Annotated in this window: 119 protein-coding genes, 1 tRNA gene and 1 pseudogene; 89 read left to right on the forward strand and 32 right to left on the reverse strand. The window is 66.4% G+C overall.

Features of this window, described 5'->3' with window-relative positions:
• The 15 genes from ACSFBL_RS22900 to ACSFBL_RS22970 form a co-directional block, all read left to right on the forward strand.
• Positions 1–107: EF-Tu C-terminal domain-related protein (locus tag ACSFBL_RS22900; RefSeq protein ID WP_475539795.1), on the forward strand; the 107-nt coding region annotated here is incomplete at its 5' end.
• A gap of 23 nt (positions 108–130) precedes the next feature.
• The gene (gene rpsJ / locus ACSFBL_RS22905; protein WP_028250951.1) at positions 131–445 is read left to right on the forward strand and encodes a 30S ribosomal protein S10; all 315 of its coding nucleotides are present in this window, start codon (positions 131–133) and stop codon (positions 443–445) included.
• Positions 446–567: 122 nt separating this feature from the next.
• A complete protein-coding gene (locus tag ACSFBL_RS22910; protein ID WP_435518128.1) occupies positions 568–2166 on the forward strand; it encodes a hypothetical protein in 1599 nt (532 codons plus the stop codon).
• A gap of 47 nt (positions 2167–2213) precedes the next feature.
• Positions 2214–2714, forward strand: coding sequence for a hypothetical protein (locus ACSFBL_RS22915; RefSeq protein ID WP_435518129.1), 501 nt, complete (start codon positions 2214–2216; stop codon positions 2712–2714).
• A gap of 182 nt (positions 2715–2896) precedes the next feature.
• The gene (gene rplC, locus ACSFBL_RS22920) at positions 2897–3577 is read left to right on the forward strand and encodes a 50S ribosomal protein L3 (RefSeq protein ID WP_435518330.1); all 681 of its coding nucleotides are present in this window, start codon (positions 2897–2899) and stop codon (positions 3575–3577) included.
• Positions 3577–4197: a 50S ribosomal protein L4 gene (rplD, locus tag ACSFBL_RS22925; protein WP_435518130.1), complete on the forward strand. Its 621-nt coding sequence runs from the start codon at positions 3577–3579 to the stop codon at positions 4195–4197. Before rplC ends, rplD begins: the two co-directional genes overlap by 1 nt.
• Positions 4194–4529 (forward strand): 50S ribosomal protein L23, encoded by a 336-nt coding sequence (gene rplW / locus ACSFBL_RS22930; protein ID WP_435518131.1) that lies wholly within the window; start codon positions 4194–4196, stop codon positions 4527–4529. Before rplD ends, rplW begins: the two co-directional genes overlap by 4 nt.
• 2 nt (positions 4530–4531) lie before the next feature.
• Complete coding sequence (gene rplB, locus ACSFBL_RS22935) at positions 4532–5356, forward strand: 50S ribosomal protein L2 (protein WP_435518132.1); 825 nt, start codon at positions 4532–4534, stop codon at positions 5354–5356.
• A gap of 10 nt (positions 5357–5366) precedes the next feature.
• Positions 5367–5645 (forward strand): 30S ribosomal protein S19, encoded by a 279-nt coding sequence (rpsS, locus tag ACSFBL_RS22940; RefSeq protein ID WP_007838132.1) that lies wholly within the window; start codon positions 5367–5369, stop codon positions 5643–5645.
• 9 nt (positions 5646–5654) lie between these two features.
• Positions 5655–5987 (forward strand): 50S ribosomal protein L22, encoded by a 333-nt coding sequence (gene rplV, locus ACSFBL_RS22945; protein WP_019657678.1) that lies wholly within the window; start codon positions 5655–5657, stop codon positions 5985–5987.
• 16 nt (positions 5988–6003) lie between these two features.
• Entirely contained in the window at positions 6004–6924 is a 921-nt protein-coding gene (gene rpsC, locus ACSFBL_RS22950) for a 30S ribosomal protein S3 (RefSeq protein WP_435518133.1), read from the forward strand.
• 28 nt (positions 6925–6952) lie between these two features.
• A complete protein-coding gene (rplP, locus tag ACSFBL_RS22955) occupies positions 6953–7369 on the forward strand; it encodes a 50S ribosomal protein L16 (protein ID WP_028250943.1) in 417 nt (138 codons plus the stop codon).
• Between the two features lie 14 nt (positions 7370–7383).
• Complete coding sequence (gene rpmC / locus ACSFBL_RS22960; RefSeq protein WP_435518134.1) at positions 7384–7635, forward strand: 50S ribosomal protein L29; 252 nt, start codon at positions 7384–7386, stop codon at positions 7633–7635.
• A gap of 9 nt (positions 7636–7644) precedes the next feature.
• On the forward strand, positions 7645–7914 hold the full coding sequence (rpsQ, locus tag ACSFBL_RS22965) for a 30S ribosomal protein S17 (RefSeq protein WP_126837987.1): 270 nt from the start codon (positions 7645–7647) through the stop codon (positions 7912–7914).
• A 69-nt stretch (positions 7915–7983) separates the two neighbouring features.
• The gene (locus ACSFBL_RS22970) at positions 7984–8490 is read left to right on the forward strand and encodes a peroxiredoxin (protein ID WP_435518135.1); all 507 of its coding nucleotides are present in this window, start codon (positions 7984–7986) and stop codon (positions 8488–8490) included.
• A 36-nt stretch (positions 8491–8526) separates the two neighbouring features.
• Here ACSFBL_RS22970 and ACSFBL_RS22975 read toward each other — a convergent pair whose 3' ends face one another.
• Positions 8527–9108, reverse strand: a complete 582-nt coding sequence (locus ACSFBL_RS22975; protein ID WP_435518136.1) for a GNAT family N-acetyltransferase — start codon at positions 9106–9108, stop codon at positions 8527–8529.
• Positions 9105–9818: a cytochrome b/b6 domain-containing protein gene (locus tag ACSFBL_RS22980; RefSeq protein ID WP_435518331.1), complete on the reverse strand. Its 714-nt coding sequence runs from the start codon at positions 9816–9818 to the stop codon at positions 9105–9107. Before ACSFBL_RS22980 ends, ACSFBL_RS22975 begins: the two co-directional genes overlap by 4 nt.
• 148 nt (positions 9819–9966) lie before the next feature.
• Here ACSFBL_RS22980 and ACSFBL_RS22985 point away from each other — a divergent pair, with 148 nt between their 5' ends.
• Positions 9967–10413, forward strand: a complete 447-nt coding sequence (locus ACSFBL_RS22985; RefSeq protein ID WP_435518137.1) for a c-type cytochrome — start codon at positions 9967–9969, stop codon at positions 10411–10413.
• Positions 10414–10538: 125 nt separating this feature from the next.
• Here ACSFBL_RS22985 and ACSFBL_RS22990 read toward each other — a convergent pair whose 3' ends face one another.
• Positions 10539–11039, reverse strand: a complete 501-nt coding sequence (locus ACSFBL_RS22990) for a TlpA disulfide reductase family protein (protein ID WP_435518138.1) — start codon at positions 11037–11039, stop codon at positions 10539–10541.
• Between the two features lie 99 nt (positions 11040–11138).
• Between ACSFBL_RS22990 and ACSFBL_RS22995 the strand changes: the two genes are divergently transcribed.
• The 9 genes from ACSFBL_RS22995 (at position 11139) to ACSFBL_RS23035 (ending at position 18796) form a co-directional block, all read left to right on the forward strand.
• Positions 11139–11672 (forward strand): hypothetical protein, encoded by a 534-nt coding sequence (locus ACSFBL_RS22995; RefSeq protein WP_435518139.1) that lies wholly within the window; start codon positions 11139–11141, stop codon positions 11670–11672.
• Between the two features lie 111 nt (positions 11673–11783).
• Complete coding sequence (locus ACSFBL_RS23000) at positions 11784–12239, forward strand: PTS sugar transporter subunit IIA (protein WP_028250934.1); 456 nt, start codon at positions 11784–11786, stop codon at positions 12237–12239.
• Complete coding sequence (locus ACSFBL_RS23005) at positions 12208–12477, forward strand: HPr family phosphocarrier protein (RefSeq protein ID WP_435518140.1); 270 nt, start codon at positions 12208–12210, stop codon at positions 12475–12477. Before ACSFBL_RS23000 ends, ACSFBL_RS23005 begins: the two co-directional genes overlap by 32 nt.
• A gap of 144 nt (positions 12478–12621) precedes the next feature.
• On the forward strand, positions 12622–14421 hold the full coding sequence (gene ptsP / locus ACSFBL_RS23010) for a phosphoenolpyruvate--protein phosphotransferase (protein WP_435518141.1): 1800 nt from the start codon (positions 12622–12624) through the stop codon (positions 14419–14421).
• Positions 14422–14552: 131 nt separating this feature from the next.
• Positions 14553–15008, forward strand: coding sequence for a Spy/CpxP family protein refolding chaperone (locus ACSFBL_RS23015; protein WP_435518142.1), 456 nt, complete (start codon positions 14553–14555; stop codon positions 15006–15008).
• Positions 15009–15186: 178 nt separating this feature from the next.
• Entirely contained in the window at positions 15187–15540 is a 354-nt protein-coding gene (locus ACSFBL_RS23020) for a DUF4260 domain-containing protein (RefSeq protein WP_435518143.1), read from the forward strand.
• Positions 15541–15669: 129 nt separating this feature from the next.
• Positions 15670–16356 (forward strand): response regulator transcription factor, encoded by a 687-nt coding sequence (locus ACSFBL_RS23025; protein ID WP_435518144.1) that lies wholly within the window; start codon positions 15670–15672, stop codon positions 16354–16356.
• On the forward strand, positions 16353–17636 hold the full coding sequence (locus ACSFBL_RS23030; protein ID WP_435518145.1) for a HAMP domain-containing sensor histidine kinase: 1284 nt from the start codon (positions 16353–16355) through the stop codon (positions 17634–17636). The genes ACSFBL_RS23025 and ACSFBL_RS23030 overlap by 4 nt, the downstream gene beginning before the upstream one ends.
• 131 nt (positions 17637–17767) lie before the next feature.
• Entirely contained in the window at positions 17768–18796 is a 1029-nt protein-coding gene (locus ACSFBL_RS23035; RefSeq protein WP_435518146.1) for an NADP-dependent oxidoreductase, read from the forward strand.
• Between the two features lie 133 nt (positions 18797–18929).
• Here the strand turns inward: ACSFBL_RS23035 and ACSFBL_RS23040 are convergent.
• From ACSFBL_RS23040 to ACSFBL_RS23055, 4 genes and pseudogenes are all read right to left on the reverse strand, one after another.
• Positions 18930–19772 (reverse strand): annotated as a pseudogene (locus ACSFBL_RS23040) (DMT family transporter); the annotation flags it as partial.
• 84 nt (positions 19773–19856) lie between these two features.
• Complete coding sequence (locus tag ACSFBL_RS23045; protein ID WP_435518147.1) at positions 19857–20555, reverse strand: helix-turn-helix domain-containing protein; 699 nt, start codon at positions 20553–20555, stop codon at positions 19857–19859.
• 37 nt (positions 20556–20592) lie between these two features.
• Positions 20593–21717 (reverse strand): SLC13 family permease, encoded by a 1125-nt coding sequence (locus ACSFBL_RS23050; RefSeq protein ID WP_435518148.1) that lies wholly within the window; start codon positions 21715–21717, stop codon positions 20593–20595.
• A complete protein-coding gene (locus tag ACSFBL_RS23055; RefSeq protein ID WP_435518149.1) occupies positions 21698–23242 on the reverse strand; it encodes a class I adenylate-forming enzyme family protein in 1545 nt (514 codons plus the stop codon). Before ACSFBL_RS23055 ends, ACSFBL_RS23050 begins: the two co-directional genes overlap by 20 nt.
• Between ACSFBL_RS23055 and ACSFBL_RS23060 the strand changes: the two genes are divergently transcribed.
• The 19 genes from ACSFBL_RS23060 to ACSFBL_RS23150 all read left to right on the forward strand — a co-directional run bounded on the left by ACSFBL_RS23060 (position 23177) and on the right by ACSFBL_RS23150 (position 42169).
• Positions 23177–23995, forward strand: coding sequence for an acyl carrier protein (locus ACSFBL_RS23060; protein ID WP_435518150.1), 819 nt, complete (start codon positions 23177–23179; stop codon positions 23993–23995). The two genes, ACSFBL_RS23055 and ACSFBL_RS23060, sit on opposite strands and share 66 nt — an antisense overlap.
• Positions 23992–25197: a beta-ketoacyl-[acyl-carrier-protein] synthase family protein gene (locus ACSFBL_RS23065; RefSeq protein ID WP_435518151.1), complete on the forward strand. Its 1206-nt coding sequence runs from the start codon at positions 23992–23994 to the stop codon at positions 25195–25197. The genes ACSFBL_RS23060 and ACSFBL_RS23065 overlap by 4 nt, the downstream gene beginning before the upstream one ends.
• Positions 25198–25208: 11 nt before the next feature.
• On the forward strand, positions 25209–25913 hold the full coding sequence (locus tag ACSFBL_RS23070; protein WP_435518152.1) for an ABC transporter ATP-binding protein: 705 nt from the start codon (positions 25209–25211) through the stop codon (positions 25911–25913).
• Positions 25907–27301 (forward strand): ABC transporter permease, encoded by a 1395-nt coding sequence (locus ACSFBL_RS23075; RefSeq protein WP_435518153.1) that lies wholly within the window; start codon positions 25907–25909, stop codon positions 27299–27301. The genes ACSFBL_RS23070 and ACSFBL_RS23075 overlap by 7 nt, the downstream gene beginning before the upstream one ends.
• A complete protein-coding gene (locus tag ACSFBL_RS23080) occupies positions 27294–28103 on the forward strand; it encodes an outer membrane lipoprotein-sorting protein (protein WP_435518154.1) in 810 nt (269 codons plus the stop codon). Before ACSFBL_RS23075 ends, ACSFBL_RS23080 begins: the two co-directional genes overlap by 8 nt.
• Positions 28100–29473, forward strand: coding sequence for a hypothetical protein (locus ACSFBL_RS23085; protein ID WP_435518155.1), 1374 nt, complete (start codon positions 28100–28102; stop codon positions 29471–29473). The genes ACSFBL_RS23080 and ACSFBL_RS23085 overlap by 4 nt, the downstream gene beginning before the upstream one ends.
• A 46-nt stretch (positions 29474–29519) precedes the next feature.
• The gene (locus ACSFBL_RS23090; protein WP_435518156.1) at positions 29520–31064 is read left to right on the forward strand and encodes an acyl-CoA ligase (AMP-forming), exosortase A system-associated; all 1545 of its coding nucleotides are present in this window, start codon (positions 29520–29522) and stop codon (positions 31062–31064) included.
• A complete protein-coding gene (locus ACSFBL_RS23095) occupies positions 31061–31975 on the forward strand; it encodes an ATP-binding cassette domain-containing protein (RefSeq protein ID WP_435518157.1) in 915 nt (304 codons plus the stop codon). The genes ACSFBL_RS23090 and ACSFBL_RS23095 overlap by 4 nt, the downstream gene beginning before the upstream one ends.
• Positions 31975–33084, forward strand: coding sequence for an ABC transporter permease (locus tag ACSFBL_RS23100; RefSeq protein WP_435518158.1), 1110 nt, complete (start codon positions 31975–31977; stop codon positions 33082–33084). Before ACSFBL_RS23095 ends, ACSFBL_RS23100 begins: the two co-directional genes overlap by 1 nt.
• Before the next feature lie 35 nt (positions 33085–33119).
• Positions 33120–33380 carry an acyl carrier protein gene (locus tag ACSFBL_RS23105; RefSeq protein WP_435518159.1) on the forward strand — a complete coding sequence of 87 codons (261 nt, stop codon included), beginning with the start codon at positions 33120–33122 and terminating at the stop codon, positions 33378–33380.
• The gene (locus tag ACSFBL_RS23110; protein ID WP_435518160.1) at positions 33377–34546 is read left to right on the forward strand and encodes a type III PLP-dependent enzyme domain-containing protein; all 1170 of its coding nucleotides are present in this window, start codon (positions 33377–33379) and stop codon (positions 34544–34546) included. Before ACSFBL_RS23105 ends, ACSFBL_RS23110 begins: the two co-directional genes overlap by 4 nt.
• On the forward strand, positions 34543–35145 hold the full coding sequence (locus ACSFBL_RS23115) for a hypothetical protein (protein WP_435518161.1): 603 nt from the start codon (positions 34543–34545) through the stop codon (positions 35143–35145). Before ACSFBL_RS23110 ends, ACSFBL_RS23115 begins: the two co-directional genes overlap by 4 nt.
• Entirely contained in the window at positions 35142–36110 is a 969-nt protein-coding gene (locus ACSFBL_RS23120) for a hypothetical protein (protein WP_435518162.1), read from the forward strand. Before ACSFBL_RS23115 ends, ACSFBL_RS23120 begins: the two co-directional genes overlap by 4 nt.
• A 7-nt stretch (positions 36111–36117) precedes the next feature.
• On the forward strand, positions 36118–37086 hold the full coding sequence (locus tag ACSFBL_RS23125) for a hypothetical protein (RefSeq protein WP_435518163.1): 969 nt from the start codon (positions 36118–36120) through the stop codon (positions 37084–37086).
• The gene (locus tag ACSFBL_RS23130) at positions 37059–38111 is read left to right on the forward strand and encodes a 3-oxoacyl-[acyl-carrier-protein] synthase III C-terminal domain-containing protein (protein WP_435518164.1); all 1053 of its coding nucleotides are present in this window, start codon (positions 37059–37061) and stop codon (positions 38109–38111) included. Before ACSFBL_RS23125 ends, ACSFBL_RS23130 begins: the two co-directional genes overlap by 28 nt.
• Before the next feature lie 13 nt (positions 38112–38124).
• Positions 38125–38598 (forward strand): DsrE family protein, encoded by a 474-nt coding sequence (locus ACSFBL_RS23135; RefSeq protein ID WP_435518165.1) that lies wholly within the window; start codon positions 38125–38127, stop codon positions 38596–38598.
• A gap of 3 nt (positions 38599–38601) precedes the next feature.
• Positions 38602–39399: a c-type cytochrome gene (locus ACSFBL_RS23140; RefSeq protein WP_435518166.1), complete on the forward strand. Its 798-nt coding sequence runs from the start codon at positions 38602–38604 to the stop codon at positions 39397–39399.
• A 62-nt stretch (positions 39400–39461) separates the two neighbouring features.
• A complete protein-coding gene (locus ACSFBL_RS23145) occupies positions 39462–40766 on the forward strand; it encodes a SulP family inorganic anion transporter (RefSeq protein ID WP_435518332.1) in 1305 nt (434 codons plus the stop codon).
• On the forward strand, positions 40763–42169 hold the full coding sequence (locus tag ACSFBL_RS23150; protein ID WP_435518167.1) for a serine hydrolase domain-containing protein: 1407 nt from the start codon (positions 40763–40765) through the stop codon (positions 42167–42169). The genes ACSFBL_RS23145 and ACSFBL_RS23150 overlap by 4 nt, the downstream gene beginning before the upstream one ends.
• Here the strand turns inward: ACSFBL_RS23150 and lipA are convergent.
• From lipA to ACSFBL_RS23170, 4 genes are read right to left on the reverse strand one after another with little or no spacing between them, the layout of a single operon-like run.
• Entirely contained in the window at positions 42147–43172 is a 1026-nt protein-coding gene (gene lipA, locus ACSFBL_RS23155) for a lipoyl synthase (protein WP_435518168.1), read from the reverse strand. The two genes, ACSFBL_RS23150 and lipA, sit on opposite strands and share 23 nt — an antisense overlap.
• Before the next feature lie 19 nt (positions 43173–43191).
• Positions 43192–43878 (reverse strand): lipoyl(octanoyl) transferase LipB, encoded by a 687-nt coding sequence (lipB, locus tag ACSFBL_RS23160; protein ID WP_435518333.1) that lies wholly within the window; start codon positions 43876–43878, stop codon positions 43192–43194.
• Positions 43875–44183: a YbeD family protein gene (locus ACSFBL_RS23165; RefSeq protein WP_435518169.1), complete on the reverse strand. Its 309-nt coding sequence runs from the start codon at positions 44181–44183 to the stop codon at positions 43875–43877. Before ACSFBL_RS23165 ends, lipB begins: the two co-directional genes overlap by 4 nt.
• Positions 44180–45085, reverse strand: coding sequence for a D-amino acid aminotransferase (locus tag ACSFBL_RS23170; protein ID WP_435518170.1), 906 nt, complete (start codon positions 45083–45085; stop codon positions 44180–44182). The genes ACSFBL_RS23165 and ACSFBL_RS23170 overlap by 4 nt, the downstream gene beginning before the upstream one ends.
• A 173-nt stretch (positions 45086–45258) precedes the next feature.
• On the opposite strand from ACSFBL_RS23170, the gene ACSFBL_RS23175 reads away from it, so the two are divergent.
• The 19 genes from ACSFBL_RS23175 to ACSFBL_RS23265 all read left to right on the forward strand — a co-directional run bounded on the left by ACSFBL_RS23175 (position 45259) and on the right by ACSFBL_RS23265 (position 65588).
• Positions 45259–45747: an ATP synthase subunit I gene (locus tag ACSFBL_RS23175; protein ID WP_435518171.1), complete on the forward strand. Its 489-nt coding sequence runs from the start codon at positions 45259–45261 to the stop codon at positions 45745–45747.
• A 12-nt stretch (positions 45748–45759) separates the two neighbouring features.
• Positions 45760–46629: a F0F1 ATP synthase subunit A gene (gene atpB / locus ACSFBL_RS23180; protein WP_435518172.1), complete on the forward strand. Its 870-nt coding sequence runs from the start codon at positions 45760–45762 to the stop codon at positions 46627–46629.
• 58 nt (positions 46630–46687) lie between these two features.
• Complete coding sequence (atpE, locus tag ACSFBL_RS23185; RefSeq protein ID WP_019657641.1) at positions 46688–46951, forward strand: F0F1 ATP synthase subunit C; 264 nt, start codon at positions 46688–46690, stop codon at positions 46949–46951.
• 80 nt (positions 46952–47031) lie between these two features.
• Entirely contained in the window at positions 47032–47502 is a 471-nt protein-coding gene (locus tag ACSFBL_RS23190; protein WP_435518173.1) for a F0F1 ATP synthase subunit B, read from the forward strand.
• A 7-nt stretch (positions 47503–47509) separates the two neighbouring features.
• Positions 47510–48043 (forward strand): F0F1 ATP synthase subunit delta, encoded by a 534-nt coding sequence (locus tag ACSFBL_RS23195; RefSeq protein WP_435518174.1) that lies wholly within the window; start codon positions 47510–47512, stop codon positions 48041–48043.
• A gap of 37 nt (positions 48044–48080) precedes the next feature.
• Positions 48081–49634 (forward strand): F0F1 ATP synthase subunit alpha, encoded by a 1554-nt coding sequence (gene atpA, locus ACSFBL_RS23200; protein WP_435518175.1) that lies wholly within the window; start codon positions 48081–48083, stop codon positions 49632–49634.
• Positions 49635–49655: 21 nt separating this feature from the next.
• Positions 49656–50531, forward strand: coding sequence for a F0F1 ATP synthase subunit gamma (gene atpG / locus ACSFBL_RS23205; protein WP_435518176.1), 876 nt, complete (start codon positions 49656–49658; stop codon positions 50529–50531).
• A 43-nt stretch (positions 50532–50574) separates the two neighbouring features.
• Entirely contained in the window at positions 50575–51990 is a 1416-nt protein-coding gene (atpD, locus tag ACSFBL_RS23210; protein ID WP_435518177.1) for a F0F1 ATP synthase subunit beta, read from the forward strand.
• A 44-nt stretch (positions 51991–52034) separates the two neighbouring features.
• A complete protein-coding gene (locus ACSFBL_RS23215) occupies positions 52035–52454 on the forward strand; it encodes a F0F1 ATP synthase subunit epsilon (RefSeq protein WP_435518178.1) in 420 nt (139 codons plus the stop codon).
• A gap of 311 nt (positions 52455–52765) precedes the next feature.
• Entirely contained in the window at positions 52766–53935 is a 1170-nt protein-coding gene (locus tag ACSFBL_RS23220; protein ID WP_435518334.1) for an ROK family protein, read from the forward strand.
• Complete coding sequence (locus tag ACSFBL_RS23225) at positions 53932–55428, forward strand: sugar ABC transporter ATP-binding protein (RefSeq protein WP_435518179.1); 1497 nt, start codon at positions 53932–53934, stop codon at positions 55426–55428. Before ACSFBL_RS23220 ends, ACSFBL_RS23225 begins: the two co-directional genes overlap by 4 nt.
• Before the next feature lie 155 nt (positions 55429–55583).
• Positions 55584–56591, forward strand: coding sequence for an ABC transporter permease (locus tag ACSFBL_RS23230; RefSeq protein WP_435518180.1), 1008 nt, complete (start codon positions 55584–55586; stop codon positions 56589–56591).
• Positions 56592–56644: 53 nt separating this feature from the next.
• Entirely contained in the window at positions 56645–57607 is a 963-nt protein-coding gene (locus tag ACSFBL_RS23235; RefSeq protein WP_435518181.1) for a substrate-binding domain-containing protein, read from the forward strand.
• A 132-nt stretch (positions 57608–57739) separates the two neighbouring features.
• Positions 57740–58906, forward strand: coding sequence for a Gfo/Idh/MocA family protein (locus ACSFBL_RS23240; protein WP_435518182.1), 1167 nt, complete (start codon positions 57740–57742; stop codon positions 58904–58906).
• Positions 58907–58972: 66 nt separating this feature from the next.
• On the forward strand, positions 58973–60022 hold the full coding sequence (locus ACSFBL_RS23245) for a ligase-associated DNA damage response exonuclease (RefSeq protein WP_435518183.1): 1050 nt from the start codon (positions 58973–58975) through the stop codon (positions 60020–60022).
• A complete protein-coding gene (locus tag ACSFBL_RS23250; protein ID WP_435518184.1) occupies positions 60019–61665 on the forward strand; it encodes an ATP-dependent DNA ligase in 1647 nt (548 codons plus the stop codon). Before ACSFBL_RS23245 ends, ACSFBL_RS23250 begins: the two co-directional genes overlap by 4 nt.
• Positions 61662–64295 carry a ligase-associated DNA damage response DEXH box helicase gene (locus ACSFBL_RS23255; protein WP_435518185.1) on the forward strand — a complete coding sequence of 878 codons (2634 nt, stop codon included), beginning with the start codon at positions 61662–61664 and terminating at the stop codon, positions 64293–64295. The genes ACSFBL_RS23250 and ACSFBL_RS23255 overlap by 4 nt, the downstream gene beginning before the upstream one ends.
• Before the next feature lie 24 nt (positions 64296–64319).
• Positions 64320–64982, forward strand: coding sequence for a ligase-associated DNA damage response endonuclease PdeM (pdeM, locus tag ACSFBL_RS23260; RefSeq protein ID WP_435518186.1), 663 nt, complete (start codon positions 64320–64322; stop codon positions 64980–64982).
• A 30-nt stretch (positions 64983–65012) separates the two neighbouring features.
• Entirely contained in the window at positions 65013–65588 is a 576-nt protein-coding gene (locus tag ACSFBL_RS23265; RefSeq protein WP_435518187.1) for a Crp/Fnr family transcriptional regulator, read from the forward strand.
• A gap of 8 nt (positions 65589–65596) precedes the next feature.
• Here ACSFBL_RS23265 and ACSFBL_RS23270 read toward each other — a convergent pair whose 3' ends face one another.
• Genes ACSFBL_RS23270 through ACSFBL_RS23280 form a run of 3 tightly spaced genes read right to left on the reverse strand, consistent with a single transcriptional unit; the run spans position 65597 to position 67675 of the window.
• Positions 65597–66115 (reverse strand): TPM domain-containing protein, encoded by a 519-nt coding sequence (locus tag ACSFBL_RS23270; protein ID WP_435518188.1) that lies wholly within the window; start codon positions 66113–66115, stop codon positions 65597–65599.
• A gap of 2 nt (positions 66116–66117) precedes the next feature.
• Positions 66118–67062, reverse strand: coding sequence for a TPM domain-containing protein (locus ACSFBL_RS23275; protein ID WP_435518189.1), 945 nt, complete (start codon positions 67060–67062; stop codon positions 66118–66120).
• Between the two features lie 16 nt (positions 67063–67078).
• Positions 67079–67675, reverse strand: a complete 597-nt coding sequence (locus ACSFBL_RS23280) for a LemA family protein (protein ID WP_435518190.1) — start codon at positions 67673–67675, stop codon at positions 67079–67081.
• Between the two features lie 45 nt (positions 67676–67720).
• Here ACSFBL_RS23280 and ACSFBL_RS23285 point away from each other — a divergent pair, with 45 nt between their 5' ends.
• From ACSFBL_RS23285 to ACSFBL_RS23300, 4 genes are all read left to right on the forward strand, one after another.
• Entirely contained in the window at positions 67721–68494 is a 774-nt protein-coding gene (locus ACSFBL_RS23285; protein WP_435518191.1) for a hypothetical protein, read from the forward strand.
• Positions 68495–68571: 77 nt separating this feature from the next.
• Positions 68572–69024 carry a YybH family protein gene (locus tag ACSFBL_RS23290; RefSeq protein WP_435518192.1) on the forward strand — a complete coding sequence of 151 codons (453 nt, stop codon included), beginning with the start codon at positions 68572–68574 and terminating at the stop codon, positions 69022–69024.
• Positions 69024–70001 carry a YheT family hydrolase gene (locus tag ACSFBL_RS23295; protein ID WP_435518193.1) on the forward strand — a complete coding sequence of 326 codons (978 nt, stop codon included), beginning with the start codon at positions 69024–69026 and terminating at the stop codon, positions 69999–70001. The genes ACSFBL_RS23290 and ACSFBL_RS23295 overlap by 1 nt, the downstream gene beginning before the upstream one ends.
• Before the next feature lie 125 nt (positions 70002–70126).
• Positions 70127–70672, forward strand: a complete 546-nt coding sequence (locus tag ACSFBL_RS23300; protein WP_435518194.1) for a DUF2946 family protein — start codon at positions 70127–70129, stop codon at positions 70670–70672.
• Between the two features lie 62 nt (positions 70673–70734).
• Here the strand turns inward: ACSFBL_RS23300 and ACSFBL_RS23305 are convergent, their stop codons facing one another.
• The 4 genes from ACSFBL_RS23305 to ACSFBL_RS23320 form a co-directional block, all read right to left on the reverse strand.
• The gene (locus ACSFBL_RS23305; RefSeq protein ID WP_435518195.1) at positions 70735–71418 is read right to left on the reverse strand and encodes a c-type cytochrome; all 684 of its coding nucleotides are present in this window, start codon (positions 71416–71418) and stop codon (positions 70735–70737) included.
• Positions 71419–71504: 86 nt separating this feature from the next.
• A complete protein-coding gene (locus ACSFBL_RS23310; RefSeq protein WP_435518335.1) occupies positions 71505–72932 on the reverse strand; it encodes an efflux transporter outer membrane subunit in 1428 nt (475 codons plus the stop codon).
• A gap of 55 nt (positions 72933–72987) precedes the next feature.
• A complete protein-coding gene (locus ACSFBL_RS23315; protein WP_435518196.1) occupies positions 72988–76143 on the reverse strand; it encodes an efflux RND transporter permease subunit in 3156 nt (1051 codons plus the stop codon).
• A gap of 13 nt (positions 76144–76156) precedes the next feature.
• Positions 76157–77401, reverse strand: a complete 1245-nt coding sequence (locus ACSFBL_RS23320; protein ID WP_435518197.1) for an efflux RND transporter periplasmic adaptor subunit — start codon at positions 77399–77401, stop codon at positions 76157–76159.
• Between the two features lie 162 nt (positions 77402–77563).
• Between ACSFBL_RS23320 and ACSFBL_RS23325 the strand changes: the two genes are divergently transcribed.
• Both ACSFBL_RS23325 and ACSFBL_RS23330 read left to right on the forward strand, forming a co-directional pair.
• Entirely contained in the window at positions 77564–78202 is a 639-nt protein-coding gene (locus ACSFBL_RS23325) for a TetR family transcriptional regulator (RefSeq protein WP_435518198.1), read from the forward strand.
• A 43-nt stretch (positions 78203–78245) separates the two neighbouring features.
• Positions 78246–78320 (forward strand) — tRNA-Arg (locus ACSFBL_RS23330).
• Between the two features lie 274 nt (positions 78321–78594).
• Here ACSFBL_RS23330 and ACSFBL_RS23335 read toward each other — a convergent pair.
• Together ACSFBL_RS23335 and ACSFBL_RS23340 are read right to left on the reverse strand one after the other, a co-directional pair.
• Positions 78595–78945, reverse strand: a complete 351-nt coding sequence (locus tag ACSFBL_RS23335) for a nucleotide pyrophosphohydrolase (RefSeq protein WP_435518336.1) — start codon at positions 78943–78945, stop codon at positions 78595–78597.
• Positions 78946–79009: 64 nt separating this feature from the next.
• Positions 79010–79240, reverse strand: a complete 231-nt coding sequence (locus tag ACSFBL_RS23340) for a helix-turn-helix domain-containing protein (protein WP_435518199.1) — start codon at positions 79238–79240, stop codon at positions 79010–79012.
• A 274-nt stretch (positions 79241–79514) separates the two neighbouring features.
• Between ACSFBL_RS23340 and ACSFBL_RS23345 the strand changes: the two genes are divergently transcribed.
• Entirely contained in the window at positions 79515–80048 is a 534-nt protein-coding gene (locus ACSFBL_RS23345; protein WP_435518200.1) for a tripartite tricarboxylate transporter substrate-binding protein, read from the forward strand.
• A 37-nt stretch (positions 80049–80085) separates the two neighbouring features.
• Here ACSFBL_RS23345 and ACSFBL_RS23350 read toward each other — a convergent pair whose 3' ends face one another.
• From ACSFBL_RS23350 to ACSFBL_RS23360, 3 genes are read right to left on the reverse strand one after another with little or no spacing between them, the layout of a single operon-like run.
• Entirely contained in the window at positions 80086–80715 is a 630-nt protein-coding gene (locus ACSFBL_RS23350; protein ID WP_435518201.1) for a cysteine hydrolase family protein, read from the reverse strand.
• A gap of 16 nt (positions 80716–80731) precedes the next feature.
• Positions 80732–81421, reverse strand: a complete 690-nt coding sequence (locus tag ACSFBL_RS23355) for a dienelactone hydrolase family protein (protein WP_435518202.1) — start codon at positions 81419–81421, stop codon at positions 80732–80734.
• A gap of 46 nt (positions 81422–81467) precedes the next feature.
• A complete protein-coding gene (locus ACSFBL_RS23360) occupies positions 81468–82289 on the reverse strand; it encodes an alpha/beta fold hydrolase (RefSeq protein WP_435518203.1) in 822 nt (273 codons plus the stop codon).
• Between the two features lie 175 nt (positions 82290–82464).
• Here ACSFBL_RS23360 and ACSFBL_RS23365 point away from each other — a divergent pair, with 175 nt between their 5' ends.
• Genes ACSFBL_RS23365 through ACSFBL_RS23375 form a run of 3 tightly spaced genes read left to right on the forward strand, consistent with a single transcriptional unit; the run spans position 82465 to position 84475 of the window.
• On the forward strand, positions 82465–83400 hold the full coding sequence (locus tag ACSFBL_RS23365) for a pseudouridine-5'-phosphate glycosidase (protein ID WP_435518204.1): 936 nt from the start codon (positions 82465–82467) through the stop codon (positions 83398–83400).
• A 42-nt stretch (positions 83401–83442) separates the two neighbouring features.
• Positions 83443–83709, forward strand: coding sequence for a hypothetical protein (locus tag ACSFBL_RS23370; RefSeq protein WP_435518205.1), 267 nt, complete (start codon positions 83443–83445; stop codon positions 83707–83709).
• 37 nt (positions 83710–83746) lie between these two features.
• Positions 83747–84475, forward strand: coding sequence for a glutathione S-transferase (locus ACSFBL_RS23375; protein WP_435518206.1), 729 nt, complete (start codon positions 83747–83749; stop codon positions 84473–84475).
• A 14-nt stretch (positions 84476–84489) separates the two neighbouring features.
• On the opposite strand, the gene rsmI is transcribed toward ACSFBL_RS23375, so the two are convergent.
• Positions 84490–85425 carry a 16S rRNA (cytidine(1402)-2'-O)-methyltransferase gene (gene rsmI, locus ACSFBL_RS23380; RefSeq protein ID WP_435518207.1) on the reverse strand — a complete coding sequence of 312 codons (936 nt, stop codon included), beginning with the start codon at positions 85423–85425 and terminating at the stop codon, positions 84490–84492.
• Between rsmI and ACSFBL_RS23385 the strand changes: the two genes are divergently transcribed.
• From ACSFBL_RS23385 to ACSFBL_RS23395, 3 genes are all read left to right on the forward strand, one after another.
• Complete coding sequence (locus ACSFBL_RS23385) at positions 85416–85820, forward strand: YraN family protein (protein ID WP_435518208.1); 405 nt, start codon at positions 85416–85418, stop codon at positions 85818–85820. The genes rsmI and ACSFBL_RS23385 overlap by 10 nt on opposite strands.
• Positions 85821–85915: 95 nt before the next feature.
• Positions 85916–86551, forward strand: a complete 636-nt coding sequence (locus ACSFBL_RS23390; RefSeq protein WP_435518209.1) for an SIS domain-containing protein — start codon at positions 85916–85918, stop codon at positions 86549–86551.
• Positions 86552–86590: 39 nt separating this feature from the next.
• Positions 86591–87385 (forward strand): BON domain-containing protein, encoded by a 795-nt coding sequence (locus ACSFBL_RS23395; RefSeq protein ID WP_435518210.1) that lies wholly within the window; start codon positions 86591–86593, stop codon positions 87383–87385.
• Positions 87386–87402: 17 nt separating this feature from the next.
• Here the strand turns inward: ACSFBL_RS23395 and ACSFBL_RS23400 are convergent, their stop codons facing one another.
• The 3 genes from ACSFBL_RS23400 to ACSFBL_RS23410 form a co-directional block, all read right to left on the reverse strand.
• Positions 87403–88323, reverse strand: coding sequence for an NAD(P)-dependent oxidoreductase (locus tag ACSFBL_RS23400; RefSeq protein ID WP_435518211.1), 921 nt, complete (start codon positions 88321–88323; stop codon positions 87403–87405).
• Positions 88324–88459: 136 nt separating this feature from the next.
• On the reverse strand, positions 88460–89596 hold the full coding sequence (locus ACSFBL_RS23405; protein ID WP_435518212.1) for a PilT/PilU family type 4a pilus ATPase: 1137 nt from the start codon (positions 89594–89596) through the stop codon (positions 88460–88462).
• A 145-nt stretch (positions 89597–89741) separates the two neighbouring features.
• Positions 89742–90785, reverse strand: coding sequence for a type IV pilus twitching motility protein PilT (locus ACSFBL_RS23410; RefSeq protein ID WP_435518213.1), 1044 nt, complete (start codon positions 90783–90785; stop codon positions 89742–89744).
• A gap of 38 nt (positions 90786–90823) precedes the next feature.
• On the opposite strand from ACSFBL_RS23410, the gene ACSFBL_RS23415 reads away from it, so the two are divergent.
• Positions 90824–91510: a YggS family pyridoxal phosphate-dependent enzyme gene (locus ACSFBL_RS23415; protein ID WP_435518214.1), complete on the forward strand. Its 687-nt coding sequence runs from the start codon at positions 90824–90826 to the stop codon at positions 91508–91510.
• A gap of 7 nt (positions 91511–91517) precedes the next feature.
• Here the strand turns inward: ACSFBL_RS23415 and ACSFBL_RS23420 are convergent, their stop codons facing one another.
• Positions 91518–92432 (reverse strand): LysR family transcriptional regulator, encoded by a 915-nt coding sequence (locus ACSFBL_RS23420; protein WP_435518215.1) that lies wholly within the window; start codon positions 92430–92432, stop codon positions 91518–91520.
• 121 nt (positions 92433–92553) lie between these two features.
• Here ACSFBL_RS23420 and ACSFBL_RS23425 point away from each other — a divergent pair, with 121 nt between their 5' ends.
• Genes ACSFBL_RS23425 through ACSFBL_RS23435 form a run of 3 tightly spaced genes read left to right on the forward strand, consistent with a single transcriptional unit; the run spans position 92554 to position 95700 of the window.
• Positions 92554–93921 (forward strand): MFS transporter, encoded by a 1368-nt coding sequence (locus ACSFBL_RS23425; protein WP_435518216.1) that lies wholly within the window; start codon positions 92554–92556, stop codon positions 93919–93921.
• Between the two features lie 10 nt (positions 93922–93931).
• Entirely contained in the window at positions 93932–94453 is a 522-nt protein-coding gene (locus ACSFBL_RS23430) for a GAF domain-containing protein (RefSeq protein ID WP_435518217.1), read from the forward strand.
• Positions 94454–94455: 2 nt separating this feature from the next.
• The gene (locus tag ACSFBL_RS23435; RefSeq protein ID WP_435518218.1) at positions 94456–95700 is read left to right on the forward strand and encodes a metal-dependent hydrolase family protein; all 1245 of its coding nucleotides are present in this window, start codon (positions 94456–94458) and stop codon (positions 95698–95700) included.
• Between the two features lie 12 nt (positions 95701–95712).
• Here the strand turns inward: ACSFBL_RS23435 and ACSFBL_RS23440 are convergent, their stop codons facing one another.
• Entirely contained in the window at positions 95713–96192 is a 480-nt protein-coding gene (locus ACSFBL_RS23440) for an Lrp/AsnC ligand binding domain-containing protein (protein WP_435518337.1), read from the reverse strand.
• Between the two features lie 93 nt (positions 96193–96285).
• On the opposite strand from ACSFBL_RS23440, the gene putA reads away from it, so the two are divergent.
• The 4 genes from putA (at position 96286) to ACSFBL_RS23460 (ending at position 102070) form a co-directional block, all read left to right on the forward strand.
• Positions 96286–99342: a bifunctional proline dehydrogenase/L-glutamate gamma-semialdehyde dehydrogenase PutA gene (gene putA, locus ACSFBL_RS23445; protein ID WP_435518219.1), complete on the forward strand. Its 3057-nt coding sequence runs from the start codon at positions 96286–96288 to the stop codon at positions 99340–99342.
• An 85-nt stretch (positions 99343–99427) separates the two neighbouring features.
• Entirely contained in the window at positions 99428–100699 is a 1272-nt protein-coding gene (locus ACSFBL_RS23450) for a Glu/Leu/Phe/Val family dehydrogenase (RefSeq protein WP_435518220.1), read from the forward strand.
• A gap of 7 nt (positions 100700–100706) precedes the next feature.
• Complete coding sequence (locus ACSFBL_RS23455) at positions 100707–101330, forward strand: nucleoside/nucleotide kinase family protein (RefSeq protein WP_435518221.1); 624 nt, start codon at positions 100707–100709, stop codon at positions 101328–101330.
• A gap of 101 nt (positions 101331–101431) precedes the next feature.
• A complete protein-coding gene (locus ACSFBL_RS23460; protein ID WP_435518338.1) occupies positions 101432–102070 on the forward strand; it encodes a DUF2242 domain-containing protein in 639 nt (212 codons plus the stop codon).
• A gap of 9 nt (positions 102071–102079) precedes the next feature.
• Here the strand turns inward: ACSFBL_RS23460 and ACSFBL_RS23465 are convergent, their stop codons facing one another.
• Positions 102080–102481, reverse strand: a complete 402-nt coding sequence (locus tag ACSFBL_RS23465) for a response regulator (RefSeq protein ID WP_435518222.1) — start codon at positions 102479–102481, stop codon at positions 102080–102082.
• 126 nt (positions 102482–102607) lie between these two features.
• Here ACSFBL_RS23465 and ACSFBL_RS23470 point away from each other — a divergent pair, with 126 nt between their 5' ends.
• Positions 102608–102868 carry a hypothetical protein gene (locus ACSFBL_RS23470; RefSeq protein ID WP_435518223.1) on the forward strand — a complete coding sequence of 87 codons (261 nt, stop codon included), beginning with the start codon at positions 102608–102610 and terminating at the stop codon, positions 102866–102868.
• A gap of 1 nt (position 102869) precedes the next feature.
• Here the strand turns inward: ACSFBL_RS23470 and rocF are convergent, their stop codons facing one another.
• Entirely contained in the window at positions 102870–103781 is a 912-nt protein-coding gene (rocF, locus tag ACSFBL_RS23475) for an arginase (RefSeq protein ID WP_435518224.1), read from the reverse strand.
• A gap of 61 nt (positions 103782–103842) precedes the next feature.
• A complete protein-coding gene (locus tag ACSFBL_RS23480; RefSeq protein WP_435518225.1) occupies positions 103843–105405 on the reverse strand; it encodes a WS/DGAT/MGAT family O-acyltransferase in 1563 nt (520 codons plus the stop codon).
• A gap of 303 nt (positions 105406–105708) precedes the next feature.
• Here ACSFBL_RS23480 and ACSFBL_RS23485 point away from each other — a divergent pair, with 303 nt between their 5' ends.
• The 4 genes from ACSFBL_RS23485 to ACSFBL_RS23500 all read left to right on the forward strand — a co-directional run bounded on the left by ACSFBL_RS23485 (position 105709) and on the right by ACSFBL_RS23500 (position 108279).
• Positions 105709–106263, forward strand: coding sequence for a hypothetical protein (locus ACSFBL_RS23485; protein ID WP_435518226.1), 555 nt, complete (start codon positions 105709–105711; stop codon positions 106261–106263).
• Positions 106264–106315: 52 nt separating this feature from the next.
• A complete protein-coding gene (locus ACSFBL_RS23490; RefSeq protein WP_435518227.1) occupies positions 106316–106771 on the forward strand; it encodes a phasin family protein in 456 nt (151 codons plus the stop codon).
• Positions 106772–106803: 32 nt separating this feature from the next.
• A complete protein-coding gene (locus ACSFBL_RS23495) occupies positions 106804–107436 on the forward strand; it encodes a TetR/AcrR family transcriptional regulator (RefSeq protein WP_435518228.1) in 633 nt (210 codons plus the stop codon).
• Positions 107437–107505: 69 nt separating this feature from the next.
• A complete protein-coding gene (locus ACSFBL_RS23500; protein ID WP_435518229.1) occupies positions 107506–108279 on the forward strand; it encodes an alpha/beta fold hydrolase in 774 nt (257 codons plus the stop codon).
• Positions 108280–108790 lie beyond the last annotated feature (511 nt).

Here is a 108790-nt window from a genome sequence, read left to right on the forward strand (position 1 = left end):
TGAAGCTGATCAACCCGATCGCGATGGAAGAAGGCCTGCGCTTCGCCATCCGCGAAGGCGGCCGTACCGTGGGCTCGGGCGTCGTGGCGAAGATCCTCGACATCTGATTGGATCGCACAAAGGAATCACCATGGCTACCAAGCAAAAAATCCGCATCCGTCTGAAGGCGTTCGACTACAAGCTGATCGACCAGTCGGCCGCTGAAATCGTGGACACCGCAAAGCGCACCGGCGCGATCGTCAAGGGCCCTGTGCCCCTGCCGACCCGCATGAAGCGTTTCGACATCCTGCGTTCGCCGCACGTCAACAAGACGAGCCGCGACCAGTTCGAGATCCGCACGCACCAGCGCCTGATGGACATCGTGGACCCGACCGACAAGACTGTGGACGCGCTGATGAAGCTCGACCTGCCGGCTGGCGTCGACGTCGAGATCAAGCTGCAATAAGCGCCTCGTTGACTGCCTGGCCCGCTTGCAGAAATGCACGCGGGCTTTGTTTTTTTGCCGCTAGCTGTGGCATCCTAGAATTGCGGCAATCACAGCCGCGACCGCTCAGAGAGGCTCGGAGCATGATTCGAACTTGGTTGTTGCGAGGAATGGCGTCAGTCGTTCTGGCATTGCTTGGCGCGTGCGGCGGAGGTGGCGGCGGTGGAGGCGGTGCGGCCCTGTTTGGCGGCGCTGTTACACCGAGCGCGACCACTGTCGCACTGAACGGTGTCGCCACCTACGACTCGATTCCCAACCCGGCAGGTGCGCTTATCTATTCGGCGAGCACGCCAAAACCGGTGCGGGGCGCCATTGTCGAGGTCGTCGACGGCAACTCAGCCATTTTGACCACAACCACAACGGATGCGAGCGGCGCGTACTCTGCGACCGTACCGGCCAATACCTCTGTCGTTGTGCGAGTCAAGGCGCAAATGGTGCAGAGCGGATCGGGCGCCACGTGGGATGTTACCGTTCGAGACAATACGCAGTCGAATGCCATCTACGCGATGGAAACCGCGTCTTTTTCCACCGGTGCGGCGGCAAGTACGCGTAATGTCCACGCCCCATCCGGCTGGGGCGGAACGAACTACACGTCGACCCGTGTGGCAGCGCCTTTTGCCGTGTTAGATGCCGTCTACGCTGCCCAGGCAAAAGTTCTGTCAGTTGCGCCTGCCACCGTCTTTCCGGCGTTGCGCCTCTTCTGGAGCGCCAACAACGTTCCTGCGACTGGCAACCCGGCGTTGGGGCAGATCGGTACGACATTTTTCAGCAATGACGACGGGACTTCAGCGATCTATGTGTTGGGAAAGGAAGACGTCGACACTGATGAGTACGACGCCTCGGTGATCGCTCACGAATGGGGTCATTACTACCAATCTGCGTTCAGCCGCGACGATTCGCCGGGTGGCAGCCATTCAATGGCCGACAGCCTGGATCGGCGCGTAGCATTCTCTGAAGGCTGGGGAAATGCGTGGTCTGGCATTGCACTTGCCCGGACGAATTACACGGACGCGGTGGGCGGAGGGCAGGCGCAAGGGTCCAATGTTGACCTGTCGGCGGGGGCTAGCCCCAATCCGGGGTGGTATCGCGAGGCGTCCATTCACTCCATCCTCTGGAAACTGAACAGCATTGTCGGCTTCAAGCCGATTCACGATACGCTGACCAGTTCGGCGTTCAAGAGCGGCATTGCGGTGACCTCCATCCATCCCTTCACCGCGGCGTTCGATGCGGTGGCGCCGACGAGTGCGTCCACCCTGGCAGGGCTGCTGTCCGCCCAGAACATCAGTGCTGCTGCCAACGATCCGTTCGGGACGTTGGAGACTAACGACGGCGGCATCTCGGGTACTGCGAGCACGCTCCCGATGTATCGCACGGCAACGGTGGGGGGCGGCGTTACATCGGCGTGCGTTTCAAACCAGGCGGGGCCGGTTAATAAGCTCGCAAGCTATGTCTACCTCAAATTTACGGCCCCAATGGCACGCAACTACACGATCACGGTGGTTGGTCCATCGGGTTCCGACCCCGACTTTGTCGTCTACAGCGGGCGACAGGTCGCAGAAGCCGATGCCTTTGGTACGACCGAGACAAGCGCGGTCAGCCTGCCGGCGGGCGAAAGCGTTCTGGTGATCAACGACTTCAACAACTCCACGGCAGCAACATGCTTCAACGTCACCATTCAATGAGGCGCACACTTCCAGGCGCCCGTATTCGAGTCGGGGCCGGAGTGGTCGTGCTGATGCTGGCGATCTCGGCGCACATTTCGGCGAGCGCCGATGGCGTCGGCAGCACTTCGCCGTCCAAGGGCGAGAACTCGCGGTCGCGGATGAAGACTGCTCCCATGAAAGCGAACGGCTCCGGTGTCTTTGTTCAGTTTCGCGTAGACACTGAGACGGCGCAGGTCGGCAAGGCCGTCGTGGTGTCGTTGACTCTCGACGGCATCACCGACCCGACTGGGGCCACGTTGAGGCTGGCGGTGGACGGCGGGTTATCACTCGGAGCGACCAACGCGACGAGGACTCTCCCGGCGGGAAGCGCCACCTCACTGACCGTGGAAGTCATGCCCGGCGCCGAAGGCGTTGGCTATCTTCACGTGTTCACGACGCAATACGGTGCTACCAGCGCCACGTCGATTCCGATACAAGTCGGGAAGGCTGCGACCGCACTGCCTCGCAGTGAGGAGGTCAAGCAAACCCCGAGCGGGGACAAGATCCGGCCCATGCCGGTGAAATAGCTGCCAGTTGAGAGCGTTCCCCTTGTGCGCTTGCATGCGCGCAAGTACGCGGGCTATAATCTACGGCTCTGCCCAAATTGCGCTCCCTGAGCGTGCTTGCGTGGATCTTTATCAACCTTCTCCCGTAAGCAAAACGCTGTCGCCAATTGAAGTGGCAGCGGCGGGAGTTTTGGAGAAAACCAATGAGTCTGAGCAACTCCCTCGGGTTGCTGGGCCGCAAGGTGGGGATGATGCGTCTCTTCACCGATGACGGGGACGCAGTTCCCGTCACGGTGGTGGATGTGTCGAACAACCGCGTGACCCAGGTCAAAACCCAAGAGAACGATGGCTACGTCGCACTGCAAGTGACGTTCGGTTCGCGCAAGGCATCGCGCGTGACCAAGCCCGAAGCCGGTCACCTCGCCAAGGCGGGCGTCGAAGCGGGCGAAATCATCCAGGAATTCCGCGTGACCGCCGATACAGCCGGCCAGCACCAGGCCGGTGGCGTCATCGCCGCCGCCAGCGTGTTCGCGGTTGGCCAGAAGGTCGACGTGCAGGGCACTTCGATCGGCAAGGGCTACGCTGGCACCATCAAGCGTCACAACATGAGCTCGCAGCGCGCGTCGCACGGTAACAGCCGCTCGCACAACGTGCCCGGCTCGATCGGCATGGCGCAAGACCCCGGTCGGGTGTTTCCTGGCAAGCGCATGACGGGCCATCTCGGCGACGTCACCGTGACGACTCAGAACCTCGATGTGATCCGTATCGACGAGGCTCGTCAATTGCTCCTGATTAAGGGCGCGATTCCCGGTTCGAAGGGTGGCTTTGTCACCGTGCGTCCGGCTGTCAAGGCCAAGCCGCAAGCCGCTGAAGGAGCGAAGTAATGGAACTCGAACTCCTGAACGAACAAGGCCAGGCCGCGTCGAAATTCGACGCCCCCGAGACCGTGTTCGGCCGTGACTACAACGAAGATCTGGTTCACCAGATCGTCGTCGCATTCCAGGCCAACGCGCGTCAGGGCACCCGTGCCCAGAAGGACCGTGAGCAGGTCAAGCATTCGACCAAGAAGCCTTTCAAGCAAAAGGGAACGGGCCGCGCCCGTGCCGGTATGACTTCCTCGCCGCTGTGGCGTGGGGGCGGCCGCATCTTCCCGAACATGCCCGACGAAAACTTCTCGCAGAAGATCAACAAGAAGATGTATCGCGCCGGCATGGCGTCCATCTTCTCGCAACTCGCGCGCGAGGGACGGCTGGCTGTCGTCGATTCGATCAAGGTCGACTCGCCCAAGACCAAGGCACTGGCCGCCAAGTTCAAGGCAATGAATCTCGAGTCCGTGCTCGTGATTGCCGAGGAAGTTGACGAGAACCTGTACCTGGCATCGCGCAACCTGGTCAACGTGCTCGTGGTCGAACCGCGTTACGCCGATCCGGTGTCGCTGGTGCACTACAAGAAGGTGCTGGTCACCAAGGGTGCTGTCGACAAGCTCAAGGAGATGTTTGCATGAGCCGCATGAACCCTACTCCTGCACAACGCCAGTTCGACGAAGGTCGCCTGATGAATGTGCTAGTCGCCCCGGTCGTGTCCGAAAAGGCCACGATGGTTGGCGAGAAGTCGAATGCCGTCACCTTCAAGGTGCTGCAGGATGCCACCAAGCCCGAGATCAAGGCGGCTGTTGAACTGATGTTCAAGGTCGAAGTGCAGGGCGTGTCGGTGCTCAACACCAAGGGCAAGACCAAGCGCTTCGGAAAGTCCGTTGGCCGCCGCGACAATGTTCGCAAGGCCTATGTGACGCTCAAGGCTGGTCAAGAGCTCAACCTCGTCGGGGAAAGCGCTTAATCATGGCCGTCATCAAGATGAAACCCACTTCGCCGGGCCAACGTGGCGCGGTGAAGATCTCGCGGGACCACCTCTACAAGGGCGCCCCGCACGCGGCCCTGCTGGAACCCCAATTCCAGAAGGCCGGCCGTAACAACAACGGTCACATCACGACGCGTCACAAGGGTGGTGGACACAAGCACCATTACCGCGTGGTCGACTTCGTGCGCAACAAGGACGGCATTCCGGCCAAGGTCGAACGGATCGAGTACGACCCGAACCGCACCGCCCACATCGCCCTGGTTTGCTACGCCGATGGCGAGCGCCGGTACGTCATCGCCCCACGCGGTCTGGAAGCCGGTGCGACGTTGCTGAGTGGTTCGGAGGCTCCGATCCGCGCTGGCAACACGCTGCCGATTCGCAACATTCCCGTTGGTTCGACGATCCACTGCATCGAGTTGCAGCCCGGCAAGGGTGCGCAGATTGCCCGCTCGGCCGGCACCTCGGCCACGCTGCTGGCCCGCGAAGGCGTCTACGCCCAGGTGCGGATGCGTTCGGGCGAAGTGCGCCGCGTCCACGTCGAATGCCGCGCCACCATCGGTGAGGTCGCCAACGAAGAACACAGCCTGCGCCAACTCGGCAAGGCCGGTGTGAAGCGCTGGATGGGTATCCGCCCGACCGTTCGCGGTGTGGTGATGAACCCGGTCGACCACCCGCACGGTGGTGGCGAAGGCAAGACCGGCGAAGGCCGCCATCCTGTCGACCCGTGGGGCAACCTGACCAAGGGTTATCGCACCCGTAACAACAAGCGCACGCAGGTCTTCATCGTGTCGCGTCGCAAGAAGTAAGGGTTAGCAAATGACTCGCTCTCTCAAAAAGGGTCCGTTCGTCGACCACCACCTCGTGGCCAAGGCCGACAAGGCCGTGACGACCAAGGACAAGAAGCCGATCAAGACCTGGTCGCGTCGCTCGATGGTCCTGCCCGAATTCATCGGCCTGACCATTGCCGTGCACAACGGCAAGCAGCACGTGCCTGTGTACATCACCGATCAGATGGTCGGCCACAAGCTCGGTGAATTTGCGCTCACGCGCACGTTCAAGGGGCACCCCGCGGACAAGAAAGTCCAGAAGAAGTAAGGAACGACCATGTCTGAAACACGTGCAGTCCTCCGCGGCGTCCGCCTTTCGGTCGACAAGGGCCGTCTGGTCGCCGATCTGATCCGCGGCAAGAAGGTCGATCAAGCGCTCAATATCCTGCAATTCACGCAGAAGAAGGCCGCTGTGATCGTGAAGAAGGTGCTCGAGTCGGCCATCGCCAACGCGGAGCACAACGACGGTGCCGATATCGACGAATTGAAGGTCAAGACCATCTACGTCGAGCAGGGCGCTACGCTCAAGCGCTTTACCGCGCGCGCCAAGGGTCGCGGCAATCGCATCAGCAAGCCCACGTGCCATGTGTACGTGACGGTTGGCAACTAACAGGCCTGGAAGAAATATGGGACAGAAAATCCACCCAACCGGCTTCCGCCTTGCGGTCAGCCGTAACTGGTCCAGCCGCTGGTACGCAAGCAACCGCGACTTCGCGGGCATGCTGGCCGAAGACATCAAGGTGCGCGAGTACCTGAAGAAGAAGCTCAAGAACGCATCCGTCTCGCGCGTGCTGATCGAGCGTCCCGCCAAGAACGCACGCATCACGATCTACTCGGCACGTCCGGGCGTCGTGATTGGCAAGAAGGGCGAGGACATCGAAAACCTCAAGCGCGAGTTGGGCAAGCAACTCGGCGTGCCGGTCGCGGTCAACATCGAAGAAGTGCGCAAGCCCGAAATCGATGCCCAGTTGATCGCCGACAGCATTACGCAGCAGCTCGAGAAGCGGATCATGTTCCGCCGCGCCATGAAGCGTGCGATGCAGAACGCCATGCGTCTGGGTGCCCAAGGCATCAAGATCATGTCGGCCGGTCGCCTGAACGGCATCGAAATCGCCCGTACCGAGTGGTACCGCGAAGGTCGCGTGCCGCTTCACACCCTGCGCGCCGACATCGACTACGGCACCTCGGAAGCCAAGACCACCTACGGCGTCATCGGCGTCAAGGTCTGGGTTTACAAGGGCGACACGCTGGGCCGCAATGACCTGCCGGCCGTCGAAACGCCGCGTCCTGACGAAGAGCGTCGCCCCCGCGGCCCGCGTCGTGACGGCCGTCCTGGTGGCGACCGTCCCGGCTCTGACCGTCGTGGCCCGCGCGCCGGTGCCCGCGGTCCGATCGGCGGCAACGTCGCTCCGGCCGATGGCAGCGACAAGCCTGCAGAAGCCACCGGCGCCGCTCCCGCGGCCCCAGGTGCAGACTCGAAACCCGCCGTTAAGCGCGTCCGCAAAGCCGCGCCAGCTGCAGCAGCTGACGGTGCCAAGACCGAGTGATCGGTCTTAGAACTACGGAGTAAGAAAAATGCTGCAACCTGCACGCAGAAAGTTCCGCAAGGAACAAAAGGGCCGCAACACCGGCATCGCGACCCGCGGCAACGCGGTGTCGTTCGGTGACTTCGGCCTGAAGTCGATCGACCGTGGCCGCCTCACGGCCCGTCAGATCGAAGCCGCACGTCGCGCGATCTCGCGTCACGTCAAGCGCGGTGGCCGCATCTGGATTCGCGTGTTCCCCGACAAGCCGATCTCCCACAAGCCCGCAGAAGTGCGGATGGGTAACGGCAAGGGCAACCCCGAGTACTACGTCGCCGAAATCCAGCCTGGCAAGGTGATCTACGAGATCGTCGGCGTTCCCGAAGAACTGGCTCGCGAGGCCTTCCGTCTGGCCGCTGCCAAGCTGCCGCTGCGTACGACCTTCGTCGCGCGCCAGCTCGGCGCCTGATCGAGGAGAACACCATGGCAACACGTAAGAAAAAGGAAGTCGCGGCCCCGGCCAAGACTTCGAAGGCTGCCGAGCTGCGCAACAAGGACGTTGCCGGCCTGCAAGCTGAAATCAAGGATCTGCAGAAGGCCCATTTCGGTCTGCGCATGCAGAAAGCGACGCAACAGTTGTCGAACACCTCGACGCTGCGCGTGACACGCCGCGACATCGCGCGCGCCAAGACCATTCTTGCTCAGAAGCAGCAAGAAGCCCAAGCCGCCAAGTAAGGAGTGAACATGACGGAAGCTAAAAAATCCCTCAAGCGCACCTTGATCGGTAAGGTGGTCAGCGATAAGCGCGAGAAGACCGTGACCGTGCTGGTCGAGCGTCGTGTGAAGCACGAGCTCTACGGCAAGATCGTGGCAAAGACCAGCAAGTACCACGCCCATGACGAAAAGGGTGAGTACAAGCTGGGCGATACCATCGAAATCACCGAAAGCCGGCCGATCTCGAAGTCGAAGAACTGGGTCGTGACCCGGTTGGTCGAGAAGGCCGTCCTGGTCTGATCGCAGGCTCACGCAGCCCATTCAAAAACGGCCCACAATGTGGGCCGTTTTTCTTTTTTGGAGCATTAGATGATCAAAGTTGGCGACACCCTTCCCCAAGCGACCCTGCAGGAGTACTCCGAAGTCGAAGGCGAGGGTTGCAGCATTGGCCCGAACCCGGTGGACGTCTCCAAGGCCGCAGCCGGAAAGACCATCGCCTTGTTTGCATTGCCCGGTGCTTTCACTCCCACCTGCTCGGCGAAGCACGTCCCGGGCTATGTCCAGCACTTCGAAGACTTCAAGGCCGCCGGCGTCGACGAAATCTGGTGCGTGAGCGTCAACGATGCGTTCGTCATGGGCGCCTGGGCCCGCGATCAGAACACCGGTTCCAAGGTGCGCATGCTGGCTGACGGCAGCGCTGCGTTCGCGAACGCCACGGGCCTCACGCTGGACCTGACCTCGCGTGGCATGGGTGTCCGCAGCAATCGTTATTCGATGTTGGTCAAGGATGGCAAGGTCGCGACGCTCAATGTCGAAGCGCCCGGCAAGTTCGAAGTCAGCGACGCCGATACCTTGCTCGCCCAGGCGAAGGGTTGAGCAGCCGCGTTTTCGCGAAAAGCACCCGGTACCAGCTCAAAGGTCCACTTTGAGGTAGTGCGACCCTGCAATCGGATTGTGATAGTAGGGTGGCACCTCGACGAACCCCAGGTCTTCGTACAGCGCCCGCGCCGACTCCATGTCGTCGAGCGTGTCGAGCAGGACGCAGGTGTAGCCAGCACCGCGCGCCGCGTCGAGGGCCGCTTCGGCCAGTTGGCGGCCGAGCCCCACGCCGCGAAAGGCCGGACGCACGTAGAGGCGCTTCATCTCCGCGGCGTTCGGATAGTCCGCCGTATCCAGCGGCCGAAGCGCACAGCAACCGGCCACGTGTGCCGAACCACCCTGTGCCCTGCGCATCGGTGGCGTATCGATCGGGACGGCGGTGTCGCTCGTGTTGACCAACGCCAGCAGCAACATGCCCCTCGGTTCCGAATATTCGCCCGGAAGCTTGGCGAGCTCTTCATCGAAATTCTGGAACCCAAGATCCACGCCGAGCGAGGCCGCATAGTCCCGGAAGATCGCGCGCGTGGCCTCGATCTCGTGCGGTTCATCGGGCGTCATGAGCACGATTTCCGGCGTGTCTGCCAAGGGCAGCGGACGTGAGACAGAGTAGGTCATACGCGCAATGAAGCGATCCAGGTCGCGAATCCCGCACAAGCCGCGAACACGGCGAAGGCCAGCAAGCGCGACGTGACATCGTCGCGGCTCGGTGCCGCGGTTCCATCCGCGACCAACTTGTCGCCGGTGATCATCGGGAGCACCAGGCGGCGCCGCTGGACCAGCACGTAGAACAGCACCGCCAGCACATGCAGGCTCATAAGGGTGATGAGGATCCATTTGCCCGCCGTCGTGTGCCAAGCCGAGGCCGCGCTGACGACAGATCCCGGAACGAAGCGGGTCAGCGGGCCCGATGCCGAGATCTCGTCGTCCGCCACCAAGCCAGTCGAGACCTGGACGATCAGGAAACCAAGCAAGGCGAACACCGACAGCGCGCCAAGCGGGGAGTGTCCGATCAGGTGATCAGGATGGCCCCTGCCCCGAAGGTAGGCAACCAGCGAGTCCGGCGCGTAGGTGAACGCCGAGAAACGGGACCAGCGCCCGCCGACGAAGCCCCAGACCGTGCGAAACAGCAGCAGAGACAGGACGAGGTAACCCAGCCGGAAGTGCCATTCCATCACCCCGCCAAGACCGGTGGCGATCAGCCCGATCACAGCCGCTGCGAGCGTCCAGTGAAAGAGTCGCGTCGGCAGGTCCCAGATCCGCGTGCGGGCCGCCCTGGCGCCGTCCAGCCCGCGATGGCGGGAGGTAGGCTCGAAGGAGGCGGGCATCGGTGGCTGGCGCATGGCGGCTGGATGCGCAGATTAGCAAACTTCCGGCCAGGCGCGTCCTCCGGGTTGTCTCTAGTCGTGAACGACGGCAAAACCCTAAACTGTTCTGCGCGCCGTACGCGCGACGCGCCCACAAGAAGGAGACACGATGAAACGGGTGATCCTGATCAGCCTGGCTGCCGCCTGCGCAGCCCTGGCCGCGCCGGCGGTTGCGCAGTTCGCAAAGACCGAAGACGCCATCAAGTACCGGCAAAGCGCGATGTTCATTCAGGGCCAGCATGTGGGGCGCCTCGGCGCCATGGCCGCCGGACGCGTGCCCTACGACGCGACGCTCGCGGTCGCCAACGCCGAGGTGGTGGCGCAGATCTCGAGGCTGCCCTGGGCGGGTTTCGGCCCTGGAACGGAGGGAGGCAAGGCCAAGCCGGAGATCTGGAAGGAACAGGCCAAGTTCAAGGAACTGAGCGAGCGGTTGATGTCGGACACCGACAAGCTCCTGGTCGCAGCCAAGGCCGGCAATCTCGACGCGCTCAAGACCGCCATGGGCGCGGTTGGCGAGACCTGCAAGACGTGTCACGACACTTTCAGGAGTAAGTAGCTCGCCCCCAGGCTGCGCGCACTTCGTGTCGCTTCGCCTTCCCCCTACCGGGGGCAACGCCCGCGGACCGGCAGAGCCGGATCCACGGCGTTTCTGGGAGGGGACAGCCGCGTTGGGCGCGGGCTTTACGCCTCCGCCAGCAGCTTTTCGATCAGCTTGTGCAGTTCGGCGAAGTCGGGCTCGCCGACGTAGCGCTTGACGATTTCGCCGCGCTTGTTGACGACGTAGGTGGTCGGGGTGAGCTTGACATCGCCCCAGGCCTGGGCGACGGCGCCGGTGTTGTCGATCGCCACCTTGAATGGGAGCTTGCGCGTTTCCACGAAATTGACGACGTAGCTCGGTGGGTCGTAGCTCATGGCGACGGCCAGCGTGTCGTAACCCTGGGACTTGTACTTGTCGTACGTGGCGATCACCTTGGGCATCTCGCCGACGCACGTGACACAACTGGTGGCCCAGAAATTGACCAGCGTCACCTTGCCCTTGAGGTCGTCGGTGGTCCTCTTGCTGCCATCCAGGAGCACGAAGGTCGACGCGGGGGCGGCGGACACTCCCGTGTTCAGGTAGACGCCAGCGCCGGCGACGACCAGGGCGAGCGCAACGGAGGCGGCGAAGATGACTTTTTTCATAGCAGATGGGGCGAGCCCGCGAATTTTAGTTCCCATCGCCTGACCGCGTACGGACCGGTGCACTGACGGGCCGGAGCGGCGTTCGATAATCGATCTCCCATGCCCCTCCGTCCGAACCTGCGCCTCGCCGCCGTTTCCGTGGCTGCCGTCGCCACCCTCGCATGCAGCCCCACCTTCAACTGGCGCGAAGTCCCGGTCGGCAACGGCGGCGTGGTGGCGCTGCTGCCTTGCAAGCCCGATCGCGCCACACGTGAACTGCCGCTCGGCACCGAATCGGTGCTCGTGGACATGGCGGGCTGCAAGACCGGGGGCGCCACCTTCGCGGTGGCGCACGCCTCGGCAGCCAATCTGGCGCAGGCCGAAACCTGGATCCGGGCCTGGCGCGCGGCGACGCTTCAGCAGTTAGCGGGCGCACCGGTCGGCGAAATCCCGGCGATCCTGCCCCGGGCGGCGGCCGCGCCGGCACCGGTGCGGCTGGATGCGCAGGGCGTGGAAGGCCACGAGGCGGCGCATGTCCTGTGGTTTGCGCAGCAACGCCGCGACGGGGTGGCTGTCTACCAGGCGACGGTGGCCGGTTCGCCGTCGTCCTCCGACGCAGTTCAGACGTTCTTCGAGGGATTGCGCATACCTTGATCACGGACAACGTTGCCGCGCGCACGGTCCGTTTGTGGGATGCTGTGTGTTGTCTTATTTCTACATCCGGCAAACGCCCCCGCATAATTGGCGGGACATTCACCGATCTGCATGAACAGCATCTTCATCATCGCCCATTCACCGCTCGCCCAGGCGCTGCGGCAATGCGCGCTGCATGTCTTTCCGGACAGCGAGCCGTCGATCGTCGCGCTCGACGTCCTGCCCAACGTGTCGCCGGAGGAAACCCTTGCAGCGGCACGCATCACGCTGGCCCAACTCCAGCGCGCGCCGCGCTCCCAGGTGCTGGTCCTGGCCGACGTGTTCGGCGCCACGCCTTGCAACGTGGCGCAGAAGCTGGTCGACGGCATCCGCTCCCGGCTCGTCGCCGGTGTCAACCTGCCCATGTTGCTGCGCGCCGTGAGTTATCGCAACGAACCGCTCGATACTCTGGTGCAACGCGCCGTAACCGGCGGAACCGCAGGGGTGATGCAGGTGGCGGTGGCGGCACCTCAGAATCAGGCAAGAAGAAAGCACAGTGACCAAGACATCCGTGACCATCAGCAATAAGCTGGGCCTGCATGCGCGGGCCTCGGCCAAACTCACCAAGCTTGCGGGGAGCTTTCCCTGCGAGGTATGGCTTGCGCGCGGTGACCGTCGCGTGAATGCCAAGAGCATCATGGGCGTGATGATGCTGGCAGCGGGCCTTGGCGTCACGGTGGAGATCGAAACCAACGGCGAACGCGAGCAGGAAGCCCTGGACGCGATCGTCGCGCTCATGAACGACAAGTTCGGTGAAGGCGAATAAGTGGCCTACCCCCAGCCTTTTTCACTTCGTGTAAACGCCTACCCCCTTCCAGGGGGCAATGCCTGTCGACCGGCGGAGCCGGTTCGACGGCATTTCACGAACGGCGCTTGCGCCTTGCGCTCGCTTTTTTCGTAGAGGGCCGGGATGACATTTGCGATCCACGGACTGCCTGTTGCCCGTGGCATTGCCATCGGGCGTGCGGTGCTGGTCGTGTCGAGCCGCATCGACGTGGCCCACTACTTCATCAAGCCGGACGAGGTCGAGACCGAGATCGATCGCGTGCGCAAGGCGCGCGATGCGGTGGCCGAGGAGTTGCAGAAGCTCCAGACCAGCGTCGCCCTGATGGGGCCCAACGACGCACCCCACGAACTCGCGGCGCTGCTCGAAGTGCACCAGATGCTGTTGCAGGACGAGGTGCTCACAGGCGGCGTCAAGCACTGGATCGTCGAGCGTCTCTACAACGCCGAATGGGCCCTGACCACGCAGCTCGAAGTGGTGGCACGGCAGTTCGACGAAATGGAGGACGAATACCTGCGGGAGCGCAAGGCCGACCTCGAGCAGGTGGTCGAGCGCCTGCTGCATCGCATGAAGGGGACCGCGGCGGTGCTGGCGCCGACTCCCCCTCGACGCAAACGTGCCGCCGAAAGCGACGACGACCAGGCCGATCCCACCGCGAACGACGCTTTCGACGCGCCGCTGGTGCTCATCGCCCACGACCTCTCGCCCGCCGACATGCTGCAGTTCAAGAAAAGCGTGTTCGCCGGCTTCGTGACCGACGTCGGGGGGCGCACCTCGCACACCGCGATCGTGGCGCGCAGCATGGACATTCCGGCGGTGGTCGGTGCACGCAGCGCCAGCCAACTGGTGCGGCAGGACGACTGGGTGATCATCGACGGCGATTCCGGCGTGATGATCGTCGACCCCTCGCCGATCATCCTGGCCGAGTACGGCTTCAAGCAGCGGCAGGGCGACCTCGAGCGCGGGCGGCTGTCGAGGCTGCGCCACAAGCCGGCCGTCACGCTCGACGGCCAGCGCGTCGACCTGCTCGCCAACATCGAGATGCCGGAGGACTCGGTCGGTGCCGTGAAGGCCGGTGCGGTCGGCGTGGGCCTCTTCCGCAGCGAGTTCCTCTTCATGGGCCGCGAGGCCCAGCGCATGACGCGTCTGCCCGACGAGGAAGAGCAATACCAGGCCTACCGTCGCGCGGTCGAAGGCATGCAGGGGATGCCCGTCACGATCCGCACCATCGACGTCGGCGCCGACAAGCCGCTCGACGGCAAGTCGGCCCGCGAGGATTCGCACCTAAACCCGGCACTCGGCCTGCGCGCGATCCGCTGGAGCCTTGCCGACCCGGCGATGTTCCTCACGCAGTTGCGCGCCATCCTGCGGGCGGCCGCGCACGGCGAGATCCACCTGCTGATTCCCATGCTCGCGCATGTGAGCGAGATCCGCCAGACGCTCTCGCTGATCGACTTCGCTCGCGCGGAACTCGACAACCGCGGCATCGTGTATGGCAACGTGAAGCTCGGCGCCATGATCGAGATCCCCGCGGCGGCCCTCACGCTGAAGACCTTCCTCAAGTACTTCGACTTCCTGTCGATCGGCACCAACGACTTGATCCAGTACACGCTCGCCATCGATCGCGCCGACGAGTCCGTGGCCCACCTCTACGACCCGGCGCATCCGGCCGTGCTGCGACTGGTCGCCGACACGATCGCCGAGTGCCGCCGGCAAGGCAAGGGCGTGAGCGTGTGCGGCGAAATGGCAGGCGATGTCGTCTTCACGCGGCTGCTCCTCGGCTTGGGCCTGCGCAGCTTCTCGATGCATCCCTCGCAGATCCTCGCGGTCAAGCAGGAGGTGCTGCGGGCCGACACCACCAAGCTGGAGGCCTGGGCGCAGGGCGTGCTGGAGTCCGAGGACCCCGCCGCAGCGCTTGTCCGCTAGTGCGCGGCACCGGCGCTGCGATGCAATAAAACGAAACACAGCGAAACCGCCTCGAAAGGACTTCGCGTCCTCCGGAAAGCACCATCGGGGTCTCCCTGATCGATTTCGATCGTTGTTGAAGGAAGACTCTCATGAATCGCTGGTTCAAACGTTCAATCTTCGGTATCGCCGGCGCGGCGCTGGTCGCCGGCAGCCTTGCCGGCTGTGGTCATCGTCCCGGCTGGAGTGGCGCCTCGGAGCAGGACCGCGCCGAGTTCCGCGCCAGGATGGTCGAGCGCGTGAGCAACAAGCTCGAGCTCGACGTCTCGCAGAAGCAGAAGCTCACAGTACTCACCGAGAAGCTTCAGGCGCAGCGTGCCGCGCTGCGCGGCGGCGGCGATCCGCGCGCCGAGTTCCGATCGCTGTTCGCCGGCGCCAAGCTGGACCAGGAGCGCGCGAGGAAGCTGGTCGAGGAAAAGACTGCGGCGATGCAAGCAGGCAGCCCCGAAGTGATTGCCGCGGCGGCCGACTTTTTCGACAGCCTCAACCCCGCACAACAGCAGAAGGTCCGTGACTTCATGGAACGCGGACGCCGCTGGAGGGGGTGAGATGCCAACGCTCGCCCCCAGGAGCCCAACGCTCGCCCCCAGGCTGCGCGCACTTCGTGTCGCTTCGCCTACCCCCTACCGGGGGCGGGCCGGCCGCTTGGGAGCGGCCCTGCGCGGCGGCCCCCTGGAGGGGGATGGCCGAGTTGCGGCGGGCGCAACGCTCGGTGGTGTTCGTTGGATGCTGCGGGCGGAGGGCCTGCTCGTACTTGTCGCGGCCGTCGCCGCCTATGCGCAGCTTGGCGCCGGCTGGGGCGCCTTCGCGATGTTGTTCCTGCTGCCCGATCTGTCCTTCCTCGGCTATCTGGCAGGTCCGCGGGTGGGTGCCGCAGCCTACAACGCGGCGCACTCGTACATCGGGCCGATCGCCACGCTGATGCTCGGCTCGCTGGGCGGGTCGCCGGTGGCGATGGCGGCAGGGTTGATCTGGTGCGCCCACATCGGCTTCGACCGCGCACTGGGCTACGGCCTCAAGTACGCAACCGGCTTCGGCACCACTCATCTCGGCCGCATCGGCCCGACCGATCCATGGTGAGCGCCGGCCCGAAACGCGCTGCCTGTTCCAGAGCTGCCGCGGGACCGGCTCAGCCGGACCGCAGGCCGCGCCCCCGGCAGGGGGTAGGCGGCCACACGAAGTGGGCAAGCCTGGGGGCGAGAATGCGTTATGCGAATCCTGCTGATCGACGATGACGAGCACCTCGGCGCGCCGCTCGCGAGCTACTTCGCCCGCTTCGATTGCGTGCTCGACAGTGCCACCAGCCCGAGCGAGGGACTGGCCAAGCTCCGGGCCGCAAGCTACGACGCCGCGATCCTCGACGTGATGCTCCCCGAGATGGACGGCTTCGCGCTGTGCCGGGAGATCCGCAAGGAAAGCGACATCCCCATCGTCATGCTGACCGCACGCGGCGACGTGATGGACCGGGTGGTCGGCCTCGAACTGGGCGCCGACGACTACCTGCCCAAGCCCTTCGAGCCACGCGAACTGGTCGCGCGCGTGAAGACCATCCTGCGGCGGCAGCGCGCGGCGCCCTCGACGGTGCCCGCCCAGCGCCGCGTGTTCGAGGGACTCTCGATCGACCTCGAGAGGCGCGAGGTCCTTCGTCAGGGCGAACTCGTCGACCTCACGAGCACGGAATTCGAACTGCTCGCCCTGCTCGCGGACCAGCCCGGCAAGGTCTGGAGCCGTGACGACATCCTGAACCGGCTGCGAGGCCACGAAGCCGAGCTCTACACGCGCGCCGTCGATATCGTCGTGAGCAGGCTGCGCAAGAAGCTGGAGCCGCTGGACTGCATCAAGACGCTGCGCAACGCCGGCTACACGCTGGCCGTCGGCCGGGGCGGATCGACGTGAACGCGGGCCGAAACCGGCGCTGGCGACACCGCTGGCGTCATTCCCTGCGCGTTCGCCTGATCATCGTGTTCGTGCTGCTCGCGTTGGCAATGACGGCGGTGTTCCTCGGCGGCATGCAGCGGGCCTTCTCCACCGGCTGGCGCGACGCGGCACGGCCGGTCGTCAGCGACTACATGGATCGCATCGTGGCCGAGCTCGGCACGCCGCCCGACGTGGCGCGCGCGCAGGCACTGGTGACCCGGCTGCCGATCGCCATCCACATCGAAGGCCCGAGCGTGAACTGGGACTCGCATCCCGATCGCCATGCGCACGGGTTCGGCCCGCGCGGGGACTGGCTCAGCCGCACCACCGCCGACGGGCACCGTGTGAGCTTCGGCATCGGCACCTTGCCCTGGCAGCGTGAACCGCAGGGCATCGGCTGGATCACGCTCGCGTTGTTGCTGGTGCTGATCGTGCTGGCCTATGCCTACGTCCGCCGGCTGCTGCGGCCGCTCGATGACATCCGTGCCGGTGCCGAACGCTTCGGTCGCGGGGCGTTCGACGTACCGATCCCGCTGCGCCGCCGCGACGAACTGGGCGACCTGGCACAGCGCATCAACACGATGGCGCACGACATCCAGGGCATGCTCGATGCCAAGCGCGCGCTGCTGCTGGCGCTCAGCCACGAGTTGCGATCGCCGCTCACCCGTGCACGGCTCAACGCCGAGTTGCTGCCGGCGACGCCCGAGGGCGCGACCGAGCGTGCCGCGCTCCTGCGGGATCTGGCGGAGATGCGCGACCTCATCACCGACCTGCTCGAAAGCGAGCGGCTCGCCAGTCCCCATGCGGCATTGCATCGCGAGCCGGTCGATCTGGCGGCGCTCGTCCGCGAGGCGGTGAACGAGCATCCGGAAGGCCAACGCGTCACGCTGGATCTCGCCGCCCATCTGCCGGCAATGGCATTCGATCGCTCGCGCATCCGGCTCCTGGTGCGCAATCTCCTCGACAACGCACTGCGCCACGGCGGCGATGCCATGCAGCCTCCCCGCATCGTGCTGCAAGGATCGGGGCAGGGCGTGGAACTGGAGGTGCGCGACTTCGGCCCGGGCGTCGACGCGGCCCAGCTCGAACGGCTGACCGAGCCCTTCTACCGCACCGACGGTGCCCGCCAGCGCGCCACCGGCGGCGTCGGGCTCGGCATGTACCTGTGCCGCCTGGTCGCCGAGGCCCACGGCGGCACGCTCACCGTGCGCAACGCCGATCCCGGGCTCGCGGTCCGCGTCGTGCTGCCTGCGGCCTGAAACGACCGCGGTTGCCACCGGCCGAGGCACTTGTCGTCTCGGGCCGAAGCTTGTCGCCTTCGCTACCGGCGCGCGATGCGGCCGGCGCTACGATGCGGCTGCCCCGAACAGACCCCCAAGGAGACACGAGAATGAGCAGCACCCCCGCCAATCGACAGGTCCGACTCGCCAAGCGGCCCGAAGGCATGGCCACGCGCGACAACTGGCAGTTCACCACCGAGCCGGCGGGCGAGCCGGCCGAAGGCGGCGTTCTCGTCAAGGTCCTGTCGCTCTCGCTCGACCCCGCCATGCGCGGTTGGATGAACGAGGGTAAGAGCTACATCCCGCCGGTCGAGATCGGCGCCGTCATGCGCGCGGGCGGCGTGGGCCGCGTGGCCGCTTCCCGCAACCCGGCGTTCGCCGTGGGCGATATCGTCTACGGCACGCTCGGCGTGCAGGAGTACGCGCTGATCCCGCAAGAGGAGATCAAGCGCACCGGGCTCACGAAGATCGACCTGAACGTCGGCTCGATCACGCAGTGGCTCAATGTCCTGGGCATGCCCGGCATGACCGGCTACTTCGGCCTGATGGACATCGGCGAGCCCAAGCCGGGCGAAACCGTGCTGGTCTCCGGCGCCGCCGGCGCGGTCGGCCAGACCGTCGGGCAGCTCGCGAAGATCAAGGGTTGCCGAGCCGTCGGCATCGCCGGCGGGCAGGCCAAGTGCGAATGGGTGGTGAAGGAACTGGGCTTCGATGCCTGCATCGACTACAAGGCCGGGCCTGCCGCCGTGCGCGAAGGACTGAAGACGCATTGCCCGAAGGGCGTGGACGTCTACTTCGACAACGTCGGCGGCGAGATCCTCGACGCGGCGCTGGCCAAGCTCGCGCGCGGTGCCCGCATCATCATTTGCGGCGCCATCAGCCAGTACAACAACACGACGCCGGTGCAGGGGCCGAAGAACTACCTGAGCCTGCTGGTGAACCGCGCGCGGATGCAGGGGATGGTCGTGTTCGACTATGCCGATCGCTATCACCTCGCGGTGGCCGAGATGGCCGGGTATCTCAAAGATGGCCGCATGAAGAGCCGTGAAGACGTGGTCGAGGGCATCGAGACCTTCCCCGAGGCGTTGACGAAGCTCTTCACCGGCGAGAACTTCGGGAAGCTCGTTCTCAACATATAAGCTCGCCCCCAGGCTTGCTCACTTCGTGTAGCCGCCTACCCCCTGCCGGGGGCAATACCAGCGGCCCGGCCGAGCCGGTTCCGCGGTATTTCTGGAATCGGGAGGTTGGGCGGCGCTCGATGGGTGACAAAGTCTTCGCTCGCGTTCCCAAGACTGCTGCGGAGATGATGAGGGCCGCTGCAAGCGCGATGGTCCAGCTCAGGGGGCGTTGCGTCACGATCAGGAGCAGGGCGGTCGATGCGAGGGGCGTGATGTAGCTCAGGATGCCGATCTGTCGCGCGTCGCCGCGCTTGAGCGCCATGTCCCAGAAGAAGAACGCCGCGCCGAGCGGGCCGAGTCCGCAGAGGGTGACGAGGAGCCAGTCGCGCGGTGAAAGTGCGACGGACGGCTCCAGCATGGCGTGGCACGCCAGCGACAACGCGCCCGATACCAGTCCGAAGAGACCGATGGCAGCGGTCGGGAAGGCGGGTACGCGCTGCGTCCACAGCGAATAGCTGGCCCAGATGAACGCCGAGCCCAGTGCGGGCAGGAAGCCCCAGTAGCTTCCGTCCGAACTCGTCGCCACGCCACCGCGCGCGCCGAGGATCGCGATGGTCGCACCGGCAAAACCCAGCAGCGCCGCCACCACGTGCAGCGGGCGGAGCGACATGCCGGGCAGCAGCACCGGCGCCAACACCACCATGAACAGCGGCCACAGGTAGTTGACAAGATTGGCTTCGACCGGCGGCGCGTTGCGCAGCGCGATGAAGAGCAGGAAGTGAAAGCCGAACAGGCCGTAGACACCGAGCGCCAGCGTACGCCCCGGCACCGCCCATGCGCGGCGATCGCGCAGGACGAGCGGCCAGCTCATGACGCTGCCGATCATGAGCGCGAGCCCTGTCAGGAGGAAGGGCGGCACGTGCGAGAGCGCAGTGCCCAGCGAGGCGAGCGTGGCCCAGAGCGCGATGGCGGCGAGAGCGTTCAGCGTGGAAGACATGGCCGCTGAGCTTAAGCGGGCCGGTCGTCGCGCAACGACGGCGCATCGTCGCGAGGCGACGATCTCGCTGGCTCCGACGTCGCGTCAGGTGGCTCTGCGAAGCGCGGCCGTCAGGGCCGAAGGCGAGCGGTAGCCGGTGCGACGCGCCGTCTCCGCCACGGCCACGCCGCTCGCTCGCAATTGCTGCGCATGCATCAAGCGTTGCGTGCGCAGCCACTGCATGGCGCTCACGCCCAATTCGTCGCGGCAGCGTTGGGCGAACTGGCTGGGGCTGAGGCAGGCGACCGAGGCCAGGTCCGCCACGCCCAGGGGTCGATGCCAGCGGGCCTGCGCCCACGCGGAGAGGGCTGCCCAATCGATTGTCCGCCCGCGCGTGCTCTGCAGGGATGGGCCCCAGGCTTCCAGCAGCAAGGATTGACCATGATGAAGCGCCAGCGGAGGCGTCGATGGCTGCGACAGGCAGACCGCAAGGTAGCGGGCGAGCGACAGCACCTGTGGCGCAATCGGCGAGCGCCCGGCGCGCTGCGCCCAGAGATCCTGTGTCGAATCCAGCACGAGGCAGCGGCTGCCGTTCCTCGACTCGAAATCATGGGCATCGCCTGGCTGCACGACCCAGCCGTCCCCGACACCGATCCGGCGACCGCGGCCTTCCACTTCCAGGTCGAGTACGCCATCGAGTCCGACCAGCACCTGGAAATGCGCGTGCGCGTGACTTCCGCGCGAAGCGCCATAGCGGCGCAGCGAAAGGCCGGAAGCGTGGGATGAGGCGTCGCGGATCTGCATGGGAGGCGGACGATTCTCCTCGTCCCGCCGTCGCCTGTCACCCCAGGCGCAAGAGCAGCGCCGACGCGCCGCAGACCAACAGGAAAGGAAAGCTGATGCGGTGGAACTCGCGCAGGCCCTTCGGCACTTTCGCGAGGCGCAGCGCGATCAGGTTGGCGAGCGAGCCCAGCACACAGCCGAAGCCGCCGACGCTCACACCCGCGGCGAGCGCGGGCAGGTCATGGACGAAGCTGTCCAGCAGGATGGTGGCCGGCACGTTGCTGATGAACTGCGAGGTCACGATCGCTGCAAGGTACGCGCGCCAGCCTTCCCCGATCGGCAACCGGCCCAGCAGCCCCGCGATCGCGGGAAGCTCGGCCAACTGCCGCAGGTCGACGAACATCAGCGCGATGATTGCGAGCAAGGCCCAGTCCACGCCGAGCAGCACGCGCGGACGCAGCAGCAGGAAGGCGCCGAACACGCCCGCCAGTCCGGCAAGCAGCCAGTGCTTGTCGAGCGCGATGACGAATCCGACGAACAGCACACCCGACAAGGCGAGCAGCCGCGGCTCGATCGGCGTAGCTTCGCTCGACGGCTTGAGCGCGATCGGCGCACGCGGCACCAGGAAGCGGATCGACGCGAAGAGCCAGAACAGCATCACCGCCACGGTCGGCGCCATCATGGCCATGAAGCCGATGAAGCTCTCGCCCGACCGGTGCCAGAGGAAGAGGTTCTGCGGATTGCCGATCGGCGTCAGCGCGGAGCCGGCATTGACGGCCAGGGCCTCGATCACCACCAGCCGTGCCAGCGGCAGGTGCGCCTGTGTCGCCAGCACTCGCGTGAGTGGCACGAGGAGGAACAGGCTGACGTCGTTGGTCACCAGCGCCGACAACACCGCCGCGCTTGCGGCAAGCAGGAAGACGAGGCTGCGCAGCTCGGTCGTGCGCGACAGCAGCCGGCCCGCCGCCGCCTGAAGCATGCCGCTGCGCTCGACGCCCTGCGTGATCGCGAGCAGGCCGGCCAGGGCGCCGACCGTCTGCCAGTCCACGAGTCGGACATAGTCCATCGGCGCGCGCGGGCGGAACACCGCGAAGACGACGGCCGCGGCCAGCAGCACCCACAGGAGGCCGTTTCCGCCGCCTTTGTCGCCGTCGGCAGCGGCCTCAGCCGGCGTCGAGTTCACGCAGCTGGCGCTTGAGCACCTTGCCGATCGCGCTGCGCGGAAGTTCGTCGATGAACTGCAGGCGCGCGAGCCGCTGCGTCTTGCCGAGCTGGGCATTGGCCCACTGCAGCAGCGCCTCCGCGGACGTGCCATCGCCGGGGCGACGCACCACGAAGGCCACGGGCGTCTCGCCCCATTGCGTCGAGGGAACGCCGATCACCGCGGCGTCCGCGACAGACGCATGGTCGCGCAGCACCGCCTCGAGATCGCTCGGGTAGATGTTGAAGCCGCCGCTGATGATCATGTCCTTCTTGCGATCGAACAGCGTGAGGAATCCGTCGTCATCGAAGCGGCCGACATCGCCCGTGCGGATGAACCGCTTGCCGGCAGGGTCGAACCACTCCGCCTCGCGCGTCTTCTCAGGCTGGCGGTGGTAGCCGACCATCATCCCGGCCGAGTGGCCCACGACCTCGCCGGCCTCGCCGCGCGCGACTTCCCTGCCCGACTCGTCGATCAGCCGGATGTCGCTGCCTTCGGCCGGGCGGCCGACGGTGTGCAGCTTGTCAGGATGCAGGTGGGCTTCGAGGATGCAGGTGCCGCCGCCCTCGGTCATGCCGTAGAACTCGATCAGGCCACCGGGCCAGCGGGCGAGCACTTCGGCCTTCAGGGCGGCGTTGAACGGCGCACTCGTGCTGAACTTGAAGCGGAAGCTCGACAGATCGTGCGCACCGAAATCGGGGTGCCCCATCAGCCGCTGGTATTGCACGGGCACCAGCATCGTGTGCGTTACACGACGGCGCTCGGCCAGTGCCAGGTAGCCGGCGGCGTCGAACTTCGGCATCAGCACGACGCAGCCGCCGAAGGCGATGGTCGGGAAGAAGACGACCAGCGTGGTGTTGGAATAGAGCGGCGTCGACAGCAGCGTGACCGTCTCGGGCCCATACGCGTACGTCGCGCCGCGCCTGACATGGGCCCAGCGCATGCCGTGGCCTTGCACGATGCCCTTGGGCTCGCCCGTGGTGCCGGACGAATAGATGATGTTGAAGGGCGACGAAGGCTGCAGCGCGACCGCTGCCGGCCGCACGTCCGCCGGCGCGAGCCAGGCCTCGAAGTCGCGGCCCGCGCCGGAGGCGTCGAGCGCAATGCGGGGGATGGCACCGGACGCCGCGGTTCCGATGACCTGCGCGGCCGCTTCGTCGACGAACAGGATGCGCGCGCCGGCGTCCTCGATCATTCGCGCAAGACTCGCAGGGGTGGAGCCCGGCGCCAGCGGCGCAACCGCAACGCCCGCACGCAGCGCTCCGAGGAAGACGGCCGCGTAGTTGACGCTGGACGCCGCGCACACCGCGATGGCGTCGCCGGCCCGCAGGCCGTCGCGCTGCAGGCTGGCCGCGATGCGGTCCATCAGCGCGTCGAGCGCCCCATAGCCGAGCACGTGCGTCGCGTCGGCCAGCGCGGTCCTGTGAGGCGCTTGGTGCGCATGAAGCCGAATCAGGTCGGCGATCACGCCGAAGTCGCGGTCGATGGCCGCCTGGATGTCATTCATGAGTGCTACCCGTGTGTGCCTGAAAGGATAACGGTGATCGACGCGGGGACGCGGCGCAGGCTTACGCGCTTTCATGTCGGTCGGCCCGAGTCCGGCCACACCGGGTTGGTGCCGTTCTGCTCGCCGCGCCGGGGGCCGCCCGATGCCCCGAGTGGCCAAAAACTACGGGATTCAATTGACCATTTCTTCTGGCCGGATGGAATTGTTATTTCTGTCGCGCCGAAAATTCCTTGTTGCATCCAGAAGCGGCTGAATCGCCAATTCAAGGCGCCAATTCGAGCAATACCGTGGCCCAATCCGTTCCCTTCCCGACAAGGCCAATCGGCGCGTCTGCCTTTTGTGCGTGGTGATGCACTGCGAATTGGCGTGTCCGCATCTTTCATCTCGGTGCACAGGGGTCAAAGGGAAATCGCTTTTCCCGTCGGATCTGCGAATCTTTCAGGAATTAATATAACCATGACTGACAATAGTCGTGAATCCATTGAGCGACGGGTTGTCGAGCTTTTTGTCGAAACGACCAAACTCGATGTGGCGCAATTCCAATCGGAATTGTTGCTTGCCGACACGGGCATCGATTCGCTCGGGTTGGTCGAACTCATCTTCGCGATCGAGGACGAGTACGACATCTCGATTCAATTCAACGCCAACGAGCAGGGACGTTCCGCCGCCGCTTTCGAGTCGGTCGGGCAATTGATGGACCAGGTGGTCGCACTCGTGCAGGCCAAGCAGTCCGAAACGGCTGAGGCTGCATGAACCGGGTGGTCGTCACCGGCCGCGGTGTGATTTCCGCAATCGGCCGAGGTGTTCCCGCTTTCTCGGCGGCGCTGCGCACCGGCGTCCAGGGCATCGTTCCGGTGCGGGGCCTGCCGGTCAACGTGGCGGCGCCGGTGGCCGGCTTCGACGCTTCGGCGGAATTCAGCCCGGGCGAATTGGCGTTCCTGGACCGGTCGGCGCAATTTGCATTGTTGTGTGCGCGGGAGGCCTTGTTCGAAAGTGGTCTCCAGATCGCCGGGGGGCTGGGGCCGCGCACCGCAGTGATCGTAGGCGCGGCCTCCGGCAACATCTGCAGCATCGAGGCGTCCTACCGGTCCAATCTGGTGGAAGGGCGTCGGCGGCTGCCGCCGTTCACCGTGCCGAAGATCATGGCCAATTCGCCGGCCAGCCACATCAGCATGGCCTTCGGGGTGACGGGACCGGCGTTCGTCGTGTCCACCGCCTGTGCGTCCTCCGCCTATGCAGTCGGACTGGGCCTGCAGATGATCCGATCGGGTGCCGTCGATGTCGCGATCGTTGGTGGCACCGAAGCGAGCCTGGTCGACGGCAATCTCAAGGGCTGGGAGTCGCTGCGCGTGCTGGCGCCCGACACCTGCCGTCCGTTCTCCAAGGATCGCCGCGGGCTCGTGATCGGCGAGGGTGCGGCCATGCTCGTCATCGAGTCGCTGGCGCATGCGCGGCAACGCAACGCCGCCATCTACGGCGAGATCCGTGGCTACGCGCTGACATCCGACGCGCATCACATCCTCAGTCCTTCGATCGACGGGCAGGCCGATGCGGTGCGGAAGTGCCTGCGCGATGCGCAGATGGAACCCTTGGACCTCGCCTACGTCAATGCCCACGGCACTGCCACCGCGGCCAACGACGTCGCCGAGACGCGTGCGCTGCGGCAGGCGCTGGGCGCGCATGTCGATCGCCTGCAGGTGTCTTCCACCAAGTCGATGCATGGCCACACGCTGGGCGCGGCAGGGGCCATCGAGTTGCTGGCCACCCTGGTGGCCCTGCAGGAGCGATTCGCGCCGCCGACCTTGAACCATCTCGAAGCCGATCCGGAGTGCGACCTCAATTGCGTGCCCAACGAAGCGCAGGTGCTAGGTGACGGGCACTGTGCGCTCAGCAACTCCTTCGCCTTCGGCGGACACAACGCCGTTCTCGCCGTTGCGTCGGCCGCGACGGTCTGATGGGCGGGCCGATGCTTGAGCTTCATCGCGTCAGCAAGACGTACCGGGAAGGCGCCATCGAGGTCCATGCCTTGCGAGACGTGAACGTGGGCCTCGATGCGTCGAGCTTCTGCATGGTCGTCGGCCCGTCGGGCAGCGGCAAGTCCACCTTGCTGAACCTGATCGGCACGCTCGATCGGCCCACACGCGGCCGGATCGTCATCGAGGGGCGTGACGTCAACCTCCTTCCGGACCACGAACTCACGCGCTTCCGCGCCGAGCGCATCGGCTTCATCTTCCAGTCCTTCAACCTGATGCCGGTGCTGAGCGCCTACGAGAACGTGGAATACGCGCTGCTGGAAAGCGGCATGTCCCGCTCGCAGCGACGCGCACGGACCGACGAGCTCATCGAGGCAGTGGGCCTCGGCGCGCATCGCGCCCATCGCCCGAACCAGCTGAGCGGCGGTCAGCGCCAGCGCGTGGCGATCGCTCGCGCGCTGGTGAAGCGGCCGGCCCTGGTGCTGGCCGATGAGCCGACGGCGAATCTGGATTCGTCGAACGGTCTCGCCATCGTCGAACTGATGCGCGACATGCAGCGGAAGTTCAGGACGAGCTTCGTCTTCTCCACCCACGATCCGATGCTGCTGGGGCACGCCGATCAGGTGCTCTATGCCAACGACGGCCGGGTAAGGCGCGAGGCGCCGATGGCGCAAGCCGGGGAGCGCGCCGCGTGCTGAACCTGTCCCTCGCCTGGCGCAACGTGCGCCGCAACCGGCGCCGCACCGGCATCACGACGATGACCATCGCCCTGGGTGCGGCGGCGTTGCTGCTGCTCGGCGCGCTCATGAACTACATCGTGCTGGAGTTCCAGACCGCGACGGTGCGGCGCAGCGGCCACGTCGCCGTGTTCCAGAACGGCTACTTCCTCTACGGCGCCGGCAACCCGGCGGCCTATGGCATCGCGGACTACGTCCCGGTCATGGACGCCATCCGCAGCGACCCCGCCATGCAGCCGCTGCTGCGGGTCGCGACGCCGGTTCAGATGGTTGCCGGCGTGGCCGGAAACTACAAGGCGGGTGCTTCCAAGACCTTCTTCGGGCAGGGCGTGGTCCCGGCGGACCGGCTCCGCATGCGGACCTGGAACCAGCATGGGCTCGAAGGCATCGGGGCGACCAGTTCCCCGCTGGCGCGTGGCGATGGTGTCGGTGTCGGCGCGGGTCTGGCCCGCATCCTGCACCTGTGCGAAGGCGCGAGCCCTGGTAGCTGCCCCCGTCACCCCAAGGTCCGGATGGAACCTTCGGCGCCTGCTTCGCAGGACGAAGACCTGGCCCTGCTCAGCCTGCGCGAACAGGCGAGCGACGACGACGCGCCGGAAGACGACGTGCCCCGCATCGAACTCCTGGCCGCGACTGCGGGCGGAGCGCCGAACGTCATGTCGGCCGCGGTGGAGCGGGTCGACGTGCTTGGCGTCAAGGAACTGAACGACAACTTCATCGTCATGCAACTGGGCAACGCCCAACGCCTGGTCTACGGTCGTGGCGCGCCGCGCGCGACCGCGATCAACATCCAGCTCCAGCGCACCGAAGACGTGCCCGCGGCACGCGCCGCGCTGCAGCGGCTCTTCGAGGCGAGAGGGCTCGATCTGGAGGTTCGCGATTTCGTCGAACTGAATTCGCTCTACGCGCAGACGCAGGCGTTCTTCGCCTTCCTGTTCGGCTTCATCGCCGTGGTCATCGGCGCCATCGTGCTCTTCACGATCATGAACACGATGAGCATGAGCGTGATGGAGCGGTTCAACGAGATCGGAACCGCCCGCGCGCTGGGCGTGCAGCGCAGCAGCCTGCGCAACCTGTTCATCCTCGAAGGCGCGTTGCAGGGGCTGCTCGGTGTCACGGTCGGCGTGCTGCTGGCCGTCCTGGTCGTGTTTGTGGTCAACCGGAGCGGTCTGGTCTGGAGTCCGCCGACTTCCGCGGGCGTACTGCCGTTCAGGCTGTACCTGTTCGGCAGCCCCGGCTTCATCGGCTGCACCTGGTTGCTGCTGATCGCCGTGGCCGCCGCGGCTGCATGGCTTCCGGCGCACCGCGCCTCCCGCATGCCCGTCGTCGATGCGCTTCGCCATGTCTAGTCGCCGTCTTATCCTGCAGCTTGCCGCTGCATCGCCGTTCGCGATCTCGCCATGGGGCGCGTTCGCGCAGGACGACGATCTCGCCCGGCGCGCCGTCGCGCGCGCAGACCAGATCCGCAATCCGCAGCAGCCCTTCCGTGTCCGGCTGCGGCTGACCGAATTCCGCAACGGACGGGCACGCGACGCGGCGACGCTGGTGCTGCATTCCAAGCCCGAAGCCGGCACGGGGCGCTTTCGCAACCTGGCGCGCTATCTGGAGCCGGCCGCCGACCACGGCAAGGCCATCCTGATGGACGACGAGGCCTTCTGGTTCTACGACCCGGCTTCGTCCGCCAGCATCCGCATCTCGCCGCAGCAACGCCTGGTGGGGCAGGCGGCCAACAGCGATGTGATGAGCGTGAACTTCGGGCTCGACTACACGCCGCGCATGCTGGGCGAAGAGACCATCAAGGACGCCGACAACGTCCAGCGAGAGACCTGGCGCATCGAACTGATGGCGGCGTCTCCAGCGGCGGTCTACATGCGCATCGAATACTGGATCGAACGCGACACCTTTCAACCCGTCAAGGCACGCTTCTTCGTAGACAGCGGGCGGGCGCTCAAGCTGGCCTTCTACCGGAAGTTCAGCGAGCAACTCGGCGAACTGCGGCCCGGCGAGGTCGTCATCCTCGACGAGGTGGACAAGAGCGTGATCACCCGGCTCGTGCTCACCGGCTACGTCGCGCAGGAGATTCCGGACAACTGGTTCAACCGCCAATACCTGCCCCGGCTGCGAGACGGCGGGGAGGCCGCACGTCCATGAAGCTGCTAGCGATGAGCCTGTGCGTGTTCGGGGCGCACGCCGGCGCGGCCGTGCACCAGGCCGCGGACGACGCTGACCGCATTCCGTCCGCCGTGCTGCTTGATGACGACGAGCCCATGATGAAGCCGCAGCGCGTCGGCGCGATCTTCGTCGACCTGAACGTGGAATCGGACGATCGGCGAAAGCCGGTGGTGCCGATCGCCTCGACTGCATCCACGCGCCAGGTCGGGCGCGGCATCGTCGACGCTCGGGGCGAGTGGCAACTGCGGCCGGACCTGAGCGCCCGGGCCAGCGCGCGAGCCGGCGTCTCGCGCACGAAGGACGGCGTCACTTCGCGCGACGAACAGCTCGACCTCCGGGAGGCGGCCGTTCAATGGCGGGCCAACGAGCGGGACCTGCTGGAAGTCGGTCGCATCAACGTCCGCAGCGGCGCCGCGGTGGGCTACAACCCGACCGACTATTTCAAGTCGCGCTCGGCCGTCGACTACAGCACCCGCGATCCCGAGGTGCAGCGGAACAATCGCCTTGGCATCGTCATGCTGGCGGCACAGCGGATCGACGCGCAGAGCGCGTTGATGGTGGCGGTGGCGCCAAAGCTCACGAGTCCGAAGGGGATTGCCTTCGACCCGCCCACCGAGCGCCTGCGCCTGGCCGATACCAACGGCGAGCAACGCGTGCTGTTGAAGGCGGCCTTCGATGCGCCCTCGCTCGGCAGCCCCGAGGTGCTGGCATTCAAGGACGCGCAGGGTTGGCGCCTCGGCACCAACCTCGCGCAGGGCATCGGCCAGCAGACCACGATGTTCGTCGAGTATTCAGGCGGACAGGGGTACTCGCTGATGCAGCAGGCGCTCCGAAGCGGTGTCGCGCTCGGCGACCTGCCGCCCTATGCCCTTGCCATGGGGCAGGCGCGGCCCGGCAAGTCCTGGCAGAACGACGCGGCGATCGGCGCCACATGGACCGGCAGTTCGGGCCTGAGCCTCAGCGCGCAGCTGAATTACCACCAGGCCGGCTTCGACTCGGCCGAATGGCAGCGCTGGCTGGCCACGGGTTCATCCGGCCCCCAGGGCGCCGCGCTGGCGTGGTACGTCAGGAGCTATGCGAATGCCATGCAGGAGCCGCTGTCGCAGCGCAGCGTCTTCCTTCGCGCGCAGTGGGACCAGGTCGGTTTCCGTGACCTCTACTTCAGCACCTTCCTCAACCGAAGCCTCGACGACCGGTCCTGGCTCTTCCAGATGGCCCTCGAGTACCGGCTGAGTCCGGCTGCCCGGTTGCGCGCCACGCTGGTCACGACCGGTGGCGCCCCGGACAGCGTCTTCGGCAGCGACCCCGTTCGCCGGGCCTTCCTGGTCGGCTTCACCTACTTTCTCTAGCCATGCGCGAATTCATTGCGGCCTGCGTGCCGGGGGAACCTTCCTGATGGAATCGATAGCCACGCTGCTGCTGGACTCGGCGGCACGCCATCCCGAAAAGATCGCGCTGGTCGACGAAAGAAGCGAACTGGGCTACGCCGCGCTGGCGCAGCGGGTCGCGTACTTCGCGCAGGCGATGATCGCGCTCGGTCTGCGCGACAAGGGTCGCGTCGCGGTCCTCATGGACAAGTCCATCGACGCCTGCGCGGTCGTCATCGCGGCCATGTATGCGGGCGGCATCGCCGTGCCGCTGAATCCCAAGCTCAAGCAGCACCAGCTGCGCCACATCCTGCTCGACTGCACGTCGCAGCTGCTGTTCACCACGACCGCGCGCCAGGACGAACTCGGCGGCTTCGATGACCTGAACGTCCGCGTGGTCCTGTGCGACCAGCCGGGCTCGCTGCCGGAGATCGTGCGCGGGTCCGCCCCCCTGCATCGCAGCATCGACGAAGACCCTGCGGCGCTCCTCTACACCTCCGGTTCGACCGGCCTGCCCAAGGGTGTCGTGGTTTCCCACCGCAACCTGGTCGCCGGATGCCGGTCCGTGAACAGCTACCTTGGCACGACGGCGGACGATGTCGTGCTGGCGCTGCTTTCCATCAGCTTCGACGCGGGCCTGAGCCAGCTCACTACCGGCCTGGCGGTCGGCGCCCGCGTCGTCCTGCACACGCCGATGCTCGCCCCGACCGTCGCGCGCCTCGTCGCCAGCCAAAGCGTGACGATGATCACCGCGGTGCCGCCGCTCTGGTCGCTGCTCGCACAAACCCAGTGGGACAAGGTTGACACGCACTGCGTGCGGCTGTTCGCCAACACCGGCGGGCACATGAACGCGGGCCTGCTGGCGCAGTTGAGAGCGATCTTTCCTGCCGCACGCCCCTTCCTCATGTACGGGCTCACGGAGGCCTTCCGTTCCACCTTTCTCGATCCTTCGGAAGTGGATCGGCGCGCCGGCTCCATCGGCAAGGCCATCCCCGGCGCGGAGATCCTTGTGCTGAATGCCGACGGCGAGGAGTGCGCTGCCGGCGAGCCGGGCGAACTGGTCCATCGCGGGGCGCTGGTCACGCTGGGCTACTGGAATGCACCGGCCCGCACGGCCGAGCGCTTCCGTCCGCTCCCCAGCCGGCTGTGCGGCGGCCTGACGCCTGAATATGCCGTCTGGTCCGGCGACATCGTGACGCGCGACGCCGAGGGCTTCCTGTACTTCGTCGGCCGGCGCGATGAAATGATCAAGTCGAGCGGCTACCGCATCAGCCCGACGGAGATCGAGAGCCTCATCGCGGCCTGGCCGGAGGTTCGCGAAGTCGCCGTGTTCGGTGTGCCGGCCGGTGACCTGGGCGATGCCATCTACGCCACCGTCGTGGCCGCTGCCGACGGCGCCGAGCCGGAGCAGCTGAAGAACAGCCTCGAATCGAAGTGCCGCAAGGCCTTGCCGTCCTACATGATGCCCCGGCTCGTGCCCCTGCCCGAGCTGCCGCGCTCGGTCAACGGCAAGATCGATCGGCCCCAGCTGCGCAGGTTGTGCATCGAACTGCACAGCGGAGGCGGGGTATGAGCACCGCAATGTCGTCCTGGGCCCTGGACCTGCGCCGGCTCGTCGTACCCATGGCGGAGCGCTCCCTGCAGGTAAGCGACTGGCGGATCGGCGTCGGCGAGAAGGTGGCCATCATCGGCCGCAACGGCGTCGGGAAAACCAGCCTCATGGAGGCCCTCCTCGGTCTGCGCGCCACGACGGCGTTGGACGGCGACATGTTCGGCCTTGCGCTCGGTCAGTGGAAGCGTCGCCCGGCCTTGCGTCGGCAGCTGGGCGTGCAGCTTCAGCGGGCGTTCTTTCCGGGTCGCCCCCGCGTGAGCGAAATGGTCGCGCTGCACCGCAGCCTGTATCCCTCGACCTCCGGGCGCGTCATGGAGGCGCTAGGCATTCCCGCGCTGTCGCGGCGGCTGTATGAGTTCCTTTCGCGCGGCGAGACACAGCGGGTCGAGCTGTTCCTCGCCCTGGCGCACCAGCCGCGCATCCTGTTCCTCGACGAACCGTTCACCGGCCTGGATCCGCAGTTCGTCCGCCGCCTCCGCGATCTGCTGGGAGAGATGCAGGACACCACCGTCGTGATGTGCTGCCACACCGCCGAGGAACTCTCGCTGGTCTCGCACGCCGCCTGGCTGAGCCGGGACGGCATCGTGCGCCACGCGCCGACCGGGGACCTGTGCCGCGATCTGGTCGGGGCGTTCAGGCTGACGGTCCAGTGCAGGGACGCGCAGAGCGCAAGGAACCTGGCGTTCCATCTGCAGCGCAAGTTCGATCTGGAGCGCGCGCCGCTGGTCGAACAGCAGAGCCTCAGTGTGGCGTCGTCCACCTCCCTGGCCGATGTCGCGAATGCCCTGATGGGCCATCCGGACGCATTGGCCATCGAAGTCGGACGGAGCCATCTCGCCGACCTGCTGCGCCATTGCGCCAAGGCATCGTGATGCGCTGGAACCTACCCCGTCTCGTCGTCAACGAACTGAAGATCCTGGCCAGGGATTCGTCCTCCTTGTTCTGGGTCTTCCTTTTCCCGTTCTTCTTCATGTTCATGATGCTGTTCGCGTTCGGGCGCGAGGGAAACCTCCCGCAGCAGACCGTGGAGATCGTGGACCTGGACGGCACCGCGATCTCCAGACGCTACATCGACGAGATCCGACGGACCTTTTCCGCTGGCGAGTCGATTCCGGCCGAACTGAACATGGCCGAGGAGGGTGTGCCGGTGGCGGACGGCGCCTCTCGGGTCACCATCCCCGAAGGCTTCGGCCACTACGTCGAGCAGGGTCGTCCGATTCCCGTGGACGTCAGCTTTGCACAGGATGGGTTGCCGGCGCAGCTGGTGGTTCGCGTGATGCGCGCGCTGACGCTCAAGTTCGAGGCCGACGTACGCGACCACCCACCGGCGATCGAGGTCAGGGACGACCCGCGCGGTGCGCTGCCGGCGCTGTCCTTCGTGCACTACATCCTGACCGGCACGATGGTGATGGCGATGCTGGCCGCCGGCATGAACTCCATCTGCAATTCGCTGGCCTACCGCCGCGAGCGCAACGGCTTCAAGATGCTGGCGTGCATGCCGGTCAAAGCTTCCACCTTCCTGCTCGGCATGCTGCTGGCGCGCCTGTCGATGCTGATGCTGGCCCAGTGCGCGCTGGTCGTCGGAGCGCACTGCTTCTTCGATGTTCCGCTTTCCCTGGGCTTGGGCCAGGTGTTGCGAGGTGGCGTGGTGATGCTCTTCGGCGGTTGCATGCTGCTCGCCCTCGGCACCGCCATGGGAGCGCGCATCGCGACGCTCTCCGCCGCGACCTTCGTCACCGGCCTGGTCTATATCGCGCTGCTCTTCCTGTGCGACCTGACCATGCCCATGAACGCGATGCCGCCGGCGGTCAGCGCAGTGATGGCGCACCTCCCGCCGGCGCTGCTGGTGGACGTTCTGCGCCACGTCTTCATCCAGGGCGACAGCTTCGGCCCGCACCTGGGCAGCCTGGCCGAGATGGCGGGGTGGACCGGGCTGTTCGCGCTCGTCGCGTCGCTCAGCTTCCGCTGGCACGAGCAATAGCCATCTCTGATCTTCATCTCCAAGGAATCGACAACATGATCGAACAAGACACCCTGGCCGTTCTCACCGACCAGGTCAGGAAAGCGCTGGCGCGCGACATCGTTGAACCGGACGTGGCCATCGGTGAGCTGGGCTTCGACTCGATGGGCGTGGTCGAGCTCATCGTGATCTGCGAACAGATCTACGGCACCAGCATCGATCCCGCGTCGATGGAACTGACGCAGTACACGACCCTGCGCGAGATCGACGCCCAGTTCCGCGCACCGGTGCTTTTGCAGGACGAGCAGAGGCGATGACTTCCGAGCTCGCCGCCCATTCATCGAACGCGCTGGATCCGGCCGCACTGGCCCGACTCGAAACGCCCTGCTATCTCTTCGACCCGGCAGTCGTGATGGACGACCTTGCCGAACTGCGGCGACTGCTCGGCACCGAGGTCGTCGCTTCGGTCAAGGCCTGCCCGTTGCTCGACCTGCTGGTGCGGTGCAGCCATGCGCTTGCGGGCGGGATCGAGATCGCCTCCCTCGGCGAGCTGAACCTCACGATGGGCCGGATGAGTGTCCCGCGCTTCGTCAACACGCCCGCGATGGACCGCCACCTTGCCGCCGCCGCCGTGGCCTGTCGCGCCACGCTGGTGGCGGACAGTCCGCACCAGATCCGGCTGATCGAGCAGGTCCTGAACGAGCCGAAGGCGGCGCATCGCGCGCCCCTGGGCATCGTGCTGCGCGTCAACGCGGCCAGCCTGCTCGAACAGCAGGGTCCTGCGGCGGATCACTTCGGCATGGAAGTGACCGCGCTGCACAGCGAGATCGCGCGCCTCTCCGCCATCGGTTCGAAGCTCAAGGTGATCGGGCTGCATGTCTTCGCCGGCTCGCACAGCTTCGCGCGCAGCGCCAGACCGATCGCGCAGCGGCTGACCGCGCTGGTCGCCGAACTCGGCCGGTATTCCGCGGTAAATCTCCAACTCGCGCTGATCGGTGCGGGCCTCGGCGGTGACTGGCGGCAGACCGGCCCCGATTTCGCGGGCTATCGCGAAAGCCTGCGGGGCCTGCAAGCGCAGGTGCGCGTCTGCCATGAAGCCGGGCGCTCGATCTTTTCGCGCGCCGGCCGATTCGTCACGCGCGTGGTCGCGACCAAGGCGCTGCGCGACGAGCCGATCGTCGTCTGCGACGGCGGCATGGCCCAGTGCTTCAGCCTCGCTCAGACCGAGCACTTCGTGAAGCGCCGGCGCGAGCCTGTGTTGGTGAGGCTCTCGGAAAGCCCCGCGCCGCAGGGGACGGGCACTCGGACCCTCAAGGTGGTGGGCAGCAGTTGCAGTCCGGCCGACGTGATCGGAAGCCTGCCCGTTGCGGCGTTGCCGAATCCCGGCGACATGCTGGTGTTCGACCACTGTGGCGCGTACCACAGCTACTCGCCGACCGGGTTCCTCAACCTGCCGCAGCCCCAGCGCTACATCGCCGCATGAACGAGCGCAACGGCATGAACAGGATGGCGGATCATCTGACGGGGCTGGGGCCACTGAGCGGTTGGTGTGTCGGGGGGATCTATGCGCGTTCGCCGTTCGCCGGCAGCTATCACAAGGCCGAGCTGCAGTGCGTGCCGATGAACGGGGCCGGGGAATACGCCCACGTCGTCGAGTTCGAGCACCCATGCGAGTCGCCGGTGCTGATGTCCCTGAGCGAGCGATACGCCATCCTGGCCGGCATCGCGCGGGATCTGCGCACCCACGTTCCGGACCTCGGCTGCATGCTGGTCCGCTCGTACGGGCCGGACTTCAATGTGCAGTTGCCGACCGAACTGCTGGCCGACGATGTCATCCTGGTGCACTGGCCGGCGGACATGCTGCCGAGTGTGCTGGCCTCTGGCCGCCGCAACGTGGCGGTGGTGCAGCATGATCTCCGGGCCGATGGCATCGAGCGCGGGGGCAACGCACTGTCGGTCGCGCTGGTGGCGCCTGCGGCCACCGAGTGCGGGCTCGCGGCGTTCTCGCGCTTCGCCACCGAATGCGCCTTCATCCGCAAACTTCAGGGGCTGCAGGTGCAATCGCTTGCCGAGGCGGTATGAGCAAGTCCTTCCATGGGGACGAAGACCGCCCACTGGTGAAGCTGCATGCCATCACGCATGCACGCGTCGTCGGCCCCTTGCTGGGCGACGAGGCGTGCTTCGAGGATCGCCTGGCATGGCTGCGGGACGAGGTGGGCGACCAGGCCGTGCGCGTGAGCGTCGCCATGGGCGGCGGCTCCCGCATGCACCTGGTCTGCACCTCGATGCTGAGCAAGGTCGTAACCGGATGGGACCGCTACCGGCAGGGTTTCATCGATGCACTGACCGCCCAATGCGGTGACCGTCCGGCCGGGTTGGTGCAGGCCTACCAGTGCGCGGGCTGGGGCTACGCGATCCGCTTCGCGGCGCAGCACACGGACTGCCGCTGGCTGACGCTCACGATCCTCGACGTCGACCTGCATGAACTCTTTTCACGCGAGTACGAAGTCAATCTCGGGACGATCGGCTGTGGCGTCACGACGGTCGGACTGGAATTGCCGTCGGGCCTCGTGCCGCCTGATTGCGACGGGCCGCTTCCGAACCACGGCTTCACGGACATGCTGCATGCGCTGCGCGCGCGCCGCAGGGCCACCGGTCCCGTGGCCACCTTCCTGCCGTTCATGCCTGAAGGCCTCGACGGCATTGCCAGGCGTTCGGTCGGTGATTGCCTGGCGCCCAACCGGCACGCCGACTATGGTCACTGCTTCGGCGCTGATCCGTGGATCGGCGTGCTCGAGCGGCTGCGCGCCCAGCCGCAGGCAGTGCCGGAGCGCGTCACCCTCGGCTCCTTCGCCTTCAGCGGGTACTACGCGATCTGCGACGTACAGGTCGGGCCCTGGACCTCGGTCGAACTTCGGCGCCTCGCGGGCGGGGCGCTCGACCTGGCCGGCCACGACACCCTTTCCGATATCGAGGTGCCGCCCTCCGCGCCGCACCGCATGGTCCCTCTGGAGGGTGCGCGCGTGCCCCCCCTCTGCACCTCATAGCTGCGTCATGGTTTATCTCTCTTCCATCGTGCCGCACGAAGGCCAGGTCGACGAACGCATGGGCTTGCGCCGTGCGCTCGTCACGCGGCGCGCCAACGTGGGCGATGGCTTCGACGTGCTCAGCGTCCTCCGTCGCATCCTGTCCAGGTCCTCCATGCGCTACCCCGCCGCGGTGATCCCGCTGGCCAGCAAGCGGGACGGCGATCTCAGCGCCGTGGAGCTGGCGCTGCTGGTTGCCAAGCGTGCCGTGGTCGGCGTCGACAAGGCGGCAGTCGGCGGCATCGTCTATTGCCACGCCTCGCCGGACGAGCAGCCGACCGACTCCAGCGTCGGACGCGTGCAGTTCGAACTGGGACTGCGCGGCGCCTTTCCTCTCTCGGTCTCGCAAGTGCACAACACCGGCGTGCCGATTGCGCTGGATCTGGCGGCGGGGCTCATCGAGGGACCGGAGGCGCTGGAGAACGTGCTCGTGGTCGCAGCCGACAAGCTGCTCTTCGGCCAGGCGCCCAACCGCCCTTGGCGCATGCATTGGCGCGACGTGGCCGCCGCGGTGGTGGTCGGCCGCGAGAAGCGGGTCGGCTGGCGCCTGCATCATGTCGCCCTTCATCATTTCCCGACCCCTCTGCGGGCGCATCAGCGCTGGCCCCGGGCCGAACTGGCGTATTTCGCCGATGCCTGCGCAGAGCACATCGCGGGATGCCTGGGCCACGTGGGCCTCACGGCCAGGGACCTTGGTGCGGTGGTGCCAATATGCCCTGACGCCGCCCTGGAGCGCCAAATCCACAACCTCACCGGCCTGGCAACGCTTCGGGCCGAAAAACCCGACGGCTTCCGGGCCGAGTACATCGCATCGGCCGACCTGCTCGTGCGGCTGTCCGCGCTCGAGCGCCAGCCCGGCCTTGACCGCCCGGTGCTGGCCTGGTGCACCGGCAACAACGGAGAGTTCGCATGCTGCGTCCTGACACGATCGGTCTGAAGACCGTCGACCCCTTGGCGCTTCCCCAGTTCGGCATCGCGGCCGGCGCCAGCTACGTGCCGCCGATCCGGAGGCATCTCGACGAATGGGCCGCATCCGCGGGACCGGCCGCGCGGGCACTGTTGCCCACGATGGTGTCCAACGGCCTCGCGCACTACCACGTGGCGCCGGACCTCGACGTCGAAGGTCTCAGCTGCACAGGCGTGCAGAAGCTCATCGATGCCGGTTCTGTTGCGCCGGCCGATATCGACCTCGTCATCTTCTGCCATGCCGGCACGATGAGCACGATGGCGGCGCCGGCCAGCATTCCCGCCGTGGTCATGAAGCGCTTCGGCATGCGCAACGCCATCGGCTATTCGATCTCCCAGCAGAACTGCGCATCGATCATGTGCGCGGTGCGCATCATCCGAACGCTGATGTGGCAGAACCGCACGTTGGACAACGTGCTGATCGTCAGCGCCGACAAGGTTTACGGCGAGCGCTACCGGAACGTCGGCGCCTACGCGATCCAGAGCGACGGCGCGCTGGCCCTGCTGATCCGCCGAGACAACCCGCTCAATCGCATCGGGCAGATCGCCTGCTCGATCGACAGCCGTTACTACCGCGGCACGGCAAAGAGCGCGGAACTGGGCCAGCGCTACGTCCTCAACTACCCCTTGCTCGCGCATCGGATGATGGCGCAGGTGATGGCGCAATCGGAATGGCAGCCCGAGGATGTCGACGCTGTCCTGCCGATGAATGCCAACCTCTCGGCATTCAAGCGCGTGATGGCCCTGCTGGGCCTGCCGCCGCACAAGCTGCACAGCCAGAACATCGGCGAGGTCGGCCATGTCTTCTGCTGCGATCCCTTCGCGAACTTCCTGCAGCGTTTCGCGGATCCGGGTGCCGTGGGCAGCGGCAATGCGGTCCTGTTCGCTTCCGCAACCTCGGGTGTCTTCTGCGCCCTGGGCATCTCCCGATCCTGGACCGGGGCGATCGATGCGTCGCCCTGGGCCGTCACGCCTCCCTCCCTTGTCTCTTCCTGAAACCGGAACTCCCATGAAATCGAAAAAAGCTTCCCTCCTCTCGGCCGTCGTTGCCAGTCTGCTGATTGCCGCTGCGCCTGCGTCCATTGCCCAGACCAACGCTGCCGATCCGGCGACCGCCGCGAACACCGCACCCGCCGGCCTTCGCGTGGTCTATCACGTGAACGACGTCGGCTCGCTGCGGGGTGCGCTGAACAACATCAACAACCAACTGTCGGCCACGCCCGATGCCAGCATTTCGCTGGTGGCCAACGGGCGCGGCATCTTCTCGCTGGTCAAGGGCGAGCGAGATCGCCAGGGCGACTTCGGCAGCGCGATCGCGGCCCTGCAGGCCAAGGGCGTGCGTTTCGTGGCCTGCGAGATTTCGATGAAGAAGAACAACATCGCCGCGTCGACGCTCGCCGCGAATGTCTCGACGGTTCCGTCCGGCGTGGTCGAACTGACGCGGCTCCAGGGCGCCGAACACTACGCCTACATCAAGCCCTGAGCCATGAAGCGCGTGGTGCTCTGGCTCTCGGTCGCGCTGACGCTCGCGGGCTGCGGTCGTTCCGCCGAACCCGAGGTCGACGACCGCAGCGCGCGAGCGCAGTTCCCGCCGGACAAGCACGGCGAACTGGTCTACCAGGGCTACCGCGTGTTCACCCAGACGCCGAAGGCCGCGCGCATCTACACAGGCAATCGCCTGACCTGTGCGAGCTGCCACCTCGATGCGGGACGCAAGGCCAACGCGGCGCCGATGTGGGCGGCGTTCGGCATGTACCCGGCCTATGTCGCCAAGGTCGATCGCGTCGTCACGCTCGAAGAGCGCATCCAGCAGTGCTTCCGCTTCAGCATGAACGGCTTCTCGCCGCCCCAGGACAGCCATGAGATGCGGTCCCTGATCGCCTACCTGCAATGGCTGGCGATCGACCGCCCTATCGGCGTCGAACAGCCGGGGCGAGGCTTTCCCACCATTGCGCGCACCGGCTCCGACCCCAATCCGCTTCGGGGCAAGCAGATCTATGCGCAGCGCTGTGCGTTGTGCCACGGCGAACAAGGCGAAGGCCAGGGCTACCAAGACAGCGCGGGCACCCATGTCGTGCCGCCCGTGTGGGGCTTCAGCAGTTTCAACAAGGGCGCGGGGATGCATCGCACGGACCTGCTCGCCGGATTCCTGAAGGCCAACATGCCGCTGGGCAATCCGAACCTGACCGACCAGGAAGCCCTGGACGTGGCCGCGTGGATGGGACTTCAGGAACGCTGGCCGGATCCGCGCAAGGGCTTGCTGCCCGGCCTCCTCGCGAAGTAGGTCCGCCGGTGTCCGATGGTTCCGCCAAAGCCCTGGCAGTGGCGCAGGGCGCCGCGCGTTCGATGCGGCAGCCTCGCGCCGCGCGCGGAAGAAGTTCCAGACTGACGTGGCGGCCTCACCGGGGCGACCTCCGGGCGGCCGGGGTGTCGGCCTTGATCATGCTGCCCCAGGCCATCGCATTCGCCATGCTTGCCGGGTTGCCGCCGGAGATGGGCATCTACGCGTCGGTCATCCCTGTCATCGTCGCATCGCTGATCGGACCATCCGGCGTGTTGCTGTCGGGCCCCAACACGGCGGTCGCGATGATGCTCGGGATCGCATTGCTCCCGCTCGGCGTGCCCGGCAGCGGGGAGTACCTTCTCTTCGCGGCCACATTGACCGCGATGGTCGGCATGGTGCAGTTCGCCGGCGCCTGGTGCGGCATCGGCCGCTTCTTCTCGTTGCTGCCGACGTACACGGCGACCGGCCTCAACATGGGGATCGGCATGCTCATGCTCGGCAGCCAGTTGGCACCCGCGATGGGCCTGCTGTCCGCGCCCGACCTGCCGACCTGGGCGATGCCCTGGGTGGCCTTCCAGCGCTGGGCGGATGCGAATCCGTGGGCCTTGCTGGTCACGCTGACGTCTGTCGTGGCCGGACAGGTCTTCGCGAGGCTGCGCACGCCGTGGATGCCATCGCTCGTGGCCGCCATGCTCTTCGGCGCCATCGCGGGCGGCATGCTGGATCTCTTCGTCGGCGCGGAGGCGACAGGGCTCGAACGGGTGGGCCATCTGCAACCGACGTGGAACGTCCTTCAATGGCCCACCTTCAATGCGGACGAGTTCTACATCCTCAAGCAACTGGTGTTGAGCGCTGTCGGCATCGCGGTGGTGGGGAGTCTTCAGTCGGTCATCCTGCTTCGGTCGGTCGTGCCGGACGCCGATCACCGTGCCTGCCGGCGCGAACTGCTGGCGCAGGCCTTTTCCAACCTCGCAGCGTCGGCCACAAGCGGCTTCGCCTGCTCGGGCTCCTTCAACCGCACGTCGGCCCACGTCGAGGCCGGCGCCGTCACCCGCTCGGCGGCCGTGATGTGCTCCGTGTTCCTGCTCCTGCTCGCATGGATCGCATCACCGGCGCTCGCCCATGTGACCCACGCCGCCATCGCGGGAACGCTGGCGCTGGTCGGATGGCGCATGGTGTGCGCGGGCTGGCAGAGCGCACGCCGGGACACCCGTTTTGCCCGCTTCGCCGCGATCGCACTCGGCCTCTGCGTGCCGCTGGCGGGCATCGAGGTCACGCTGCTGCTCGCCATCGTGCTGGTGATCGTGCAACTGGTGCTGAACCAGACCCGCGGCCAGACAGCGGCACCTACGGAATCTTCACGATGAAACTCTTGCGCGGGTCGCTGGTGGCGGCCCTTCTGTGCGTCGGCCTCTGGGGACTCGGCGCCTGGCTGCGGCCGGATCTGGCGCTGCGCGTTGCAACGGGCGTGACCGCCCACGACCTCTGCGTGGAGTCCTTCGTAAGCGGACTGGATCCGCAGCAGGCGTTCAGCGAGAGCCTGGCGCCTCGTCCCTGGTTCCGTTGGGTCGCGCCGCTCATGCGCTACGACGTCGACCGGGAGGATCGCGAAGTGCGGGCCACCATCGCTGGTGCATTCGCGAGTCGCGCGGCCTTTCTCGGTGCCACAGGATGCATGCTGGTGAAAGATCGGGATGCGCGTGTGTCCGCGGACGCTGCATCCACGCGGGCCGCCGCGCCGGTCCCTTCCGAAGGCGCTGTGATCGCCGCACGATCACCGATCCTGGAGTCGGCGTTGGCCGATGCCTTCGCCGAAGACGATCCGCACGCGCCGCGCCATACCAAGGCCGTCGTGATCATGCGCAAGGGCCGCTTGATCGGCGAGCGCTATGCGCCGGGCTACGGGCCCGACACACCCCTGCTCGGGTTCTCGATGAGCAAGTCGGTGACCAATGCGCTGGTCGGCGTGCTCGTGCGCGAAGGTCGCTTGAATGTCGACGCGATGCCCGCCTGGGCGGTCGGAGAGAAAGCCGGCATCACGGTCGAGCAACTCCTGCGCATGACGAGCGGACTCGCGCTGGACGAGATGGGCAGCGGCTTCGATCCTTCCAATCGAATGCTCTACGTGCATGGCGACGACATGGCCGGGCTCGCCCGGCAGGCTCGCGTTCTGGCGCCGCCTGGCAGGCGCTGGAGCTACAGCAGCGCCAGCACGCAACTCGCGGCGCGCGAGATTCGCGACGCGGTCGGCGGCGACGCCGAGGCAGTGCAGCGCTTCGTGCACAAGCGCCTGTTCGGTCCTGCAGGCATGCGCCACGCGACGATGGAGATGGATGGGTCCGGCACACCGGTCGGCGGTCACTATGTGCTGGCCTCGGCGCGCGACTGGGCACGCTTCGGCGAGCTGTACCGGCGCGACGGTCTCACGGCAGCAGGGCAGCGTCTCCTACCCGAAGGCTGGGTGGACTGGTCGACCACGCCGACCCTGGGCACGGCCTACGGCGCGGGCTGGTGGACCAACCGCCGCGCCGGCTCGGGCATGCGCGCGATGCCCGATGTACCGGCGGATGCCTTCTATGCGCTGGGAAACCTGGGGCAGTACGTGGTGGTCGTGCCCTCTGAACAGTTGGTGGTGGTGCGGCTGGGGCGGGCGCACACCGGGCGCTACGACATCGCGGGCATCAACCGCCTCGTGGCGGCGACGATCGACAGCCTGCGTTCACGCCCGCCTTCGCGGGCCGCGCGCGTCAGGCTTGCGGCAAGGCGCTGACGTCGGCCGCGTGGTCTGCCGCGTGCGTGGCGGCGGCGTGCGCCTGCTGGTCCGCGTGGTAGCTGCTGCGCACCATCGCGCCCACGGCCGCATGGCTGAAGCCCATCTTGTAAGCCTCTTCCTCGAACATCCTGAAGGTGTCCGGGTGCACGTAGCGGCGCACCGGCAGGTGGCTGTTGCTGGGCGAGAGGTACTGGCCGATCGTCAGCATGTCGATGTCGTGCGCGCGCATGTCGCGCATGACCTGCAGGATTTCCTCGTCGGTCTCGCCGAGGCCGACCATGATCCCGCTCTTGGTCGGGACGCCGGGATGCAGTGCCTTGAACTTCTTCAGCAGGTTGAGGCTGAACTGGTAGTCGCTGCCCGGGCGCGCTTCCTTGTAGAGGCGCGGCGCGGTCTCGAGGTTGTGGTTCATCACGTCCGGCGGCGCGGCCTTGAGGATCTCGAGCGCGCGGTCGTCGCGGCCGCGGAAGTCGGGCACCAGGATCTCGATCTGCGTGATGGGCGACAACTCACGGATGTTGCGGATGCAGTCGACGAAGTGCTGGCTGCCGCCGTCACGCAGGTCGTCGCGGTCCACGCTGGTGATCACGACGTACTTGAGGCGCAGCTTCGCGATGGTCTTCGCAAGGTTGAGCGGTTCGTCCTTGTCGAGTGGATCGGGCCGGCCGTGGCCGACGTCGCAGAAGGGGCAGCGCCGCGTGCACTTGTCGCCCATGATCATGAAGGTCGCGGTGCCGTTGCCGAAGCATTCGCCGATGTTGGGGCAGGAGGCTTCCTCGCAGACCGTGTGCAGGTTGCTCTCGCGCAGGATCTGCTTGATCTCGTAGAAGCGGGTCGTTGGCGAGCCGGCCTTGACGCGGATCCATTCGGGCTTCTTCAGGACTTCGCCCTGCACCACCTTGACGGGGATGCGCGAGAGCTTGGCCGCGGCCTTCTGCTTGGCGAGGGGGTTGTAGTCCTCGGTGCTCTGGGCGTCGCGGACAACGTTGAGTGTGCTCATGGCTTCTCTCTGGCGGGGCTCAGGGTGCGAGGTAGGCGCCGAGCTTCCTGCCCAGCACCTGCGCGGCTTCGTCCCAGGTTGTTTGAACGCCGATTGTAGAAAGATCGACGGTTTTCAGCCCCGCGTAGCCGCAAGGGTTGATGCGCGAGAAGGGTTCGAGGTCCATCGCCACGTTGAGCGCGACGCCGTGGTAAGTGCAATGGCGACTGACCTTGATGCCGAGCGCGGCGATCTTGCCGAGACCGCGGAACGGGTCGTCGGGATGCGTCGGCCCTGTCAGCGCGGCATGCGAGAAGGGGTCGTCGAGCCGCACGTAGATGCCGGGCGCACCGCCCACGCGATGGCCGGTGACGCCGAAATGGTCCAGCGTGCGGATCACCGATTCCTCGATGCGATAGACGTACTCCTTCACGTAGTAGCCGGCACGCCGCAGGTCGATCAGCGGGTAGGCGACCACCTGGCCGGGTCCGTGGAAGGTGACCTGGCCGCCCCGGTCGGTCTGCACGACCGGGATGTCGCCGGGGTTCAGCACGTGGTCGGCCTTGCCTGCGAGCCCCTGCGTGTAGACCGGCGCGTGCTCGCAGAGCCACATCGCGTCGGGTGTCTCCGGCGTGCGATCCAGCGTCCACTGCCGCATCGCCGCGTAGGTCTCCGCGTAGTCAATGCGGCCGCGCAGTGCAAGCTCGGGAGCCCAGGCAGTGGTCAGAGCACCACCTTCACCATGGGATGGCTCGACAGCGCGCGGTAGATGTCGTCGAGTTGCTCGCGGCTGGTCGCGGTGACGGTGATGGTCACGCCCAGGTAGTTGCCGGCCTTGCTGGGCCGAAGCTCGATCGTCGTCGCGTCGAAGGTCGGATCGAACTGTTCCGCGATCAGCGTCACCGCATGCACGAAGCCGTCGACCTTGGCGCCCATCACCTTGATCGGAAATTTCGAGGGGTACTCGATCAGCGATTCCTTGCGTGCGTCGATGGGCGCAGCCGGTGCGTCCGGAGGGGTGGGGGTGCTCATGCTGTGACTCCGTTGTCGTGCGTGCTGCGTGCCTTCGCCTGCTGGTAGCCGGCGTACAGCGCGTCGTAGACGGGACCGGGGTGGCCGGTGCCGATGGTGTGTCCGTCGAGTGTCACGACCGGCAGCACTTCCTTGCTGGCCGACGACAGCAGGAGCTCGTCGGCGCCGAACACCTCTTCGCGCGAGATGCGCCGCAATGTGAAGGGGATGTCGGCCTCGGCACAGATGCGCTCGATCACGCCATAGCGAATACCGGCCAGCACCAGTTCGTCCTTGGGCGGACCGCTGACGGTGCCGTTCCTGACCACCCAGACGTTGCTCGACGAAGCCTCGCTGAGCCAGTCGCCGCGGAACATGATGGTTTCGGCCGCGCCGGCCTCGATGCTGATCTGTCGTGCCAGCACCGCGCCCAGCAGGCTGGTGCTCTTGATGTGCGCCTTCTGCCAGCGGAAGTCCGGCGCACTCACGCAGGCCACGCCCTTCGCCCGCACCGCCTCGGGCACCGGCTTCATCGGGTTGACCATCACGAAGACCGTCGGCGTCAGGCCTTGCGGCATCGCATGGTCCCGAGGCGCCACGCCGCGCGTCACCTGGATGTAGACGCCCTGCATGCCCGCCCGTGCCGCCGCCGGTGCGCCTTCGATCAAGCGGACGGCAATGCTGCGCCACTCCGCGACGGAGAGGGGGTTCTTGATCTGCAACTCGGCCAGGGAGCGCCCGAGGCGCGCCATGTGTTCGTCGAAGCAGAACAGATGGCCGGCATACACAGGGATGACCTCGTAGACGCCGTCGCCGAAGATGAAACCCCGGTCGAGCACGCTGACCTTGGCATCCCGCAGCGGGGTGAAATTTCCGTCGAGGTAGCAGGGGGCTTCGGGCAGGGCGTCGGTGATCGGGTGCATGAGGAATTATGGTGGGGACGCCCCGACGGTTTCCAACCCGAGGGCGATTCCATGGCTCGGGGCAAGGATCATTTCCGCGCTGGACCCCCGGAACCTGCCGGATTGGCGTGCCTTTTTACCTATAATCAATGGCTTTGTAGAAATTCTGGGTCGTCATCCGGGCTTCATTCGAAATGAAAACAATCGCCCGCGAGACCTTGAAGGACGTCCATGAGGACATGCCTGACCCGGAAGACGACTTCAAGCCGTTGACCGCCGAGGAGGCCCAACGGCTGCGCGACAGGAAGCCGTCGATCTCGCCGTGGCGCGTGATCGCGATTCAGGTCGTTGCGGGGCTGCTGGTGGCATTGGCCGCCTGGGGTCTGACAGGGAGGCAAAATCTAGGGTGGTCCGCCGGGTATGGCGCGCTGGCAGTGGTCATTCCCTCTGCGGTGTTCGCACGGGGCCTGACCGGAAGGTTTTCTTCCCTGAATCCGGGCACTGCGGTGTTCGGATTCTTCTTGTGGGAAATGGTCAAGATGGCCTTGACGGTGGCGATGCTGATCGCCGCGCCAAGGCTGATAGTGGCGCTGAGCTGGCCGGCGATGCTGGTGGGCTTGGTGGTGACAATGAAGGCGGCCTGGGTGGCAGTGATGCTGGCCCCCAGGCGCCTGAAACTTTGAGACGAGTAACGGATGGCTGCTGAAAACGCTGCGGAACACGGGATGACCGCTGGTGAATACATCGTTCACCATTTGACGCATCTTCAAAGCTCCAAGCCCGGAGGGGTCGCGGACCTTTCCGTTCTCAATTTCGATTCGCTCTTCTTCTCGATCCTGCTCGGCGTGGTGGGTTGCTGGCTGCTGTGGCTGGCGGCTCGCAAGGCCACCTCGGGTGTGCCGGGCCGGTTCCAGGCCGCCGTCGAGATCCTGGTCGAAGTCGTCGACCAGCAAGCCAAGGGCATCGTCCACAACGCGGAAAGCCGCAAGTTCGTCGGCCCGCTCGCGCTGACGATCTTCCTGTGGATCTTCATGCTCAATGCGATGGACTTGCTGCCGGTCGACCTGCTCCCGTACCTCTGGGGCCAGGCCTACACCGTCGCCGGCGGCGACCCGCACCACGCCTACCTGCGCGTCGTGCCGACCGCCGACCTCTCGGTGGCCATGGGCTTCTCGGTCTCGGTGCTGCTGATCTGCATCTACTACAACATCAAGATCAAGGGCATGGGCGGCTGGGTGCACGAGCTCTTCACCGCGCCCTTCGGCAACCACTGGGCGCTGTACCCCTTCAACTTCGCGATGCAGATGATCGAGTTCGTCGCCAAGACCGTCTCGCACGGGATGCGTCTGTTCGGCAACATGTACGCCGGCGAACTGATCTTCCTGCTGATCGCCCTGATGGGCGGCGCATGGACGCTGTCGGCCACCGGCATCTTCCTGGCGCTGGGCCACATCATCGCGGGCACGGCATGGGCCATCTTCCACATCCTGATCATCACGCTGCAAGCCTTCGTGTTCATGATGCTGACGCTGGTCTACGTGGGCCAGGCGCACGATCACCACTGATCATCCCGTTCGATTTCGTTTTTCTTTTCTCTTCAACCAAAGTCCTCTAGGAGTCATCATGGAAGTTATCAGCTTTGTCGCACTGGCCGCCGGCCTGATCATCGGTCTGGGCGCAGTCGGCGCTTGTATCGGTATCGGCATCATGGGTAGCAAGTACCTCGAATCGGCCGCGCGTCAACCCGAGCTGATGGGCGAACTGCAAACGAAGATGTTCCTGCTGGCTGGTCTGATCGACGCCGCGTTCATTATCGGTACCGGTATCGCGCTGTGGTTCGCAACGGCCAACCCTTTCCTCTCGCAAATCGCCAACCTGCCGAAGTAATCGGGTCCAGGCTTTCTCGTCGAACCCATGTCGTTCTTCGTTGAATGGCCTCGGATTCATTCCCAAAGAGAGGGTGAAAAGTGAGCATTACCGGTACCCTGATCATCCAGATGATCGTGTTCCTGATTCTTGTCGGGTTCACGATGAAGTTTGTGTGGCCGCCGATCGCGAAGGCGCTGGACGATCGTGCCCAGAAGATCGCCGAAGGCCTCGCAGCCGCCGACAAGGCCAAGTCCGAACTGACCGCCGCCAACAAGCGCGTGGAAGTCGAGCTCGGCCAGGCGCGCAACGAGTCCGCACAGCGTCTTGCCGATGCCGAACGTCGTGCGCAGGCCATCGTTGAAGAGGCCAAGGCCCGCGCCACGGAAGAAGGCAACAAGATCGTTGCGGCAGCCCGCGTCGAAGCCGACCAGCAGGCCCTGAAGGCACGCGAGGCACTTCGCGAACAGGTCGCTGCGCTGGCCGTCAAGGGCGCCGAGCAGATCCTGCGCAAGGAAGTGAATCCGGCCGTCCACGCCGACTTGCTTGCCCGTCTGCAAACGGAACTCTGATCAAGCCATGGCAGAACTCGCCACCATTGCACGTCCCTACGCCGAAGCGCTGTTCAAGGCGTCTTCGTCGGACCTGTCCGGCGCCGGCGCATGGCTCGAAAGTGTCGCGGCCATCGCCGGCAATCCCGAACTCCAGCAGTTCGCGGACAACCCCAAGGCCACGCCCGAGCAGGTGCTCGGCGTGATTGCCGGTGCCCATGGTTCGCCGCTGCCGCCCGCAGCGAACAACTTCCTGACGGCGCTGCTCGAGAACGGTCGCTTCAGCGCGTTGCCGGAAATCGCGAAGCAGTTCCGCACGCTGGCGAACGCACAGAGTGGTTCTTCCGATGCGGTGGTCTACAGCGCCTTCCCCATCGATGCCAGTGCCCTGGGATCCGTCGCCGCGACGCTCGAAAAGCGCTTCGGCCGCAAGCTGCAGGTCACGGTCCAGCAGGATCCGTCGCTGATCGGCGGCATCCGCGTGGTGGTCGGCGACGAGGTGCTCGACACCTCGGTCAAAGCGCGTCTTGAACAAATGAAAGTTGCGCTGGCAGCCGCCTGAGGCCGTCAGCCCCTTACAAAGAAAGAAGGAAAGAGTCATGCAACTCAATCCCGCAGAAATTTCCGAACTGATCAAGAGCCGCATCGAGGGTCTCGGCGTCAGCGCGAACATTCGCAATGAAGGCACCGTGGTGTCGGTGACCGACGGCATCGTGCGCGTGCACGGCCTGTCGGACGCGATGCAGGGCGAAATGCTCGAATTCCCGCCCAGCGCCGACGGCACGCCGTCGTTCGGCCTCGCGCTGAACCTCGAGCGCGACTCGGTCGGCGCCGTGATCCTGGGCGAATACGAACACATCTCCGAAGGCGACACCGTCAAGTGCACGGGCCGCATCCTGGAAGTGCCGGTCGGCCCCGAACTCATCGGCCGCGTGGTGAACGCCCTGGGCCAGCCGATCGACGGCAAGGGTCCGGTCAACGCCAAGATGACCGACGTGATCGAAAAGGTCGCACCGGGCGTGATCGCCCGCAAATCGGTCGACCAGCCCATGCAGACCGGCTTGAAGTCCATCGACTCGATGGTGCCGATCGGCCGTGGCCAGCGCGAGCTGATCATCGGCGACCGCCAGACCGGCAAGACGGCCGTGGCGATCGACGCGATCATCAACCAGAAGGGTCAGAACATGACCTGCGTCTACGTCGCGATCGGCCAGAAGGCTTCGTCGATCAAGAACGTGGTGCGCGCCCTGGAACAAGCCGGCGCGATGGAATACACCATCGTGGTCGCCGCCTCCGCTTCGGAATCGGCCGCCATGCAATACGTGTCGGCCTATTCGGGCTGCACGATGGGCGAGTACTTCCGCGATCGCGGCCAGGACGCGCTGATCGTCTATGACGACCTGTCCAAGCAGGCCGTGGCCTATCGCCAGGTCTCGCTGCTGCTGCGCCGCCCGCCAGGCCGCGAAGCCTACCCGGGCGACGTGTTCTATCTCCACAGCCGGCTGCTCGAACGCGCAGCCCGCGTGAACGCCGACTATGTCGAAGCCTTCACCAAGGGTGAAGTCAAGGGCAAGACCGGTTCGCTGACCGCGCTGCCGATCATCGAAACGCAAGCCGGCGACGTGTCCGCCTTCGTTCCGACCAACGTGATCTCGATCACCGACGGCCAGATCTTCCTGGAAACCAACCTGTTCAACGCCGGTATCCGCCCCGCCATCAACGCCGGTATCTCGGTGTCGCGCGTGGGTTCGTCGGCGCAGACCAAGGTCATCAAGGGCCTGTCCGGCGGTATCCGTACCGACCTGGCCCAGTACCGTGAACTGGCCGCGTTCGCGCAGTTCGCTTCGGACCTCGACGAAGCGACCCGCAAGCAGCTCGACCGCGGTGCCCGCGTGACCGAACTGCTGAAGCAGGCCCAGTACAGCCCGCTGCCCATCTCGCTGATGGGTGCCTCGCTGTTCGCGGTGAACAAGGGCTTCATGGACGACCTGGACGTCAAGAAGGTTCTGCCCTTCGAACACGGCCTGCACCAGTTCCTCAAGTCCAGCCATGGTCCGCTGCTCGACAAGATCGAACAGGCCAAGGCCATCGACAAGGACGCCGAGACCGAACTGACCGCAGCCGTCACGTCGTTCAAGAAGTCGTTCGCCTGATCGACCACGCAAGGAGCCCCAATGGCAGCTGGTAAGGAAATCCGCGGCAAGATCAAATCGGTGGAGAACACCAAGAAGATCACCAAGGCCATGGAAATGGTGGCCGCGTCGAAGATGCGCAAGGCGCAGGAACGCATGCGTGCCGCCCGCCCCTACAGCGAGAAGATCCGCAACATCGCGGCCAATCTCGGCCAGGCGAACCCGGAGTACACGCACGCGTTCATGAAGACGCACGACGCGAAGGCGGCGGGCTTCATCCTGGTCACGACCGACAAGGGCCTGTGCGGCGGCATGAACACCAACGTGCTTCGCGCCTTGACCACCAAGATGCGCGAAGAGCAGTCGGCCGGTGTCGCCATCGAGGCGGTCGCGATCGGCAACAAGGGCCTGGGCTTCCTGAACCGTGTCGGCGCACGCGTGGTGTCGCACGTCACCCAGCTCGGCGACACGCCCCACCTCGACAAGCTGATCGGCCCCGTCAAGGTGCTGCTCGACGCCTATGCCGAAGGCAAGCTCAGCGCGGTCTACCTCTGCTACACCAAGTTCATCAACACGATGCGCCAGGAGTCGGTGGTCGAGCAACTGCTGCCGCTGCAGGCCGATTCGCTGAAGGTCGAGAAGGGCCAGCATTCGTGGGACTACATCTACGAGCCCGATGCGCAGAGCGTGATCGACGAGCTGCTGGTGCGCTACGTCGAATCGCTGGTGTACCAGGCCGTGGCCGAGAACATGGCGTCGGAGCAGTCGGCACGCATGGTCGCGATGAAGTCGGCCACCGACAACGCGGGCAACGTCATCAACGAACTCAAGCTGGTCTACAACAAGACCCGCCAGGCAGGCATCACCAAAGAGCTGTCGGAGATCGTTTCGGGCGCCGCGGCGGCCGCGGGCGTCTGAGCCCCTCGGACCTCAACAGATTTCAATTTTTATCGGAGCAGACATGGCTCAAGCAGAAGCAGTTCAAGGCAAGATCGTTCAATGTATCGGCGCCGTGGTCGACGTGGAATTCCCGCGCGACAAGATGCCCAAGATCTACGACGCCCTGAAGTACGAAAGCGGCGGGCTGACCCTCGAGGTGCAGCAGCAACTCGGCGACGGCGTGGTGCGCACCATTGCGCTCGGCTCGTCCGACGGCCTGCGCCGCGGCCTGATCGTGACCAACACCGGCGCGCCGATCACGGTGCCCGTCGGCAAGGCGACGCTGGGTCGCATCATGGACGTGCTGGGTCGTCCCATCGACGAGCGCGGCCCCGTGGGCCAGGAACTCCAGGCCTCGATCCACCGCAAGGCCCCCGAGTACGACGAACTCTCGCCCTCGCAGGACCTGCTGGAAACCGGCATCAAGGTGATCGACCTGGTCTGCCCGTTCGCCAAGGGCGGCAAGGTGGGCCTGTTCGGTGGCGCCGGCGTCGGCAAGACCGTGAACATGATGGAGCTCATCAACAACATCGCCAAGGCGCACTCGGGTCTGTCCGTGTTTGCCGGCGTGGGTGAGCGCACTCGCGAAGGGAACGACTTCTATCACGAGATGGCCGATTCCGGCGTCGTGAACCTCGAGAAGCTCGAGGACTCGAAGGTGGCCATGGTCTACGGCCAGATGAACGAGCCCCCGGGCAACCGTCTGCGCGTGGCGCTGACCGGCCTGACCATCGCCGAGTCGTTCCGCGACGAAGGCCGTGACGTCCTGTTCTTCGTCGACAACATCTACCGCTACACGCTGGCCGGTACCGAAGTGTCGGCGCTCCTGGGCCGCATGCCTTCCGCCGTGGGCTACCAGCCGACGCTGGCCGAGGAAATGGGCCGCCTGCAAGAGCGGATCACGTCGACCAAGGTCGGCTCGATCACCTCGATCCAGGCCGTGTACGTCCCTGCCGACGACTTGACCGACCCGTCGCCCGCCACGACCTTCGCCCACCTGGACTCGACCGTGGTGCTGTCGCGCGACATCGCCTCGCTCGGTATCTACCCCGCCGTGGACCCGCTGGACTCGACCTCGCGCCAGCTCGACCCGCTGGTGGTCGGCGAAGAGCACTACAACGTGGCCCGCGCCGTGCAAGGCACGCTGCAGCGCTACAAGGAACTGCGCGACATCATCGCGATTCTGGGCATGGACGAACTGGCACCGGAAGACAAGCTGGCCGTGGCCCGCGCACGGAAGATCCAGCGCTTCCTGTCGCAGCCCTTCCACGTCGCCGAAGTGTTCACCGGCTCGCCCGGCAAGTACGTGCCGCTGTCGGAGACCATCCGCGGCTTCAAGATGATCGTGAACGGCGAAGCCGACCACCTGCCGGAACAAGCGTTCTACATGGTGGGTGGCATCGACGAAGCGTTCGAGAAGGGCAAGAAGGTCGCGTAAGGCTTGCTTTCCGCACCCTTCTTCAAGTTCGCATAGGACAACAGATGGCTAACACTATTCACGTGGACGTGGTCAGCGCGGAAGAGTCGATCTTCTCGGGCGAAGCCAAGTTTGTCGCGCTCCCGGGTGAAGCCGGCGAGCTCGGCATCTACCCGCGCCACACGCCGCTGATCACGCGCATCCGCCCCGGCGCCGTGCGCATCGAAACGGCCGACGGCGGCGAGGAATTCGTCTTCGTGGCGGGCGGCATTCTCGAAGTGCAGCCCACCACGGTGACCGTGCTGTCCGACACCGCGATCCGCGGCAAGGACCTTGACGACGAGAAGGCCAACGTGGCCAAGGCCGCCGCCGAGGAAGCGCTGAAGAACGCCAAGACGGACATCGATATTGCGATGGCGCAGTCTGAACTGGCTGTCATGGCTGCTCAGCTGGCGGCACTCCGTAAGTACCGCGAAAAGAAGTGAACTAGCTCGCCCCCAGGTTGGACTCGCTTCGTGTAGTCCGCCCACCCCCTACCGGGGGCAACACCTGCAGCCCGGCGGAGCCGGTTCTGCGGTGTTACTGGTGAAGAAAAGGCCGCCTTTGGGCGGCTTTTTGCATGGCGCTCGGACTTGAGAATTGACTTCGAACTTTATTTGGTCGAAGTTAAGTCTTGTTCGGCTGAAGCTCCGCCCCTAGTATTCGCGACAGCTCCGACCGGTCCACGGCGGAAGCAAACAAGAATGCGACGGAGACAAAGCACTTGGCCCCCTGGAGCCGACTGACTGCCGACGAGATGCAACTGCTGGAGACCACCTTCTGGTCGGCCGGCGGCTCGCGCCATGGCATGGCGGAACAGCTTGGTTTTTCCAAGAGCAAGGCGAACGCGCTCATCGCCGGGCTGGTCGAGCAGGGCTTGCTTGCAGAAGCCGGATTGCAACGCTCGTCAGGTGGCCGCCGCCCCGAAAACCTCCAACTCCACGGCGGACTCGGCGCACTCGTCGGCGTGGACATCGGCGCTACGAGTCTCGACGTGGCCGTTCTCGCACCCGACCTCACTGTGCTGACCCATCACGCGGAGCCGGCAGACGTGCGCGAAGGCCCCGGCGTGGTCCTTGCCCGAGTGAAGGTCCTGATCCGGGACCTGCTCGCGCAGGCAGGCTTCGATGCAAGGCAGGTCATCGGCATCGGCATCGGCGTACCGGGCCCGGTCAACTTCGAGATCGGGCAACTGGTCAACCCGCCACTGATGCCGGCCTGGGACAGCTTCTCGATCCGCGACTACCTGCGCGAAGACTACGCCGCGCCCGTTTTCGTCGACAACGACGTCAACCTGATGGCGCTCGGCGAGCTGTGGCGGCTGAAGCGTTCGCTCTCTAACTTCCTCGTGATCAAGGTCGGCACCGGCATCGGTTGCGGCATCGTGTGCCATGGCGAGGTGTATCGCGGCGCAGCCGGGTCCGCGGGCGATGTCGGCCACATCTGCGTTGACCAGGACGGTCCGCGCTGCCATTGCGGCAACCTCGGTTGCGTCGAGGCGATGGCGGCCGGCCCTGCGATCACGCGCATGGCCGTGCAGGCGGCCGAAGCCGGGGAGAGCACCGCGCTCGCGGAATGCCTGCGCACCCAGGGCCGCATCGAGGCGGTCGATGTCGGCCAGGCCAGCCGTGCGGGCGATGCGGCCGCCAACGCGATCGTGCAGCGCGCCGGCAGCCTGATCGGCCAGATGCTGGCGTCGATCGTCAACTTCTTCAACCCGTCGCATGTGTTCATCGGCGGAGGGATCACGCGCATCGGGCCGCTGTTCCTCGCGGCGGTGCGGCAGAGCGTCTATCAACGCTCGCTCGCGCTTTCCACGCGGCACCTGGAAATCCAGTACACCCCGCTCGGCGCGCAAGCCGGCCTGATCGGCGCGGGGGTGCTCGCCATGCAAGAGACGCTCAAGGCACGTGGGGTGGCGCCATGACGCCCAAGTCCGCCGTCTCTGTCGAGTTCGATCAGGTCGTGAAATCCTTCGGCCCGGTGGAGGTGCTTCACGGCGTGAGCTTCTCGCTCGAACCCGGCCGCATCTACGGCCTGCTCGGCGAGAACGGCGCCGGCAAGTCCACGCTGATGAAGATCCTGGCGGGCTACGAATCGTTGACGGCCGGTAGCTTGCGCGTCAACGGTGAACTGCACCAGTTCACCAGTTCGCGTGACGCCGAAGCCCTGGGCATCGTGCTGATCCACCAGGAGTTCAACCTCGCGGAAGACCTCAGCGTCGCGCAGAACATCTTCCTGGGCCACGAGAAGAAGAAGGGTTGGCTGCTCGACGATGCGGCAATGGAGCGCGACGCCGCGTCAGCGCTCGCGCAGGTCGGGTTGAGCATCGACCCGACCACGAAGGTGCGCCGCCTGATCGTCGCCGAGAAGCAGCTGGTCGAGATCGCGAAGGCCGTCTCGCGCCATGCGCGCCTGCTGATCATGGACGAGCCCACGGCCACGCTCACACCCGGCGAGACCGAGCGGCTCTTCAAGCTGATCGCCCAGCTTCGCGCGGACGGCGTGACCATCGTCTACATCTCGCACAAGCTCGACGAAGTGGAGCGGGTGACCGACGAGGTGATCGTGATGCGCGACGGTCGATTCGTGACCCGGGCGCCCACCGCCGACGTCACGCGCCACCAGATGGCGAACCTGATGGTCGGCCGCGAACTCGCCGATCTCTATCCGCCGCGCGACGCGGTGGTGATGGCCACGGCGCCTGCGATGCAGGTACGCAACTTCACCGTGCCGGGCTGGGCGGACAACGCGAGCTTCGAAGTGCGCCCGGGCGAGATCCTCGGCTTCGCAGGACTGGTCGGTGCCGGACGCACCGAACTCTTCGAAGGGCTGCTGGGCTTGCGTCCTTCGAGCGGCACGGTCGAGATCGAGGGCCGCGCCGTGCACCTGCGCAACCCGCGCGACGCCGCACGCCACGGCCTGACCTATCTCAGCGAGGACCGCAAGGGCAAGGGCCTGCATGTGCACCTGGGCCTGCGCCAGAACCTCACGCTGATGGCACTCGAACGCTATGCCAGGCCATGGCTCCAGCCCGATGCCGAGCGTGCGGCACTCGCCGAGGCCGTGAAGGACTACGGCATCCGCACGGGCGATCTCGACGCGCGCGCCTCGTCCCTCTCCGGCGGCAATCAGCAGAAACTGGCCCTCGCGAAAGTGCTGCAGCCGCAACCCAAGGTCGTCGTGCTCGACGAGCCCACGCGCGGCGTCGACGTCGGCGCCAAGCGCGACATCTATTTCCTGATCCAGCGCCTGGCCCGCCAGGGGCTGGCAGTGATCGTCGTCTCGTCCGAGTTGATGGAGCTGATCGGCCTGTGCCACCGCGTCGCGGTGATGCGGGCCGGCCGCCTCGTGACCACGCTGGACGCCAATCAATTGACCGAAGAGGAGCTGATTGCTCATGCCACCGGAACTGTTTGAACCCACCCCCAGGCTGCGCGCACTTCGTGTCGCTTCGCCTACCCCCTTGCAGGGGGCAACACCAGCGGCCCGGCCGAGCCGGTTCCGCGGTGTTTCCCGAAGGGGCTTTGCTTCGCTAGCCGTTCAACTGCAATCCGCTGTGAACCTGGAATCCAATGGCGTCCGCACCTGATTCCGCTGCCGGGCATCGCAGCGACTCGAAGCCGCGGTGGACTGAGCGGTTGCACGGCTTCGGGCCTGTCATCGGGCTGGTGCTGCTGTGCATCGCCGGGACGCTGCTCAATGGCGACTTCGCCACGCTCGACAACGCGATGAATGTGCTCACGCGCACGGCCTTCATCGGCATCATCGCGGTGGGGATGTGCTTCGTGATCATCTCCGGCGGCATCGACCTGTCGGTGGGCTCGATGGCGGCGCTGATCGCGGGGTGCGTGATCATGTTCATCAACGCCATGGGGCCGGCGCTCGGATCGCCGCTCCTAGCTGTGATCCTGGGGGCCGTCCTTGCCGTGGTGCTGGGCGCGGCGTTCGGGCTTGCGCACGGGTTGCTGATCACGAAGGGGCGGATCGAGCCTTTCATCGTGACGCTGGGCACGCTCGGTATCTTCCGTGCGTACCTCACGTACTTCGCGAACGGCGGTGCACTCACGCTCGACAACGAACTTTCCGACCTCTACGCACCGGTCTACTACGCAAGCCTGCTGGGCATTCCGGTGCCGGTGTGGGTGTTTCTCATCGTCGCGGTGATCGGCGCCCTGATCCTCAACCGCACCGCCTATGGGCGCTACGTGCAGGCGATCGGCTCGAACGAGCAGGTGGCGCGCTATGCGGCCGTCGGCGTGGACGGCGTGAAGATCCTGACCTATGTGCTGCTCGGCGTCTGCGTCGGCATCGCGACGCTGCTCTACGTGCCGCGGCTCGGCTCGGCATCGCCGACCACCGGCCTGCTGTGGGAGCTGGAGGCCATTGCCGCGGTGATCGTCGGCGGGACCGCGCTGAAGGGCGGCGCGGGCAGCATCACCGGCACGGTGATCGGCGCGATCCTGCTCTCGGTCATCAGCAACATCCTGAACCTCACCAGCATCATCAGCGTGTACCTCAACGCCGCAGTGCAGGGCATCGTGATCATCGTCGTCGCCTTCCTGCAGCGCGGCCGACGCTGATGCGCATCGATTTCCGTCCGTTCCGTTTCATTCACCACAAGGAGACAAGCAGCATGACTTCCATCACCCGACGCCTGGCGCTGAGCGCCGTCGCCGCCGCGAGCTTCGCGGCCTTTCCGGCCCTCGCGGCCGAGCCGGTGAATCTCGGCGTGTCCATCCCGGCCGCGACGCACAGCTTCATGGGCGGCATCAACTACTGGGCCAACCAGGCCAAGAAAGACCTCGAGAAGGAATACAAGGACCTGAAGATCACCATCAAGACGGCAGCCAACGCGCCCGAGCAGGCGAACCAGCTGCAGGACCTGTCGACGGTGACGAAGATCAACGCCCTCGTGATCTTCCCCTTCGAGTCGGCGGCGCTGACCAAGCCGGTGGCCCAGGTGAAGGCCAAGGGCACCTACGTCACGGTGGTCGACCGCGGCCTGACCGACACCAGCGCGCAGGACGCCTACGTGGCCGGCGACAACACCGCCTTCGGCAAGATCCCCGCCGAATACATCGCCAAGAAGCTCAACGGCAAGGGCAATGTGGTCGCGCTGCGCGGCATCGCCACCACGCTGGACAACGAGCGCATGGACGCCTTCAACAGCGTGCTCAAGAACTACCCGGACATCAAGCTGCTCGACGCCAAGTACGCCAACTGGAACCGCGACGATGCCTTCAAGGTCACGCAGGACTACCTCACGCGCTTCAAGAAGATCGATGCCATCTGGGCGGCCGACGACGACATGGCCGTGGGCGTGCTGAAGGCCATCGAGCAGGCCAAGCGCGACGACATCCTGGTGGTGTTCGGCGGCGCCGGTGCCAAGGGCATGGTCAAGACCATCATGGACGGCAAGGACCCGCGCATCCAGGCCGACGTGAGCTACTCGCCGAAGTTCATCTACGACGCGATCAAGCTCACGGCCGAGGCACGCCTGAAGGGCGAGAAGATGCCGGCGACGACGATCATTCCTTCGGTGCTGATCACGAAGGACAACGCGAAGAGCTTCTATCACCCGGACAGCCCGTTCTGACGGCTCGCCCCCAGGCTGCGCGCACTTCGTGTCGCTACGCCTACCCCCTACCGGGGGCAACACCTGCGGCCCGGCGAAGCCGGTTCCGCGGTGTTTCACCAACGGCGCGCGCTTCGCGGCGCATGAATATCCATGACTCACGATACTTTTCAACGCAGGCTGCGCTACGCCATGGTTGGTGGGGGGCGGGATGCCTTTATTGGGGCTGTGCATCGCAAGGCGATTGCGCTGGATGGGCAGGTCGAGCTGGTTGCGGGGGCGTTGTCTTCGAGTGCCGAGAAGGCCAAGGCGTCGGGGCGCGATCTCTTCCTGGCCGACGACCGCAACCATGGCGACTGGCGCTCCCTGCTGGATGACGAGCTGAAGCGGCCGGCGGACGAGCGGATCGACTTCGTATCGATCGTCACGCCGAACCATGTGCACTTTCCGGTGGCACAGGCTTTCGTGGAGGCGGGCTTTCACGTGGTGTGCGACAAGCCGCTGGTGCATACGGGCGCGCAGGCCGACGCGCTGGTGGCTGCGGTGGCGCGACAGGGCACGGTGTTCGGCGTCACGTACAACTACACGGGCTATCCGATGGTTCGTCAGGCGCGGGAGATGGTGCGCTCGGGCGAGCTGGGCGAGGTTCGCAAGGTGGTCGTGGAATACAACCAGGGATGGCTTGCGACGCGGCTCGAAGGCGAGGGCAACAAGCAGGCGGCCTGGCGCAGTGATCCGGCGCGCAGTGGTGCTGCGGGTGCCATCGGCGATATCGGATCGCATGCGGAGAATCTGGTGGCCGCGGTCACTGGGCTGGAGATCGAGAGCCTCTGCGCGGACCTGAGTTCGATGGTGGCGGGGCGTGCGCTCGATGACGACGGCAGCGTACTGTTGCGATTTCGCGGCGGGGCTCGGGGCGTGCTGATTGCCTCGCAGATCAATACCGGGCTCGAGAACGATCTGCGGCTGCGGGTCTCCGGCGCGCTCGGAACGCTCGTCTGGCGCCAGGAACGGCCGAGCGAACTGGTGCATTTGCCGCACGACGGGCCCAAGCGCGTCCTCACGCGCGGCGCGCCCTGGCTGTGCGAGGCGGCCCGGCGTGCGAGCCGGTTGCCGACGGGGCATCCGGAGGGCTTCATCGAGGCGTTCGCGAATGTCTACGGTGGCGTGGTCGCGGACATCCGTGCGCGGCACTCGGGTACGACGGCGGACCCTCTGGCCGCGGACTACCCGCGCGTCGAGGACGGTGCGCGCGGTGTGCGTTTCATCGAACGGACCGTGGCGTCGTCGCGGAGCGACGTCAAGTGGATGCCCTGGTGAGCTGACCCGCGCGTAGGCACTTGCCGACAGCGCGGGGCGCCGGCAGGTCCTACGATGGCGGCGTCCATGCCTCATTCATCGTCCGACGCCTCTGCTTCAGGCGACCTCGTCGTCGCCCGTCCCGAAGGCCTCTACTGCCCCCCGGGCGATTTCTACATCGACCCGTGGCGCCCGGTCGATCGCGCGGTCATCACGCATGCGCATTCGGACCATGCGCGCGTCGGCCATGGCCACTATCTGGCGCACACCGACAGCGCCGGCACCCTGCGCACCCGGCTCGGCGAGATCACGCTGCAGACGCTGGCCTATGGCGAACAGATCGTCCACCACGGCGTTCGACTCTCGCTGCATCCGGCGGGCCATGTGCTCGGATCGGCGCAGGTGCGGCTGGAGCACGGCGGCCGGGTGTGGGTCGCGTCGGGCGACTACAAGACCGAGCCCGACGGCACCTGCACGCCCTTCGAGCCGGTGCCCTGCGACACCTTCATCACCGAATCCACCTTCGGCCTGCCCATCTACCGCTGGCCGACGCAGGAGGTGCTGTTCGGCGAGATCAACGACTGGTGGCGCGCCAACGCGGAGCAGGGCAGGGCGTCGGTGTTGCTTTGCTACGCGTTCGGCAAGGCGCAGCGCATCCTGCATGGCGTCGATGCAAGCATCGGGCCGATCGTGGTGCATGGCGCGGTCGAGCCGTTGAACGCGGTGTATCGCGCAGCCGGCGTCGCCTTGCCGCCGACCTTGCGCGTGAGCGACCCCGGCGTCGATGCCTCGCTGCTGCAGCGGGCGCTGGTGCTCGCGCCGCCGTCGGCGCAGGGCACGCCGTGGATGCGCCGCTTCGGCAACTATTCGGATGCCTTCGCGAGCGGCTGGATGCAACTGCGCGGTACGCGACGGCGTCGCGGCGTGGACCGCGGCTTCGTGATGTCCGACCACGCCGACTGGCCCGGCCTGCAGAAGGCGGTCGCGGGCACCGGCGCGGAGCGCGTGTTCGTCACACATGGCAGCGTGGCCGTGATGGTGCGATGGCTGAGCGAGATCGGCCTCGACGCCCAGGGCTTCAAGACGGAGTACGGCGACGAGGACGTGGAGGGCGGAGGCGCCGCTGCGGCCCCATGAAGCAGTTCGCCGCGCTCTATCGCGAACTGGACGCGACCACCTCCAGCCTGGCCAAGCAGGCGGCGCTGCAACGCTACCTGCAAAGCGTCGCGCCCGAGGATGCGGCGTGGGCCGTGTACTTTCTCGCCGGAGGAAAGCCGCGGCAGCTTGTGCCGGCGAAGTTGCTGAGACTTCTGGCGCAGGAGGCGGCGGGGCTGCCCGAATGGCTCTTCGACGAAAGCTACGAGGCCGTCGGCGACCTGGCCGAGACCATCGCGCTCCTGCTGCCGCCGCCGGCCGAGACGCACGACATAGGGCTCGCGACGTGGATCGAGCAGCACCTTCTGCCGCTGCGCAAGACGCCGCCGGAGGCGCTCGCCGATGCCCTGCGCGCGCAATGGCGGCGGCTCGCGGTGGAAGAACGGCTCGTGTACTTCAAGCTCATCACCGGCGGCTTTCGCGTCGGCGTGTCGCGGCTGCAGGTCACGCAGGCGCTGGCGGCGGTCGGCGAGCTCGATCCCAAGCGCGTCGCGCAACGGCTCATGGGCTACACGCACATCAGCGGCCAGCCGACCGCAGCTGACTACGCAGCGTTGATCGCACCCGAAAACACCGGCGAGCTCGACCAGCAGACCAGCGGCCAGCCCTATCCCTTCTTCCTGGCACATCCGTTCAACCTCGGGCTCGAAGCCTTCGACGCCACGCTCGGGCCTCCCTCGCAATGGATCATCGAATGGAAGTGGGACGGCATCCGCGCGCAACTGGTCAAGCGCGCCGGCCAGGTCTGGCTGTGGTCGCGCGGGGAAGAACTGGTGACCGATCGCTTCCCGGAGTTGGCAGTGATGGGCGAGACGCTACTTGAAGGCACCGTGCTCGATGGCGAGATCGTGGTGTGGCGAGACGATCGCGTGCAACCTTTTGCAGAGCTCCAGAAGCGCATCGGCCGCAAGACCCTGACGCCGAAGCTGCTGCGCGAGATCCCTGTCGTGCTGCTGGCCTACGACCTGCTCGAATGGGAGGGCCGCGACCTGCGCGCCATACCGCAGCAGGAGCGCCGCGCGCTGCTCGACACCTTGCTGGCGGACGCGCAGCATCCTTCGCTCATTGCGAGTCCTATGCTTCATGGCGAAAGCTGGGACGATCTGGCCCGCCAGCGCGGAGCCGCACGCTCGATGGGTGTCGAAGGGATGATGCTCAAGCAACGCAGCGCCCGCTACGGCGTCGGGCGCACGAAGGACGTGGGCGTCTGGTGGAAGTGGAAGATCGACCCGCTGTCCGTCGACGCCGTGCTGGTCTACGCGCAGCGCGGCCACGGGCGCCGTGCGAGCCTCTACAGCGACTACACCTTCGCGGTGTGGGACGCGCCACCCGACGCCGATGACCGCAAGCTCGTGCCCTTCGCCAAGGCCTATTCGGGCCTGACCGATGCCGAGATGGCGCGCGTCGACGCGGTGATCCGCAAGACGACGATCGAAAGCTTCGGCCCGGTCCGCAGCGTGCGGCCGACGCTGGTCTTCGAGCTCGGCTTCGAAGGCATCGCGCGGAGCACGCGGCACAAGAGCGGCATCGCGGTGCGCTTCCCGCGCATGCTCCGCTGGCGGGAGGACAAGCCGGTGGCGGAGGCCGACACCTTGCAGACGCTGGCTGCGTTGCTGCCGTCATGACGCTCAACCGGCGCGTACTGACCGACTGGTTCGCGGCGCGGGGCTGGAAGCCGTTCAAGTTCCAGCGCGAGGTGTGGAAGGCGATCGCGGACGGTCACTCGGGTCTCCTGCACGCGACGACGGGTGCCGGCAAGACCTACGCGGTCTGGCTCGGCGCGCTGCTCGCGTTCGCCGGCGCATCGCACAACCGGCGCACCGACCGGCCGCCGCCGCTCACCGTGCTCTGGCTGACGCCGATGCGCGCCCTGGCGGCAGACACGCTGCGCGCGTTGCAGGGCGCCCTGGACGGCCTCGGCGACGAGGCCCGCGCCTGGAGCGCCGGGGCGCGAAGCGGCGACACCGGCAGCGCCGAACGCAGCGCGCAGAACCAGCGGCTGCCGACGGTGCTGGTCACCACGCCGGAGAGCCTTTCGCTGCTGCTGTCGCGCGCCGATGCCAGGGAGGTGCTCGGCACGCTGCGCATGGTGGTCGTCGATGAATGGCATGAACTGCTCGGCAACAAGCGGGGCGTGCAGGTGCAGCTTGCGCTCGCCCGGCTGCGCCGATGGAACGAGACGCTCTGCGTCTGGGGCATGTCGGCCACGCTCGGCAACCTCGACGAAGCCATGCGCACGCTGCTCGGCGATGCGCCCGGCGTGCTGGTGCAGGGGGAGGTGCCCAAGACCCTGGTCATCGACTCGCTGCTGCCCGGCCGTGCGGAGCGCTTCCCCTGGGGCGGGCACCTGGGCCTGACGATGCTGCCGCAAGTGATCGAGGAGATCGCGGCGAGTGCGACCACGCTGGTCTTCACCAACACACGCTCGCAATCCGAGATCTGGTACCAGGCAATGCTCGAGGCGCGGCCGGACTGGGCCGGCGTGATCGCGCTGCATCACGGCTCGCTCGATAGGGCGGTGCGCGAATGGGTCGAACTCGGCCTGAAGAGCGGCGAACTCCGGGCCGTCGTCTGCACGTCGAGCCTCGATCTGGGCGTGGATTTCCTGCCGGTCGAACGCGTGTTGCAGGTCGGGTCGCCCAAGGGTGTGGCCCGTCTGCTGCAGCGCGCGGGACGCTCGGGTCATGCACCGGGGCGGCCGTCGCGCATCACGCTCGTGCCGACGCACAGCATCGAGATCGTCGAGGGTGCGGCGGCGCGTGCGGCGATCGCGGCCGGTCACATCGAGGCGCGGACTTCGCCCGAGCAGCCACTGGACGTGCTGGTGCAGCACATCGTCACCATCGCGCTGGGCGGTGGCTTCCAGCCCGATGCGCTGTACGACGAGGTGCGCGAGACCGCCGCCTACGCGCGCCTGTCGCGCGAGAGCTGGCAGTGGTGCCTGGACTTCGTCTCGCAGGGTGGTCCGTCGCTGGCGGCGTATCCAGACTATCGCCGTGCCGTGCCCGATGAGGACGGCGTCTGGCGCGTGCCCGACACACGGCTCGCACGCCGGCATCGGACGAACATCGGCACCATCGTGAGCGACGCGAGCATGTCGGTGCAATTCGTCGGCGGCGGGAAGATCGGCAGCGTGGAAGAGAGCTTCGTCGCGCGGCTCAAGCCCGGCGACTGCTTCCTCTTCGGTGGACGCCTGCTGGAGCTGGTGCGCATCCACGAGATGACGGCCTGGGTTCGCCGCGCGAGCGGAAAGCGCCCGGCCGTGCCGCGCTGGAATGGCGGGCGCATGCCGCTGTCGAGCACGCTGGCCGATGCGGTCGTGCAGCAACTCGCACTCGCCGGCGAGGGCCGCTACGACACGGCCGAGCTGCAATGCGTGCGACCCTTGCTCGAAATCCAGCAGCGCTGGTCTGCGCTGCCGACGCCGGTGACGCTGCTCGCCGAAGTGCTGAAGACGCGCGAGGGTTGGCATCTGTTCCTGTACCCGTTCGCCGGTCGACCCGTGCACCTGGGCCTCGCGAACCTCATCGCATGGCGAGTGGCGCAGCACGAGCCGCGCACCTTTTCCATTGCCGTGAACGACTACGGCTTCGAACTGCTGAGCGCCACGGAAGTCGACTGGCCGACCTTGCTGCCGCAGGTGCTGGTGGCCGGCCATGATGCCGAGGCACAGGCCGCCATCGCGCAGCACGACGAGCGCACCGCGTTGCTGCATGAGGTGCTCGCATCGCTCAACGCGAGCGAACTCGCGCGGCGGCGCTTCCGCGAGATCGCGCGGGTGTCCGGCCTCATCTACCAGGGCTATCCGGGGGAGCGGCGAAGCAACAAGCAGCTCCAGGCGTCGTCATCGTTGTTCTACGAGGTGTTCCGCAAGTACGACCCGGCCAATCGCCTGCTCCGCCAGGCCGAGGAGGAATTGCTCGCCCAGGAGCTGGAGATCGGCCGCCTGCGCGCCAGCCTCCTGCGCATGGCGACGCAGCGACTGGTGATGCAGCCGCTGGCCCGGCCCACGCCCTTTGCCTTTCCGCTGATGGTCGAGCGCTTTCGCGAGAAGCTCTCCAACGAAAACGTCGCGGACCGGATCGCGCGCATGGTGCAGCAGCTCGAATCCGCGGCAGGCGGCGCCGTGCTGGTTGGCGGCTCGGAGCAGGTCAAGGAGACGCTGCGCTTCGGATTGGACACGACGGCGCGAACGACCGGCGAGTCGCCTTCGCGCCGCAAGCGCAAGCCTTCACGGCCGCTTCCGCCGTTGTGATCCGGCATCTGGGACACTTCACGGGTGCCTTCCCTTCCGACATCCTGCCGCATCGAGCTTGCAGGCCAGCAGATCGACCTCCTGCCCGACCCCGCCCTCTGGTGGCCGGCCGAGCGCGTGCTCTTCATCGCCGATCTTCATCTGGGCAAGGCCGCGACCTTCCGTGCGCTCGGCCAGCCGGTACCGAGTGGCACGACGCTCGAGAACCTGGCGCGGCTCGACCGGCTGATCGCACGCCATGATCCGGTCGAACTCGTCTTCCTCGGCGACTTCCTCCACGCCGCCGAGGCGCGCACGCCGCAGTTGCTGGCCGCCATCGAAGCCTGGCGCGGAACGCATCCGGCGCTCGGCTGCACGCTGGTGCGAGGCAACCACGACAGCCGCGCCGGCGATCCGCCGGTCTCGCTGCGGATCCGGGTCGTCGACGAGCCCTGGGCGATCGGTCCGTTCGCCGCCTGCCATCACCCGCAACGGCAGCCGGGGCACTTCGTGCTGGCCGGGCATGTTCATCCGACCCTCAAGTTGCATGGGCGCGGCCGCGACAGCGTGCGTTTGCGCTGCTTCGTGCAGGAGGGCGAACAGCTCGTCCTGCCCGCCTTCGGCGAGTTCACGGGAGGCTGGCGCGTCGAGTCTTCGCCGGATCGCCGCTTCTACGCGGTCGGGGGCGACGCCGTGTGGAAGGTATGAGTTCGTCGTCGCCGTGTGCAAAATAGCCGCATGGACAACTCTGTCGAATTGAACGCGAGCGTCGACCTGCGCGAGCACGCCGTCTACCTGCTGACGGAAGCCGCGCCGATGGCCGGCATGGCCCACGAGGAAGCCCAGCTGGTGGTCGATGCCATGCGACCCCTGCACGTGCTGGCCGACACCTTGCTGTTCGAGGAAGGGGACGCGGTCGACAACGACTACATGGCGCTTCTGCTGGACGGCGAAGTGCGTGCCGAGACGCGCACCGGCCTGCCTGGTGAAGACGTGGTGATCTCGGTCATCGGCCCCGGCAGCCTGATCGGCGAGATGGGCGTGATCGACGGCAGTCCGCGCTCCGCCAGTTGCACCGCGATCACCGACGTCAAGCTTGGCGTGCTGTCGCGTGCCGCGCTGATGAATCTCATCGAGGCCCATCCGGGCGCCGCCGCGCGCTTGATGCTGGGCCTGGCTCGGGGGCTCGCCGAACGGCTGCGCGAAAGCAACCGGCGGCTGCGCACGGTCTCGCAGGTCACGCGCGCATTGCAGGCCGAACTGGACGCGGTGCACGCCGTGAACCGCAGGCTCCTCGATTCGCAGGATTCCTGAGGCGGCCCTCAGAGCACGACGGGTGCGTCGGGCAGTTCGTTGCGGTCGGGCTCGCCCTCGGCCAGCGGGAAGTGCTCGACGAGCAGCGCGGACACTTCTTCGAGCGCCTGCGTGAGCCCGTCCTCGAAGCGCCCCTCGCGAAAGGCCGCGCCCATGCGCTGGGCCATCGCGGCCCACTGCGCATCGCTGACATGCGAATCGATGCCGCGGTCCGCCACGATCTCGATCGCATGCTCGGCGAGCAGGAGGTAGATCAGCACGCCGTTGTTGTGCTCGGTGTCCCACACGCGCAGCTTGCCGAACAGCGTGATCGCGCGCTCGCGCGGACGTGCGTCGCGCCACAGGTAGGACATCGGCAGGCCCGCCTCGACGCAGATGCGGATCTCGCCACTGTGCCGCCGCTCGCTCGCGCCCACGCGGCGTTCCAGGCGGTCGAGCACATCGGCCGGCAGCGCGCGGCGCACCTCGGCTTCATCGACCCAGCGATGGCGCCAGAGACGCGCGAGACGGGAGAACATCGATGCCATGGTCACCAGTCCCCCGAGGCGCCGCCGCCACCGAAATCGCCACCGCCGCCGGAGCTGAACCCGCCGCCGCCCGAGGAGCCGCCGCCGAAGCCGCCGCCTCCACCTCCGGCGCCCCAGCCGCCCAGGCCGCCGCCCAATGCGCCGCCCCCGAAGCCGCCGCCGCGCCGGCCGGCGCCTGCGCCAAAGGCCATCGACAGCAGCGTGAACAGCAGGGCGCCCAGGCCGGCCAGCACCGCGACAACGATGCTGGATGTCAGCACCATCACAACCACACCGGTGAGCCCGCCCATCGCGAGGGAGCCCGGGATCTTGCCGAGGATGCGGCGCGCGATTGGCCCGGCCACCAGCACGCCGACGAACAGGAAGATCGCGAGGTCCTGCCAGTTGAAGCCGCTGCCGGCAGTGCCTTCGCTGAAGTCGCCGCCGCGCGCGTCGACTTCCGGCAGCGCCTCGCCCTTGACGCGCGCGATGAGCTGGTCGACCGCTGCGTCGAGCCCGCCGGCAAAGTCGTTCTGCCGGAAGTGGGGCTTCATCACGTCATCGATGATGTGCGCCGCCGCGAGATCGGGCACGGCGCCTTCGAGCGTCTTCGCGACCTCGATGCGCATCTTGCGGTCGTTCTTCGCGACCACCACGAGGATGCCGTCGCCGACTTCCTTGCGCCCGATCTTCCATGCGTTGCCGACCCGGTTGGCGTAGCTCGCGATGTCCTCGGGCTGCGTGGTCGGGACCATCAGGACGACGATCTGCGAACCCTTCTGGTCCTCGAAAGCCTTGAGCTTGGCTTCGAGCGCCTCGCGCTGCGCTGCGCTCAGCGTGCCCGTCTGGTCGATGCCGCGCGCGCTGAGCGGCGGCACCGGCAGCAGTCCCTGCGCGTGGGCGCCGAAGAGCGCGCCCACCAGCAGGAGCAGGGCCGTCAACGCGAGCCGGATGCGGACAGCCATCATGTCGGGCTTGCCCTGCCTACTTCTTTGGCGCGCTGAAATCGACCGTCGGCGGGGTCGAGATCTGGGCTTCGTTCTGCACGGTGAAGGTCGGCTTCGGCGCGTAGCTGAACACCTTGGCCGTCAGGTTCGTCGGAAAGCTGCGCGCGAGCACGTTGTATTCCTGGACTGTATTGATGTAGCGGTTGCGCGCCACTGTGATCCGGTTCTCGGTGCCCTCCAGCGTCACGCGCAGATCGCGGAACGCCTGGTTGGCCTTGAGGTTGGGATACTGCTCGGCCACGACCATCAGCCGCGACAGCGCACCCGTCAGTTCGCCCTGTGCCTGCTGGAACTTGTTGAAGGCCTCGGGGTTGTTGAGCGTCTCGGGCGTCACCTGGATCGACGTGGCCTTGGCGCGCGCCTCGATCACCTTGGTGAGCGTCTCCTGCTCGAAGTTGGCTTCGCCCTTGACGGTGGCCACGATGTTCGGCACCAGGTCCGCGCGGCGCTGGTACTGGTTGAGCACCTCGCTCCAGGCCGACTTGCTCGCTTCGTCGAGGCGTTGGAAATCGTTGTAGCCGCAGCCCGACAGCGACAGCGCCGTGAAGATGATCAATAGCCAGCGTTTCACCATGACGGAGCCCCCTTGTTGCGAAGTCGGCAAAGGTAGCATAGATGCATGGCGGTCGACCCTCTTCAAGTCCTGCAGGCCGCGAACCGCGCGTCCGCGCCCGTCCTCGCGCCCGGCGATGCAGCCGGCACCTTGCTGATCGCCGGCGCGACCGGCGTGCTGGGCCATGAGCTGGTGCGCCGCCTTGCGGGCCGCCACCGCTTCGACCATACGTTGGTGCTCGCACGCGAGCCGATTCGCGATGCGCTGAAGGGCGTCGAGACGGTGCTGACACCCAGTACGCCGATCGCGCAATGGCCGCTGGTCAAGGCCGATACCGCGCTCGTGCTGTTCGAACCGCCGCGCCTCTACTACGACCGCGAGCGCGCACTGTGGACGCCGGAACCCGCGCAACTGCCGGCGCTCGCCGCCTGGCTGCACGCGTGCGGCGTGCGGACCCTGGCCGTCGTACAGCCGCATGCCCAGGGTCGCCTGCCGGAAGCGCTGAAGCGTGGCCTCGCGAGCCTCGACGAACAGGCCGTGGTGTCGCTCGGCTTCGAGCGCGTGATCCTCGTGCGCTCGGCGCAGAAGCCGGCGAAGGGGCGCTTCGCGAATCCGGGCGAACGGCTGGCGGCATGGATGCTGTCGATCACCCGATTCATGGTTCCGCAAAGCGAGCAACCGGTGCGCGCATCCAAGGTGGCGGAACTGGTCGACGTGGCATTGCGCATCGCGCCGCCCGGCGTGCACGTGGCCGCGCCCGAACTCGTGTGGCAGGCGTCGCAGGGCGAGTTGCGCGCCGTCGTGGAGGGCTGGGTGTCGCCTGCTTCCTCGTCTTCATGATGCGAAAACGGCGCTACGGCGCGTCACCGCGTCCTGCCCGAGCCGATGCAAAATCGGCGCATTCGACCGCACCATCCATGTCCACCAAGACCAAACTCCGTGCAGCCACCGTCGGCGGCACTGCCGACGACATCGAATCGGCCTTCTACGAGGCCTTGCAGCGCGGCGACGTCGACGCGCTGATGGACTGCTGGGCGGACGAGGAGGAGATCTTCTGCGTCCACCCCGGCGGCCCGCGCCTCGTCGGCGCCGACGCGATCCGCGCGGCTTTCGAGCACATGTTCAGCAACGGCGCCATCCATGCGACGCCGGCGCGCGTGCGCAAGGTCGAATCGCTCGCGAGCGCCGTGCACAACGTGCTGGAGCGCATCGAGGTGTTGACGGCCGAAGGCCCGCGCCATGCCTTCGTGCTGGCCACGAACGTGTATCACAAGACAGCGCAGGGCTGGCGCATGGTGGCCCATCACGCCAGCCCCGGAAGTGCGCAGGAACCGGGCGACACCAGCGACGCACCCCAGACCCTGCATTGATGGACTATGTCGCCCCGCACTGGTTGCCCGGCGGCAACCTGCAGACCATCTGGCCCGCGCTGTTGGCACGGCGTGTCGAGGCTCCCTTGCCCGGCTACCGGCGCGAGCGTTGGACGACGCCGGATGGCGATTTCATCGATGTCGATTTTCTCGATGCGCCAGGGCCGAGTCCGAAGCCGCTGCTGGTGCTGTTCCACGGACTCGAAGGCTCCTCGCGCAGCCACTATGCGGAAGCCTTTGCCGCCTTTGCGATGGCGCGGGGCTGGGACTACGCCGTGCCGCACTTTCGCGGCTGCAGCGGTGAACTGAATCTTGCGCCACGTGCCTATCACTCCGGTGATTTTGAAGAGATCGGCTGGATTCTTGGGCGACTGCGCGCGCGGCAGGACCAGAACGGGGGCGGTTCGATGCTGGCGGCCGGCGTCTCGCTGGGCGGCAATGCGCTGATGCGCTGGGCCGAGGAAGCGGGCGGCGAGGCCGCGAAGGTGGTGCGCGCGGTGGCGTCGATTTCGGCGCCGCTGGACCTCGCGGCAGGCGGCGCCGCCATGGGGCGGGGCTTCAACCGGCTCGTCTACACGCGCATGTTCCTGTCGACCATGAAGCCGAAGGCCCTGGCCAAGCTGGCGCAGCATCCGGGCCTGTTCGACCGCGACAAGCTCATGGCGGCCCGCGACCTGTACGCCTTCGACAACGTCTTCACCGCGCCGCTGCACGGGTTTCGCGACACCGACGACTACTGGGCGCGCGGTTCCGCCAAGCCGCATCTGCACGAAATCCGCGTTCCCGCACTCGTGGTGAACGCCGCCAACGATCCCTTCGTGCCCGCGAACAGCCTGCCCCGCGCAGGTGAAGTCGGCAGTTACGTCACGCTCTGGCAGCCTGCGCACGGCGGCCATGTCGGCTTCCCGCTCGGCATGCCGCCCGGCCACGTCCGCGGCATGCCCGAGAGAGTCGTCGATTGGATGGATAGTCGCTAACCCCCAGGCTTACCCACTTCGTGTGGCCGCCAACCCCCTTTCAGGGGGCGCTGCCGGTGGACCGGCGGAGCCGGTTCCTCGGCAGCCCCGGCCTGTGAAGGGGCTGGAGAGAGCAGAATGGCTTTATGGATGACATGGTCAGACAAGCGCTTGCCAAGTGGCCGAACGTGCCGCACTGCTACGGCTGGCTCGGACTCGACGCGCGCGGCAACTGGTATCTGCGCGATGACGCCACGCAGGCGGCCGGCCCATTTCCCGCGGCGAAGGGCTCGATGCTGCGGCACGAGAAGCTGATCGACTTCATCCAGCGCAACTACGAGCATGACGAGGCCGGGCAGTGGTTCTTCCAGAACGGCCCGCAGCGCGTGTACGTCGAACTCGAGGCGACACCCTGGATCTGGCGCGTGCATGAGGACCTGTCGGTCAAGTCGCATACGGGCGTGGCGATCGAGCCATCCGCCTGCCTGCTCGACGAGGAGGGCAAGCTCTATCTGGTCGCTCCCGTCGGCGTGGGGTTGGTCCATACGCTCGACATGAGCATGGCGGTCGAGGCCGTCGAGCAAGGGCGCTGGGTGCCGGAGAGCGTGAGGGTCGAAGACTTGCCCGCGCGCTTCGGGCACGTGCTCAGTCCTGCAGCGAGGCAGCCCGTCAAGCCCGCCGCGCCACACTGAACGACCGGCACCAATGAAAAGAGCCCGCGGATGCGGGCTCTTTGTTTTGGGAGGCGACCTTCTTACTTTGGAGCTGCCGCTGCTGGAGCGGCATCAGCGGATGCGGGCGGCGCGGGGGCTGCCGGTGCCGCTGCATCGGCGGCTGCGGGCGCAGCGGCAGGTGCGTCGGCTGCAGGCGCAGCGGCCGCTTCGCCAGCGGCCGGACGATCGGGGATCGGGAACTTGGCACCGCCCGCATTGGCCATGTACACCACCGCACGGCCGATTTCGAGGTCGTCGAAGTCGCCGCCGCCTTGCGGAGGCATCGCGCCCTTGCCCTTGAGCGCATGCTCGAGCAGCGTGGCGAAGCCCTGGCCGATGCGAGGGCCCCAGGCTGCTGCATCGCTGAAGTGCGGCGCGCCGGGAATGCCGGGGGAACCGTGGCAGGTCACGCACTGGGCCTTGAACACCGCTTCGCCGGTGGCCAGGGGACGGTTGGCGTCGCGGATCTCGATGGAGCCCACCTTCTTCAGGCGTTCCGCGACTTCGCGATCGCGCGAATCCTTCGATACACCGTAGAGCGACATGCCCTCGCCCTCGGCGGTACCGGAGGGATGGGTCCCTGAAACCACATACGAGACGAGGCCCGCAATGATCAGGATGGGCGCAATGAAGGAGAAAAATACCGCCAGCAGGAGTTGCTTCGGGTTCTTGATCGGGCCGGTGTGGGCTTCTTCTGTCGCCTGGTAGTGCGGTTCGTCGCTCATTGCGTCCTCGGTATCGGGGGCTTTTTTCGGATCAACCGGGGATTATAGGGAGGCGCCCGAGGGCACCTCCTTCACACCTCGCCTGATCACTGCGTGGCCCAGCCGCCACCGAGCGCCTTGAAGAGCGTCACCTGGTTCTGGAGCATCGACTGCCGCGTCTGCGCCGTGGCCAGTTGCGACGTGTAGAGCGAGCGCTGGGCGTCGAGCAGGTCGAGCCCGCTCGCGATGCCGTTGCGGTAGCGCATGTCCGACAGGTTGAAGCGCACCTGCTCGGCATTCGACTGCGCCACCAGCGCGCGCAGCTGGTCGTCGAAGGTCGCGCGGCCCGCCAGGGCGTCAGCCACTTCGCGGAATGCCGCCTGGATCGACTTCTCGTACTGCGCCACCGCGATCTCGCGCCCCGCGCGCGCCGAATCCAGGGTGGCCTGGTTGGCGCCCGCGTTGAAGATCGGCAAGGTGATCTGCGGCGCGAACGCCCAGGCCTTCGACCCGCTCTTGAAGAGCCCCGAGAACTCAGTGCTCGTCGTGCCGATCGACGAGGTCAAGGTCACGCGCGGGAAGAAGTTCGCCCGCGCAGCGCCGATGTCGGCATTGGCCGCGATCAGCTGCTGCTCCGCGGCGCGGATGTCCGGACGCTCGCCCAGCAGGTCGGACGGCAGCCCGGCCGGCAGATCCGGCATCGGCGCCAGCGCCTTGAGCCCTTCCTTGCTTCCTTCCATGGCCTCGGGCGGCACCGGCGCGCCGATGAGTTGCGCAAGCGCGTTCTCGTCCCGCATGCGCACGCGCTGCTGCTCCGCATAGGCGGCGCGCGCCGTCTCGGCCTGCGATTCCGCGAACCGGTAGTCGATCTCCGACGACACACCGTTGTCGAAGCGCAGCTTGGTCAGCTTCAGCGACTCGTCGCGCGTCACCATCGTCTGGCGAGTGATCTCCAGCACCTCGTCATCGCCCAGCACCGCGAGCCATCCGTTGGCCACGGCAGCGATCAGGCTGATCTGCGTCGCCTTTCGCGCTTCCTCGGTCGCGAGGTACTGCGCGAGCGCCGCGTCCTTGAGGCTGTTGATGCGACCAAAGAAGTCGATCTCCCAGGACGTGAATCCCAGCCCCACCGAATAGATTTCCGACACGCCGTTCCCGGTCAACGACGGCCGCTGCCGAGTCTCGCTCGCACTCGCATTGACCGCCGGGAACAAGGCCGACCGCGTGATCTGGAACTGCGCCCGCGCCTGCTCGATATTGAGCACCGCGACCTGCAGATCCCGGTTGTTGTCCAGCGCAATCTCGATCAGGTTCTGCAGCCGCGGATCAGTGAAATACGTCTGCCAAGCCACCGTAGAAGCCAGCGGCTGCCCATTGCTGGGCGCCTGCGCCCCCGGATAAACCGCCGGCACCGGCAAAGCCGGCCGCTCATACTTGGGAATCAGCGAACACCCGCTGAGAAAAACGGCAACGCCAAGCGCAACAAGGCGAGTACGTGAAATGCCACGGATCCGGCTCCGCCGGTCCGAAGGCATTGCCCCCTGCAAGGGGGTGGAGAGCGACACGAAGTGCGCGAGCCTGGGGGTGTGCTTACTCATGAGATTCCTCGATACCAGCCGCCTGCGCATGGCGCCGGTCAGCCTCGCGCTGGCGCTCGCTGCCCTTGAACAGGCTGCGAACGACCACGAAAAACACCGGCACGAAGATCACCGCGAGGGCGGTGCCGGTCAGCATGCCGCCGAGCACGCCCGTGCCGATCGCGCGCTGGCTCGCCGAGCCGGCACCCGTCGCCAGCACCAGCGGCAGCACGCCCAGCCCGAAGGCCAGCGACGTCATCACGATCGGCCGGAACCGCAGGTGCGCCGCGGCCAGTGCCGACTCGATCACGCCCTTGCCCTGCGCCTGCAGGTCCTTGGCGAACTCGATGATCAGAATCGCGTTCTTCGCGGAGAGGCCGATGATCGTGATCAGGCCCACCTGGAAGTACACGTCGTTCGAATACGCGCGGAACAGCGTCGCGAGCAGCACGCCGAGCACGCCCAGCGGCACCACCATGATCACTGCCAGCGGAATCGTCCAGCTCTCATAAAGCGCGGCCAGGCACAGGAACACCGCCAGGATCGCGAAGCCGTACAGGATGATGGCCTGCGAACCCGCGAGCTTTTCTTCACGCGACTGCCCGGTCCATTCGTAGCCGAAGCCGGCTGGCAACTGCGCGGCGAGCTTCTCCATCTCGGCCATCGCCGCGCCGGAGCTGTAGCCCGCTGCGGCCGAGCCCGAGATGCGGATCGCCGGATAGCCGTTGTAGCGCACCGTCTGCTGCGCGCCGGTGATCCAGCGCGTGGTCGCAAAGGCCGACAGCGGCACTGGCACGCCCTTGGTGTTGCTGGCATTGAGCTTGAGCAGATCCTCGGGCTGCATGCGCGCCGGCGCATCGGCCTGCACCACCACCCGCTGCAGACGACCCCGGTTGGGGAAGTCGTTCACATAGGTCGAGCCGAGCGCCGTCGACAGCGTCGTGTTGATCGCATCGAAAGTCACGCCCAGCGCATTCGCCTTGTCGCGATCGATCTCGATCTGCAATTGCGGCGCATCTTCGAGGCCGTCCGGCCGCACCTGCGTGAGCAGCGGGCTCTTGCTCGCCATGCCCAGCAACTGGTTGCGTGCGTTCACGAGTGCCTCGTGCCCCAGGCCCGCGCGGTCCTGCAGCCGGAAGGTGAAGCCGCTTGCATTGCCCAGTTCAGGAATGGGCGGCGGGCTCAGCGGATAGATGAAGGCATCCCGAATGCTGGAGAGCGCACCGAAAGCGCGGCCCGCCAGCGCATCGGCCGAGTGGCTGGGCTCATGGCGTTCTTTCCAGTCCTTCAGGGTCACGAAGGCAAGGCCCGCGTTCTGGCCCTGGCCCGAGAAGCTGAAGCCCAGCACGCCGACCATGCTCTCCACTTCGGGCTGCTTGAGGATGTAGCCCTCGACGTCCTTGATCACCGACAGCATGCGTTCCTGCGTCGCGCCCGGCGGCAGTTGCACGTTGATGATGATGTTGCCCTGGTCTTCCTGCGGCAGGAAGGAGGTGGGCAGCCGGGTGTACACCACCACCACGGCGCCGATGATCGCCGCGTAGATGATGAGGTAGCGCGCAGCGCGCTTCAGGATGCGGGCGACCACGCTCTCGTAGCCTTTGGCCGTGCGCGAGAAACCGCGGTTGAACCAGCCGAAGAAGCCCTTCTTCTCGTGATGGTCGGGGTCGACCGGCTTGAGCAGCGTCGCGCACAGCGCCGGCGTGAGCGACAGCGCCATGAAGGCCGAGAAGCCGATCGACGCCACCATCACCGCCGAGAACTGGCGATAGATGTTGCCCGTTGAGCCCGCGAAGAACGCGAGCGGCACGAACACCGAGATCAGCACCACCGTCACGCCGATGATGGCGCCGGAAATCTGCCGCATCGCCTTGCGCGTGGCTTCGAGCGGTGAAAGCCCTTCCTCGCTCATGATGCGCTCGACGTTCTCGACCACCACGATCGCATCGTCCACCACGATGCCGATCACCAGCACCATGCCGAACATCGTCAGCACGTTGATCGAGAAACCCAGCGCGAGCAGGGTCGCGAAAGTGCCCAGCAGCGCGATCGGCACCACGATGGTCGGGATGATCGTGTAGCGCCAGTTCTGCAGGAACAGGAACATCACCAGGAACACCAGCGCGACGGCCTCGAACAGCGTCTTGACCACTTCGGTGATCGAGATGCTCACGAAGCGCGAGCTGTCGTAGGGGATGGTCCACTTCACGCCTTCGGGGAAGAAGCGCGAGAGCTCGTCCATCTTCTTGCGGATGGCCTTGGCCGAAGCCAGCGCATTGCCGCTCGGCGCGAGCTGGACGCCGATACCGACGGCCGGCTCGCCGTTCAGGCGTGCGGAAGTCGAATACGACTGGCCGCCGAGCTCGATGCGCGCCACGTCCCGCAGCCGCACCGCCGAACCGTCGGTGTTGGCGCGCAGGATGATGTTGCCGAACTGCTCGACCGTCGTCAGCTGGCCGTTGACCACCACCGTGGCCGCAATGGCCTGCCCCGGCGAATTCGGCAGGTCGCCGATGATGCCGGAGGACACCTGCGCGTTCTGCGCCCGGATGGCCGCATTCACATCGTTCGGCGACAGGTTGTAGCCGTTCAGCTTGGCCGGGTCGATCCAGATGCGCATGGAGCGCTCGGTGCCGAACAGCTGCGCCTGGCCGATGCCGGCGACACGCTGCAGTTCAGGCACGACGTTGCGCGAGGCGTAGTCGCCCAGCGCGATCGGATCGAAGGCCGGGTTGTCGGAGGACAGGATCGTGAACAGCAGGAAGTTGTTGCGCGACTTGTCCACGCGCACACCCTGTTGCGTCACGGCCGCCGGCAGGCGCGGCGTGGCGCGCGAGAGGCGGTTCTGCACGTCCACCTGCGCGAGGTCGGGGTTGGTGCCCGTCTCGAAGCTGATCGTGATCGTGCCGGTGCCGTCCGCCTGCGCGACCGACTCCATGTAGATCAGGCCGGGCGAGCCGTTCATCTCGCGCTCGATCACCGACAGCACGCTGTCTTCCAGTGTCTGGGCCGAGGCGCCGGGATAAGCCGTGCTGATGACGATGGCCGGCGGAGCCACCGGCGGGTATTGCGAGATCGGAAGCTGCGTGATCGCCACGCTGCCCATCACGATGATGAACAGCGCGATCACCCACGCGAAGATCGGTCGGTCGATAAAGAACTTGGCCATGCGGGCGGGCTCCTTACTGCTTCGCGGCAGGAGCCGGAGCGGCTGCCGCGGCAGCAGGCGCCGCCGGTGCGGAAGGCTTCCACGGCACCGCCTTCACGGGCGTGCCGGGAGGCATCATCTGGAGCTTCTGGAAGCCGTCGACCATCACCTGCTCGCCGGCCTTAAGACCTTCGAGCACCACCCACTGGTTGTTCTGCGCGGCGCTGATCTTCACGTTGCGCTTGATCAGCTTGCCGTCGGCGTCGACCACCGTGAGCGTGTCGCCCTGCTGCGTGCGCGTGACCGCCTGCTGCGGAACCGCGATCGCGTCGGCGGCCTGTGCCTGCTCCAGTCGGACGCGCACATACAGGCCCGGCAGTAGCTCGCCCTTGGGATTCGGCACCTCGGCGCGCAGCGTGACCTGGCCCGTGGTGGCGTCGACCGTCAGGTCGGAGAACAGCAGCCGGCCGGGCAGCGCGTATTCGGTGCCGTCTTCGAGCACCACGCGGATGCTGGCGGCATTGGCGCCGCTCGCACGTTTGAACTGACCCGCTTCCATCGCGCGGCGCAGGCGGAGAACGTCGGTCGCCGACTGCGTGAAGTTCACGTACATCGGATCGATCTGCTGAATGATCGCCAGCTCCGTGGCGTCGCCCTGGCCCACCAGCGCGCCTTCGGTCACCAGCGCGCGGCCGATGCGGCCGGAGATCGGCGCGGTCACGGCGGCGTAGCTCATGTTGATCTTGGCGGTCGTGAGCGCGGCGCGGCTCACGCCCACATCCGCCTCGGCCGTCTTCTGCGCGGCCACCGCGTTGTCGTACTCCTGCTTGCTGACCGCGTTGGCCGCCACCAACGGCTTGTAGCGCTCGGCCAACGCCTTGGCCTGCACCGCATTGGCTTCGGCGCGCGTCAGGCTGGCTTCGGCGCTGCGCTGGGCGGCGGCATAGGGGGCGGGATCGATGCGGAACAGCAACTGGCCGGCCTTCACGTCCGAGCCTTCCTTGAACGTTCTTTCAAGCAGGATGCCGGCCGCACGGGCACGCACCTGGGACACGCGCGAGGCTTCGAGCCGGCCCGGCAGTTCGGTGACCAGGCCGACATTGGTCGGCGTCGCGATCACCACGCCGACTTCGGGCGGGGGCGGCCCGCCGCCGCCGGCCTTGGCCGGGGCCTCACCCTTGCCGCAAGCCGACAGTGCCAGGAGCAAGGCGGTGGCGGCGGCAGCGGTCGCGAGGCGCGGCGAAAACAATGAATGGCGCGAGACATGCAGGACGGGCATGCGATTCCTTTGAAGCGAGAACTGGGACAGTGCATGGTTCGCGCCAGCGCCTAAAGCAACACGGCGAACATGACCATCGGGGAAGGGCGGTAGTTTACATACATTCATGCATGTATAGTGACACCCTTAACGGAAACGGGTTGATTCTAAGAAGGAGACTAAGTGGTTCGTCGTACAAAGGAAGAAGCACAGGAGACGCGGCATCGCCTGCTCGATGCCGCCGAAGTGCTGTTCCAGGCCCAGGGCGTTTCGCAGACCTCGCTGCAGCAGATCGCGCAGCAGGCCGGAGCCACGCGCGGCGCGATCTACTGGCACTTCAAGGACAAGGCCGACCTCTTCAACGCCATGATGGACCGCGTCAAGCTGCCGCTGGAGGCCGCCGCGCAGAGGGTGGCTGGCGGCCCCGACGCCGACCCCGTCGAAGACGTCGAACGCATGATGGTCGAGGCCCTGAAGCAGATGACCACCGACCCCCAACTGCGCCGCGTGTTCGACGTGGCCACGCACAAGGTCGAATACACGCACGACATGGAATCGGTGCACCAGCGGCACCTGGAAGCGCGCAACGCCTGCGTGATCGATTTCGAGAAAGCCCTGCTCGCCGGCGCCCGCCGCGCCCGCACCCGGCTGCCGATTCCCGCCGCGGCGGCGGCGCAGGGGCTTCACGCGCTGATCAGCGGGCTGATCCAGGACTGGCTGCTGGACCCCGAGGCCTTCGACCTGGTGTCGACGGGGCGGCGGACCTTCCGGGTCTATCTTTCAGGGCTGGGGTTTGAGCGGGCTTTGGCGAGCGCTGGCTGATAGGCGATAATGGCGGGCTCCTGACACGGTCAGGGACACCCATCTCGCTGTATTTCAACGGATAGAATTCGGCCCTCCGAAGGCTGAGATCCAGGTTCGATTCCTGGCGGCGGGACCAAATCAAAAGGCCGGAAGCATCTGCATGCTTCCGGCCTTTTAGTTTTCTGGGACTGAACCGTAGGGAGCCCTAAGCGTCGCCGGCCTGCTGGTCGCTCTAAGGCTCGGCGTGGGGGGCGTCGGCAGTTGTAGGGTGCCGCGCCGGGATCTAGAACATGTTTCTGGTATTCGAGCCAAGAACTCGAAAGCAGGTCGTTTTCATATCAGATGCTTGTGCTCCAACTGCCGGCTTTCTTGAAATGTAGAGATGGCACTTATGTCCAAAGTCGTCGGGCTCACACTTCGTCGTACTTCCTGCTGTTGCCCCGCGCCCGATCGATCGGGTACTTCAGCTCGTTGAGTTTCAGCTTGGCCTGTGCTGCCTCGATGGGGTCGATGCCAAGCGCAGTCGCGAGCTGAATTGCGTAGAGCAAAACGTCCGCAAGTTCGGCGCCCACTGCGTCTCGCCTATCAGGCGCCAATCCGCGACTCTGCTCTTCTGTCATCCATTGAAAGTGCTCCAGGAGTTCTCCCGCTTCCACGACGAGTGCAGACGCAAGGTTCTTCGGTGAATGGAACTGTTGCCAGTCACGGTCCTTTGCAAATCGGTCAAGCTGCTTTGCAAGCTGGCGGAGGGAGTCGGTCATCGCTATCGACCCATGTTCAAGGGACTGGCGGATGGTGTTCAACGGAGCCGTGCATTGGGACTGCTTACAAGAGTTGATTGATCAGCACATCTGGCGAAACGCCAAGCGCCTTGCAAACGTCAATGAACTCGACCACATCGAGTTGCCGCTCGCCGTTCTCATACTTCGACACGAAGGACTGCGGTCGCTTCAATCGATCCGCCACCTGCGACTGCGTCAAAGCCGCCTCACTGCGCGCCTGAGCGAGCAGTTGCCGAAGCTTCGAATAGGGATTGGGTTGCAGTCCACGGGGCACGCGGGCGAACGTACATCCCGTTTTAGAATATCCCGTTTCAGGATATTGTGGCTGCGAACGCAGGGCCTCGGATGTGATGCGGGTCTAGTCAACTCGCGCATCTCTACTAGCGGACCTGGGTCTCTTCGCGGCAGTTCTACTAACGAGTCTTCAGGGAGACACCATGCACCACGTGCTCAGACACCGCGCCTTCGCCGCCGCGACTCCGACATTGCGGCAGACCACCCCCGCCGCCGAATCGGCCGCTTCGACTTACCCCGATCGGCCGATTCGCGTGGTCGTCGGCTACTTGCACCGCGGCGCCATCGAAAGCATTGCGCGGGCAGTCGCCGCCAAGCTAAGCACCGAATTCCGTCAGCCGCTCGTTCTCGACAGCAGCCCACGCGTGGGCGGCACACTGGGCCTCGCAGTGGCGGCGCGGGCAGCGCCTGACGGCTTAACGCTGCTGATGACCAGCACGACGACGATGTGGGTCGCGCGGCACCTGTACAACGAACTCCCGGACGGCCCGCGCGGCGACTTCGTGCCCGTGGCGCTGTTCAGCCCGTTGCCAGAGGGATTTGCGGCGAATTCGTCAGTCTCCGCGCACGACCTGCAGGCTCGCATCGATTGGTTGAGAAAAAGCGGCTCCAAAGTCGACGGCATCTATGCGCCACCCGGTACGCCCGGGGCAATCGTCGACAAGCTGGCCGCTGCGATCAGGCACGCGATACGGACGGTCGACGTGCAGGCGCAATTGATCGAGCAGGGCGTCGATCTCGTGCTGCTCACAGGGCCGGCCGCGCGTGCGTTTCTTGCCCAGGATTAAGAAAGTCGAGCCGCGGCAGCGCGCGCCCCGCCCCTCGTCAGGGTCGCTCGCTCTCGCCGCCACCCAGCGTCGCAACCAGCTCAGCCGTCGTCACGATCGCATGCGCATAAGTCGGCCCATTGATCTCATGTGCCACCTTCATCGCCTCCCCCGAAAACGCCGCAGTCGCATCCCGCACCAGCGTCACGTGGTACCCCAGTTCCATCGCAAACTTGCCCGTCGTCTCGATGCACGTATTCGCCAGCATCCCGATCAGCACCACCTTGCCGATCCCATGCTGCCGCAACTGAATATCCAGGTCCGTATTCGCAAACCCGCTCGACCCGCGATGCTCCTTGATCATCACGTCCTCGGCCTGCGGCTGGAAATCCGGATGCCACTCCGCCCCCCAAGTGCCTTCGGCGAACAGCTGGATCCGATGCGCACCCAACTGGTAGGGCGTCGGATGCGCCCACCCGCTGAAGTCCGAAGGCTTTGCCCGGTTGTGCGGCACGTAGAACACGCGGATGCCCGCCTTCCTGCAAGTGGCGACCGCGTGGCGCATGTTCGCGATTGTGTCGGTCTGGTCGATCACGGCCTTGGCGCGGCCTTGCAGCTTGCCGCCTTCCGACAGAAAGTCGTTGTACGGGTCGACCAGCAGCAAGCCGGTCGATGAAAGCTCGCTCATGGTCGTCTCCTTCGGCTCAGCCGCCGAGTCTGGACCGCAGAAAGTCGAAGGTTCGCCCGTTGGCCAATGCTGCCGCCGCGGCGTCGTAGTGCGTGCCGCCGTGCCGCGCGAAGGCATGCATGCAGCCCGGGTAGCGGTACACCTCGACGTTCGGCTTGCCCGCGAGCGCCGCGACGATCGCCTCCTGCGCGGGCTTGGAGATGAATTCGTCCTCCTCGCCCAGGTGCATCATCAGCGGTGAAGTGACGTTGCCTGCCTCGCCGAGGAACTCATCCGTCCGGCCGCCGTAGTACGCCACGGCCGCGTCGACCTTGCCGCGCGCCGCGCTCAGGTAGGTGAGCAGGCCACCCAGGCAATAGCCCATCACGCCGACCTTGCCCGAGGCGCCGGGCAGTCCGCGTGCGGCCGCAAGGGTGGCGGCGACGTCGCGCACGCCGGCATCGAGGTCGAAGGCCTGATAGAGCGACAGCGCCTTGGGCCAATCGGTCAGGTGCGACAGTTCGACGCCCGGTTCCAGGCGCCAGAACAGGTCGGGGCACAGCGCGATGAATCCCTGCGCGGCGAGTTCGTCGCAGCTCTGCCGCATGTCGCCGTTGATGCCGAAGATCTCCTGGCAGACCACGATGGCCGGCGCGGGCTTCGCGTCGTCCTTCGGGCGGGCCACGTAGGCGGCCCAGCTTCCGTCGGGCGAGGTGATGGTTGTCATGCTGCTGGTCATGGCTTCACCGGCGCTTGTGAATGGCGACGGGCGCTCAGCCCTTGATGAAGGCCAGCAGATCCGGGTTGATCAGCTCCGGGTGCGTGGAGCACATGCCGTGCGGCAGCCCCGGGTACACCTTGAGCTGCGCGCCCTTCACCAGCTTGGACGACAGCATCGCGGAATCGGCAATGGGCACGATCTGGTCGTCGTCGCCGTGCATGACCAAGGTGGGCACGTCGATCTTCTTTAGGTCTTCGGTGAAGTCGGTTTCCGAGAAGGCCTTGACGCAGTCGTAGTGCGCCTTGATGCCGCCCATCATCCCCTGCCGCCACCAGTTCAGGCGGATGCCTTCGGAGATCTTTGCGTCGGGGCGGTTGTAGCCGTAGAAGGGCAGGGTGATGTCGCGGTAGAACTCGGCGCGGTTGCCGGCAACGCCGGCACGGATGCCGTCGAACACGTCGATCGGCAGGCCGCCCGGGTTGGCTTCGGTCTTCAGCATGATGGGCGGCACGGCGCCGATCAGCACGGCCTTGGCGACGCGCTTGGTGCCGTGGCGGCCGATGTAGCGCGCGACTTCGCCGCCGCCGGTGGAGTGGCCGACGTGGACGGCATCCTTCAGGTCCAGCGCGGCGGTGAGGGCGGCGAGGTCGTCGGCGTAGGTGTCCATTTCATTGCCGGTATGCGTCTGCGTCGACCGGCCATGGCCGCGGCGGTCGTGCGCGATCACCCGGAAGCCCTGCGCCAGGAAGAACAGCATCTGGTTGTCCCAGTCGTCGCCCGACAGCGGCCAGCCGTGCGAGAAGACGATGGGTTGGCCTGTGCCCCAGTCCTTGTAGTAGATCTCGGTGCCGTCCTTGGTGGTGATGGTGGGCATGGTCGGGTTTCCTTTTGGGAGTGGGTGGGAAAGGGGGAAAGCGGTGCCGCAGTATGCTCGGATACCACGCCGCCGGCGTCCTCCCGAGGGTCGCCTCGGACCCCTCCCGAGTGCGAATCGGCGCCGTGGCCATGGGTATCACTGCGCATTGGCCTTTGGAGGTAGATACACACTCATGGCTTCAGACCCCCCACGTACCTGGCTGACTTTCAGCGCGCCCGTGGCCGCGGCGCAGGCGGCCGGCCGGCCGATCGTCGCGCTGGAATCGACCATCATCGCCCACGGCATGCCGTACCCGGAAAACGTGCGCACGGCGCGCGAGGTGGAAGCGTTGATCCGCGACCTGGGCGCCGAGCCGGCGACGATCGCCGTGATCCGCGGGCGCATCCGCATCGGTCTGTCCGACGACGAGCTCGAACTGCTCGGCCGTTCGAAGGAGGCGATGAAGGTCAGCCGGCGCGACCTGCCGGCGGTGCTCGCCAGCGGCGGACTCGGCGCGACAACGGTCGCCGGCACGATGATCTGCGCGGCGCTGGCCGGCATCGAAGTCTTCGTCACCGGCGGCATCGGCGGCGTGCACCGCGGCGCATCGGAAAGCTTCGACATTTCCGCCGACCTGCAGGAACTGGCGCGGACCTCGGTGGCCGTGGTGTGCGCGGGTGCGAAGTCCATCCTCGACATCGGGCTCACGCTCGAATACCTCGAAACGCATGGCGTGCCGGTGCTCAGTTGCGAGCAGGACAACTTCGCGGCCTTCTACACGCGCGACAGCGGTTTCCGGGCGGACTACCGACTCGACGATGCGGAAGCGCAGGCGAAGTTCATCCGTGCCAAGTGGGACCTCGGCCTGTCGGGCGGCATCGTGCTGAGCACGCCCGTCCCTGAAGCCGCTGCGATGCCGCGCGAGGAGATCGATGCGCTGACCGTGCAGGCGCTCGACGAGGCGAAGGCGCAGGGCATCACGGGCAAGGCGGTGACGCCTTTCCTGCTGGCGCGGATCAAGGCGCTGACGGGCGGGCGCAGCCTCGCTACCAACATTGCACTCGTGAAGCACAACGCCGACGTCGGCGCGAGGCTGGCGCTGGCGTTGTCAGGGTCGTCGCGTCGTTAACATGCCCGCTGACCTGATGAAACGACAGTGAGCGGAGGCCCCATGACAACCGAAGACAACCGAAGAGCCGAACTTAAGAAGATGACGCTCTGCGCCTCCTGCGCCGGCATCCAGCGCAACTGGCGCCGCGCACCGGGCCACGCCGAACTGGTGCAACTGTCCAGCCGCAAGGCCGAGCGCAGCGATCCCGATGGCGGCAGCCACACGGTCACCCTCACCAGCTACCGCTGCGACGCCTGCGGCACGCGCTGGGAATACGAGAACGACAAGACGAACCAGCAAGCCGGCTGGTCGGTGGTCGGGCAGTAGACAGCGGCTGGTGACAGCCTTCTCGCGCGGAGGACCCGTGACCTATCAATTGCACTACTGGCCCACGATCCAGGGCCGCGGCGAATTCGTCCGATTGGCGCTCGAGGCCGCGGGCGCGGCCTATGTCGACGTGGCGCGCGAGCCGCCCTCCAAAGGCGGCGGTGAAGCCGCGTTGGGGCGACGGCTCGGCGACCCGGACACCCCGCGGCCCGCGTTCGCGCCGCCCTTTCTGGTCGATGGCGACATCGTCGTCGGGCAGACGGCAGTGATCCTGCTGTATCTGGGGCCGCGCCTGGGGCTGGCGGGCGTGGGCGAGGCCGACGGGTTGTGGACGCACCAGTTGCAACTCACCATCGCCGACGCAGTGGCCGAGGCGCACGACACGCACCATCCGCTATCGAACGGCCTCTACTACGAGGATCAGCGCGAGGCGGCGCTGGCGCGGGCGAAGTCGTTTCGCGAAGAGCGCATCCCCAAGTTCCTCGATTGGTTCGAGACCATCCTCCAGCGCAATCCCGCGGGCGATGTGCATCTGGTCGGCGATGTCCTGACCTATGCCGATCTCTCGCTGTTCCAGCTCGTGTCGGGCTTGCGCTATGCGTTCCCCAAGGCGACGGCGCGAGCACTTGCACAGACGCCAGCCGTCGCCAAGCTCGCGACGAACGTCAGCCGCCGACAACGCGTGCATGACTATCTGCAAAGCCCTCGCCGCATCGCCTTCAACGAGGACGGCATCTTCCGGGCGTATGCCGAACTCGACGGCTGAGGCGTAGCGAGAGGCTAGTCGTTCGGCTCTTCGCGCATGCGCAGCGCCGCGTCGTAGAGCGCGTTGCGCGGCGCACCGCTGATTTCGGCCGCGATGCGCACGGCGCTCTTGAGTGGCAGTTCCTCCAGGAGCAGGCGCAGAACGCGCTCGCCTTCGACTCCGTCGTCGGAGGCCGCGGGCTTCGGATGCAACACCAGCGCGAACTCCCCGCGCGTGCGGTCGCGACTCGCGGCGAACCAGTCGGGCAGGGCGGCTGCCGTCACGGTCGCTATCTCTTCGAACTGCTTCGTGAGCTCGCGGCCCACGGTGATCCGGCGATCCCCCAGCGTCGCCAGTGCGCGCGCCAATGCCTCGATGCGATGCGGCGCTTCGAGCAGCACCACGCTGCGTGCTTCGTCGGCAAGTTCAAGCACGGCGGCATCGCGTTCCCCCGCCTTGCTCGGGAGGAAGCCCGCGAAGACGAAGGCGCTGCCGGCGTCGCCCCCCGAGACCAGTCCCGCCGCGCCGACCAGCGTGGTCACGCTGCTCGCACCGGGCAAGGGCAGCACGCGGTAGCCGGCCTCGCGCACCGCGGCGACCAGGCGGGCGCCGGGGTCGCTCACGCCGGGCGTGCCGGCGTCGCTCACGTAGGCGACGCGTTCGCCGTTCGCGAGCCTGGCGACGACCGACTGCGCGGCCTCCGCCTCGTTGTGCTGGTGCAGCGCCAGCAACTGGGCCGATGTCCGCTCGATGCCGTAGGCCCGCAGCAGGCTTTGCGTGTGGCGGGTGTCCTCGCAGGCCACCGCATCGACGATCTCCAGGACGTGCAGCGCGCGCAGCGTGATGTCCGCCAGGTTGCCGATCGGCGTCGCGACCACGTAGAGCGTCGCCTGCGGATAATGCTGCGCGCCCGCGGCATCGCGTGCGGCCTGCAGGGCAGCGCCAAACGAAGCGGGAGCGAGTGCGTTCAAAGGTTTCTCCAGAACAAGACGACAGGGAGGTCGCGACAGTGACGACGAAGAAGCGAGGCGACGCGGCAGAAGATGACGCGCTCGACCACTTGCAGGCGGCGGGCCTGGGCCTGGTCGCGCGCAATTATCGAACCCCCGGCCGCGGCGGCGGCGAGATCGACCTCATCATGCGCGATCCGCGCGATGGCACGCTGGTTTTCGTCGAAGTACGCCGGCGCGCCAGTGGCACGCATGGCGGCGCGGGCGGCAGCATCACGGGGGTGAAGCAACGCCGCATCATTTTTGCGGCGCGGCACTACATCAGCCGGCTGCGCGTGATGCCACCCTGTCGCTTCGATGTCGTGCTGATCGAGGAGCGGATCGAGTGGATCCGGGGCGCCTTCGATGCGGGTTGAATCCTTTCGGGAACCTGCGCGCCGATCGCGGCTCCACAACGCAACACGTTTTGTTTCACGAGGCGCGCACCATCGCGCAGTTATCATCCCGCCCCATGCTTGAGCAACGCATCCAGCAGCATTTCATCGACAGCGCCGACCTGAAGTACCAGGCAGGCCCTCTCCTCGGCAAACCGATTTCGCAGGCCATGCAGGCGCTGCTTGCGTGCGTCACCAGCGGGGGCAAGATCCTCGCGTGCGGCGCGGGCGTCTCGGGCTTCCTCGCGGCGCAGTTCGCTTCGCAGTTCGTCGGCCGTTTCGAGCGTGATCGCCCCGAACTGGCGGCGATCGCCTTGCCAGGCGATGCCACCGACCCTGCAGCCGACACCCCTGACGCGCTCGATGCCGACCGGTTCGCACGGCAGGTCCGCGCCCTCGGCCAAGCCGGCGACGTGCTGCTTGCGCTGAGCGCGAGCGGCCAGTCGGCTGCGGTGCTCGCCGCGGTCGAAGCAGCCCATGCACGCGACATGACGGTCGTCGCCCTGCTCGGCAATGCCGCCAGCACGGGCAGCGGCACCGGCGGGGCCGTGGGTCGTGCCCTGCGCGAAACCGACGTCCAGGTCTGCGTGCCGCACGAGCGCGCGGCGCGCATCCACGAAGTCCACCTTCTCGCGCTGCATTGCCTGTGTGATGGCGTCGATGCGCAGCTGCTCGGCGACCAGGACAGCGATTCGTCGCTCCTGTCCGCCTGACGCCCACCCCATACGAACAATCAAAGGAAGGTCCTACCTATGACGACGAGATCCACTCAACGCATCGCGATGGCATTGGCTGCAGGCGCTCTCATGGTCGCCGGCCTTTCCGCCTGCGTTCCGCTGGCCGTCGGGGGGGCTGCGGCCGTCGGCGTGGGCATGGTGGCGACCGACCGCCGCAGCTCCGGCGCGCAGGTGGACGACCAGGGCATCGAATTGCGTGGCGGGGCGCGCATCCGCGAGATCGCCAACGACAACATGTACGTCAGCATCACGAGCTTCAACCGCCAGGTGCTCCTGACGGGCTCGGTGGGCACCGAGGCCGATCGCCGCAAGGTCGAGGACACCATCCGCCGCGTCGACAACGTGAAGACGGTCTACAACGAACTGGTGGTCGGGCCGCCGAGCAGCTTCCAGGAACGCTCGAACGACACCTTCATCACCGGCAAGGTGAAGGCTTCGCTGCTTGACGCCAAGGACATCTTCGCGAACTCGTTCAAGATCGTGACCGACCGCGGCGTGGTCTACATCATGGGCATCGCCACCCGCCGCGAGACCGATCGCGCGACCGACATCGCGCGTGGCGTGTCGGGCGTGCAGAAGGTGGTGCGCATCGTCGAGGTCGTCAGCGAGCAGGATCTGGCGAACATCCAGAGCCAGCAGCAGCAGCAGCAGCAACAGCAACAGCAGCAGCCGGCGGCCTCGGGCGCGACGCAGGGCGGGACGAGCCCGGCGCCGGCTTCCCGCTCGAACGTCCCGCTTCCGCCGATGGAACCGCTGCCGCCGCTGCCGTCGTCACCCGGCGGCGGCGCGACCACGGCGCCGGTTCGCTGAGGGCGGGCGCCGGGGGGCTACTTGAGCCGGGTGATCAGGCTCGACGTGTCCCAGCGATTGCCGCCGGACTGCTGGACGTCGGCATAGAACTGGTCGACCAGCGCCGTCACCGGAAGCCGGGCGCCGTTGCGCTTGGCCTCGTCAAGCACGAGGCCGAGGTCCTTGCGCATCCAGTCCACCGCAAAGCCGAATTCGAACTTGCCATCGATCATCGTCTTGCCGCGGTTGTCCATCTGCCAGCTCTGCGCCGCGCCCTTGCCGATGACGCCCAGCACTTCGTTCATGTCAAGGCCGGCACGCTGGCCGAAGGCGATGGCCTCGGACAGCCCCTGAACGAGGCCGGCAATCGCGATCTGGTTGACCATCTTCGCCAGCTGCCCCGCGCCGCTCTCGCCCAGCAGGGTGCAGGCGCGCGCGAAGGCGGCGATCACCGGCTTGACGCGGTCGAAGGCGGCCGAGTCGCCGCCGCACATCACCGTCAGTGCGCCGTTCTGGGCGCCGGCCTGGCCGCCCGAGACAGGTGCATCGATGAACTGCAGCCCAAGATCGAGCGCCGCCTTGGCGAGTTCACGCGCCACGTCGGCCGAGGCGGTCGTGTGGTCCACAAACACCGAGCCCTTGGCCATTCCCGCGAAGGCGCCGTTTTCGCCGAGCACGACGGAGCGAAGGTCGTCGTCGTTGCCGACGCAGCAAAAGACGATGTCCGCATTGGAGGCCGCACCCCTCGGCGTCGCCGAGTGGGTCAGGGCGCCCTGGGCCTGCGCCTTGAATTCTTCCTGCCAGGCCTTGGATTTCGCGTCGGTCCGGTTGTAGACCGTCACGGTGTGGCCGGCCAACGCAAGGTGGCCGGCCATGGGGTAGCCCATCACGCCCAGGCCGAGAAAGGCGACCTTTTGCGATGGGATGGAGTCGTAGGTTTTGGGATTGAGGCTGCTCATGCCCCTAGCTTAATCCGAGCTCGCCCCCAGGCTCGCGCACTTCGTGTCGCTCTCCACCCCCTGCCGGGGGCAACACCTGCGGCCCGGCAAAGCCGGTTCCGCGGTGTTTCACGAACGGGCCTGGCTGCGCCGGCCTTCAGACGATCGCGAAGTGCTCGGTGCCCGCTGAGAGGTCCGTCGTACGCGCACGCTGGCTGTTGAGCTTGATCTGCAGCCGCAGGTCGTTCGCCGAGTCCGCATTGCGAATCGCATCCTCGAAGCTGATCGCATTGCCTTCGAACAGGTCGAACAGCGCCTGGTCGAAGGTCTGCATGCCGAGGTTGCGGCTCTTCTTCATGATCTCCTTGATCTCGCCGACTTCGCCCTTGAAGATCAGGTCGGAGATCAGGGGGGTGTTGAGCAGGATCTCGACGGCCGCGATGCGCCCATGGCCGTCTTCGGTCGGAATCAGGCGCTGGGAGACCAGCGATCGCAGGTTCAGCGACAGGTCCATCAGCAGCTGCGCCCGGCGTTCCTCGGGGAAGAAGTTGATGATCCGGTCCAGCGCCTGGTTGGCGCTGTTGGCGTGCAGCGTCGCCATGCACAGGTGCCCGGTCTCTGCGAAGGCCACCGCGTGTTCCATGGTCTCGCGGTCGCGGATTTCGCCCATCAGGATCACGTCGGGCGCCTGGCGCAGGGTGTTCTTCAGCGCGGCTTCCCAGCTGTCGGTGTCGATGCCGACCTCGCGTTGCGTCACGACGCAGTTCTTGTGCGGGTGGACGAACTCGACCGGGTCCTCGACCGTCACGATGTGCCCGAAGGAGTTTTCATTGCGCCAATCGATCAGCGCGGCGAGCGTGGTCGACTTGCCCGAGCCGGTCGCGCCGACCAGGATGGTCAGGCCGCGCTTGGTCATCGCCACGTCCTTGAGCACCTGCGGCATGCCGAGCCCGTCGATGGTCGGCAGCTTGGCGGGAATGGTCCGCAGCACCATGCCGACTTTGCCCTGTTGCACGAAGGCATTGACGCGGAAGCGGCCGATACCCGTCGGCGAGATCGCGAAGTTGCACTCTTTCGTGCGCTCGAACTCGGCCGTCTGCCGGTCGTTCATGATCGACCGCGTCAGCGCCAGCGTGTGCTGCGAGCCAAGCGCCTGCTGCGACACCTTGGTCACCTTGCCGTCGACCTTGATCGCAGGCGGAAAATCAGCCGTGATGAACAGGTCGCTGCCGTTGCGGCTCACCATGAGCTTCAACAGGTCGTTGATGAACTGGCTGGCTTGATCGCGTTCCATCTGAGCTCCTAGTGCAGTCGTAAGGGCCCGGGCCCTTCAATTCCAGAAATACCGCGGCCCGGCTCGGCCGGTCCGCCGGTATTGCCCCCTGCAAGGGGGGTAGGCGAAGCGACACGAAGTGCGCGCAGCCTGGGGGTGTGCCATATCATCCGGGGAAATTTTCGGGGATCTTGGCCTTGCCGCGGGCTTCGGCTGCGGAAATGACACTCCGGCGCACAAGGTCCGTCAGGTTCTGGTCCAGCGTCTGCATGCCCTGGCCGCTGCCGGTCTGGATCGACGAATACATCTGCGCGACCTTGCCTTCGCGAATCAGGTTCCGGATGGCGGGCGTGCCCAGCATGATCTCGTGCGCCGCCACGCGGCCCTGGCCATCCTTGGTCTTGCACAGTGTCTGCGAAATCACGGCCTGCAGGGACTCCGACAGCATCGCGCGGATCATTTCTTTTTCTTCGCCCGGGAACACGTCGATGATCCGGTCGATCGTCTTGGCGGCCGACGAGGTGTGCAGCGTGCCGAACACCAGGTGGCCCGTTTCCGCCGCGGTCATTGCGAGGCGGATGGTTTCCAGGTCGCGCATTTCGCCGACCAGGATTGCGTCCGGGTCTTCGCGCAGAGCGGAGCGCAGCGCGTTTGCGAAGGAGAGCGTCATCGGGCCGACCTCGCGCTGGTTGATCAGGCACTTCTTGGATTCGTGCACGAACTCGATCGGATCCTCGACGGTGAGGATGTGGCCGTACTCGGTTTCGTTCAGGAAGTTGATCATCGCGGCCAGCGTGGTCGACTTGCCGGAGCCGGTCGGGCCGGTCACGAGCACCAGGCCACGGGGCTTGAGCGCGAGGTCGCCGAAAATCTTCGGCGCGTTGAGCTGCTCCAGCGTGAGGATCTTCGAGGGAATGGTCCGGAACACAGCCGCCGCGCCGCGCGACTGGTTGAACGCATTCACCCGGAAGCGCGCGAGGCCGTCGATCTCGAAGGAGAAGTCGACCTCGAGGAACTCTTCGTAGTGCTTGCGGTGCGTGTCGCTCATGATGTCGTACACCATGGCGTGGACGGCCTTGTGGTCGAGCGCGTCGACGTTGATGCGCCGCACGTCGCCGTGCACGCGGATCATGGGCGGCAGGCCGGACGACAGGTGCAGGTCGGACGCCTTGTTCTTGACGCTGAAGGCCAGCAATTGGGTAATGTCCACGAAGCTCCTCGGTGACGTTTTGATACGCTTTTGGGATTATGACGATGATTGGCGACAACCTCCAGCAAGTTCAGAACCGGATCGTGACGGCGTGCACGGCTGCCGGTCGCGATCCGGCGAGCGTGCACTTGCTAGCGGTGTCGAAGACCTTCCCGGCGGAGGCGGTCCGGGAGGCGCATGCAGCCGGGCAGCGGGCCTTCGGCGAGAACTACGTGCAGGAAGGCGTCGCGAAGATCGAAGTGCTGGCAGATCTGCGCGGCCAGCTCGAATGGCACTGCATCGGGCCCTTGCAGAGCAACAAGACACGGGTCGTGGCGGAGCATTTCGACTGGGTGCACAGCATCGACCGGCTCAAGATCGCCGAACGGCTTTCCGAGCAGCGGCCGTTGCATCTTCCGACCTTGCAGGTGTGTCTGCAGGTCAATGTGGACGGCGGGGCTAACAAATCCGGCGTCACCGCGGAAGAAGCGATTTCCCTTGCGCGTGCCGTTGCGGCTTTGCCACGTTTGCGGCTGCGCGGGTTGATGGCGATCCCGGAACCGGCGCCCGATTTCGCCGCGCAACGTGGGCTTTTCCTGACCGCGGCCCGTGTTTTCGACCAGATCCGCGAGGCGGGCATTGCGCTCGACACCCTGTCGCTCGGCATGTCCGCCGACCTCGAAGCGGCGATCTCGGCCGGCAGCACGATGGTGCGGGTCGGGACGGCGATCTTCGGCCGGCGATAGGCGCCGCTCAGGCGAACAACCCGAGCAGCACGCCCTTCGCCCATTGATGGAGCGCGGAAGTCTCGTGCCGCTGGTGCCAGAACAGTTCCACCATGCGCGAGGGGGCTTCGAGCGGCACCGGCACATGCCGCAGACCGGCCATGCGCGGCGGGTCGAGGCCCCTCGACAGCGGTAGCACCGCGATCAGGTCCGAACGGCGGACCACGTCGTAGGCCGTCGCGTAGTGATTCACGGTGGTCACCAGATTGCGCTGGAGACCCCGGCTGCGCAGGAACACGTCGTAGGTCGGCAGCGTCTTGCCCGCGAGGCTGACGTCGATGTGGCGCGCCGCGAGGAATTTCTTCAGCGGAATCCGCTCGAGTCGGCTGAACGGATGACCGGTCCGCATGACGCAGGCGAAATCAGGCGACCACAGTGCCCGCGACTTGAGGAAGGCGGGCCGCTGCACTTCCTCGGCATAGACGCTGATCGCGAAATCCGCCTGGTTGTTCGCGAGCACGGGGCCGAAGTCCACCAGCGTGTTGGGAATGGTGTGGATCTGCATCGACGGCGCGATCTGGCTCAACCGGCTGCTCAACCGGGGCATCACGACGCTGGCCACGTAGTCGGACATCGCGATGCTCAGGGTTGAGGTGCTGCGCAGTGCATCGAAGCTGTCGATCTCCAGCGTGCCCCGGATCGTCTGCAGGGATTGGGCGAGCGGCTCCCAGAGATCGAGCGCCCGTCGCGTCGGCTTGATGCCGGCGCCGCTTCGCACGAAGAGCGGATCGTCGAAGGTGTCTCGCAGGCGGCGCAGCGCATTGCTGATGGTGGGCTGCGTGAGCGACAGCTTGTGCGCTGCGCGAGTGACGCTGCCTTCGGTCATCAGGGCTTCCAGCACTTTCAGCAGATTGAGGTCGGCGCTGCGGTAGCTCGTGGCCATGGCAATTCATTCAGCACATCAATACACACCATAGTAACTATAAATTTGTGGCCATATTGCACTGAACCTACGATTCGACGCGGCATCCACGCCGTCACATTCAAAGAGACAAGGGCTTCACATGACCGTGCTATCGGCTCGCATCGAACGGTTGCCGTTCTCCGGCTTTCATCGCCGGTTGCTTCTCGTGGGTGGATTGGGCTACAGCTTCGATGCGATGGACGCCGCCGTGATCGCCTTCGTGCTGCCGGTGCTGCGCACGGCCTGGGCGTTGAGCAGCGTGCAGATCGGTGTGCTGGCCAGTGCGAACTTCATCGGATTCTTCTTCGGCGCGCTGGTGGCGGGCTCGCTCGGCGACCTGATCGGTCGACGCAAGGTGATGATGTCGGCGCTGGCGGTCTACTGCGTCGCATCATTCTTCAGCGCGATGGTCAATGACTGGAGCACCTTCCTGGTCCTGCGCGTCATCGCCGGCTTCGGTACCGGGGCCGAGAGCGTGATCATTGCACCGTACCTGTCGGAGTTCGTGGCGCGTCGCTACCGGGGCGCCTTCACCGGCGCGCTGGCCGGCTTCTTCTCCTTCGGCTTCGTGGCCGCGGCCTTGCTGGGCTACCTGATCGTGCCGGCGCATGCCGAAGGTTGGCGCATCGTCATCCTGCTCACCGCGACGCCGGTGCTGATGCTGCTGTGGTGGCGGCGCGTGCTGCCCGAATCGCCCCGCTGGCTCGAAAGCCAGGGGCGCCTGGCCGAGGCCAACAAGATCATGGACGCAGTGGAGGCCGATGTCGTGCAACGCGGCCATGCGCTTCCGGCGCTCGACCCGCAGGACGTCGCGGCACCCCCGCCCAGCGACAGCCGGGGCGGCTTGTGGAAGAACTACGCGACGCTGCTGTCGCGCAAGCTCTTCCGTATCACCAGCATGACCTGGCTGATGTGGCTTTCGATCACCTTCAGCTACTACTCTTTCTTCACCTGGATCCCGAGCCTGCTGGTCCAGAGCGGCATGACCATCACCAAGAGCTTCGGCTATTCGCTGGTCATGTACGCGGCACAGGTGCCCGGCTATTTTTCGGCTGCGTGGCTGAATGACCGCATCGGCCGCCAGGCCACCATCGTCAGCTACATGCTGCTGGGCGGGCTGGCCGCCCTCGGGCTCGCATTCACGCACAGCGACGGGCAGATCATGGTGGCGGGCGTGCTGTTGTCTTTCTTCATGAACGGTACTTATGCGGGCGTCTATGCCTATACGCCGGAAGTGTTTCCCACGCAGGTTCGTGCAACGGGCGCCGGGCTGGCATCCGCCATCGGACGCATCGGCGGCATCACGGCGCCCATCCTGGTCGGCTTCGTCTATCCGACGCTCGGCTTCGGCGGCGTCTTCGGCATGACGACCGCGATGCTGCTGCTGGGCTCGGCGGCCGTGATGGTGATGGGCGTACCGACACGCGGCCGGTCGCTGGAAGACATCGCCGCCGCCGAACTCTCCTGAGGAAATGCCGATGATGGAATTCCAGGTCACCCGGCTGCTGGCCCATGTGGCGCGAGCCCACGGTGACGTCCGCCAGCCGCAATCCACTTTCGAAGCGATCGACCACGCCTTGGCGGCCACCGTCGGGCACCGGTTGTTCACCATCCTGGTCCATCACCGCGACGAGCGGGAATCGGAACGGGCCTACACCAACATGCCGGACGCCTATCCCGTGCAGGGACGCAAGCCCATCACCGATTCGCAATGGATGCAGCGAGTCATGGAGCGGGGCCTGCCCTACATCGGGCGCAACGCCGATGACATCCGCGAGGTGTTCTTCGACCACGAACTGATCCGTTCGCTCGGCTGCGAGAGTGTGCTCAACATCCCGATGCGCTGGTGCGGAGAGACCGTGGGGACCGTCAACCTTCTCCATCAGAAGGATTGGTATCGGGACGAGCACGTCGAACTCGCGACGGTGTTCGCGCAGTTGGCGGTACCGGCCGTCATGGCGCTAGGGTGCCGGCCGGCCGACTTTATTTCTCCGAGGTAGCCATGACCCATTCAGTGCTTTTCAAGAACGCGAATCTGCTCGATCCCCTGCTTGGCGAACTGCAGGAGGGGCGCGACATCCTGGTCGAGCAGGGTGCCGTCAAGGAAATCTCCGATCGGCCGATCCGCACGAACGCGGCGCGTGTCATCGACGTCATGGGCAAGACGGTGATGCCCGGGCTGATCGATCTGCACGTGCATGTCATCGCCATCGAACTCAACATCGCGCGGCAGGTCCACATGCCCAATGTGCTCGTGACCTTGCGCAGCGTGCCGATCCTGCGCGGGATGCTTCGGCGTGGCTTCACGACGGTGCGCGACGCCGGCGGTGCGGGCCACGCGTTCAAGCAGGCGGTGGAGTCCGGCCTGGCGCAAGGCCCGCGGCTGTTCGTCTCGGGCCGCGCCCTGAGCCAGACTGGAGGTCACGGCGACATGCGAGCGCGCTCCGACTTCCTGCACGAAGAGCCGGCCTGCTCCTGTGTGCGCGTCGGCGCGCTGTCGCGCGTGGTCGATGGCGTCGATGCCGTGCGCAAGGCCGCGCGGGAAGAACTGCAGATGGGCGCGGACCAGATCAAGATCATGGCCTCCGGTGGCGTCGCCTCGCCGACCGATCCGGTCGGCGCCTTCGGCTACAGCGAGGACGAAATCCGCGCCATCGTGGACGAGGCCCGGGCGCGCGACACCTACGTGCTCGCGCATGCCTACACGGCGGCCGCCATTGCGCGGGCCGTCCGATGCGGCGTGCGGACCATCGAGCACGGAAACCTGGTCGACGCGCCCGCCGCGGCGCTGATGGCGCAGGCAGGCGCCTACGTGGTGCCTACCCTGGTGACCTATGACGCGCTCGCAAGCGAAGGCGAAAGGTATGGACTGCCGAAGGAAAGCGTGGCGAAGGTGGCCGACGTACGCGAAGCAGGCCTGCGCTCGCTGGAGATCTACAAGGCGGCTGGCGTGAAGATGGGCTTCGGGTCCGACCTGCTCGGCGAATCGCAGCGCCTCCAGAGCGATGAGTTCCGACTGCGCGCGGAAGTTCTCTCCGCCGCCGAGGCGGTGGCGAGCGCGACCGTCGTGGGCGCGGAGGTGCTGGGCATGAGCGACCGTCTCGGCCGTCTCGTGCCAGGCGCGCTGGCCGACCTTCTGGTTGTCGACGGCAATCCGCTGGAAGACGTCAACTGCCTGCTGGGCCAGGGCGAGCGCATCCCGTTGGTCATGAAGGAAGGCGTGATCGAATTCGACGAAATGCGGTAGGGCGCAGGGGGCTCAAATGCCGAGCGGCAGCCTGGCGCTGTTCTTCACTTCCTCCATCACCGCGTAGGTGCGGGTCTCGCGCACACCCGGAAGCTGCCACAGCACTGTGCCGGCGAACGCGCGATAGGCCGCCATGTCCGCCATGCGGGTCTTGATCAGATAGTCGAAGCCGCCGGCGACCATGTGGCATTCCATGATTTCGTCGCGCACCTGCACGGCGGCCTTGAACGCGTCGAACACGTTGGGCGTCGTGCGGTCCAGCAGCACCTCGACGAAGACGGTGAAGCCGCGGCCGAGCTTGTGCGGGTCGAGCCGCGCTTCGTAACCCAGGATGAAGCCCTCGCGCGCGAGGCGCTGCACGCGCGCCAGCACAGCGGTGGGGGAGAGCGCCACGGTCTCGGCCAGCTTGAGATTGGAAATCCGCCCGTCTTCCTGAAGAACCTTCAGGATTTTCATGTCAATGCGGTCGAGATCGGCTGGGTATTCGTTCATGCGTAGCGAATTATCCGGTCGACGACCGATTTTTGGTGAATAACTCGCCGTGCGAAGTTGGAGCATCGACGTATTCACTAACGGATCGCCGCCATGCGCCTGCCCACTCCCTACCGACCCGAAGCCGAGATCGTCTCGCACCGCCTCGCCTCCCTGAAAGCCGCTCTCGACTGGGCCCTGGTCGTGCCCCCCGCATCCCGGTGGGTGCGCGCCGTGCGCGACAAGCCGCCACCGTTCTGGGCCATGGAAAGCCTGCTGCGCGAATACCCGATCTCCAGCGCGGAAGGCCTGGCACTGATGCGCCTGGCCGAAGCGCTGCTGCGGGTGCCCGACGCCGAGACAGCGATCGCCCTGACCGCCGACCAGTTGGGCCGGGCCGATTTCGATGGCAGCGCCGATTCGACGCTCTCCCGCCTGTCCTCCTCGGCGATCGCCCTGTCGAAGAAATTCCTCCCGCATCCTTCCGATGAAACGGGTCAGGTGGATGCGGAGCCGGGCCTGATGGCGAGGCTCGGTGCCCGCACCGTGGTGGCCGCGACGCTGCGCGCGGTGCAGCTGCTCGGCCGCCAGTTCGTGCTGGGCCAGACCATCGACGAGGCCATGGGCGAAGCGCGCTCTGCACACCGCAAACATGCAGCACTGCGCTTCAGCTACGACATGCTGGGCGAAGGAGCACGCACCGACGCGGACGCACGCCGCTATCTCGACAGCTACATCAACGCCATCCATTCGATTGCCTCGGGCGCGGACCGCACCGGCACGCCGGAGCACAACGACGGCATCTCCATCAAGCTCAGCGCGCTGCATCCCCGCTACGAAGATGCCCAGCGCGAACTCGTGATGCGCGAACTCGTGCCGCGCGTGTGGCAGCTCTGTGAGCTCGCGGCCGACGCCAACCTCAACCTCACGATCGACGCGGAGGAGGTCGACCGTCTCGAACTGTCGCTCGATGTCTTCGAGACGCTGGCGGCGCAGGTGGCCGCAAAGCGACCGCAGTGGCGCGGTTACGGCCTCGCGATGCAGGCCTACCAGACGCGCGCGCTGGAGCTGGTCGAGCACGTCACGGCGATCGCGCGCAAGCACGGGCTGCGCCTCATGTGCCGGCTGGTGAAGGGCGCCTACTGGGACGCGGAAATCAAGCGCACCCAGGAACTGGGCCTGCCGCACTACCCGGTGTTCACGCACAAGCACCACACCGACGTGAGCTACCTGGCCTGCGCCCGCGCCTTGCTCGCGGCGCCCGATGCCATCTATCCGCAGTTCGCCACGCACAACGCCGGCACCATCGCGGCGATCCTGCAGATGGCCGGAGATGTGCGCCTATTCGCCGGACCGCCCCAGGGAAAGGAAGCCCCCTCGAGGGGCGGTGAAGCACACGAAGTGGCGAGCATGGGGGCCAGGTTCGAACTGCAGCGGCTGCACGGCATGGGGGAGGGCATCTATCGCGAAGTGATGAAGAGCAGCGCGGTGCCGGTGCGTGTCTATGCGCCGGTCGGCAAGCACAAGGATCTGCTCGCCTACCTCGTGCGTCGCCTGCTGGAGAACGGCGCCAATTCGTCCTTCGTCAACCAGTTGGGTGACGAGTCGGTCGGTATGGATCAACTCTTGGTCTCCCCCCTGTGGCTGGATCGGAATGAATCGCTGCCCTTGCCGCACGCGCTCTACGGTCCGCCGCCCGCGCGCCGCAACAGCCAGGGCGTCGACCTGACCGTCGAATCGATGCGGGCCCCGTTGCTCGACGCGCTGGCCGCGACCGTCGTCCCCGCCGTCCCCGAATTCGAGGCGCATCGCGCGGCGGAGGCCGTCGCCGCCGCGGCAACCAGCTATCGCTCGTGGACCCGCACGCCCGTCACGCAGCGCGCTGCCGCGCTTCGCCATGCAGCCGATGCCCTCGAAACCGCCATGCCGCGCTTCTGCGCGCTGCTGGTCAAGGAAGCCGCGAAGACCTGGGGCGACGCGGTGGCCGAAGTCCGCGAGACCGTCGATTTCCTGCGCTACTACGCCGACGAGGCAGAGCGCGTGATGCACCCGATCGCACTGCCCGGCCCGACCGGCGAGAGCAATGAGCTCCGGCTGACAGGGCGCGGCCCCTGGGTGTGCATCAGCCCCTGGAATTTTCCGCTGGCGATCTTCCTCGGCCAGGTGGCCGCCGCGCTCGCCACCGGCAACACGGTGCTGGCCAAGCCGGCCGAGCAGACGCCGGCGGTCGCCTCCGAAGCGGTCAAGCTGCTGCATGCCGCCGGCGTGCCTTCCGACGCCGTGCAATTGCTTCACGGCCCGGGCGAAACCGTCGGCGCGGCGCTGGTCGCAGCCCCCGGCGTGGCGGGCGTGGTGTTTACCGGATCGACGCAGGTCGCGAAGATCATCCACCGCGCACTCGCCGCCAAGGACGGCCCGATCGTCCCGCTGATCGCCGAGACCGGCGGCATCAACGCGATGGTGGTCGACTCCAGCGCGTTGCCGGAACAGGTGGTCGATGCGGTCGTCCAGAGCGCCTTTCGCTCGGCGGGCCAGCGCTGCTCGGCCTTGCGCCTGTTGCTGATCCACGAAAGCATCGCTGCCGACCTGATCGAGATGATCCGCGGCGCGGCGATGGAACTGGTCACGGGCGACCCGGCGCTGCTGGCGACGGATGTCGGCCCCGTGATCGACCGCGAGGCCTTCGACGGCATCCTGCGCCACCTGCAGCGCCTGAGCGCGGAAGCCCGGGTGCTCGTCGCCCCTTCGCAGCCGGCCCGGGCGGTGCCGAACCTGGTGACGCCCCAGGCATTCGAAGTGCCTTCCATCGACAGCGTGAAGACCGAGATCTTCGGCCCCGTGCTCCACATCGTGCGCTGGTCGGGCGAGCCGCAGGCGGTGATCGACCGGATCAACGAACTCGGCTTCGGGCTCACCCTCGGCATCCAGACGCGCATCGACAGCCGCGCCCTGGCGATGGCTGCGCGGGCGCACGTCGGCAACATCTATGTCAACCGCAACATCATCGGCGCGGTGGTCGGCGTGCAGCCTTTCGGTGGCGAGGGCCTGAGCGGCACCGGCCCGAAGGCGGGCGGCCCCCACTACCTGCTGCGCTTCTGCGCGGAGCAGACGCTCACCATCAACACCACCGCCGCAGGCGGCAATGCGGCCCTGCTTGCCGCAAGCGCATAACCGCCAAAGCAACATGCATAGGCGTGGCGCGGCGGGCGCAGGAGGACTATCGTCGCGCCTATCCGTTCAACAACAAGGGATCGCCATGAGCTCCGTCCTGTCCTACGTCCAGCCCACCGCCAACAGCCCCTGGGGCACCTACCTGTCGCAGGTCGATCGCGTCATCCCCTACCTCGGCGGTCTGGCCCGCTGGGTCGAGACGCTCAAGCGACCCAAGCGTGCGCTGATCGTCGACGTGCCGATCGAGATGGACGACGGCTCCATTGCCCATTTCGAGGGCTACCGGGTGCAGCACAACCTCTCGCGCGGTCCCGGCAAGGGCGGTGTGCGCTTCCACCCGGATGTGACGCTGGAGGAAGTGATGGCGCTGTCGGCCTGGATGACGGTCAAGACCGCCGCGGTCAACCTGCCGTACGGCGGCGCCAAGGGCGGCATCCGCGTCGACCCCAAGAAGCTTTCGTTGAAGGAACTGGAGAAGGTCACCCGCCGCTACACCAGCGAGATCGGCCTCATCATCGGCCCGCACAGCGACATCCCGGCGCCCGACGTGAACACCAACGCCCAGATCATGGCCTGGATGATGGACACCTATTCGATGAACGTCGGCGGCACCGCCACCGGCGTGGTCACCGGCAAGCCGCTCCACCTGGGCGGTTCGCTCGGCCGCGTGAAGGCCACCGGCCGTGGCGTCTTCGTCACCGGACGCGAAGCGGCGCGGCGCCTGGGACTCGACCTGCGCGGCGCGCGGATCGCAGTGCAGGGCTTCGGCAATGTGGGTTCGGTCGCGGCCGAGCTTTTTGCCGAGGCGGGCGCCAAGATCGTCGCTGTACAGGACCACACCGGCACGATCTTCAACGACAAGGGCCTCGACCTCGCCACGCTGGTGCCGATCTCCCGCACCGACGGCGTCGTCGCCTTCAAGGGCGGTGACGTGATCGACAACGAGTCCTTCTGGGACGTGGCCTGCGACATCCTCATCCCCGCGGCGCTGGAAGGCCAGGTGACCGCGGAGCGCGCGCAGAAGACCAAGGCCAGGCTGGTGCTCGAAGGCGCGAACGGCCCGACGGTGCCCACGGCCGACGACATCCTGGCCGAACGCGGCGTGCTGGTGGTGCCGGACGTGATCTGCAATGCCGGCGGCGTGACGGTGAGCTACTTCGAATGGGTGCAGGACTTCTCGTCCTTTTTCTGGGACGAGGACGAGATCAACGAGCGCCTCGACCGCATCATGATGAACGCGCTCAACGGCATCTGGGACAAGGCCGACCAGCACAAGATCAGCCTGCGCACCGCCACCTACGCGGTGGCTTGCGAACGCATCCTGATGGCTCGCCAGGAACGCGGCCTTTACCCGTGATCTGCGCATGATCGAGGTGCCCGCCGCGGAACTGGCGCGCATCGATGCCTTGCTGGCCGACGGGCGGCGCAAGCTGCTCGGGCTGGTGGGCGCGCCCGGCTCGGGCAAGTCGACCTTGGCGGAGGCGTTGCTGAAGGCGTTGCCGGGTCGCGCGCAGGTCGTGCCGATGGACGGGTTCCACCTGGCCAACGTGGAGCTGCAGCGGCTGGGCCGCGCCGGTCGAAAGGGTGCGCCGGATACCTTCGACAGCGCGGGCTACGTCGCCCTGCTGCGGCGCCTGCGCGAGCAACGCAATGGCATCGTCTACGCGCCTGAATTCCGGCGCGAGATCGAGGAGCCGATCGCCGGCGCCATCGCCGTACTCCCACAGACGCAGCTGGTCATCACCGAGGGCAACTACCTGCTGCTCGACGAAGGGCCCTGGGCCGGGGCTGCACCGCTGCTCGACGAGATCTGGTACGTCGACGTGGAGGATGAACTTCGACGGGATCGGCTCGTGCGGCGCCACGAGCAGTTCGGTCGCAGCCGTGCCGACGCGCTGGCCTGGGTCGAGCAGACCGACGAGCCCAATGCCCGCTGCATCGCCGCCACGCGCGGCAGGGCGCATCGCGTGGTCCGGTTGGACGATTGAGTCGACGGACAGGGGAACGCGCGGCGCCGCGGCATGTCCAAGGGGAGCCGCTGGCGGCCAGTTGCCGCTAGCATTCCGAGTCTCGTCTTCCCATGTCCGCCATGCGCTTCCCGATTTCCCACGCAGCCGCTGCCGCGCTGCTCTTCTCGCTGCTCGTCGCAGGATGCAGCACGGCGACGCGTCGCGTCTCGTACGAACCCGAGGGTTTCGACTCCACCACCACCCACACCCGCACCTACGTCGCCACCGAGGCACAGACCTGCGAGGCAGCCCGCCGGGCACTGCTGAGCCAGGGCTACATGATCACCGCGGGCAATCACGAACTCGTCACCGGCCGCAAGAGCTTCCAGCCCGCATCGGAAGTGCATGTGGAGGTCGAATTCCGCGTGGTCTGTGCAAGGGAGAGCAATGGCCGGAACGGGCCGCGCAGCACCATCGCCTTCGCCAGCGCGCTGCAGGACCGCTATGGGATCAAGAAGGTCAACAACTCGGCGACGGTGGGCGTCGGGGCGATCGGCTCGCTGTCGTTGCCGTTCTCGTCCAGCGACGACGCGCTGGTCAAGGTGGCGAGCGAGACGCTGACCGACGAGCGCTTCTACGACCGCTTCTTTGCGCTGATCGAACGTTTCCTGCCCGAGGCGGCCGAGGAGTCGCCGGCGGAGGCAAGACCGGTTCTTCCGCAGCAGCCGCCCATCGAAACACCGCTGCGGGACGTGCCGCTCTCGCCGACGCGCGGTTGAGGCTTCGCCTCAGGCTTCCGCGCGCCCCATCGCGCGGCTGAGGGCCGATTCGAGCTGCTCGACGCTGAAAGGCTTCTGAAGCCAGGACGAATCCGGGATGGGCGTCGCGGGCGGCGGCCGCCCGGTCGCGAAGATCACTTCGAGCTTATGGCGGGCGCGCAGGCTCTCGACCAGGTCCATGCCGGAGAGCGCCGGCAGGCCGATGTCGGTCAGCAGGACGTCGAAGGCACCGTCCAGGAAGCGGTCCTTGGCAATCTCGGCGCTGCGCACACCGGCGGCCCAGTGGCCCAGCAACTCGAGCATCTCCACGGTGGCCGACAGCGCGTCGGGATCGTCTTCCACGACCAGAACGCGCAGCCCCTTGGCCGGTTCCGCCCGCAGTCCCGCTCCGTCCTTCACTGTGTTTGCCATCATCTTTTTCTGGGGAAAACCTCAATGTAGAACGCTGGCGCGCGAAGCGGGATTGCCCGAAGCGCGGATTTCCATGTAGGAAGCCTGCCCTTGGACCTGCAGCGCCGTTTGTGCGATTCTGCGGGGATGATCAAGATCGGAACGCTCTGCTATGTGGTCCCGAGTTGCCTGGCCAGCCCGCTCACGCAGAAGGCCGTCGGCAGGATCGTCGAGGTGGTGTCGGCGCCGTACGAGGCTCCCGACTGGACCTACTTGCCGGGCACGTACTACGACGTGATGTTCGAAGGCTGGACCTTCTACTGCCGCAGCGACAAGTTGCGCCCCATCTCGGACCCCGGCGCCGACCTGTCCGAGACGACTGCGACCGAGACGGAACGCACCGCCTGAATCAGCGGACCAGCGTCGACTTGCCGAAGAGGCTTTCGATCAGCTCGACCGCCACCTCCGCCGTGCGGTTGCGCACGTCCAGCGCCGGGTTGAGCTCGACCACGTCGAGCGAACCGAGCCGGCCGGTGTCGGCGATCATTTCCATGCAGAGTTGCATTTCGCGCCAGGTGGGTCCGCCGCGCACGCCGGTGCCGACGCCGGGCGCGTAGTCCGGATCGAGGCAGTCCAGGTCGAAGCTCACATGCAGATGGGTGTCCTCGTCGACGTCCTGCAGCGCCTCGGTCATCGTCGTGCGCATGCCATGCTCGTCGATGTGGCGCATGTCGAACACGTTGAGGCCGAGCGCGCGGATGGCAGACTTTTCCTCCGCGTCGACGCTGCGGATGCCGATGAAGCGGATCGCGTCGTGCTCGAAGGCGGCGCGCTCGCCGCTCCAGCCGGTGAGCGCCGCCGGCCCGTGGCCGAGCAGGCAGGATACGGGCATGCCGTGCAGGTTGCCGCTGGGGCTGGTGGTTTCGGTGTTGACGTCGGAATGCGCGTCGAGCCACAGGACGCGCAGCTTCTGCCCACGCCGGCGAACATGCCACGCGATGGCGCTGATGGAGCCGACGGCGATGCAGTGGTCCCCGCCCAGCACGACTGGCAGGCGGTTCGCGCCCAGCGCCTGGTCGACCGCGTCGTACACCAGCCGGTTCCATGCCACCACTTCGTCGAGATGGTGGAGCCCTTCAGCAGGGGCTTCCCAGGGCGTGGCGGGTCCGGCGAGATTGCCTCGGTCGACGATCTCGAAGCCCATCCGCGCCAGCATGCCCGCCAAGTCGGCCACTCTCAGCGCGTCGGGGCCCATGCCGGCGCCGCGGGTGCTGGCGCCGATGTCGGTCGGCGCGCCAATCAGTTGAAGGGTGGCAGTCATGGGCAGGGGCCTCCGTAAGGTGTCGAACGTCCGACACCTTACGGTACAGCATGCCCGTGACTCAAGCCGCGACGGTCTTGCGTTTGACCGCCTTGCGCGCCACGATCTTTTGCGGCACGGGCTTGCGAGCCGGCGCCTTGCGTGGACGCGCTGGCGCCTCGCTCGAGGTGCTTGCAGGTGCCGTGTCGGCCGTTGCCGCTGGTGCGTCCAACGCCTTCACCTTCGCCAGCAGCGCGTGATGCTCATCGACCAGATAGTCGGCAATGTCGCCCACGTCGGGCACCGCGCGCCGGCAGGCGATCAGGCCGAAATCCAGCATGCCGTTGTAGCTCTGCACCGTCATGTTGAGCGCCATGCCGTGGCTCGGTATCGACACCGGGTAGTAGGTCTTCAGCTTCGCGCCGGCGAAATAGAGCGCCACCGGCGCGCCCGGCACGTTGGAGATCACCACGTTCGCGACCGGCGGGAGCCGGTCCGCAAAGCCCGAGCGGCCATACATCGACGCCAGGCCCGACATCAGCCAAGGCGCGCCGAACGAGGGGAAGTCGGTCGGTATGGCCGCCTTGATGTTGCCCATCAGCGACTTCGCGGCCGCCGACGATTCGCCGATGGCCCGGATCCGCTCGATCGGATCGGCCACGTCGGTCGCCAGCGTCATGACGGTCATCGAGACCTGGTTGTTCGAGGTCGTGTCGCCCGGCTCCCGCAGCGTGACGGGGATCGCCGCCGTCAAGGGCTTCTTCGGCAGCTTGCCGTGGTCCGACAGGTAGCGGCGCAGTGCGCCCGCGCAGAGTCCGAGCACCACGTCGTTGAGACTCGCGCCCAGGCGCCTGCCGACCTGCTTCACTTCCGCGAGCGGGATGGAACGCACGGCATAGGCACGCTGGTTGGTGATCGCGACGTTGAGCGGTGTCTTGGGGCCGAGCAGGTTGAGGTTCTTCGGCAGCTTCCAGAGGCTGCCGGCCCTGTTCTTCGGCTGCGGGACCACGATGCTCTTCACCGCGCGCGCCATGTCGGGAAAGGTCTTCACCAGCTTGACGTACTGCTGCAGCGTGTTGGTGAGGGCCGCGCCGGCAAGCTCGGCCACGCCGAGCTGGTAGCGGTTGCGTCGCGCGATCTGTCGCGGGGCCTTGATCGCGCGGGGCTCGGGCGTCAGGTCCATGATCGCCTCCGCGAAGGCCGCGCCCGCCTGCCCGTCGATGCCGGCATGGTGCAGCTTGGAGTACAGCGCCACGCCGCCGTCCTGCAGCCCGTCGATCACGAAGAACTCCCAAAGCGGCCGGCTGCGGTCCAGCAGCGTCGAATGGAGACGCGCCACGTACTGTTCGAGCTGCCGCATGGTGCCGGGCCGCGGCAGGGTGACTCGCCGCACGTGGTAGTCGAGATCGACATCGTCGTCGTCCACCCACACCGGGTTCGACAGCTCGAAGGGCATCAGTGCGAGCTTGCGCGTGAACACTTCGGAGAGGTGCATGCGGCTTTGCACATGCGCCTTCACGTCCTCGTAGAAGTCGCCCTTGTAGCCGGCCGGAAGCTCCAGCACGTGCAGGCCGCCGACGTGCATCGGCGTCTCGGGTGTCTCGGTGTGCAGGAAGGTCGCGTCAAGGCCGCTGAGATGTTTCATGGGTGTCCCCTCCTGGCGTTTTGGCGCAGCGTCGGGCGCGGCGCGAAGGGAAATGATCCCCAATGTGCACAGGCCCCGATAGCGGGTAACCCCGATGGCGCCGGCGCTTGCGCGGGCAGGCTCTCGTCGTAGCATCGCCCTGGCAGGAAATTGGGGCAGTTGGCCTAACTATCGAACCGTTCTAGTTTTTCACGCCTAGGGCTTTCAGAAGAAGATGACCCCATCGCGTCGGAATGCATGGCGCGAGTTGTCGCAGGGACCGAATCCCGGCGCATGTGTCCATCAACTTCAAGGAAATTCACCATGTCCACGCAAACCATCTCCACCGCTGCCATCCACGTCGTCGGCCAGTACAACGACGCCGGCAAGACCCTCGTCAGCGCCTACCGCACCGGCGCGCACCGCCTGCTGGGCGGCGCCGCTTCGCGCTACAGCGCCTTCCTCGGCGAGCGCGAGCTGCCGATGGTGAGCGACGACATCAAGGCCCGCCTGCTCGGCGCGCAGGAAAAGGTCACGGGCTTCCTGGCCAACCGTCTCGACATCGACACCAGCCGCGTCGTCAACCTGATGGACCGTGTCGCCACCGGCGCCACCAGCGGCATCGAATCGATCTCCAACGTCGTGGCCCGCGTCGAAGCCCCCCTGGGCGCGTCGGTCATCGAGACCCTCAACCGCGTGAACCAGCCGATCGCCAACGTGTCGGTGAAGATCGCCGACAAGATCGCCGCCGGCGCCAAGCAGATCGAAAGCCGCGTCGCGGGCGCGACGGAAGCCGCCCCGGTGGTCAAGGCCGCCAAGCCGAAGGCCAAGACCGCCACCCGCCGCGCCGTTCGCACGGTCGCGACCAAGGCGGACTGATCGCCACCGCGGGCAGCCGCGCATCTTCTGAAACGTCCTTCTGGAGCAACGCATGGCGACTCGCCGCGATGAAACTGTCAGCGTGAAGAAGAAGCCGGCGGCCCCGGCCACGAAGGCGGCGCCGGCCAAGAAAGCCGCGCCGCGCAAGCGGGCGGCGCCCAAAAAGGCCGCGGCGCCCGAGACCATTGCCCAAGAAGCGGCTGTCTCGCAAGAGCAGGCCGGCGCCAAGGGTCTGCTGCGTGCAGGCCTGAAGGCCTTGGGCACGGTGCGCGACGACGTCGTCAAGCGCCAGACCAACGTGATCGAAAGCTTGCTCGGCATGGGCAAGCCGCCGGTCCTCGACACTTTCGGCATCCGCAAGTTCGAGGACGTGTTCGACCAGCGCGTCGCGACCGCGCTCGAGCGCCTCGGCATGCCGACCGCGCAGGAGATCCAGGAACTACGCGAACAGATGCGTCAGGTGCTCGAACACCTCGAACGGGCCGAAGCCGGCCGACGCAAGCGCTGAGGCCCAGCGGACCGAGCCCACATCCTCCGACCGTGGCCAGCCCCAACACGCGAGAACGCATCCTGCAGGCCAGCCTGGCGCTGTTCAATGCGCAGGGACTCGCTGCCGTGTCGACACACCGCATCGCGGCAGAGCTCGAGATCAGTCCCGGCAACCTGCACTACCACTTCAAGGCCAAGCAGCTCATCGTCGACCGCCTTTTCAGGCGTTTCGAGGAACGGCTTGAATCGCTCAATGCATCGTCGGACACTGTGCGGGCGATCGATGACCTGTGGCTGGCGCTGCACCTGCGCTTCGAGGCCATCGACGCATACCGTTTCGTCTACCGCGACATGGCCTATCTTTCCAGCGAATACCCCGCGCTCGGTGAGCGTGCGCAGGCGCTGACCGCGCAGAACCTGCTGGCGGCCCAGGCGCTGTGCGAGACGCTGCTTGCCGCCGGCGTCATCGAGGCCACGGCCGAGGAGGCACAGATGCTGGCGCTCCAGATGGTCTTCACGACCACGTGCTGGCTGTCCTTCGAGCGGCTGGTGCCGGGGCGCGATGCCCTGCAGCAGGCCGACCCGGGCCTTGCTGCTTTCTACACGCTCACGTTGATTGCACCGTATGTATCGCGCGAATCGAGGGCTTACCTCGATTACCTGCGGGGCAAATACCTCGGATAAATGAGCCGCCGTCCGACTGGCAGACCGTCAGCGTGACCGCATATTCGAAGGAATGACAAGGAAACAACGATGATGACCGCCGCTCACGAACCGATCGCCCCGCCTTCGCGCCTCCTGCTGCTCGCCGAGACGCGTGCCCTCTGGGAGGCCGGCGCGGCCCTGGCCTTGTGGCCGCTGTTGCAATTGGCGCCTCGCGGCGATGGCCATTCGGTGCTGGTTTTGCCGGGGCTGGTGGCGAGCGATCTTTCGACGAAGCTGCTGCGTCGCTATCTGAAGAGTCGCGGCTACGACGCGCACGGATGGGGCCTGGGCCGCAATCTGGGGCCGCGCAAGGGCGTGGAGGCCGGCATGCTGCAGAAGCTCCAGGAACTGCATGAGACGAGCGGTCGCAAGGTGAGCCTGGTGGGCTGGAGCCTCGGCGGCGTGTACGCGCGACTGCTGGCATCGACCCATCCCGAGCTCGTGCGCAGCGTGGTCACGCTGGGCAGTCCGTTCACGGGCAGCACGCGGGCCACCAATGCATGGCGCGTGTATGAAGGCGTGAGCGGCCAGAGTTCGGAAGACCCGAGGCGCATGAAGCATGTTCAACCGACACCGTCGATGCCGACGACTTCGATCTTCAGCCGGAGCGATGGTGTGGTGGCGTGGCGCTGCAGTTTGGAAGAGACGGGGCCGCAGTCGGAGAACATCGAGGTGGTGGCCAGCCATCTGGGGTTGGGGGCGCATCCGGCTGTGATGTATGCGCTGGCGGATCGACTCGCTCAGCCTGAGGGGCAGTGGAAGCCGTTTGATCGGGGGACCTTTGGGCCTTTGGTTTATCCGGATCCTGCTCGGGCTCACTGAGGCTTTGTTTTGACGCCGCGGGTGGCGTCGTCGGGCGGTGTGCCCTGTGCCGGCCGACGTCACCGGCCGCTTCGCGGCTTCCCTGCGCTGCTCACGGTACGCGGGGTCCGCGCAAACTCGCTTCGCTCAAACACGCGCGGCCCTTTTTCCGCGCACCGCTGCGCTGCTCGGCGGTGCCTCAACGGCCGGCACAGGGCACACCGCCCGACGACGCTGGGACGCTGTGGTGGAACTGTCCGCCGCAACCGTTGTGATTGCGCGCAGGCTGCAACGCTAGAGACGCCCGCAACCGTTGTCCACTCACGGAGCCCGGTAGGTGGTGCGGGCTGGGCGACCCCTCTACGCCGCCGAAGCGCGCAGCTTCAGGCGGAAAAAGGGCCGCGCGTGTTTGAGCGAAGCGAGTTTGCGCGGACCCCGCCTGAAGCGAGCACTGCAGGGCAGTCCGAAGGACCGGCGTAGCGGGGTCGACCGGCCCGCACCGCCTACCGGGCGCTCCCACCAGCGCGAGCAA

This window comes from Variovorax glacialis (assembly GCF_051216375.1).
Lineage (GTDB): Bacteria > Pseudomonadota > Gammaproteobacteria > Burkholderiales > Burkholderiaceae_C > Variovorax.

Excerpts from the sequence above, each read along its gene's own strand:
- ACSFBL_RS23120 (WP_435518162.1), top strand. The coding sequence starts at position 35,142 with ATGAGCAAGTCCTTCCATGGGGACGAAGACCGCCCACTGGTGAAGCTG.
- ACSFBL_RS23370 (WP_435518205.1), top strand. The coding sequence starts at position 83,443 with ATGACAACCGAAGACAACCGAAGAGCCGAACTTAAGAAGATGACGCTC.
- ptsP (WP_435518141.1), top strand. The coding sequence starts at position 12,622 with ATGACATTTGCGATCCACGGACTGCCTGTTGCCCGTGGCATTGCCATC.
- ACSFBL_RS23150 (WP_435518167.1), top strand. The coding sequence starts at position 40,763 with ATGAAACTCTTGCGCGGGTCGCTGGTGGCGGCCCTTCTGTGCGTCGGC.
- ACSFBL_RS22975 (WP_435518136.1), bottom strand. The coding sequence starts at position 9,108 with ATGACCTACTCTGTCTCACGTCCGCTGCCCTTGGCAGACACGCCGGAA.
- ACSFBL_RS23470 (WP_435518223.1), top strand. The coding sequence starts at position 102,608 with ATGATCAAGATCGGAACGCTCTGCTATGTGGTCCCGAGTTGCCTGGCC.
- ACSFBL_RS23320 (WP_435518197.1), bottom strand. The coding sequence starts at position 77,401 with ATGCCCGTCCTGCATGTCTCGCGCCATTCATTGTTTTCGCCGCGCCTC.
- ACSFBL_RS23350 (WP_435518201.1), bottom strand. The coding sequence starts at position 80,715 with ATGAGCGAGCTTTCATCGACCGGCTTGCTGCTGGTCGACCCGTACAAC.
- ACSFBL_RS23240 (WP_435518182.1), top strand. The coding sequence starts at position 57,740 with ATGACTCACGATACTTTTCAACGCAGGCTGCGCTACGCCATGGTTGGT.
- ACSFBL_RS23165 (WP_435518169.1), bottom strand. The coding sequence starts at position 44,183 with ATGAGCACCCCCACCCCTCCGGACGCACCGGCTGCGCCCATCGACGCA.
- ACSFBL_RS23415 (WP_435518214.1), top strand. The coding sequence starts at position 90,824 with ATGACGATGATTGGCGACAACCTCCAGCAAGTTCAGAACCGGATCGTG.
- ACSFBL_RS23230 (WP_435518180.1), top strand. The coding sequence starts at position 55,584 with ATGGCGTCCGCACCTGATTCCGCTGCCGGGCATCGCAGCGACTCGAAG.
- rplD (WP_435518130.1), top strand. The coding sequence starts at position 3,577 with ATGGAACTCGAACTCCTGAACGAACAAGGCCAGGCCGCGTCGAAATTC.
- rocF (WP_435518224.1), bottom strand. The coding sequence starts at position 103,781 with ATGACTGCCACCCTTCAACTGATTGGCGCGCCGACCGACATCGGCGCC.
- ACSFBL_RS23280 (WP_435518190.1), bottom strand. The coding sequence starts at position 67,675 with ATGGTGAAACGCTGGCTATTGATCATCTTCACGGCGCTGTCGCTGTCG.
- ACSFBL_RS23255 (WP_435518185.1), top strand. The coding sequence starts at position 61,662 with ATGACGCTCAACCGGCGCGTACTGACCGACTGGTTCGCGGCGCGGGGC.
- rplV (WP_019657678.1), top strand. The coding sequence starts at position 5,655 with ATGTCTGAAACACGTGCAGTCCTCCGCGGCGTCCGCCTTTCGGTCGAC.
- ACSFBL_RS23455 (WP_435518221.1), top strand. The coding sequence starts at position 100,707 with ATGATCGAGGTGCCCGCCGCGGAACTGGCGCGCATCGATGCCTTGCTG.
- ACSFBL_RS23275 (WP_435518189.1), bottom strand. The coding sequence starts at position 67,062 with ATGATGGCTGTCCGCATCCGGCTCGCGTTGACGGCCCTGCTCCTGCTG.
- ACSFBL_RS23420 (WP_435518215.1), bottom strand. The coding sequence starts at position 92,432 with ATGGCCACGAGCTACCGCAGCGCCGACCTCAATCTGCTGAAAGTGCTG.
- ACSFBL_RS23025 (WP_435518144.1), top strand. The coding sequence starts at position 15,670 with ATGCGAATCCTGCTGATCGACGATGACGAGCACCTCGGCGCGCCGCTC.
- ACSFBL_RS23315 (WP_435518196.1), bottom strand. The coding sequence starts at position 76,143 with ATGGCCAAGTTCTTTATCGACCGACCGATCTTCGCGTGGGTGATCGCG.
- ACSFBL_RS22970 (WP_435518135.1), top strand. The coding sequence starts at position 7,984 with ATGATCAAAGTTGGCGACACCCTTCCCCAAGCGACCCTGCAGGAGTAC.
- ACSFBL_RS23125 (WP_435518163.1), top strand. The coding sequence starts at position 36,118 with ATGGTTTATCTCTCTTCCATCGTGCCGCACGAAGGCCAGGTCGACGAA.
- ACSFBL_RS23080 (WP_435518154.1), top strand. The coding sequence starts at position 27,294 with ATGTCTAGTCGCCGTCTTATCCTGCAGCTTGCCGCTGCATCGCCGTTC.
- ACSFBL_RS23055 (WP_435518149.1), bottom strand. The coding sequence starts at position 23,242 with ATGAATGACATCCAGGCGGCCATCGACCGCGACTTCGGCGTGATCGCC.
- ACSFBL_RS23095 (WP_435518157.1), top strand. The coding sequence starts at position 31,061 with ATGAGCACCGCAATGTCGTCCTGGGCCCTGGACCTGCGCCGGCTCGTC.
- ACSFBL_RS22990 (WP_435518138.1), bottom strand. The coding sequence starts at position 11,039 with ATGAAAAAAGTCATCTTCGCCGCCTCCGTTGCGCTCGCCCTGGTCGTC.
- ACSFBL_RS23250 (WP_435518184.1), top strand. The coding sequence starts at position 60,019 with ATGAAGCAGTTCGCCGCGCTCTATCGCGAACTGGACGCGACCACCTCC.
- ACSFBL_RS23355 (WP_435518202.1), bottom strand. The coding sequence starts at position 81,421 with ATGACAACCATCACCTCGCCCGACGGAAGCTGGGCCGCCTACGTGGCC.
- ACSFBL_RS23335 (WP_435518336.1), bottom strand. The coding sequence starts at position 78,945 with ATGACCGACTCCCTCCGCCAGCTTGCAAAGCAGCTTGACCGATTTGCA.
- ACSFBL_RS23105 (WP_435518159.1), top strand. The coding sequence starts at position 33,120 with ATGATCGAACAAGACACCCTGGCCGTTCTCACCGACCAGGTCAGGAAA.
- ACSFBL_RS23015 (WP_435518142.1), top strand. The coding sequence starts at position 14,553 with ATGAATCGCTGGTTCAAACGTTCAATCTTCGGTATCGCCGGCGCGGCG.
- ACSFBL_RS23270 (WP_435518188.1), bottom strand. The coding sequence starts at position 66,115 with ATGGCATCGATGTTCTCCCGTCTCGCGCGTCTCTGGCGCCATCGCTGG.
- ACSFBL_RS22985 (WP_435518137.1), top strand. The coding sequence starts at position 9,967 with ATGAAACGGGTGATCCTGATCAGCCTGGCTGCCGCCTGCGCAGCCCTG.
- ACSFBL_RS23245 (WP_435518183.1), top strand. The coding sequence starts at position 58,973 with ATGCCTCATTCATCGTCCGACGCCTCTGCTTCAGGCGACCTCGTCGTC.
- ACSFBL_RS23020 (WP_435518143.1), top strand. The coding sequence starts at position 15,187 with ATGCTGCGGGCGGAGGGCCTGCTCGTACTTGTCGCGGCCGTCGCCGCC.
- rplP (WP_028250943.1), top strand. The coding sequence starts at position 6,953 with ATGCTGCAACCTGCACGCAGAAAGTTCCGCAAGGAACAAAAGGGCCGC.
- ACSFBL_RS23175 (WP_435518171.1), top strand. The coding sequence starts at position 45,259 with ATGAAAACAATCGCCCGCGAGACCTTGAAGGACGTCCATGAGGACATG.
- ACSFBL_RS23130 (WP_435518164.1), top strand. The coding sequence starts at position 37,059 with ATGCTGCGTCCTGACACGATCGGTCTGAAGACCGTCGACCCCTTGGCG.
- ACSFBL_RS23090 (WP_435518156.1), top strand. The coding sequence starts at position 29,520 with ATGGAATCGATAGCCACGCTGCTGCTGGACTCGGCGGCACGCCATCCC.
- ACSFBL_RS23300 (WP_435518194.1), top strand. The coding sequence starts at position 70,127 with ATGGATGACATGGTCAGACAAGCGCTTGCCAAGTGGCCGAACGTGCCG.
- ACSFBL_RS23440 (WP_435518337.1), bottom strand. The coding sequence starts at position 96,192 with ATGAACGAATACCCAGCCGATCTCGACCGCATTGACATGAAAATCCTG.
- ACSFBL_RS23405 (WP_435518212.1), bottom strand. The coding sequence starts at position 89,596 with ATGGAACGCGATCAAGCCAGCCAGTTCATCAACGACCTGTTGAAGCTC.
- ACSFBL_RS22910 (WP_435518128.1), top strand. The coding sequence starts at position 568 with ATGATTCGAACTTGGTTGTTGCGAGGAATGGCGTCAGTCGTTCTGGCA.
- ACSFBL_RS23430 (WP_435518217.1), top strand. The coding sequence starts at position 93,932 with ATGATGGAATTCCAGGTCACCCGGCTGCTGGCCCATGTGGCGCGAGCC.
- ACSFBL_RS23290 (WP_435518192.1), top strand. The coding sequence starts at position 68,572 with ATGTCCACCAAGACCAAACTCCGTGCAGCCACCGTCGGCGGCACTGCC.
- ACSFBL_RS23035 (WP_435518146.1), top strand. The coding sequence starts at position 17,768 with ATGAGCAGCACCCCCGCCAATCGACAGGTCCGACTCGCCAAGCGGCCC.
- ACSFBL_RS22980 (WP_435518331.1), bottom strand. The coding sequence starts at position 9,818 with ATGCCCGCCTCCTTCGAGCCTACCTCCCGCCATCGCGGGCTGGACGGC.
- atpB (WP_435518172.1), top strand. The coding sequence starts at position 45,760 with ATGGCTGCTGAAAACGCTGCGGAACACGGGATGACCGCTGGTGAATAC.
- ACSFBL_RS23500 (WP_435518229.1), top strand. The coding sequence starts at position 107,506 with ATGATGACCGCCGCTCACGAACCGATCGCCCCGCCTTCGCGCCTCCTG.
- ACSFBL_RS23285 (WP_435518191.1), top strand. The coding sequence starts at position 67,721 with ATGGCGGTCGACCCTCTTCAAGTCCTGCAGGCCGCGAACCGCGCGTCC.
- ACSFBL_RS23000 (WP_028250934.1), top strand. The coding sequence starts at position 11,784 with ATGAACAGCATCTTCATCATCGCCCATTCACCGCTCGCCCAGGCGCTG.
- ACSFBL_RS23060 (WP_435518150.1), top strand. The coding sequence starts at position 23,177 with ATGAAGCCGAATCAGGTCGGCGATCACGCCGAAGTCGCGGTCGATGGC.
- ACSFBL_RS23465 (WP_435518222.1), bottom strand. The coding sequence starts at position 102,481 with ATGGCAAACACAGTGAAGGACGGAGCGGGACTGCGGGCGGAACCGGCC.
- atpE (WP_019657641.1), top strand. The coding sequence starts at position 46,688 with ATGGAAGTTATCAGCTTTGTCGCACTGGCCGCCGGCCTGATCATCGGT.
- atpA (WP_435518175.1), top strand. The coding sequence starts at position 48,081 with ATGCAACTCAATCCCGCAGAAATTTCCGAACTGATCAAGAGCCGCATC.
- ACSFBL_RS23390 (WP_435518209.1), top strand. The coding sequence starts at position 85,916 with ATGCTTGAGCAACGCATCCAGCAGCATTTCATCGACAGCGCCGACCTG.
- ACSFBL_RS23485 (WP_435518226.1), top strand. The coding sequence starts at position 105,709 with ATGTCCACGCAAACCATCTCCACCGCTGCCATCCACGTCGTCGGCCAG.
- ACSFBL_RS23460 (WP_435518338.1), top strand. The coding sequence starts at position 101,432 with ATGCGCTTCCCGATTTCCCACGCAGCCGCTGCCGCGCTGCTCTTCTCG.
- ACSFBL_RS22995 (WP_435518139.1), top strand. The coding sequence starts at position 11,139 with ATGCCCCTCCGTCCGAACCTGCGCCTCGCCGCCGTTTCCGTGGCTGCC.
- ACSFBL_RS23400 (WP_435518211.1), bottom strand. The coding sequence starts at position 88,323 with ATGAGCAGCCTCAATCCCAAAACCTACGACTCCATCCCATCGCAAAAG.
- lipA (WP_435518168.1), bottom strand. The coding sequence starts at position 43,172 with ATGAGCACACTCAACGTTGTCCGCGACGCCCAGAGCACCGAGGACTAC.
- ACSFBL_RS23065 (WP_435518151.1), top strand. The coding sequence starts at position 23,992 with ATGAACCGGGTGGTCGTCACCGGCCGCGGTGTGATTTCCGCAATCGGC.
- ACSFBL_RS23135 (WP_435518165.1), top strand. The coding sequence starts at position 38,125 with ATGAAATCGAAAAAAGCTTCCCTCCTCTCGGCCGTCGTTGCCAGTCTG.
- ACSFBL_RS23310 (WP_435518335.1), bottom strand. The coding sequence starts at position 72,932 with ATGCCTTCGGACCGGCGGAGCCGGATCCGTGGCATTTCACGTACTCGC.
- ACSFBL_RS23265 (WP_435518187.1), top strand. The coding sequence starts at position 65,013 with ATGGACAACTCTGTCGAATTGAACGCGAGCGTCGACCTGCGCGAGCAC.
- putA (WP_435518219.1), top strand. The coding sequence starts at position 96,286 with ATGCGCCTGCCCACTCCCTACCGACCCGAAGCCGAGATCGTCTCGCAC.
- atpD (WP_435518177.1), top strand. The coding sequence starts at position 50,575 with ATGGCTCAAGCAGAAGCAGTTCAAGGCAAGATCGTTCAATGTATCGGC.
- ACSFBL_RS23235 (WP_435518181.1), top strand. The coding sequence starts at position 56,645 with ATGACTTCCATCACCCGACGCCTGGCGCTGAGCGCCGTCGCCGCCGCG.
- ACSFBL_RS23395 (WP_435518210.1), top strand. The coding sequence starts at position 86,591 with ATGACGACGAGATCCACTCAACGCATCGCGATGGCATTGGCTGCAGGC.
- ACSFBL_RS23305 (WP_435518195.1), bottom strand. The coding sequence starts at position 71,418 with ATGAGCGACGAACCGCACTACCAGGCGACAGAAGAAGCCCACACCGGC.
- ACSFBL_RS23360 (WP_435518203.1), bottom strand. The coding sequence starts at position 82,289 with ATGCCCACCATCACCACCAAGGACGGCACCGAGATCTACTACAAGGAC.
- rpsQ (WP_126837987.1), top strand. The coding sequence starts at position 7,645 with ATGACGGAAGCTAAAAAATCCCTCAAGCGCACCTTGATCGGTAAGGTG.
- ACSFBL_RS23215 (WP_435518178.1), top strand. The coding sequence starts at position 52,035 with ATGGCTAACACTATTCACGTGGACGTGGTCAGCGCGGAAGAGTCGATC.
- rpsJ (WP_028250951.1), top strand. The coding sequence starts at position 131 with ATGGCTACCAAGCAAAAAATCCGCATCCGTCTGAAGGCGTTCGACTAC.
- ACSFBL_RS23170 (WP_435518170.1), bottom strand. The coding sequence starts at position 45,085 with ATGCACCCGATCACCGACGCCCTGCCCGAAGCCCCCTGCTACCTCGAC.
- ACSFBL_RS23085 (WP_435518155.1), top strand. The coding sequence starts at position 28,100 with ATGAAGCTGCTAGCGATGAGCCTGTGCGTGTTCGGGGCGCACGCCGGC.
- ACSFBL_RS23045 (WP_435518147.1), bottom strand. The coding sequence starts at position 20,555 with ATGCAGATCCGCGACGCCTCATCCCACGCTTCCGGCCTTTCGCTGCGC.
- ACSFBL_RS23225 (WP_435518179.1), top strand. The coding sequence starts at position 53,932 with ATGACGCCCAAGTCCGCCGTCTCTGTCGAGTTCGATCAGGTCGTGAAA.
- ACSFBL_RS23295 (WP_435518193.1), top strand. The coding sequence starts at position 69,024 with ATGGACTATGTCGCCCCGCACTGGTTGCCCGGCGGCAACCTGCAGACC.
- rplC (WP_435518330.1), top strand. The coding sequence starts at position 2,897 with ATGAGTCTGAGCAACTCCCTCGGGTTGCTGGGCCGCAAGGTGGGGATG.
- ACSFBL_RS23140 (WP_435518166.1), top strand. The coding sequence starts at position 38,602 with ATGAAGCGCGTGGTGCTCTGGCTCTCGGTCGCGCTGACGCTCGCGGGC.
- ACSFBL_RS23110 (WP_435518160.1), top strand. The coding sequence starts at position 33,377 with ATGACTTCCGAGCTCGCCGCCCATTCATCGAACGCGCTGGATCCGGCC.
- rpsC (WP_435518133.1), top strand. The coding sequence starts at position 6,004 with ATGGGACAGAAAATCCACCCAACCGGCTTCCGCCTTGCGGTCAGCCGT.
- rplB (WP_435518132.1), top strand. The coding sequence starts at position 4,532 with ATGGCCGTCATCAAGATGAAACCCACTTCGCCGGGCCAACGTGGCGCG.
- rpsS (WP_007838132.1), top strand. The coding sequence starts at position 5,367 with ATGACTCGCTCTCTCAAAAAGGGTCCGTTCGTCGACCACCACCTCGTG.
- ACSFBL_RS23450 (WP_435518220.1), top strand. The coding sequence starts at position 99,428 with ATGAGCTCCGTCCTGTCCTACGTCCAGCCCACCGCCAACAGCCCCTGG.
- atpG (WP_435518176.1), top strand. The coding sequence starts at position 49,656 with ATGGCAGCTGGTAAGGAAATCCGCGGCAAGATCAAATCGGTGGAGAAC.
- ACSFBL_RS23480 (WP_435518225.1), bottom strand. The coding sequence starts at position 105,405 with ATGAAACATCTCAGCGGCCTTGACGCGACCTTCCTGCACACCGAGACA.
- ACSFBL_RS23070 (WP_435518152.1), top strand. The coding sequence starts at position 25,209 with ATGCTTGAGCTTCATCGCGTCAGCAAGACGTACCGGGAAGGCGCCATC.
- ACSFBL_RS23220 (WP_435518334.1), top strand. The coding sequence starts at position 52,766 with ATGCAACTGCTGGAGACCACCTTCTGGTCGGCCGGCGGCTCGCGCCAT.
- rplW (WP_435518131.1), top strand. The coding sequence starts at position 4,194 with ATGAGCCGCATGAACCCTACTCCTGCACAACGCCAGTTCGACGAAGGT.
- ACSFBL_RS23195 (WP_435518174.1), top strand. The coding sequence starts at position 47,510 with ATGGCAGAACTCGCCACCATTGCACGTCCCTACGCCGAAGCGCTGTTC.
- ACSFBL_RS23145 (WP_435518332.1), top strand. The coding sequence starts at position 39,462 with ATGCGGCAGCCTCGCGCCGCGCGCGGAAGAAGTTCCAGACTGACGTGG.
- ACSFBL_RS23435 (WP_435518218.1), top strand. The coding sequence starts at position 94,456 with ATGACCCATTCAGTGCTTTTCAAGAACGCGAATCTGCTCGATCCCCTG.
- ACSFBL_RS23115 (WP_435518161.1), top strand. The coding sequence starts at position 34,543 with ATGAACGAGCGCAACGGCATGAACAGGATGGCGGATCATCTGACGGGG.
- ACSFBL_RS23365 (WP_435518204.1), top strand. The coding sequence starts at position 82,465 with ATGGCTTCAGACCCCCCACGTACCTGGCTGACTTTCAGCGCGCCCGTG.
- ACSFBL_RS23490 (WP_435518227.1), top strand. The coding sequence starts at position 106,316 with ATGGCGACTCGCCGCGATGAAACTGTCAGCGTGAAGAAGAAGCCGGCG.
- ACSFBL_RS23100 (WP_435518158.1), top strand. The coding sequence starts at position 31,975 with ATGCGCTGGAACCTACCCCGTCTCGTCGTCAACGAACTGAAGATCCTG.
- ACSFBL_RS23425 (WP_435518216.1), top strand. The coding sequence starts at position 92,554 with ATGACCGTGCTATCGGCTCGCATCGAACGGTTGCCGTTCTCCGGCTTT.
- rpmC (WP_435518134.1), top strand. The coding sequence starts at position 7,384 with ATGGCAACACGTAAGAAAAAGGAAGTCGCGGCCCCGGCCAAGACTTCG.